This window comes from Thalassospiraceae bacterium LMO-SO8 (assembly GCA_031655335.1).
Classification (GTDB): Bacteria; Pseudomonadota; Alphaproteobacteria; order Rhodospirillales; family Casp-alpha2; genus UBA1479.
In genome coordinates, this window is the sequence record CP134226.1 from 1,997,184 (window position 1) to 2,111,316 (window position 114,133).

The following is a 114,133-nucleotide window of genomic DNA, read 5'->3' on the forward strand; positions in this document are numbered from 1 at the left end:
TGCCCTCCCCGACACCGCCGACCGAGACAATGCCTGACGCCGCTCTTTCCCTCGACGACGTTGTTCAGCCGTTCCATGTGGACGCACTGGGCGTCAACGGGCGCGTCGTGCGCCTGGGGCCGATCCTCGACCGGCTGGTCGCGCCGCACGACTATCCGCCGGCCGTCGCCGACCTATTGGCGCAGGTCGTGGTGCTGGCGGCGACGCTGTCCAGCGTGCTCAAGTTCGACGGCGTGTTCACCTTGCAGGTTCAGGGCGATGGCCCGGTCGGCCTGGTCATGGCCGACGTGACCTCGGCCGGCGGGGTGCGCAGCTATGCCCGTTATGACGCGGACCGCCTGGCGGCGCTCGATTCCTCGGGCGCCCAGGGGGCGCCGGTTCCGGCGCTGCTCGGGTCTGGGTATCTCGCCTTCACGGTCGACCAGGGGCCGGACACGGACCGCTATCAGGGTATCACCGAACTGGTGGGGGCGAGCCTGGCCGACTGCGCCCATGATTATTTCCGCCAATCCGAACAGCTGGAAACCGCGATTCTCCTGGCGTCCGGCACCGATCCGCTGGCCGCCGGGGCGATCATGGTGCAGCGCCTGCCGGACAGACGCGGCGCCGACAAGGACGAGGCCGAGGAAGCCTGGCGCCGGGCGGTGATTCTGATGAGCAGCCTGTCGTCGGGCGAACTGCTTGACCCGGCGGTGACCACGGACCGGCTGCTCTATCGCCTTTACCATCAGGACGGGGTACGGGTGACCGAAGGCCGGCCCGTGAAACAGTCCTGCCGCTGTTCCCGGGACAAGGTCGAAATGACCCTGCGTTCCTTCCCGCAGGCGGAAATCGAGGACATGGCCGAGGACGGCAAGGTCACGGTAACCTGTGAATTCTGCCGCACGGACTATGTCTTCGGCCCGGACCAGATCGAAGCCCTGTACCGGGATTGATGTCGCTGTCCGTCTTGGCGGCGAGGATAATTCGGCCCATGCCTTGATCCTGACACAGGGCATGCTCAGTATGGCGGGCACCGGGGAACCCATTGGAGCGAGGAAACGACGACCGATGACCTTCACCAGATCACTGACCACCGCCCTTGTCGCCGGCCTTGTCGCGCTGGGCGGTTGCACCACGCCGGACCCCAGCGTCAACCTGCCGGAAATCACCTTTCAGCATGCGCCGGCCTTGAACCTTGCCGTCGACCGGGTCGAAATCGTCGATGTTCACAAGGCGCCCCTTGCGCCGCCCAACGTGGAACACAAGATGCAGACGCCTCCGGCCAAGGCGATGGCGATCTGGGGCCGCGACCGGCTCAAGGCCGTGGGCGGTGCCGCCGGGACGGTCGCGCGCCTGACGATCGAACGGGCCCAGGTGACCGAAACCAAGCTGCCGCGCACCCAGGGCATTAAGGGGGCCTTCACGACCGATCAGGATGCCCGATACGACCTGGAGATGTCGGCCATGATCGAGGTGTTCGATCCCCAGGGCCGGCGCGTCGGTCATGCGGCGGCGCGGGCCACCCGCAACCAGACCGTGCCCGAGGACGTGACTCTGAACGACCTGAACAAGACCTGGTTCGCGATGATGGAGGCCGCCCTCAAGGATTTCGACCACGAAATGGAAACCAACATGCGCCGCTTCCTCGGCAACTGGATGCGCTGACTCGCCGTCCCGCGCGTCTGGGGACTTGACCCGGCGGGCGCGGCTCCGCACCATGTGCCCGGGCTGCCAATGTCCGGCGCGCATCCATAATCCCGCGATATCCCGTTCCCTCCCTGCCGGAAGGCTTTCATGCTGACCTTCACCGCCGCCTGCTTCTTCCTGTTCATCACGCCGGGGCCGGGGGTGCTGTCGTTGGCCGGTGTCGGGTCGGGCTTCGGTTTCGCCCAGGGACGGCGCTACATGATCGGCCTGTTCCTGGGCACCAACTTCGTGGCGCTGGCCGTGGTCACGGGCCTGGCCGCCGCCGTGTTGGCGGTGCCGCATGTGCGCACGGTGCTGCTTTATGCGTCCGCCGCTTATCTTCTGTATCTGGCGCTGCGCATCGCCTTCGCCGGATCGAAGATCGCCTTCATCGAACGCCAGTCCGCGCCGGGGGTGATGGGGGGGCTCATGTTGCAGGCGATCAACCCAAAGGCCTATGCCGTGAACACGGCCTTTTTCTCGGGCTTCGCCTTCATGCCGGACAATCTGGCCATGGAGCTTGCGATCAAGTTCGCGGTCATGAACGCGCTTTGGGTCTGCATCCATTTCCTCTGGCTGTGGGCCGGGGTGACCCTACACCGCCTGGACCTGCCGAAACGCACCCAGTTCGCCATTAATGTCGCCATGGCCTTGTCCATGCTGGCGGTCGTCGCGCTCGCCGTCATCGCGCAGCGGTAAACAGGACAACGCCGTACGCAAACGCTTAGGGGCCTTCGGGTAAGCGTGAAACCAATCGCAACCGCGGATCGGCGGGCACAGAATTGCCCGACAGCGCAGGACATGCCCTGCGCACCCTTAACCCGATAATCCGAGGAATTTTCATCATGATCCGCAAACTAACCCTGTCCGCCGCCCTGGCGGTCCTCACGACAGGCGCTGTCTTGGCCGCCGATTTGACACCGGGCACGATTCTGGGAACCGACCACAAATCCATCGCCGCCGCCTTGGCCGCGCAGGGATATGACCTGGTCAAATTCGAACAGGAACACGGCCGTATCGAGGTCAAGGCCATGAAGAACGGTCAGCGCTGGGAACTGAAGCTCGACGCCAAAACCGGCAAGATCACGGAAGTAAAGGCCGACGACTGATGTCCGGCAAGTCCGAAGAGGCGGGGAGGCAAAGCGCCCCCGCCTGGGACCCTGTGGTCCGCCTGACCCACTGGTGTATCGCGCTCGCTGTGGTGCTCAACGGCCTGATCGTCGAGGACGAATCGCTGATCCACATCTGGATCGGCTATGCCGCCATCGCCTTCCTGGTGCTGCGTCTCCTCTGGGGCGTCATCGGCACGGAAGAGGCGCGGTTCACGTCGTTCCCGCCGAGCCTCGCCGGCGCCAAGGAACATCTGTCCGACCTGCTCACCGGGCGGCGGCGGCCGCATCGTTCGCACAATCCTCTGGGCGCGCTCATGGTCTATGCGCTTTGGGGCACGCTGATCGTCGTCGCGGTCACGGGCGTGATGATGGAAAGCGATCCGTTCCCGGCCACGGGCGGCGGGCTCGGCGACGGATTCATGGCCATTTTCCGTGAATACGAGCGCGCTTCCGGCGGCAGCGAATTCCTTGAGGAGATTCACGAGGCCGCGGCCAACATGTTACTGTTCCTCGCCGTGGTCCATGTCGGTGGCGTGCTGATGGAATCTTGGCTTACTGGAGTCAATCTGGTTCGGGCCATGGTGAAGGGCGGCAAGAGAATGCAAGACGGCGGATGAGCGACGACACGATTTCCCAACCGGCGCGGCAGGCAGTTAGCCGCCGCGTCGCCCTGCTTTCCGCCCTGCTTGCGGTGCAGGTGCTCTGCGCCGTGTTCTTCGTCGCCGACGTGGTCGACGATTTCCGGATGGGCGGCATCACGCCGCACACCCTGTTCGAAGGGGCCGTCGCCGCGGCCCTTTTCGTCGGCGTCGTCCTGGGCGGGCGCGAGATGCGCCGCACCCTTGAGCGCAACCGCCAGGCCGAGGACGCGGCGACCGCGGCGTCCGGCGCCTTCGCCCAACTGATCGAACGGCGGTTCGCCGACTGGTCCCTGACGGGGGCGGAGGCCGAGGTCGCCCTTTTGGCGCTCAAGGGCTTCGACGTCGCCGAGATTTCCGGAATCCGCGGCACCGCCGAGGGCACGGTGCGCGCCCAGCTGGCGCGCATCTACGCCAAGGCCGGTGTCGCCAGCCGCTCTCAATTCGTTTGCCTGTTCATTGACGACCTGCTGGCGGCGCCGATCACCGCCTGATCGCCGGACGCCCGGCCGGGGGTGGCGGCTTGCATTCCCCCGCGGCCGGGGTAACCATGTGGCCGGACACACCGGGCAGGACGCCATGGAACAGATCACCGCGCTTGTTACCCAGTACGGCCCGCTCGCGGTTTTGGCCGGGACGTTCTTCGAAGGCGAGACCATCGTCCTGGTCGCCGGCTTTCTCGCCCATCAGGCGGTGCTCAACCCCGTCACCGTCGGCCTGTGCGCATTCGCCGGCGCCGTGCTGGGCGACCAATTGTGGTTCTACCTGGGCCGCCGCCACGCCGGCCACGCCCTGGTCCGCCGCCTGACCCGCCAAGCCGTGTTCGAAAAGGCGCTCGGCGCCATCGAACGCCACCCCCGCAAGTTCATTCTCAGCTACCGGTTTATTTACGGCCTGCGCACGGTCAGTCCCGTGGCACTCGGCCTCAGCAACGTGCCGGCGGGTCTGTTCCTGATCCTGAACGTGGCGGCCGCGGCGGTCTGGGCGGCGGCGTTCACGGCGCTGGGCTATTTCTGCGGCCAGGCGGTCGAGACCCTATGGGGCGACATCCAGGCCGCCGAGCACCGCCTGTTCGTGGCCTTGCTGGTGGCCGGCGCGGGTTTCGTGGTGTTTCAGGCGATCCGCCGCCGGCGCCGGAATTCGGGCGTCTAGTTGCGCCAGAACGCGCGGGTGAACAGCACGATCACCGTGAACAGTTCAAGCCGTCCCAACAGCATGCCGATGGCCATCAGCCATTTCGCGCCGTCGTGCAGGTCGGCGAAGGTCGTCGCCGGGCCGGTTTCGCCCAGCGCCGGACCGACGTTGGCGATCGCCGTGGCGGCGGACGAGAAGGCGGTCACGAAATCGAGCCCGAGGAAACCCAGCCCCAGCGCCAGCACCGTGAAGCAGAGGAACCACACGAAGAAGAACGACAGCACGGAGATGATGACCTCGTCGGAAATCGGCTGCTTGTTGTAGTAGGGGATGAACACCCCGTGCGGATGCAGCAGGTGGCGCAGCTGGGTGCGGCAGGCGGCATAGAGAATTTGGAAGCGGAACACCTTGATGCCGCAGGTCGTCGATCCGGCGCAGCCGCCGATGAACATGATGAAGAAGAAGATCGGCAGGGCGAAATGCCCCCAGATGGAATAGTCGTCCGTGGCGAATCCCGTGCCGGTGATGACCGAGATGATGTTGAAGGTCGCAAGGCGCAGCGCGTCGGCCGGGTGTTTGTCCTGTTCCAGCCACAGCCACACGGCGGTCACCGCGACGACGGCGCAGACCGTGGTCAGAAACCATTGCACCTGGGGGTCGCGGGGTAGGGCCATGAACTGACCTTGCAGGAAGCGCACGTAAAGAATGAAGGGCAACGCGCCGATGATCATGCCGGCCGAGGCGATGTAGTCGATGGCCGCGTGGTTGAAATGGCCCATGGAATCGTCATGGGTCGAGAACCCGCCGGTGGCGATGGTGGTCATGGCATGGGCCACGGCGTCGAACCCGCTCATCCCCGCCAGCCAGAACGCGCCGGCCCAGACCATGGTCAGGAACAGGTAGATGACGCCGATGGTGCTGGCGATCTGGGCCGCGCGGGGCAGGGCCTTTTCCGTCGACTGGTCCGAGGATTCCATGCGGAACAACTGCATGCCGCCGACTTTCAGCATGGGCAGAATGGCGATCGCCATGACGATGATCCCGATGCCGCCGAGCCATTGCAGCAGGGAGCGCCACAGCAAAATGCCGGGCGGCAGGCTGTCCAGGTCGGTCAGGATGGTCGAACCCGTGGTGGTCAGGCCCGACATGGCCTCGAAAAAGGCATCGGTGAAGCTGAGGTCCCGTTCCGAGAACATGAAGGGAAAGGACGCGAACACCGTCAGGGCGACCCAGGTCAAGGTCGTCATGACGAAGGCCTGGCGGACGCTCAGGTTCCGCACGCCGCCGGTCGTCGCCGTCAGCGCCATGGCGACGCCAAGAAACAGGGTCACGCCGGCGGAGGCGGCGAACACCTCCCAGTCCGGGTTGCCGAGCGAGGCATCGACCACGGCCGGCACGCACATGACCAGCGCCAGCGTCGCCAGCAACGTGCCCACGATCATCAGAATGGGACGGAAATCCATGCCCTTGCCTCGTCTTATCCCCGTTGCGACGAGGTTTAGAGCATTTTGGACAAAGAAGGAACCAATCGGCGGCGCGGGGCCGGCCCGGCCCCTTGAAAAGGCTAGTGGCCGATCATGGCCAGGAATTCGCGGCGCGTCGTCGGATCGTCGCGGAACGCCCCCAGCATGCGCGACGTCACCATGGTCACGCCCGGCTTCGAGACGCCGCGCGTGGTCATGCATTGGTGCGCGGCCTCGATCACGACGGCGACGCCCTTGGGCTCCAGCACGTCGTTGATGGCATTAGCCACCTGGGCGGTCATCTTTTCCTGAATCTGCAGGCGCTTGGCATAGGCGTCGATGACCCGCGCCAGCTTGGAGATGCCGACGACCCGGCGGTGCGGCAGGTAGGCGACATGGGCGACGCCGATGATCGGCACCATGTGATGCTCGCAATGGCTTTCCAGGCGGATGTCCTTAAGGACCACGATCTCGTCGTAACCGTCCGTTTCCTCGAAGGTGCGCTTCAGGATTTCCACCGGGTCGGCGTCGTAGCCGGCGAAGAATTCCTCATAGGCGCTGGCGACCCGCTTGGGCGTGTCGATCAGGCCCTCGCGGGCGGGATCGTCGCCGGCCCAGCGGATCAGCGTGCGCACGGCCTGTTCGGCCTCGGCGCGGGACGGCTTGCCGCCCGCTGTCTTCGCCGCCTCGGCGGTGACGTTGGCGACACTCAGATGTTTCTTGGCGGTCACGGTCGGGGTTCCCGGTTCTGTTGGGGTTTAAGGCTCAGTTCAGATGGATGCGTTCGTGCGGACTGTCGAGCGAGAAGGCCGGCACGGTGGCGTCGAAGAAATCGCCGGCCTGGGTCTCCATTTCGTAGGACCCCATCATCATGCCCGACGGCGTCGCCAAAGGCGTGCCGCTGGTGTATTCGAAAACCTCGCCCGGGTTCAGGACCGGCTGTTCGCCGACCACACCCTCGCCGCGCACTTCGTGGGAAGTGCCCTGCGCGTCCGTGATCCGCCAATAACGGTTGCGCAGCTGCACCGTTTCCGTGCCCTGGTTCTCGATCCGTACCGTATAGGCCCAGACATAGCGGCCGTCCTCGGGCGCGGACTGATCGGGAAGGTACTGGGGAGTCACGCTGACGCGGATGTCGCGCGTCGTTTCCGAATAGCTATGTGTCTTGATGTTCATGGTGTGTCGTTGCTTCTGCCACGGCGGGGCGCCGAGAAAGGCCAGTTTAGCCTCGGATATGGGGGGGTTGTCCACTAACGCCAAGGGTTTGTTGTCCTTGCCGCCGGTCTGCCCGGCCTGGAGCCCGCACAATGGCAAATATCGGTCTGATTCCCGGAATTTTCTTGAATCCCCCTCTGGGAAGGATAGGCTTTAACCATAAACGGACTTCGAAGGCCGACTGAACGGCCCCTTCCTGCGACAAAAAACGCACTTGGGAGGTAACGATGACCACATCCGACAACCGGCCCCGCGTGGCTGCCCTGGTCGGCCCCTACTTAAGCGGCAAGACATCTTTACTCGAGGAAATCCTGCGTCAATGCGAGGTCATTGACCGCAAGGGCTCCGTCAAGGACGGCAACATGGTCGGCGACGGCTCGCCCGAGGCCCGGGCCCGCCAGATGTCCACGGAAATGAACATCGTGAGCGCCCCCTACCTGGGCGATCCCTGGACCTTCATCGACTGTCCCGGCTCCATCGACATGCTGCAGGATGCCCATAACGCCCTGATGATCGCCGATGCCGCCGTGGTGGTGTGCGAGCCGGGGCAGGCCCGCGCCCTGACGGCGGCGCCGATCCTCAAATTTCTCGACCAGCACCAGATTCCGCACCTTATCTTCATCAACAAGATGGACACGGCCGAGGCCAGCGTCGCCGAAACCCTGGACGCCTTGCAAGGCCTGTCCGACAGCCCCCTGGTGCTGCGGGAAATTCCGCTGCGCGACGGCGGCGACGACGTGACCGGGCATGTCGACCTGGTGTCGGAACGCGCCTTTCGCTGGCAGGAAGGCAAGCCGTCGGAGTTGATGGAACTGCCCGAAAGCATCCGTGACCGCGAGACGGCGGCGCGCACGGGGCTTTTGGAAAGCCTCGCCGATTTCGACGACGCGCTGCTGGAAAAGCTGCTGGAAGACGTGGTGCCGGGGACGGACGAGGTTTTCGAACATCTGACCAAGGTGTTGCGGGACGGCAAGGTCGTGCCCGTGTTCTTCGGCTCGGCCGAACACGGCAACGGCGTGCGCCGCCTGCTCAAGGCCCTGCGCCACGAGGCCCCGGGGCCGCAGGCCACGGCCGCGCGCCTGGGCGAGCCGACATCGGGCGAAACGGCGGCGCGGGTGTTCAAGACCGTCCACGCCGGCCACGCGGGCAAGCTCAGTTTCGCCCGCGTGTGGTCGGGCGAGATCGCCGACGGCATGGCGTCGTCCCAGGGCCGGGTGTCCGGGCTGTCCAGGGCCTTCGGACAAAAGACGGAAAAGGTCGCCAAGGCGGGGGTGGGCGAGGTCGTCGCCCTCGGCCGCATGGACGCGGTCAAGACAGGCGATCTGGTCTCGGCCTCGGGCAAGGTCACGGGCATGGCCTGGCCGGGCCCCCTGACGCCGCTGTTTTCCATGGCCGTGCATGCGGCCAATCGGGGCGACGAGGTCAAGATGTCGGGCGCGCTCGCCAAGATCATCGAGGAAGACCCCTCGATTTCCCACGAACACAACCCGGATACGGGCGAAATGCTGCTGTGGGGACAAGGCGAAATGCACCTGTTGATCACCCTCGACAAGATGAAGGGCAAGTTCCACATCGACGTCGACAGCGAACGGCCCCAGGTCCCCTACAAGGAAACCATCCGCAAGCCGACCAGCCAGCACGCGCGCCACAAGAAACAGTCGGGCGGACACGGCGAATTCGGCGACGTGCACCTGGACATCAAGCCGCTTGCCCGGGGCGACGGCTTCACCTTCGGCGACACCATCACCGGCGGGGTGGTGCCGAAGCAGTACATTCCGGCGGTCGAGGCCGGGGTGCGGGAATATCTTGCGCGCGGGCCTTTGGGCTTTCCCGTGGTCGACCTGTCCGTGACCCTGACCGACGGCCAGTACCACAACGTCGATTCCTCGGACATGGCGTTCCGCAAGGCGGCCCAGCAGGCCATGCGCGAAGGCATGCCCAACTGTCAGCCGGTGTTGCTGGAGCCGATCTGCAAGGTCGTCATATCCATGCCGTCGGAATTCACGTCGCGCATGCAGCGCCTGGTGTCCGGGCGGCGCGGCCAGATCATGGGCTTCGACGCCAAGCCCGGCTGGGCGGGCTGGGACGAAGTGCAGGTGCAATTGCCGCAATCGGAAATGCACGATCTGGTGATCGAACTGCGCTCCATGACCATGGGGGTCGGCACCTTCGAATGGGAATTCGACCATCTACAGGAACTGATGGGCAAGGAAGCGGATCAGGTGGTGGCGTTGAGGGCCCAGGCGGCGCAATAGCGGTGCAAAACATTGAACCCGGCGCAATGGCGCGGGCAAACACCGGGGCCCATAAAAAAAACCGCCGGTCTCCTTGCGGAGACCGGCGAGTTTGACAGGGAGGCTTCACGTCTGGGAGACGTTGGGGCCGCTGGCCTGGGGGGCCAGGGAGCGGTCCCGGTGCCGGATGACCTCCGGCAAGGTGGGTCTGGGAGGAGACCCAAAACTGCTTCCGTCGCCACGCCGCTTAGGAGCGTCCGGCGGCAACTGGATGCGGGTTATATAAACCGCCACGTCTGGTATACCAGTCACAAAGCTGCATTCCAGATATGCAATTCACGCATATCTTGTTCGCCGCCCTGCAAATATTGCATTTGGGTAACAAAAATCCGCGGCGGGCTGTGAAGACTGTGAAGCGGAAGCCGGCGAAGCCTAGAAGTTTTCCGGGTTCAGGCGGTTGACCAGGAAGTCGCGGAACACGGTGATGCGCTTCGAATTGCGCAGTTCCTCCGGATAGACGAAATAGGCCTCGATGGAGGGCCCCCGCAGTTCCGGCAGGACCTCCTTCATGTTGGTGGCCTCGCGGCTCATGTAGTCGGGCAGGGCGCCAATACCGAGCCCCGATTGCACCGCGCGGAAGATGCCGTAGATGGAATTGACCCGCAGCACCGGTTCCCGCGTTTTTCCGGGCGGGGCGCCCGCGGTCAGCAGCCAGTTGAGGTTTTCCACCGGCGGGCGGGCGTCGTCGCCGTAAACCACCAGATCGTGGTCGTCCAGGTCCTGGGGCCGGGCCGGCGTGCCGTGCTCCGCCAGGTACTCGGCCGAGGCATAGACATGGTAGTTCATGGTCATGATGTAGCGCTGGATCAGGTCCGGCTGCTTGGGCGGGGCCAGGCGGATGGCGACGTCGGCCTGGCGCATGGACAGGTCCAGTTCCGTGTCGGCCAAAACCAGCGACACCGCGATATCCGGGTACAGGGTCTTGAACTCGCGCATGCGCGGCGTCAGCCAGATCGACCCGAACGCGACGGTGGTCGTCACCTTCAGCGGCCCCTGGGCCTCGTCCTTGTTGTCGGCGATGCGCGCCTCGACCATGGCCAGCTTGGAAAACACGTCGTGCGCCGTGCGGAACAGCAGTTCGCCCTGTTCCGTCAGGATCAGGCCGCGCGCGTGGCGGTGGAACAGCGGCACGCGAAGGCTTTCCTCAAGCGCGCTGACCTGGCGGCTGACCGCCGACTGGCTGAGGTGCAGATCCTCGCCGGCGCGGGTAAAGCTGCCCGCTTCGGCGACGGCGTGAAACACCCGCAGTTTGTCCCAATCCATGGGAAATGCCCCCTGATCGGCCCTTTGCGGATGCGCTCCCTAATTGCATCCGGGCCGGTTGTCACCGCCTATTCGGCTGCTGCCTGCTGCGCCTCCTGGGCGGCCAGAAAATGTTCGGCCTCCAGCGCCGCCATGCATCCGGTGCCGGCCGCGGTGATGGCCTGGCGGAACACCTTGTCCTGGACGTCGCCGGCGGCGAACACGCCCGGAATGTTGGTTTTGGTGCTGTCCGGTTTGGTGATGATATAGCCTTCGTCGTCCATGTCGACCTGGCCCTGGAACAGTTTGGTGTTGGGATCATGGCCGATGGCGATGAACACGCCGTCGGCGGCCCGTTCCGTGATTTCGCCGGTCTTCATGTTACGCAGTTTCATGGCCGACACGCCCGGGGGCGTGCCCTCGCCCAACACTTCCTCCAGCACCGTGTCCCAGATCACTTCGATCTTGTCGTTCTTGAACAGGCGGTCCTGCATGATCTTTTCCGCGCGCAGCTCGTCCCGGCGGTGGATCAGGGTGACGCGGGACGCGAAGTTGGTCAGGAACAGGGCTTCCTCGACCGCCGTGTTGCCGCCGCCGATCACCGCGACTTCCTTGCCGCGGTAGAAGAACCCGTCGCAGGTGGCGCAGGCGGACACGCCGAAGCCCATGAATTTCTCCTCGGACGGCAGGCCGAGCCAGCGCGCACTCGCCCCCGTGGCGATGACCAGGGTGTCGCCGGTGTAAATCGTGCCCGAATCGCCCACGGCGCGGAACGGCCGCGCTTTCAGGTCGATCTCCATGATCGTGTCCTCGACCATTTCCGTGCCCACGTTCTTGGCCTGCTCGAACATCTGTTCCATCAGCCAGGGGCCTTGGATCGGCTCGGCGAAGCCGGGATAGTTCTCGACCTCGGTGGTGATGGTCAATTGGCCGCCCGGCTGCAGGCCGCGCACCAGAAGGGGGCTCAGGTTGGCGCGCGCGGCATAGACGGCGGCCGTATAGCCGGCGGCGCCGGAGCCGATGATCAGAACCTTGGTATGGCGGGGGGCTGTGTCGGAAGCGGCGGGCATGGAGCGGTCTACCTTTTGAACGAGGATGCGGGGGCCGTGTCTGCCCAGGGTCCACGGCGGATTGGGGACCTAAGATAAGTGGGCCCCGGCCGCCGTGCAAGGACAAGCGGCCCGTCCACGGGGACATCGGCGGCGGCCGGATGAAGGCCCCCGGTGACGGGACTTTCCCCCGGCGGCGTTATAATATAATTTCGCAACAATATTTCGCCGCACCCGGGGGTTAGGAAACGATCATGCAGCGCGTGAAACTGGACAAGATTGACCGGCGTATCCTGCGCGATCTGCAAAGCGACGGCCGCATGACCAATGTGGAGCTGTCGAAACGCGCCGGGATTTCAGCCCCGCCCTGCCTGCGCCGGGTGCGGGCGTTGGAGGAAGCGGGCTTCATCCGCGGCTACCATGCCGATCTGGAACCCAAGATGCTGGGCTTCAACGTCACCGTGTTCGCCCAGGTCGGGCTCAACTCCCAGGCCGAACACGACCTTGAGGCCTTCGAGAATGCCGTGCGTGCCTGGCCCCAGGTGCGTGAGTGCCACATGCTGGCCGGGGAAACGGATTTCCTTTTGAAGGTGGTCGCCGCCGACTGGGACGCCTATCAGGACTTTCTGACCACCAAGCTGACCGCGGCACCCAATGTCAGCCACGTGAAATCGGCGCTATCGATTCGCGCGTCAAAGGCCAAGCCGGGCGTGCCCGTGGATGTCGACGCCCCCGACGACACGGATTGAACCGGCTTTCGCTTCACTTATCCAGATTATCGAGCAGCGTGTCCGCGATCCCGGATCCGGCGGCTTTCGCGCGGGTGATCGCGACCATCGCCTGATAACGGTTCGGCGCCGTGCCGCGCCCCGAAAGATAGGCGCGTCCGACCATGGCAAGGGCGTCCGCATGGCCCTGGTCGGCGGCCTTCTTGAACCAGGCGAAGGCCGCTTCGGCGTCTTCCGCAACACCGTCGCCCGTATCCAGGCGGCGGGCGTATTCGTACTGACCGGCGCTATGGCCGCGCTCGGCGGCGCGTTGCAGGGCGGTGGCGGCGACCTCGGGCAGGCGCGGCACGCCATGGCCGAGGGCGAAGCTCCGGCCGATCCGGAAGTACGCGGCGGCGCGGTCGATGGACTGGCTTCGGGCTTCCGTTTCCGCCAGGTCGTCCAGCCCGGCGAGCGCCTTTTCGGCCACCGCCTGTTTCATTTCCACGGCGCGCGGCTGGCCCCGGGCCGCCGCCCGCGACAACAGGCGGTATCCCTTGACCGCGTCCTGTTCGACCCCGATGCCACGCATGTAGAACCAGCCCAGCATGGTGGTCGCGTAGAGATGTTCCTGATCGGCGGCCATGGCGTACCAGCGCGCGGCTTCGGCGGGATCGACCGGGACACCCTGGCCACGGGCGTACATGCCGGCGATCAGGGCCTGGGCCTCGGCGTCGCCGGAGTCTGCGACGGGCTTCAGTTCCTTGAAGGCGGCGGCGAAGTCGCCGGCGTTATAGGCGGCCTGGGCCTGGGCCAATCCCGCGTGGGCGGGGCTGGCCTGACCTGCCTCGGCCAGAATGCCGCCTATGAGGCCGGTGATAAGGATCCAGCGATGGCGCGTCATGGCCGAAACTGGGCGAGGTCCCGGGCCATGGCATCGACCACCGGCGTCCAGGTCCGTTTGCCGTCCTGCCGGTAGAGCCGGGCGCGCCGATACCAAGGGCTGTCTGATCGCGCCATCAGCCAACGCCAGTCTCCGCCGTGGGGCAGCATGACCCAGACCGGCCGGCCGAGGGCACCCGCCAGATGCGCGACGGCGGTATCGACGGTGATTACCAAATCAAGCTGGGCAATCAACGAGGCCGTGTCGGCGAAATCGTTCAAGAACGGGGACATGTCCCGCATGTTCGTGGGGAGCGGCAGATCGCTTTGCGGTGTTTCCTTCTGCAGGCTGGCCCAGGCAATGTCCGGAACCTTGAACAGCGGCGCCAGCGCCTCCAGTGGTGCGGAACGATGGGTGCTGCCACGGCTTTCGGCAAAGGCCCGCCAGGTCAATCCAACCTTGAGCCCCCGGGCGTCCGCTAGACGGTCGCGCCAGACTCCGATGTCGTCGGGTGGCTGGAGATAGGCCTCCGGCGAGGGCAGGTTTTCCAAGGTTATGCCCAGGACCCGGGGCAGACTCATCATCGGAATTCGACGGTCATGGTCCGGCAACGGCATGTCTTGGCGCGTGACGTTGTATCCGCCGCCTTGGGACGCGAACAATCGATGCAGGGGGGGCGGTACATCCAGGATTACCGTGCCACACCGTTTCGCGGCGACCGGCAGGAACCGGGCGAATTGCAGGCTGTCGCCGTAGCCCTGTTCCGCATAGACGAGCAGACGGCCCGCGAACGGTGCGCCGTCCCACAAGGGTGTGGTCAAGCCTTCGCGCAGCGTCAGGCGGTCGGGCAGAGCCCAACGCGCTTCGTAGGCCTCCCAGCCCTCTTTATATCGGCCCGACAACAGCAGCGCCTGCGCGCGGTGAACATGCGACGGGGCATGGTCCGGCATGAGCCGGATGGCCTGATCGAACGCGGCGATGGCGTCCTCGGGACGGTGCTGGTCGAGGGCGGCATTCCCCCGATTATGCCAAGGGGCGGATATATCCGGATTAATTTCCGTCGCCCGGGCGAAGGCATCTTCCGCTTCGCCCGGCCTGTTCAATTCCATCAGCGCCAAACCCAGTTCATTGAACGCGGGCAGGCTGGGCTGTTCGTCCACGACTTGTTGCAGCAAAGGCACGGCTTCGGCATCCCGGTTTTGGGCGCACAGGCAGCGCGCCAAAAGCTGCTTCACGGCTACATTGTCCGGCTGTGCGGCAAGGGCGCGGCGGGTATGGTGTTCGGCCGAAGGCGCGTCGCCGGCGCTCAAGAGGGCGGTTGCATAGTTTTGATTGAAGGCGGGGTCGTCGGCATGGGCCTCGGCGGCTTTCCGGAAATGGCCAAGCGCCCGCGCCACATCGCCGTGTAACAGGCTGATCGTGCCCTTTATTGCATTGGCCTGGGGATGGTCGGGCGCCTGCGCCAGCACGGCGTCCAACAGCGGCATGGCGGCATCAATACGTGATTGCTGCAACGCACCAACAGCCTGGGCAAGCATTTCGTTCAGGTCAGTCATGCCTGAATCAAACGGGAACACGCGCGGAAAAGCAATTACAGCGTTAGAGCCCAGGTCGATGGGCGGTCAACTCAGGTTGGCGCAGGCCCGTTGGATGCGCTGGCAGGCGTCTTCCAGCACATCCGTGGCCGTGGCGTAGGAAATGCGGAAATGGGGTTCCAGCCCGAACGCGGCGCCATGCACGGCGGCGACGCCTTCGGATTCCAGGACGTAGGTCACGAAGTCCTCGTCGTTCTGGATGATCTGGCCCGACGGGGTCTTCTTGCCGATGGTGCCGGCGCAGGACGGATAGACGTAGAAGGCGCCCTCCGGCGTGGCGCAGGACAGACCGTTGGCCTGGTTCAACATGCTGACGACCAGATCGCGGCGTTCCTTGAAGATCGCGTTGTGTTTTTCGATGAAGTCCTGCGGGCCGTTCAATGCCGCCACGGCGGCGGCCTGCGACACGGCGGCCGTATGGGTGATGCCCTGGGACTGGATCATGGTCATGGCCTTGACCAGTTCCTTGGGCGCGCCGCAATAGCCGACGCGCCAGCCGGTCATGCAATAGGCCTTGGACATGCCGTTCATGGTCACGATGCGGTCGTACAGCCGGGGTTCGACCTGGGCCATGGTGGTGAACTGGAAGCCGTCGTAGACCAGCTTTTCATAGATGTCGTCGCAGAAGATCCAGACATGCGGATGCTGCAACAGAACGTCGGTCAGGGCCTTGATTTCGTCGCGGGTATAGGCGCCGCCGGTCGGGTTCGACGGGGAATTGAAGACCAGCCACTTGGTCTTCGGCGTGATCGCCGCGTCGAGTTGTTCCGGCTTCAGCTTGAAATTGTTTTCGGCGCCGCACTGGACGACGGTCACCTTGGCGCCGAACATCAACGGGATGTCCGCGTAGGACACCCAATAAGGGGCCGGCACGATGACCTCGTCACCCGGGTTGATGGTCGCCATGAAGGCGTTGAAGATCACCGGCTTGCCACCGCAGCTGACGTGAATCTGGTCGCGGGCGTAGTCCAGGCCGCTGTCGCGCTTGAACTTGGCGATGATGGCATCCTGCAGTTCCGGGATGCCGTTGACCGAGGTATAGCGCGTCATGCCGGCGTCGAGCGCCTTTTTCGCCGCCTCGATGATATGGGCGGGTGTATCGAAATCGGGTTCACCGGCGCCGAGGCCGATGACGTCCTTGCCCTGGGCCTTCAGGTCGTTGGCCTTCTGGGTGACGGCGATGGTCGGTGACGGTTTGATGGCGGCAAGGCGGTCGGCGAGGAAGGCCATGATCGGGTCCTTGTATTCTGGTCCGTGGGAAACGGCGGCGGCCCTGTTTTCGGGCCGCCCGGAGACTACGCCGCCCTTTTGTTTCAGGCAAGACACGCAATGAAAAACGCCGGGACGCATGCCGCCCCGGCGTTCTTCGGCAAACGGTGACGACGGGCGGTTACAGCGCCGCGAGCGCTTGGTCCAGGTCGGCGATGATGTCGTCGATGTGCTCGATGCCGACCGACAGCCGCACATAGCCTTCGGTGACGCCGGCGGCGATTTTTTCTTCGTCGCTCAGCTGTTGGTGCGTCGTCGACCAGGGATGAATGGCCAGTGACCGCACGTCGCCGATATTGGCCACGTGATAGAACATCTTCAGGGCGTCGATGAACTTGGCGCCGCTGGCGCCGCCGCCGGTCAGCTCAAAGCCGACCAGACCGCCCCATCCGCCGGGCATGGTCTTTTCCCCTTGGTCGCGGATGTCGCCATCCTTTTCCAGGCCGGGGAAGATGACGCGGGTCACCGCCGGATGCGCCGCCAGGTGGCGCGCCACCGTTTCGGCGTTGCGGCAATGCTCGCGCATGCGCAGCGGCAGGGTTTCCAGGCCCTGGATGAACATCCAGGCGTTGAACGGACTCATCGCCTGCCCCATGTCGCGCAGCATGGTGGTCCGCGCCTTCAGAATATAGGCGATGGGGGCGCCCAGACCCTTGGCGGCCTCGGTCCAGACGGCGCCGTGATAGCTGGAATCCGGCTGGGTCAGCATGGGGAAGCGCTTGGCATGCTTTTCCCAATCGAAATTGCCGCCGTCGATGATCATCCCCCCGATCGAGGTGCCGTGCCCGCCGATGTACTTGGTCATGGAGTAAACGATGACCGCGGCGCCGTGTTCGAAGGGGTGGCACAGGGTCGGCGCCGCCGTGTTGTCCATGATCAACGGCACGCCCAGTTCACGGCCGATGGCCGCGACCGCGGCGATGGGGAACACCCGTAACTTCGGGTTGGCCAAGGTTTCGCCGTAATAGGCGCGGGTCTTGTCGTCGGTGGCGCGGCGGAAATTTTCCGGATCCGACGGGTCGACGAAGCGGGTTTCGATGCCCATCGTCTTGAGGGTGTTGCCGAATAGGTTCCAGGTCCCGCCGTAGATGTCCGTCGATACGACGATGTTGTCGCCGACCTGGGCGATGTTCTGCACCGACATGGCCGATGCCGCCTGGCCCGATGCGACGGCAAGCGCCGCGACGCCGCCTTCGAAGGCGGTCATGCGCTGTTCCAGCACGTCGCAGGTCGGGTTCATGATGCGGGTGTAGATGTTGCCGAGCTCTTCCAGCCCGAACAGGCGCGCCGCATGGGCGGTGTCGTCGAACTGATAGGACGTGGTCTGGTAGATCGGCACGGCGACGGAATTGGTTGCCGGGTCGGCGCGGTAGCCGTGGTGCAGGCAGATCGTGTTCTTATGCATGGGGATGTCTCCTTCAACCCGCTTCCCTCTGGGTGGCGCGTAAACTAGATCGTTTTTGGGCCGTGTTGAAGCCCCGGGAACGGAACAATTCCCGCCGCGCGGGAACTATGGCGAAATCGCGGCTTCCCTGCCTTTAAAAGACCTCGGGCGAACCCTAGGGCGGCCCCACTCTCCCCCCATCAATGGCGTCAGCCGCCGCCCCGTGGACCGAGACCATCCCGGGCGGTTTCCGGATCGTTTAAGGCGGAACCCCGCCGGGAGGGACGCGCACCATGCCCATCGTCACCGTCATCGGCCGCCGCTGGTGGGCCTTTCCCCTGGCTTTGGCCTTAACCCTGGTTCTGATGACGGCCATGGCGACGTCATCGGCGCGGGCCGATGGCCCGGCCGCGCGGCCGACGGTCGTTCCGGCGGCGGCGATGGACCTGGGCGGGCTGTTCCTGCCGGCCGGAGATGACGGGGGACACGATGACGACGGCGCCGCCCGGGTGCGGGCCGCGCCGCTGCTGGGCACGGATATCAGGGTCCGGGTTTCGGGCCTGATCGCCCGCTATGCCGTGACGCACCGCTTCCGCAACCCCACGATGCGCTGGACCGAGGCCATCTACACCTATCCCCTGCCGCCGGACGGCGCCGTCGATCGCCTGAAGATGACCGTCGGCGGACGCGTGACCGAGGGCGTCATCAAGGAACGGGCCGAGGCGCGGCGCCTGTACACGGCGGCCAAGAACACGGGACGCCGGGCTTCCCTGGTTGAACAGCAGCGGCCCAACATCTTCACCACCGCCGTCGCTAATCTGGGCCCCGGCGAGGAAATCACCGTCGCCATCGAGTTTCAGGAACGCCTGGCCTTCCACGACGGACAGTTCACCCTGCGCCTGCCGCTGGTCGTGGGGCCGCGCTATATCGCGGGCCGCGCTCATCCCGTGAATTTCGCGGGCGGCACGGGCTGGGCCCAGGACACGAACCTGGTGCCCGATGCCTCCAAGATCACGCCGCCGCTGCGCGAACCGGCCGCCGGCAAGGGCAATCCGGTGACGCTCCAGGTTGCCATCGCCGCTGGCTTTGACATCGGCAGGATCGCCAGCCCCGGCCATGACATCACCGTTGAACGGCCCGACGCCGGTCAGGCGGTGGTGCGGCTTAACGGCGACGCGGTGCCCGCCGACCGTGATTTCGTCCTGCGTTGGGCCCCGGCAGAGGCGGGGGCGGGCCCCCAGGCCGGGTTTTTCTGGGAAAAGGTAGGCGACGACACCTACGGCTTGTTGATGCTGATGCCGCCCGTGTCCGGCGGCGCGGGGCTCGCCCTGCCGCGGCCGGCCCGCGACGTGACCTTCGTTCTCGATACGTCCGGGTCCATGAAGGGCGCGTCTTTGGCCCAAGCCAAGGAGGCGGTGGTCATGGCGCTGGATCGCCTGACCCTGGCCGACCGCTTCCGCCTCATCCGCTTCGCCTCGGGCTATTCGGATCTGACGCCGCTGCCGGTCGCCGCCGATGCCGCGGCCATCGCCCGCGCCCAGGCCTACGTGCGGGGGCTTGAGGCCGAAGGCGGCACGGAAATCGTCAACGCCGTCACGGCGGCGCTGGCCGGTGTGCACGGCCCGGCCGAGGACATGGGGCAGGAAACCCGGTCGCGTCTCAAGCAGATCGTGCTGATCACCGACGGCGCCGTCGGTGACGAGGACCGTCTGCTGTCCCTCATCAACGGGCGCATCGGCGACGCGCGCCTGTTCACGGTCGGCATCGGATCGGCGCCCAACGGATTTTTGATGACCCGCGCGGCCCGCGCCGGACGCGGCACCTATACGTTCATCCAGTCGGCGAACGAGATCAAGGAACGCATGGCCGAACTGTTCCTCAAGCTGGAACGTCCGGCCTTGACCGATGTCGCCTTGACCTGGCCCGCCAGTGAACATTCGGGGGACGGCGCGCAGATAGTCGAGGTCTGGCCCCGGTCCTTGCCGGACCTGTATGCGGGCGAGCCCTTGGTCGCGTTAATGAAACTGAACGGCGCCGGGCCGGAGATGAAGGTCTCGGGCCGCCTGGGTGGACGGTTCTGGGAACAATCGGTGACCATCACCGGCGGGGCCACAGCACCCGGCGTGGCGGGCCTGTGGGGCCGCGAGAAGATCCGCCAATTGATGGCCAACATGCGGACGGTCGGCCTGCATCTCGAACCCCATGATGCCGACGCCGCCCGCGTCGAAATCCGCCGGGAAATCGTCGATACGGCGCTCTCCCTGGGGTTGGTCAGCAAGTTCACCAGTCTGGTCGCCGTCGATCTGGAGAGCGAGCCGGTGCGTTCCGCCGGCACGCCCCTGGCGACCGCCCAGGTGCCGACAAACCTGCCGGCGGGCTGGGACCGCGACGGCCTGGAAGGGGCGCCCGCGACACCCGTGCGATCCCCTGTGCCGGGCCCGCAAAAGACCATGGCCCCGGCAACCCCGATGCCCGCCGGGCAGGCCGCGACCCTGGCCTTCGACCGGACGGACCCGGCCATGCGCGCCCATCTCACGGCCGCCGTTCCCGGCACGCCGTTGGCGGCGGCGCCGCAGACGGCGACCCCGGCTCATGCCTACATGGGGCTCGGCGTGCTGTTCGTGCTCGCCGCGCTCGCCATCCTTGCCCTCGGCTGGCGCGGCCCGCGGCCGCGCCGCCGCAGCGATTCGGAAGGGGCCGATTGATGACCCTGGCCGCCCGTTTTTCGCGTTTGCTCCCTGCCTCCATGGCACCTTACAGGCTGGCGGCGGTCCTTCTTGCCGTCGCCGGCCTGGTTTTTTTTGCCTGGGGCGCCTATATCCCGGCCAAGGCCTGGGCGGCGCAGATGCTGCTGGAACATGCCTGGGATCAGGCGCGCGCTAACCAAGCCCCCTCGGGCATGCTGGCGCGGCCCTGGCCCTGGGCCGACATGACGCCGGTGGCGCGGCTCGGCATTGACCGTCTGGGGGGCTCGAACATCGTGCTCGCCGGAGCGTCGGGCAGCACGCTGGCCTTCGGCCCCGGCCATGTCGACGGCACGGCCCTGCCGGGCCAGCCGGGGCACAGCGTCGTCTCGGCCCACCGCGACACCCATTTCGCCTATCTGAAGGACGCCCGGATCGGCGACCTGATTCGCGTCGAACAGCCGTCGGGCGCCGAAAGCGGCTTCCGCATTGTCGAACGCCGGGTCATCGATACGCGAAGCGAGCAGGTCATGCTGCATCCGGAGACAAATCTGCTGACCCTGATCACCTGCTATCCGTTCGAGGACTGGACGCCGGGCGGGCCGCTGCGCCTGATCGTCACGGCGGAAAAGCGATTCTGATTAACCTGGCCCGCAGTTCCCCCTAACATGGCGGCCTCTTCAATAAGAAACCACGCCTCCAGGAGGAACATTTCATGGCCGTTTCCGGCATCGACAGCGTCCTTTACCGCGATCAGTTCTCGACCCCCGCCATGCGCGCGGCATTCGACGACACCGCGACCCTGCAAAAATTTCTCGATATGGAAGCGGCCCTCGCCCGCGCCGAAGCGGCCCTCGGCATCATTCCCGAAAGTGCGGCCGCGCAGATCACCAAGGCCGCCGACATGTCGTTGTACGATTTCGACGCGATCCGCGACGAAATGGCCCGTACCAGCCACCCCATCGTGCCGCTGGTCCGCGCCATGGCCGCGCAATGCGAGGCCCAGGGCGACAAGAAGGCCGGCGAATACGTCCATTGGGGGGCGACCACCCAGGACGTCATGGACACCGGCCTTGTCCTGCAAATGAAGGACGCGGTGGCGCTGATCCGGGACGGCCTGGGCGAATTGGAAGCCAATTGCGTCAAGCTCGCCAAGGAACACCGCGACACCCCCATGGCCGGGCGCACCCATGGTCAGCAGGCCCTGCCGATCACCTTCGGCTACAAGGTCGCCGTCTGGATCGACGAAATCCGCCGCCAGCGGGAACGCCTGGATCAGATGGCCGCGCGGGTATTGGTCGGCCAGTTCTCCGGCGCCGTCGGCACTCATGCGGCGGTCGGCGAGAAAGGGCCCGAGGTCGCGGCCCGGATGATGGCCGACCTGGGGCTCGGCGCGCCGGCGATTTCCTGGCACGTCGCCAAGGACCGATTCACCGAATACGCGGCCGTGCTGGCCAGCATCGCCGGCACCATGGGCCGCATCGTTCGCGAGGTCGCGACCCTGCAACGCACGGAAGCGGCCGAGCTGGAGGAACCGCACAAGCCCGGCAAGGTCGGTTCCTCGACCATGCCGCAGAAACGCAACCCGGCGATCTGCGAGGTGACCCAAGGCATCGTCCGCCTGGCCTGGGCCTGCGTGCCGCCGGCCTTCGAAAGCATGATCGCCGACCACGAACGGGACAAGGTCGCCAACCAGGTCGAACGGGATTTCGTGCCGCGGGTCAGCTGCCTGACGGAATCGGCGCTGCGCAAGGCGGTGATGGTCACCGGCGGGCTGACCGTGCGGGCCGACAACATGCGCCGCAACCTCGACCTGACCGGCGGCCTGCTGCTGTCCGAGGCGGTGATGATGAAACTGGGCGAGACCATCGGCCGCAACACGGCCCATGACGTGGTCTACGAAGCGGCCATGACGGCCTTTGAACAAGGCAAGGTGTTCCGTGACCTGTTGCTGGAGGACGCCCGGGTGGCGGAGATCATGACCGCCGAGGAACTGGATATCCTGCTTGATCCGGCGCGCTACACGGGCCTGTCGGCGCAGCTTGTGGACGCCATTCTGAATCCTAAGTCCTAGGGCCGTGCCAGGCCTGCCGGCATCCCGGGGATTTTGCCAAGCCAAGGGATGACCGGCGGGCGCGCAGCGCCTATATAATCAGCCATGGTCATGGAACTGAAAAACGATCCGGCGCTTTATCATCCGTCGCGGCGGCCGGCGGTCGCGGGCGGCCCCGTGTTCGACCTGCAAAGCGAATATTCCCCGGCCGGCGACCAGCCCGAGGCCATCGCCGAGCTGACGGCGGGGTTGGAGGCGGGGGAGCGGGATCAGGTTTTGCTCGGCGTTACCGGCTCGGGCAAGACGTTTACCATGGCCCATGTCATCCGCAATCTGAACCGGCCGACCCTGGTGCTGGCGCCCAACAAGACTTTGGCGGCGCAATTGTACGGCGAGATGAAGGAATTCTTCCCGGACAATTCGGTCGAATATTTCGTCAGCTATTACGACTACTACCAGCCGGAAGCCTACGTGCCGCGCACGGATACCTATATCGAAAAAGACGCCTCCATCAACGAACAGATCGACCGTATGCGCCATTCGGCGACCCGCGCCCTGCTGGAACGCAACGACGTGGTGATCGTCGCCTCGGTGTCCTGCATCTACGGTATCGGCGCCGTCGAGACCTATGCGGAAATGATCGTGCGTCTGAAGGCCGGGTCCGTCGTCGACCGGCAAAAACTGCTAAAGCAGTTGGTCGAACTGCAATACAAGCGCAACGACGCATCCTTCGTGCGGGGGACATTCCGGGTGCGGGGCGATGTCGTGGAAATCTTCCCCTCGCACTTGGAGGATCGGGCCTGGCGGCTGTCCCTGTTCGGCGATGAGGTCGAGGCGATGTGGGAGATCGACCCTCTGACCGGCGACAAGATCGCGACCCTGGACGAGATCATTGTGTATCCGAACAGCCACTACGTGACGCCGCGCCCGACCCTCATGCAGGCGATCCCCCAGATCAAGGCCGAGCTGAAGGAAACGCTTGCCCGCCTGACCGCCGAGGGCAAGCTTCTGGAGGCGCAACGGCTGCAGGAACGCACGACCTTCGATATCGAGATGCTGGAGACCACGGGACATTGTTCCGGAATCGAAAACTACAGCCGTTACCTTACGGGCCGCGCCCCCGGCGAGCCGCCGCCGACGCTGTTCGAATACCTACCGGAAAATGCCCTTCTGGTGGTCGATGAGAGCCATGTCACGGTGCCGCAGATCGGCGGCATGTTCAAAGGCGATTACGCGCGCAAAACGACCTTGTCGGAATTCGGCTTCCGCCTGCCCAGCTGTGTCGACAACCGGCCGCTCAAGTTCGAGGAATGGGACGGCATGCGCCCGCAGACGGTGTTCGTCTCGGCCACGCCGGGCCCGTGGGAGCTTAATCGTACCGGAGGCGTAATAACCGAGCAGGTGGTGCGGCCGACAGGGCTCATCGATCCGCTCTGTATCGTCCGGCCGGTGGAAAATCAGGTCGACGACCTGCTGATGGAGGTCAAGGAAACGGCCGCCAAGGGCCAGCGCACCCTGGTGACCACGCTGACCAAGCGCATGGCCGAGGACTTGACCGAATACCTCCACGAACAGGGCGTGCGCGTGCGCTACATGCATTCCGACATCGATACCCTGGAACGCATCGAAATCATCCGCGATCTGCGTCTGGGCGCTTTCGACGTACTGGTCGGTATTAACCTTTTGCGGGAGGGTCTGGACATCCCCGAATGCGCCCTGGTCTGTATTCTCGATGCCGACAAGCCGGGCTATCTGCGTTCCAAGACATCGCTGGTGCAGACCATCGGCCGCGCCGCGCGCAACCTGGACGGCCGGGTCATCCTCTATGCCGACAATATGACAGAGGCCCTGGACTACGCCCTGTCGGAAACCGAACGGCGGCGGGAAAAGCAGCAGGAATACAACCTCGCCCACGGCATCACCCCGGAAAGCGTGAAGAAGGGCTTCTCCAAGGCGCTGGAAAGCGTTTACGAGGGCGATTACATGACCGTCGACACGGGCGTCGCCGGCGAAACGCATCTGGCCGGCCATAACCTTGCCGCCGTTATCGCCGACATGAACGACAAGATGCGCAAGGCCGCCGGCAACCTGGAATTCGAGGAAGCCGCCCGCCTGCGCGACGAAATCCGAAGGCTGGAAGCGGTCGATCTGGGATTGGCCGCCCCCGGTACGGCGCCCTCCAAACTGGTCAGCCGCAAGCCGGGGGCTGAAAAGCGCAGCCCCGGCGGCCCGGCCTGGAAACCCAAGGGCAAGGGGGCGCGCAAGGCGGCCTCCCGGGCACCGAAACGGCGGTCGTGAGCGACGCCGTCTGGACGGTTACAGAAACAGCGGCAGGATCAGCACGCCGATCACGATGACCGCGGCGCCGATCAGTTCGAGAAGCATGTTCTCGAACACTTCGACCACCGTGCGCTCGTTCTTGGGATGGGCGACGATGAACACGCGGATCAGCAGATAGACCACCACGATCAGCAATATGATGGCGCCGGGGCCGCTGGCGACATTTGCCATCATGCGCTCAACAAGACCGGGCTCATGTGCCACAGGATGGTCCAATGGCCGCCGTTCTCCGTGATGATGGGGTCGCGTTCCAGGCAGACCACGGCACCCGGATCGAAGGCGATCACCCCGGCGTTGGCATCGCCCGCGGTGAAGAAAGACGTGATGCGGCTCATGAACGGATCGTGACCGACGACCAGGGTGTCCTCGGTCCACCCGGACGCGGCCTGGACCAGACTGTCCAGGCGCGACGACGGCTTCAGGTCCCTCATTTCCTCGACGATGCGCCCGGGTCCGATCACGGCGGACAGGTGCATGGCGGTCTGTTGGGCGCGCAGAATTTCCGAATGGATGACGCGGGTGACCCGCACGCCGGCCCGGCCGAGAAACGACGCCATGCGTTTCACGTCTTTCTGGCCCTGATCGCTGAGCGGTCGATCCGGGTTTTCGTCCTTGGCCAGTGCAAGGCCGTGACGCACGAGGTAAAGACGCATGGACGACATTCCCTTCTTTGGTCTGTTTTTTATTTTTTGACAGCACTGTTATAACAGGCCGAAGGGCACCGCCAAATGGTCAGCTGGCGGGGTCGCTAAAACTTATTGCGAAAATCGATGACGTTGTCGTCCCGCGGCGAATCGCCCGGTCCAGGAGGCGGTTCGGGAGTATCCTCGGGCGCCGCGTCATCAGCGGTGAACAGGCGTGCCGCGGGGAATGTCATCCGCACGTTGGTGCCCAGGCCCGGTTGGCTGAATATCTCCAGACGCCCGCCGTGGACGCGTACATAGGCATCGACCAGGGACAGGCCCAGGCCGACACTGTCGGTGGCGGCGCGGGTCGATACCCCGCCGGCGCGGTAGAAAGGTTTCGTGACGAATTCGATCTGGTCGGGGTCGATGCCGATGCCCGTATCGACGACCTCGATCACCAAGTCACCCTCGTTGCTCATGCGTGCCTTCAGGGTCACGGCGTCGCTTTCGCCGGAATACTTGATGGCGTTGGACAGGGTGTTGATGACGCATTGCGTGACCAGACGCGCGCTTCCCATCATCTGCGGCAGGTCTTCGGCCAGTTCCAGGCTGATGAACCTGTTGCGGGTGTCGCGCCAGCCCTCGGCGATGCGCATGCACCGGGTCAACGTCTGACCGACGTCGAACAGGGCTTCGTTCAGGGTGAACTGGCCGCCGTCGATGCGCGCCACGTCGAGCATTTCATCGATCAGGTTGAGAAGGTGCTTGCCGCTTTCATAGACGCCGTCTGCATAGCTGCGGTAATTGGCGGTCAGGGGGCCGAGAATCTCGTTCTTCATGATCTCGGAAAAGCCGAGAATCGCGTTGAGCGGTGTGCGTAGTTCGTGCGACATGCTGGCCAGAACTTCGGATTTCGCCCGGCTCTGCTCGAGCGCGTGTTCCTTCTCCAGCCGGCCGGCGATCTCGTGATTCACGCGCTCCGTCACGTCGCGGAAGGTATAGGTGTGGAAGATACGGTCGGTTTGCCGCCGCTCTGCCTGGACGCGGTGCGAAACCTGGCGGCGGAACCGGCCGGGCATGAATTCCAGATAGTATTCCGGGTCGTAATGCGGGTTGAATCGGATGACGATGGGCGTGCGCGACGCGGTCTCCGTATCGACGTTGTCCTTCACCATGCCGGGAAACAGAAATTCCTTGTTTGCCGGCAGGAATTCGTTGAGGGCGCGTCCCGTCAATTCGCCGTCGCCGGTCCGCAGCAGAACACGCGCGGCGTCGTTATGGGCAACGATGAGTCCGTCCGAATCCGTGACCACAAGCCCGTCAAAGCTGTTCTCCAGCACTTCATGAATGAAGGCGCGCTGGTGGATTAGGTTCATGCGCTGGCGAAAGATCAGGATGGCGTTGGCCCACAGGTCGCGGTAGGCGGAAAACAACACGAAAGACCCGACCAACAGAAGTATGGCGGTTGCGGGCAGCACGACAGGCAGGATGGTTTGGAGCATGAGCACGAAGACGACATAGCCCGTCGCGAGCACACCGCCGATCACCGCGCTGGTCTGCCAGCGGAGAATTTCCAGGCGCGCGCCCAGCATCAGCGTGATCAGAAGCAGGCCGATGATCACCGCTTCCGGCCGCGCCGTCTGCAGTGCGCGGCCCTGGACGAGACTTTCGAAGGCCAAGGCTTGAAGTTCGATCCCGTGCAGCCGGCCATAAACCGGGACGGCATGTTGATCGCCCAATTCCGTCGCGGCGGCTCCGACCAGAATCTTTTTGCCCTTCAACGCATTGTCGGGCACACGGCGTTCCAGAACATCAATCAGGGAATAGCGGGGGATGGTGGTGACATCGATCGCAAAGTCGATGTTAAAGGTCTCGATGTTGAAAGCGGCGGGACCGGCGAGCAGCGCCGACATGGCCGGCACGGCGCCGCCCCGCCAGGGGACCGTGACGGACATCTGCCGAATCAGGCCGTCCGTCGTGGGCCGGAAAACGACATTGCCCAGCTGGACGTGTTTCAGGAACGCCGGCAGCGGTAGCGTGTCGTGGGTATTCAGGCCGCTGTGCCGCGCGTTCGGCCGTTGCCGGAAGGCCGGCAGGATGACCTTGTCCCGCGCCCGTTTCAGGGCGTCGGCCAAGGCCTTGTCTTCGGCGGGGGTGGAGCGTGAGGAGAAATCGACGTCGTAGCCGATTTCGCTGACGCCGGCATCGATCAGGCGGTCGAGCAGGCGGGCGTGAACCGAACGCGGCCAGGGCCACACCCCGATCTTCTCCAGCGCATGCGGATCCATTTCCACGAGGACAAGATGATTCGTCGCGGGCCGCTTGGACAAGGCAAACCCGGCGTCATTGAACAGCCGGTCGATGGGCCATAGCGCGCCGGTGGCGTGCAACGCCGCAACAACCAGAAAAATCACGGCATAAGGCAGGTGCCGAAGCACGGCTACCTTGACCCCCCCTCGCGTCAGGCCCTTGGCGATGATCTTGCCCCCTTTATCGCCGGTTGAACTGCGGTTTTATCGATCTTGGGCTTGGGCCGGTTATTTCTTGCCGTTGCCACCGTTGGCGTTCGGATTGCCACCATGGGCGTTCGGGTTGCCGCCGTTGGCGTTCGGGTTGTCGATCAATCCAGGCGGCGTGAAGCCGGGCTGCTGGCCCAAGGCCAGACCGTTGCCGCCGGTTCCACTGACGTTGGTCAGGCCGGGCGGTGTAAAGCCGGGCAACTGACCCAGGGCCAGCCCGTTTCCGTTCGTGCCGGCCTCAAACCCGGCGGCGTCCAGACCGGCCGGTTCGCCGGTACCCTTGCCATGCCCCTTGCCGGGGTTGCCGTCCTTGCGCAGAAGACCGCCGCTGACCGCGCCCAGGGAGCGGTTTTGGCCGGAAATATTATGTGCGATCTTCACGCCGCCCTTGTTCGCCTTGCCGGTCTCGGTGGCGTTGGCGTCGATGTCGCCGTCGGCCTTGGGAGCATTTGGCTTCGGACCGCTCGACGGGCCGCCTTGTATATCGACGCGCCCACCGCCGGTCGGGCTGACGGCGGTTTGACCAGGGCGCACGAACACACTCTGGCCCGACCGGATGTCGGCGACCTGGACCAGACCGCTGATAACGTGCACGACGGCGCCCTGGGGCCCCACGCTGGTGGTAAAGGTCGTCCCCTTGACAACCACCGCGACGTCGGGCGTCAGGACTTCGAAATGCTGTTCCTTGCGTTTTTCCACGTCGAACAGAAGCGTGCCCAGGACATGGCGAATCCGCGTCATCAGGCCGCCGGCGGCGTCGCTCGGCACCTCAAGGATGCTGTTCGGCGAGACGACGATGGTATTCTTGCCACGGCGCAGGACGGCGCGTCCATCCGTGTCGGTGACGATGCGCTGGCCGGGCCCGATCAGGTCGCCCGTGGTCAGCGCCACGGGGCGAACGCCGCTTGTGGTGATGTGGACATTGCCGCTGCTTTCGGCCAGAAGCCATGCGGCCCCATCGTTGGCTGCGGCGGGCCGAATCGCGGCGAAGACCGCCATCAGAAAGACCGTGATAACGCGCAATAGCGGCGCGGGACGGGACAAGAAATTGATCATGTTTAACGCTTCTCTGGGCCGTGCCCCTGACCGTAAGGGGCGGTGCGGTCAAAAAAGGTTCAAAATTGAACCAATAATCCTATTGTTTCACCAAAGAGCATTGATATTGTTCATTTTTTTATCTTTGTTAAATTCATGTTAACCATCATACTCATGGGATGCAATATGGCCTTTGGTATGTGAGGACGAATTGCCCGATATGTTTAAACGCCCCGCGCGACCGGGTTTCGCCATTCGCCGGCGGGGCTCATGACCGGCGTTTCGCGGCGTGCGGGGTTGGCGTTTTGCGTGGTCGCCGCGGCGACCTTTGGTCGGCCCGGTTACGGTGTCGCCCAGTCCGCGACGACGGCGTCCGACCCGACGCAGATTGAACAGCGCATCGATGATCAGCAGCCGCGCCGGCCCCAGACATTGCAGCCGCATCTCGAGGTTTTACCGCCCTCCCAGATCACGCCGATCAAGGATACGTTCTCGTTCGTGCTCAGCGCCGTCGTCATCGATGGCGCGACGGCCTTTACGCGGGCATCCCTGGCGCCGCTATACGGCAAGTACCTCGCCCGCAAGGTGACGGAGGTCGAGGTTCAGGAAATTGCCCGGTCGATCACCCAGGCGTACCACGACGCCGGCTACGTTTTTTCACAGGCCGACGTTCCGGCGCAGGATGTTTTGGCCGGCGTACTGAAGATCCGCGTCACCGAAGGGCATGTCGCGCGCATCGATTACGGTGGCACAGGCCGAGAAGGCGGAATCATCGCGTCCTATATGGCGCCGGTTCTGGCGGAAAAGCCCGTGCGTCTGGAAACCATCGAACGCGCCATGCTGCTCGTCAACGACCTTCCCGGCGTCACCGTCGCCGATGCCAGCGTCGGCGATGGCGATGAGCCGGCCGCCAAGGTTCTGAACCTCGTGTTGGAGGAAACCGGGGTCAACGCGGATCTCTATGTCGATAACCGGGGCACGCCGTCGTCGGGACGTCTGCAAACTTGGGCCTCGGCCTCGGCCAACGGGCTGCTCGCCATGGGTGACAGGCTACAGTTCGGTTTGTTCACCATCCCCGACGCCCCCCGCGAACTGCTTTATGGCCAGGTGAAATGGTCACGGCCCTTGGGCGGCTGGGGCACCGTCGGCGAAGTAACGCTGTCGGGCAGCAAGGTCGATGCCGGCGACAGCCTGGCCGCCAGCGAAACGGAATCGGACAGCCGGCGCATGCAACTGTCCCTGCGCCATCCGATCCTGCGAACCCGCCAGGACAGTCTGTGGGCGAGCGGCGAGTTCGATATCTACAACGTGAACGAAGATACGCTCGGCGCGACCAGTTACGAGGACCGGAACCGTACGGCCCGGCTCGGTCTGGAGTATTATCGCGCGAAGCTTCTCAACGGGGATTTCTACGCCAAGGCCGTCTACGCCCGCGGTCTGGACATCCTGGGCGCATCCAACCCCGGTAGCGGTCAGTTGTCGCGATCCGACGGTAAGGCGACCTTCGACAAGGTGACAATCGAGATTCGCCGCATGCAAAAGCTGTGGGGCGGCTTCGGCCTTTATGCGCAGGCCAAGGGCCAATGGGCCAATCAACCGCTTCTGACGGCGGCGGAATTCTCTCTTGGCGGCAGTCAATATGGCCGTGCCTACGATTATGGCGAGCTTGTCGGCGACCGGGGCGCCGCGGGGGCGCTGGAACTGCGTTACACCGGCAAAAATCCTGCCGACTGGATCGACAGTTTCGACGTCTACGCGTTCTATGACGGCGGTTTCGTGTGGAACGAGGGCGTCGGCCGTCAGGCGCTGACGTCGGCCGGGATCGGGGTGCGGGGAAGCTTCGCCAAGGGCTTCTATGCCGATATGCAGGTGGCCAAGCCGCTTAACCACGAAGTCTCGACCGAGGCCGACAAGGATTTGCGGGTTTTGTTCTCGCTGGGGGCGGGGCTCTAGTAGAGGGGCCTCTTACTCGAACCCGGGCGCCGGCGGCCGGCGTGCCTCGCGCGAAGGAATATGGCGCATGAAAAAAGCGCCGCAAACCGCGGCGCTTTTTTTAACTCGGTGAAGACCAGATCAGCCGGCTGCGGCGATCATCGCCTCGGCGACTTTCACTTCGCCTTCGGCGACGGATTTCGCCTTGGCGTCACCGGCGTCGGCGAGGGCCTTCTGTGCGTCTTGCAGGCGCTGGCTGGCGGCCGCCTTGTCGATGTCGGCGACGGCCGTCGCTTCTTCGACCAGGACCGTGCAGGTGTCCGGATTGACTTCGACGAACCCGCCGGCGACGAAGATGCGATTGGTCACCTTGCCGCCTTCGTGGATGTCGATGACGCCGGGGCGCACGGTGCCGATCAGCAGCGAGTGGCCGGGCAGGACACCCAGGTCGCCCTCGCCGCCGGGGACGACGACCATCTCCACGGCCTGCGACGCCACCAGTTTTGTCGGCGAAACCAGATCGAATTGGATCGTATCGGCCATTTATCGGATGTCCTTTGTCAGCACCTGGTCCTTAGGCCGCTTCCGCCGCCATGCGTTTGGCCTTCTCGATGGCTTCGTCGATGGTGCCGACCATGTAGAACGCCGCTTCCGGCAGGTGGTCGTACTCGCCGCTGACGATGCCCTTGAAGCCCTTGATGGTGTCTTCGAGCGGCACCAGAACGCCCGGCGTGCCGGTGAACACTTCGGCGACGTGGAAGGGCTGGCTGAGGAAGCGCTGGATCTTGCGGGCGCGGGCGACCGTCAGCTTGTCTTCTTCCGACAGTTCGTCCATGCCCAGGATCGCGATGATGTCCTGCAAGGACTTGTAGGTCTGCAGGGTCTGCTGAACGCTGGTGGCGACGCCGTAGTGCTCTTCACCGATGATGCGCGGATCGAGGATGCGCGAGGTCGAATCGAGCGGATCGACGGCCGGATAGATGCCCAGTTCCGCGATCTGGCGCGACAGCACCGTGGTCGCATCCAGGTGCGCGAAGGACGTCGCGGGCGCGGGGTCGGTCAAATCGTCGGCCGGCACGTAAATGGCCTGCACGGACGTGATCGAGCCCTTCTTGGTCGAGGTGATGCGTTCCTGCAACGCGCCCATGTCAGTGGCCAGCGTCGGCTGATAACCCACGGCCGAGGGAATGCGGCCCAACAGCGCCGACACTTCCGAGCCGGCCTGGGTGAAGCGGAAGATGTTATCGATGAACAGCAGCACGTCCTGGCCTTCCTCGTCGCGGAAGTATTCCGCCTGGGTCAGGCCGGTGAGCGCGACGCGGGAGCGGGCCCCCGGGGGTTCGTTCATCTGACCGTAGACGAGAGCGGCCTTGGAATTGCCGCCTTCCAGGTCGATAACGCCCGATTCGATCATTTCGTGGTACAGGTCGTTGCCTTCGCGGGTACGTTCACCGACGCCGGCAAACACGGAATAACCGCCGTGGCCCTTGGCGACGTTGTTGATCAGTTCCATGATCAGCACCGTCTTGCCCACGCCGGCGCCGCCGAACAGGCCGATCTTACCACCCTTGGAGTAGGGCGCGATCAGGTCGACGACCTTGATGCCCGTGGTCAGAATTTCCGTTTCCGTCGACTGCTCGTGGAATTCCGGGGCCGAACGGTGGATCGGCATCTTCATCTTGGTGACGACGGGGCCACGTTCGTCCACGGGGTCGCCGATCACGTTCATGATGCGGCCGAGCGTTTCCGGCCCGACGGGAACGGTGATGCTGTCGCCGGTGTCGGTCACTTCGGTGCCGCGCTGCAGGCCGTCCGTGGTGTCCATGGCGACGGTGCGCACCGTGTTTTCACCCAGGTGCTGCGCCACTTCGAGGACCAGAACACGGTCGCCGAGCTTCACATGCAGGGCGTTCAGAATCGCGGGCAGGTCGCCCGAAAACTGTACGTCCACCACGGCGCCCAGAACCTGGGTCACCTTACCAACACTGTTCGTAGCCATAGTCTTCTAGCTCCCGTTAAACGGACATTCTAAAGCGCTTCCGCGCCAGAGATGATTTCGATGAGTTCTTTGGTGATGAATGCCTGGCGTGTCCGGTTGTAGGTCAGCGTCAGGTTGTTGATCATGTCGCCGGCGTTGCGCGTGGCGCTGTCCATGGCGGTCATGCGCGCGCCGTGTTCCGAGGCCGAGCTTTCGAGGAACGCCTGGAACAGTTGCACCGCGAGGTTGCGGGGCAGCAAGTCGGCGAGGATTTCCTGTTCTTCCGGTTCGTACAGATAGACCGGGGACGGGCCGTTGGTCTTTTCCTCGTCGCCGCCTTCCGGCAGTTGGAAGGGAATGACCTGCTGTTTGGTGATGATCTGGGTCATCGCCGACTGGAAGCGGTTGAAGATCACGGTGCAGACGTCGAATTCGCCCGCCTCGAACATGTCGGTGACTTTCTTGGCCACGGCTTCGGCCTCGTCGTATTTGACGCCGCGCCGGCCGATGCCTTCGAAGGTGTCGACGATGTCGGCCGCCATGTCACGCTTCAGAAGATCGCGCGCCTTCTTGCCGACACAGATGATTTTCACCGTCTTGCCGTCGGCTTTCAGACGGCGGGCCGTGTTGCGGGTTTCACGCACGATGGTGCCGTTGAAACCGCCGCACAGACCGCGGTCGGCGGTGCAGGCGACGAGAAGATGGACATCCGACGCCCCGGTGCCGGACAGCATCCGGGGAGCCCCCGTGGGGTCGCCGATCGAGACGCCGATGGCGGCCACCATGCCCTCCATGCGCTGGGCATAGGGGCGGGCGGCCTCGGCACCTTCCTGGGCACGGCGCAGCTTCGCCGCCGCCACCATCTTCATGGCCGATGTGATCTTCTGCGTCGACTTGACGCTGTTGATCCGGATTTTCAGATCCTTAAGCGAAGGCATGAAAGCGCTTTCCCCGTTTGTCCGTCAGGTTGGGCTGATGACCGATCCCGACGCTTAGGCTGCGAAGGACTTGGTGAAGTCGTCCAGGAACTTCGACAGCTTCTCGGTGGTGTCGTCGCTGAGCGCCTTTTCCTTGGTGATGGTCGCCAGGAGGTCGGCACCCTTGTCGCGGGCCGCGTCGAGCAGACGGCGTTCGTAGGTCGTGATGTCGCCGACGGCGATCTTATCCGCATAGCCCTTCACGCCGGCGAAGATCACGACGACCTGTTCGGCGACGGTCAGCGGCGAATACTGCGGCTGCTTCAGAAGCTCGGTCAGGCGCGCGCCGCGGGCCAGCAGCTTCTGCGTGGACGGGTCCAGGTCCGACGCGAACTGGGCGAAGGCCGCCATTTCGCGGTACTGGGCCAGTTCCAGCTTGATCGAGCCGGCGACCTGTTTCATGGCCTTGGTCTGGGCGGCGGAACCGACGCGCGACACCGACAGGCCGACGTTCACGGCCGGGCGGATGCCCTTATAGAACAGTTCCGTTTCCAGGAAGATCTGGCCGTCGGTGATCGAAATCACGTTGGTCGGGATGTAGGCCGACACGTCGCCGGCCTGGGTTTCGATGACCGGCAGGGCGGTCAGCGAACCGGCGCCCAGTTCGTCGTTCATCTTGGCCGCGCGCTCAAGCAGGCGGGAGTGCAGATAGAAGACGTCGCCCGGATAGGCTTCGCGGCCCGGCGGGCGGCGCAGCAGCAGGGACATCTGGCGGTAGGCGACGGCCTGCTTGGACAGATCGTCATAGAAGATGACGGCATGCATGCCGTTGTCGCGGAAGTACTCGCCCATGGCGCAGCCCGTGTAGGGGGCCAGGAACTGCATCGGCGCCGGCTCAGAAGCCGTGGCGGCGACGACGATGGAATACTTCATGGCGTCGTAGTCTTCGAGGGTCTTGACCAGCTGGGCCACGGTGGACCGCTTCTGGCCGATGGCGACATAGACGCAGTACAGTTTTTCCGACTCGTCCTTGGCGTTCTCGTTGACCGACTTCTGGTTCAGGATGGTGTCGATGATGACGGCGGTCTTGCCGGTCTGACGGTCGCCGATGATCAGTTCGCGCTGGCCGCGGCCGACGGGGATCAGGCTGTCGATGGCCTTGAGGCCGGTCTGCACGGGCTCGTGCACCGATTTCCGGGGAATGATGCCGGGCGCCTTGACTTCGACCAGGGAGCGTTCGGTGGTCGCGATCTCGCCCTTGCCGTCGATCGGGTTGCCGAGGCCGTCAACGACGCGGCCCAGCAGGGCCTTGCCGACCGGCACGTCGACGATGTCGCCGGTGCGCTTGACGGTGTCGCCTTCTTTAATGTCCCGGTCGTCGCCGAAAATGACGATACCGACGTTGTCGGTTTCCAGGTTCAGCGCCATCCCTTTGATGCCGCCGGGGAATTCGACCATTTCGCCGGCCTGGACCTGGTCCAGACCGTAGACGCGGGCAATACCGTCACCGACGGACAGCACCTGGCCGACTTCCGCGACCTCGGCTTCCGAGCCGAAGTCGGCAATCTGTTTCTTGAGAATGGCGGAGATTTCCGCGGCGCGGATTTCCATTGTCGGGATCCCCTCTTATCGCATGCTTAAGCGAAGTTGCTGAAGTTTGGTTTTGATCGAGGAATCGATCATGCGTGAGCCGATTTTGACCACGAGGCCGCCCAGAAGGTCTTCGTCAACCCGGGCGTCCACGGCCACTTTCGTGCCCATGGCCTTTTTCAATCCATCCTCGATCGCTTGACGCTGCTTGTCGCTCAGCGCCTGGGCGGACGTGACCTCGGCGGTCATTTCACCCCGGTGCTGGGCCAAGATGCCTTGAAACTGCTTGATCATGGCGGTCAGCGCGAACAACCGGCGGTTCTGCGCGACGACGCCGACGAAATGCTTGGTCAGCTCGGAAATCCCGGCCTTGGTCAGGATCGCGTCCATGGCGGCGATCTGACTGTCGCGGGCGATGACGGGGGAGCGGATCAGGCGCGCCAGATCGGCGCTTTCATCGACCATGTCGCGGATCGCGGCCATATCCTGGGCGACCGTGTCCAGCTGCTTGTCGGCCGCGGCCAATTCGTAAAGGGCGGTCGCGTAGCGACCTGCAAGGCCGGAAGCGCCTGCGATATCCGATGACACCTGGGGAACCCCTTGATTAAGTTTTTTTTACGGACCCTGAGATGCCGGTTTCGGACAGGGATTGCGCCTAAAAAACAGCCGTAATCCCGCCAATTCCGGCGGGCCCCGCCTGGAAAGCGCGGCCAGTCCTACCACAGAGGTTTCGCGCATGCAACCAGAGTCGCCCGGGTTTTTTCACAGACTGTGAAAGACCCCGGATTGGGCCCGTTTCGGGGGGAATTTAAGGGGGCTTAAAGGCCTATCGCGGGAGATGGGAAGTCATCGTGGGCCAGTGCTTCCTGAAGGCGGCTAATATCTCTTTCGGGCCGTCGCCGGGCTCCAGGTGCAGGTACAGAAAGCGGAGGAGTTTGTTGTCGCGATGTGACAATTGTTTGTTCCAGGGCGGGGCGCCGTCATCAGGTTCAAAAAACAGGCTGTCCGTGAAATGGGGGACATCGTTCTGGGGGCCGAGAACCTGGACGAGTTCCTCTAGAACAATCGACCGGGTTCGTTGTTCCGGTAGGCCCGATGCGACGCCCACAACCGCTTTGACCGTGGCGCCAGTTTTCTCATTGTAGATGGCACAAAAAAAACCGAAGTCCGCTCCCTCGGCTTCGCAGCCATACTTGTCCTTGGTCTTCCACAACCTCATGGTCTTCCATAAAGAGCCGAGCGGCCGGCCTTCGATAACGATATCCGCCTCGCCGGTGACGAGGCTCAAGCTCATTCCGGTTCCCGCGAGGGTGCTGTTAATCTGGTTGATGGCGTATGTAACATCCAGCCGGAAAGCATCGTCCCCATATGTTACCGCGACCGTTGCGGGACGGGTCCAGCGGGTTACCGGATATGACCAGTCGCTCGTTTCTTGTCCGGTTAAGACATCAAGGACAAAATTGAATTCACGTAGTCTGCCGTGGCCGGAGAATCGGTCCCTGTCATCGCGATATTGGGTCACGCCGAATACGTACGTACCGAATAGCGCGAAGGCCATCAAAAGGCAGTAAAGGCTTTTGACAAAGTTGTTGCTCATTGCCGACGGGCTCCATCCACGGCCAAACTGTCGAAGCAGGAAACAGGTCGATAGGGCTAATTTAGCGGACGCCACCTTGGAAAGCCTCTTGGATTATTTTTCGGTTCCAAGAAAAACCCACCACCACGGCCGCGGTTGATTTGCTGCTTGATGCGTTCGAGTGCACTTTCCGCCGCCTTGTCCGCCGCCTCATCGGTCGTTGCGGGGCGGCTGGGTGTCGATGGGGGATGCTTTTCGTCTTCCGGCGGTGGGGTGACCGGCGCGGTGTCGTCAATGTGGTCGGGGCCCGGGTCCTTGGCAATTTGCTGGGAAAATAATTGAACCGTCGGCCCCCGCGGATCGGTAACGCCATCCTGAACAAGAGCATTCGCTGCCTGGAATGCTTTCAGGCCATCCATAAGTTCCGAATGGTAAATGCCAGATGGGCCCTGTGACGGGTTCAATCGGAAGTAGCCCAGGCGATTGAGAATCGTTTCAATTTTCGCGACATCTTCGGGCCGGTTGACTTCGTCAGGTCCGACAGGCGCGGACAGGCGGGGCAAATCGGAATCGGAAAACTGGAAAGGGCTAAAGGGTGTGGTGGGCATGGGGCTTCGCACGAGCAAAAATTAAAAGAGGAATAATATCCTATTTCGCTTTTTGCGTCAAGAACAAAACAAGAAAATATGAATGATGTGTCACGGACGAGGACGCGCTGACTATGCGTCAGCTCCGTGTTCCTGTGTTTCCAGTTGGGAGCGCCCTACATGAACGAGTAAGGGTCCACATCGATCTGGACGCGGACCTTCTTGGGAATCTGCGCGCGGGCGATCCAGGCCCGCACCAGGGGTTGTACCGCCGTGCCGCGCCCGGCCTTGAGAAGCAGGCGGCGGCGATGGCGGCCCCGGATCATGGCGAGCGGCGCCGGGGCCGGGCCGAGAACCTGGATATCCGCCCCCTTGGGCGCCGCGCGGCCGAGGGCGCGGGCCCCGGCGTCGACGGCGGCCTCGTCCGTGCCCGACACGATCACGCCGACCAGGCGTCCGTAGGGCGGCATATGGGCTTCCTCGCGGCCCTTGGCCTCGGCGGCCAGAAAAGCCGCGCGGTCGCCCTTCAGAATGGCGTCCATCACCGGATGCTCGGGCATGAAGGTCTGGATCAGCACGCGGCCGGGGTGTTCCGCCCGCCCGGCCCGCCCGGCGACCTGATAGAGCAGCTGATAGGTGCGCTCCGCCGCCCGCAGGTCGCCGCCGGACAAGCCCAAGTCCGCGTCGATCACGCCGACCAGGGTCAGCAGCGGGAAATGATAGCCCTTGGCGACGATCTGGGTGCCGATGATGAGGTCGACCTCATGGGCCTCGATGCGGTGGACGAAGTCGCGGGCCGTGCGCTGATTGTACAGGTTGTCCGACGTCGCCATGGCGATGCGGGCGTCGGGGTAGAGGGCGCGGACCTCTTCCTCCAGGCGCTCGACCCCCGGCCCGCAGGGCACCAGCGAATCCTCCGTCCCGCATTCGGGGCAGGCGGGGGGCGGGGCCATCTGATAGCCGCAGTGGTGGCATTGCAGGCGCTGCAGCAGCCGGTGTTCGACCAGCCAAGCCGTGCACTGCGGGCATTGCAGGCGGTGGCCGCAGGTCCGGCAGAGCGTCAGCGGCGCATAGCCCCGGCGGTTGAGGAACAGGAGGGCCTGCTCGCCGCGCGCCAAGGTCGCCGTGATGGCTTCCCTCAGCGGCGGGGACAGCCACTGGCCGCGCTGCGGCGGCGTCTTGGTCATGTTGATCAGCTCGATATCCGGCAGGTCCGCGCCGCCGTGGCGGGCCGGCAGGTGGAGATGGGCATAGCGGCCCCGGTCCACGTTGGCCTGGGTTTCCAGCGACGGCGTGGCCGACACCAGCACCACGGGAATGCGGCCCATCTGGGCCCGCACCACGGCCATGTCGCGGGCGTTGTAGACGACGCCTTCCTCCTGCTTGAAGGAGCCGTCGTGTTCCTCGTCGATGATGATCAATCCCAAGTCCCGGAACGGCAGGAACAGGGCCGAGCGCGCACCGACCACCACGTCCGCCTGGCCGAGCGCCACATGGCGCCAGGTCTCCCGCCGCTGGGCCTGGGTCACTTCCGAATGCCACAGGGCGGGCTCGCTGCCGAACCGTGCCTCGAAGCGTTCCAGCCATTGCGCCGACAGCGCGATTTCCGGCAGCAGCACCAGGACCTGGCGGCCGCGCGCGACGGCTTCGGCCACGGCCTGCAGATAGACCTCGGTCTTGCCCGATCCCGGCACGCCCTCCAGAACCTGGACGGAGAACCCGTCGTGCACGGCGGCGCTCAGCGCGTCGGCCGCCGCCGCCTGCTCGGCCGACAGATCCGGGCCGGGGCGGTCCAGGTCCGGCGGCGGGGGCGGGGGAAAGGCCGGCAGGTCGCAGGCGGTCAAGCCGCCGACCTTGGCCAGGCCCGCCACCACGCCCGGCGTGACGCCGGCGGCGCGGGCCAGTTCCGCCGCCTGGCGCGGCGGCCCGTCGCCGGCGGCGGCGAGGACGCGGTCGCGGGCAGGGGTCATCTTGAGGTTCGGCAGGGGATCGGCGGGGCGGTAGGCCGTCAGGGCCTTGGGCGGCTCCAGCGCCTCGGGCACGCTCAGCGCCATGCGCAGGACCGCCCCCGGCGGGTTCAGGGTGTAGTCGGCGACCCAGTCGACGAAGGCCCTGGCCTCCGCCGTCATGGGGGGTGCGTCGAGCAATCCCGCGACCTCCTTCATCTTGGCGTCGGGCACGTCGCCCGTGCCGGGGCCCCAGACCACGCCGGCCATGCGGCGCGGGCCCAGGGGGACGCGCACGAAATCCCCCGCCGCCAGGGTCAGGTCCGCCGGCACCCGGTAGTCATAGGCGTCCGTCAGCGGCAGCGGCAGGCGCACGGCGACCCGCGTCCCCGGCGGGAAGGGCGTCGGGTCGCTGCGGGGGGCGTCGTCGCGGGGGGCGTCAGTCATGTCGGCGTTCGGACTTCCTGGGGCGGCCTATGGGTGAGGGGTTCAAGGCATTATAATAGGGATCATAGGGGCGCGCTTTCACCGCGCGTGAGCACGAAAGGACCCAAGGGATGCCCCAAGGCAAGGACGACGTCGCCGCCGAGACCCTGGAAACGGCGGATATCCGCCTGTCGGAAGACGACGTGGCGGAATTCCTGGTGGCCAATCCGGACTTCTTCCGCGAACGCCTGGAAGTGCTGTCCTTCATGAACATGCCGGGCCGATTCGCCCAGGAAGGCCCCCAGGAAGGGGCCCAGGTGGTGGATTTCCAGCAGGCCCTGCTGAACCAGCAGAAAGAGGCGGTCGAGGAACTGCGCGAATGCGTGCGCGACGTGATCGAGACCTCGCGCTCCAACATGTCGGTGCAGCAGCGCACCCACGCGGCGGTGCTCGCCCTTCTGGGCGCCCGCGATTTCGAAGCCCTGATCCGCGTCGTCAACGACGATCTGGCCCGGCTTCTGGACGTGGACATCGTCTGTGTCGGCTACGAGCCGTCGGACAATCCCCTGTCCTGGCTGGTCTCGCCGGAAATCACCGACCTGAAGCCGGGGCTGGTCGATGCCCTGCTGGGATCGGGCGGTCAGGCCAAGCTGTACCGCGACATCGCCGACGACGGCTCCGTGTTCGGCGCCGCCGCCGGTCTGGTGCAGTCGGCCGCCGTGGCGCGTCTGCGCCCGGGTCCGCGCACGCCCGTGGGCCTGATGGCGCTGGGCTCGCGCTCCGATTCGTTCTTCCAGCCGGGCCAGGGCACGGAACTGGTGGTGTTCCTCGCCCGTGTGCTGGAAAACTGCATCGAGCGCATGCAGGAACCCTCGATGTGACCCTGGCGCCGGAGCTGACCTGCGATCCCGCTCTGGCGGCCGCGGCGTCGCGGTGGCGGGACTGGCTGGCTCACGAAAAGCGTTATTCCAAGCACACCCTTGCGGGATATCAGCACGACCTTGCCGCATTTCTGCGCTTCATGGCGGACCACCTGGGCGGGCCGCCGGGGCTTGCGGAGATCGAGGGCCTGAAGCCGCTCGACTTCCGGGCCTGGCTGGCGGACCTCAACCGCCGGGGCCTGTCGCGCACCTCCATCGCCCGGGCGCTGTCCTGCCTGCGTGGCTTCTTCCGCTTTCTGGAAAAACAGGGGGTGGTGCGCAATTCGGCGATCGGCGCCCTGCGCACACCCAAGGTGCCCAAGTCCGTGCCCAAGGCGCTCAGCATCGAGGAAGCTTTCGACCTGATTTTGTCGGCCCCGGATATGGCCGACGACGCCTGGATCGGCCTGCGCGACCGCGCCTTGCTGACGCTGCTTTACGGTTGTGGGCTGCGCATCGGCGAGGCGCTCGACCTCAACCGCGACCAGGCGCCGGGCCGGTACGGCAATCCGGCCGACACCCTGATGGTGCGCGGCAAGGGCAACAAGGACCGCCTGGTTCCCGTCCTGCCTGCGGTGCGGCAGGCGATCGACGCCTATCTGGATATCTGCCCCGTTGCCGGCGGCGGCGACACGCCGCTGTTCCTGGGCGCGCGGGGCGGGCGGCTCGCCGCTGGGGTCGCCCAGGCCCGGGTGCGGAATCTGCGCGCCCTTCTGGGCCTGCCTGACACGGCGACGCCCCATGCGCTGCGTCATTCCTACGCCACGCACCTATTGGCCGGCGGCGGCGACCTGCGCACCATTCAGGAACTGCTGGGCCATGCGTCCCTGTCGACCACCCAGCGCTACACGGACGTCGACATGGCGCGGCTCAACGCCGTCTACGAGGACGCCCACCCCAGGGCCCGCAAAAAGGTCTAAGCCGCACGCGGCGTGCCCGCGAGGATTCTGACCGCCGCGGCACCCAGGAACGTCACGCCCCCCATGACCATGAATGCCATGCCCCAGCCGGTGGTGCTTTCCGTGCCCGCCGCCCCCAGCACCGCGCCGACCAGCACGGGTCCGGCAAAGCCGCAGGTCCAGCCGACCAGGTTGTAGACGGCCAGGGTCGCCCCCCGGCGGCCGTCCTCGGCCGCCCCCACCACTCCGGCGGTGAGCGAGGCGGAATCCGCCTGCACCAGCAGGGCATAGAGGATGACCAGTACCACCACGGCTTCGTAGGGCAGGGCGCCCAGGAAGCCGATCACGCAGGCCAGGCTTGCCGTCAGGCATTGCACGGCGGCGATGAAGCGGGGCCGGTCGAGGCGCTGGGCCAGCTCGTTCCCGGCGATGGAAGAAATCATGGCGGCCAGGGCCGTGAACATGGCGATGCGCGACGGTTCGGCCAGCCAACCGACCATGGGCTCGGCCTGCCGGGTCAGGGAAAACGCCAGGAAGGCGACCAGCCAGGCGCGGAAGGCCAACAATTCATAAGTATGGGCGGCGTAGCCGAGGACATAGCCCATGGCCGGGCGGTTGCGCAGCACGGGCCGGAAATCAAGCAGGCGCGTCGGCTCCGGCGCCTGCGTGGGGGCCAGGGGCGTCAGACAGACCAGGACCAGGACGAAGGCGGCCAGCGCCCCCGCGCCGCCGGCCAGGAACGCGGCCTGCCAGCCGAGCGCCTCGCCCAGCACGCCCGCCAGCAGATAGCTGACTGCCGTGCCCAATGACCAGCTCGAGGTATAGAAGGCGATGGCGCGGCCTTCGTTGCCGCCGGGATAGCGGTCGACCAGCACCCGTAGTCCCGGCATGTAGGTTGCGGCGAAGCCGAAGCCGGACAGCGCGCGGAGCAGCAGGGCGGACCAGAACCCTTCGGCCAGGAAGGCGAAACCCGCCGCCGCCAGGGCGATGAACAGGCATCCCGCCATGTAGAGCCGGCGCGCATCGACCCGGTCGGTCAGGGCCATGATGACCGGCACGGCCAGCACGTAGCCCGCATGATAGATGCCGAGCACCCAGCCCTGTTCGACCTTGGTCAAAAGCCATTCCGTCTCGAACGTGCGGATCAGGGTCGCGAACACGAAGACGTCGACCAGGGTCGCGACCTGGGCCAGGCACATGAGAACGGTGATCAGGACGGGACCGGGCGTGCGGAACATGCCGAAAGACTACCTTGATCTGAGCGCGCCGTCGCGCCCTCAGGATGGTCCTAGATCTGCAGGCTGATGACCCCGCCCGCGATGATGACCGCGGCTGTAAGGCGCAGAACCAGGCGGCCTTCCTTCAGGACGAAGCCCGCCAGCAGGGCGCCGAACAGGACGCTGGTTTCGCGCACGGCGGAAACGGGCGCCATGGGCGTGACGCTCATGGCCCAGATGACGATCCAATAGGCGCTCATGGACATGGCGGCGCCGGTCAGGCCCGGCCGCCAGTATTCCTTGGCGGTGGCCAGAAACTGCCGCCCGCGCCGCAGCAACACGAGCGGGGTGAACAGGCAGGCGTCGGTCACGAACATCCACAAGGCGTAGGCATGGGCGCTGCCGGCAAGCCGCCCGCCGATCCCATCGACGACCGTGTAGGACGCGATGAACACCGCCGTGCCCACGGCGAAGGCCAGGCCCAATAACGGAAGGTCGCGCCAGCCGTTGGCGAAGGTCAGGCCGGAAATGGCGATGGCGATGGCGATGATGGCGGCCAATTGCGCCGGACTCAGGCTTTCCCCGGCGAACATATAGGCGCCGAGCGCCACCAGGGCCGGCGCCATGCCGCGGGCGATGGGATAAACCACGCCCATGTCGCCGTGGACATAGGCGCGCACCAGGAACAGCTTGTAGCCGGCATGAAGGACGGCGGAGGCGATGATGTAAGGCCAGGCCTCCCAGTTGGGAAACGGAAAAAGCAGGAGCAGCGGCAGGGCGAGCAGGCCGTGCCCGGCGTCGATCACGCCCATCATCACCAGCTTGTCGCCGCGCATCTTGACCAGCAGGTTCCAGCCGGCGTGCAGCGCGGCGGCCAGAAGCACCAGCGCCAGAATCCAATTTTCCATGTTTCGATTGCCTTTGGGCGACGCCGGATCGAGGGCGACCGGCGCGTAAAGAAAATTATGTTCAGGCTCGGAAACATAACTTATTGTTTTCCAATGATTTAATGATAAGAATTAACCAAACATGTTAGTTTTATTTGTATTATGAACAAACTGCCTCCCCTGACCGCCCTGCGGGTGTTCGAGACCGTCGTGCGCAGCGGCAGCCTGACCGCGGCGGCGGCGGAGCTGTCCGTCACCCATAGCGCGGTGAGCCACCAGATTCGCCGGCTCGAAGACGACCTCGGCGTCGCCCTGCTGACCCGGCGCGGACGGGGCGTGACGCCGACGGCGGCGGGCGAACGCCTGGCGCGCGGCCTGGGTGAGGGGTTCCGCGAGATTGCCCGTGCGGTCGACACGGTGCGCCCGAGTGGCGCGAGCCATGAAATCACCGTGTCCTGCCTGGGCACCTTCCTGCTGCATTGGCTGATCCCCCGCATCTATCTGTTCAAGGCCGCCTGGCCGGGGGTGCAGTTGAAACTGGTCGAGGACGTGGGGCCGCTCGATGCCCCGGCGGTGCCCTATGACGTCGCGGTCCGGGTCGGCCGCGCCCCCTGGCCCAAGAACATCGACGTCACCGTGCTGGAACGGGAAACCGTGGGTCCCGTGCTGTCCCGTGGGCTTGCCGACAGTCTTGCCATCGGTGCGTCCCTGGACCTGCGCGACGCCCCCCTGGTGCACACCCGGACCCGGCCGGAAGCCTGGCAGGACTGGGCGGACGCTGCCGGCGCCGTGCTGCCCGACGGCGGCTCGGTCACCTGGTTCGATCACTACTACTTTCTGTTGGAAGGGGTGCGCGGCGGATTGGGCCTGGGCGTGGTGCCGGAACAGCTGATCCGCGGCGAACTGGCGCAGGGCCATATCGTGGCCCCCTTCGGGTTCCTGCCGTCCGGCAACGACTATGTCATGGCCACGGCGGCGGACGCGGCGGATCCCGCCGTGCTCGCCTTCAAGTCCTGGCTGTTGACGGAATTCCGGGTCGGCGGGGTGGCGCCCTGATCTAGATGTGGATCGCGCGCCCGGCGACGCCGAGTGCCGCTTCCTTGACCGATTCCGGCAGGCCCGGATGGCCGTGGCAGATGCGCGCGATGTCCTCGGCCGAACCGCCGAATTCCATCACGTTGACGACCTCTTGGATCAGGTCGCCGGCCTGGGGGCCGATGATGTGGCAGCCGAGAATCCTGTCCGTCGCCGCATCGGCCAGAATCTTCACGAAGCCGTCCGTGTCGTCGTTGCAGCGCGCGCGGGAGTTGGCGGTGAAGGGGAATTTCCCCTTGTTGTAGGCGATGCCCGCTTCCTTCAACTGTTCCTCGGTCTTGCCGACGGCGGCGATTTCCGGATGGGTGTAGACGATGCCCGGGATGGCGCCATAATCGATATGTCCGGTCTGCCCGGCCATGATCTCGGCGCAGACGACGCCTTCGTCCTCGGCCTTATGGGCCAGCATGGCGCCGCCGATCACGTCGCCGATGGCATAGATGCCTTCCACGTTGGTCTGATAGTCGGCATCGACGGGAATGAACCCGCGGTCCCCGACCTCGACCCCGGCTTCCTTCAGGCCCAGGCCTTCGGTGAACGGCCGGCGGCCGATGGCGACCAGCACCACGTCGACTTTAAGCGTTTCCGCCTTGCCGCCATCGCGCGGCTCCATGGTCAGGGTCACGCCGCCCGACGCGGCCTTGGCGCCCGTCACCTTGGTCTTCATCTTGAAGGTCAGGCCCTGCTTGCTCAGGATGCGCTGCGCATGCTTGGACACCTCGCCGTCCATGCCGGGCAGGGCGACGTCGAGGAATTCGACCACCGTGACGTCGGCACCCAGCCGCCGCCACACGCTGCCGAGCTCAAGCCCGATGACCCCGGCGCCGATCACGGCCATGGTCTTCGGCACCTTGGGCAGCGCCAGCGCGCCCGTGCTTGAGACGATCTGTTTCTCGTCGATGGTGACGCCGGGCAGGGGCGTGACCTCGGAGCCGGTCGCGATCAGGATGTTGGCGGTCTCAAGCACCTGCGCCTTGGCCTTGCCCTCAAGCGGCTTTACCGACACCTTGCCGACGGCGTCGATCTTGCCCCAGCCCTTGATGTAGTCGACCTTGTTCTTCTTCATCAGCATCTCGATGCCGCCGGTCAGGCCCTCGACCACCTTGTCCTTGCGCGCCAGCATGGTCTTCAGATTGACCTTCAGGCCCGAAACGTCGATTCCGTGGTGGGCGAATTCCTTGTCCGCCATCTCAAAGTGGTGGGACGACTGCAACATCGCCTTCGACGGGATACAGCCCACGTTCAGGCAGGTCCCGCCCAGGGCGCCGCGTCCTTCGACGACGGCCGTCTTCATGCCCAGCTGGGCCGCGCGGATGGCGGCGACATAGCCGGCGGGCCCGCCGCCGATGACCACCAGGTCGTAAGCGTCACTCATGATCTGATCGCTCCTGATCGTGTTTCGGGAGTCTCGTTGGTTAATGTAGCCCGCTGCGTCACACGTTCAACAGGATGCGCTGCGGGTCCTCGATGCATTGCTTGATGCGGACCAGGAAGCTGACCGCCTCGCGGCCGTCGACGATGCGGTGATCGTAGCTGAGGGCCAGGTGCATCATGGGCCGGATTTCGATCTCGTCGTTCACCACCATGGGGCGCTTCTGGATCGAATGCATGCCCAGGATCGCCGACTGCGGCACGTTGAGGATCGGCATGGAGTTGAGCGAGCCGAACACCCCGCCGTTGGAGATGGTGAAGGTGCCGCCGGTCATCTCGTCCATGCCCAGCTTGCCGTCGCGGGCCCGGCGGCCGAAGTCGGCGATGCCGCCCTCGATGTCGGCGAAGCCCATCTTGTCGGCTTCCTTGAGCACGGGCACGACCAGGCCCTGCGGCGTGCCGACGGCGACGCCGACGTTGTAGTAGTTCTTGTAGATGATCTCGTCGCCGTAGATTTCCGCGTTCACGGCGGGCCATTCCTTGAGTGCGATGCAGGCGGCGCGCACGAAGAACGACATGAAGCCCATGCGGGCCCCGTGCTTTTTCTCGAACACTTCCTTGTATTCGGCGCGCAGCGCCATGACGTTGCCCATGTCGACCTCGTTCCAGGTCGTCAGCATGGCCGCCGTGTTCTGCGCCTCCTTCAGGCGCCGGGCGATGACCTGACGCAATTTGGACATCTTGACCCGTTCCTCGCGGTCGTTGGGGGCGCGGGGCGGGCGGGGGGCGAACATGTTTTCCGTGGTCAGCGCGGGGGCCGGTCCGACGGCACGGGGCGCTGCGGCGGGGGCTGGTGCCGCCTGACGCTTGGCGGAGCCGTTGGCGATGGCCTGCTGCACGTCGCCCTTGGTGATGCGGCCGTCGGGGCCGGTGCCGGCGATGCGGGCGGGGTCCAGGTCGTTGTCATCCACCATCTTGCGCACGGCGGGGGACAGCGGCGGACGGCTGCCGGACGCGGCGGGCGCCGGCGCAGGTGCGGCGGCGGGTGCCGGGGCGGCGGCCGGTTTGGCGGCCGGTGCGGGGGCTGCGGCGGGGGCCGGGGTGGCGGCGGGAGAGGTGGCGGCGCCTGCGGCGCCCGCTTCGATGGTGCCGATCTTCACGCCGGGGCCGACTTCAGCGCCGGCCTGGGCGTCGATGGAGGCCAGACGCCCGGCGGCGGGGGCGTTGACCTCGATGGTCACCTTGTCGGTTTCGACCTCGACCAGGACCTCGTCGGCGGCGACCGTGTCGCCGACCTGTTTGGCCCAGGTGCCGAGGGTGCCCGTGGACACGCTTTCGCCCATGGTCGGGGTGACGATGTCGACCGTCTTGCCGCCGCCCGATTTCGCGGCGGCGGGTGCCGCAGCCGGGGCGGCGGCCGGTTTGGCTTCCGCCTTGGCGGGGGCGGCCCCTTCCTGGATGGTCGCGAGCAGGGCGCCGACGGCCACCGTCTCGCCCTCCTGGGCAGCGATGGCGCCCAGCGTTCCGGCGGCGGGGGCGTTGACCTCGATGGTCACCTTGTCGGTTTCCAGTTCGACCAGGGCCTCGTCCATGGCGACGGCGTCGCCCGGGCTTTTGGTCCATTTGCCGACGGTCGCCTCCGTAACGGATTCACCCAACGTCGGGACGTTAACTTCAACGGTCATCAATTCTTCCCTTGCGATTATCGACTGCTCGAAACCCTGCGACCGGTTCCGGCGTTATTTCTTGGCCTTGGCCGGCGCCTTGGCCGGGGCCTTGGTTTTGGCGCGCGGCGGCGCCTGGACGGTGAGCGCGTCGTTCATGAAGGCGTCCAGTTCGACCTTGTGCTTGTTGGCGCTGCCGGTGGCCGGCGCCGCGGCGGCGGCACGGCCGGCATAGGACGGCTTGGCCTGTTTCCGCTTCAGTTCCTCCATGACCGCCATCATCGGCTCGAGGATGAAGCTCCAGGCCCCCATGTTTCTGGGTTCTTCCTGGCACCACATGATCTCGGCGTTCTTGAAACGCTTCAATTCCTCGACCAGGGCGGAATGCGGGAACGGGTAAAGCTGTTCGACCCGCAGCAGATAGACGTCCTTGATGCCGCGTTGGGCGCGTTCCTCGAACAGATCGAAATAGACCTTGCCCGAACACAGCACGACCCGCTTGATCTTGTCGTCGGCGACAAGGCCGCCCTTGACCAGTTGCGCGTCGTCCCACAGGACCCGGTGGAAGGTGGTGTTGGGGCCCATTTCCTCCAGCCTGGAAACGCAGAGCTTGTGACGCAACAGCGATTTCGGCGTCATCAGGATCAGCGGCTTGCGGAAGTCGCGGCGCATCTGGCGGCGCAGCACATGGAAATAGTTGGCCGGCGTGGAACAGTTGCAGACCTGCCAGTTGTCGTCGGCGGAATTCTGCAGATAGCGTTCCAGGCGCGCCGATGAATGCTCCGGCCCCTGGCCTTCGTAGCCGTGCGGCAGCAGCATCACCAGGCCGCACATGCGCAGCCACTTTTGTTCGCCCGAGGAAATGAACTGGTCGATGATGACCTGCGCCCCGTTGGCGAAATCGCCGAACTGGGCTTCCCACAACGTCAGGGTCTGCGGTTCGGCCAGCGAATAGCCGTATTCAAAGCCGAGCACGCCGAATTCGGACAACGGCGAGTTCAGGACCTCGAACGGCGCCTGGCCGAAACGGATGTTGGCGAGCGGGGTGTGACGGTCCTCGTTTTCCTGATCGATCAGCACGGAATGGCGCTGTGAAAACGTACCGCGTTCGCAATCCTCGCCCGACAGGCGCACCGGATGGCCTTCGACGACCAGGGTGCCGAAGGCAAGGGCCTCGGCCGTCGACCAGTCGATGCCCTCGCCGGTCTCGATCATCTTGGCCTTGGCGGCCAACTGGCGTTCGATTTTGGGGTGCGGGGTGAAGTTGCCCGGAAGCCGGGTCAGGCCGGCGCCGACTTCCTTCAGGAAATCGATGGAGCAGCCGGTTTCGCCGCGCCGGGCGTCGCCGGAGGCGACCGCCATGCCGGCCCACACGCCGTCCATCCAATCGGCCTTGTTGGGCTTGTAGCCCTTGGACGCCTCGAAAGCTTCATCCATGGTGGTGATGAAGGTCTGCATCTGCTTTTCGATTTCGTCCTCGGTCAGGACTTTTTCGTGGATCAGCTTGCGGGCGTAGATGTTCAGCGTGGTCGGATGCGTCTGGATGGTCTTGTACATCTTCGGCTGGGTGAACATCGGCTCGTCGCCTTCGTTATGACCGTGGCGGCGATAACAGATCATGTCGACGACCACGTCCTTCTTGAAGCGCTGGCGGTATTCCGTGGCGATGCGCGCCGTATGGACGACGGCTTCGACGTCGTCGGCGTTGACGTGGAAGATGGGCGCGGAAACGATCTTGGCCGCGTCGGAACAATAGGGTGACGAGCGGTGCTGCTTCGGATTGGTGGTGAAGCCGATCTGGTTGTTGATGATGATGTGGATGGTGCCGCCGGTCTGGTAGCCGCTCAGGTTGGACAGGTCCAGGGTCTCCTGGATGATGCCCTGTCCCATGAAGGCCGCATCGCCGTGCAGCAGGATGCACATCACCTTTTCCATTTCCGGGTCGTTGCGCTGGCGCTGCTTGGCCAGGGTCTTGCCCAGACAGACCGTGTTGACGCATTCCAGGTGCGACGGGTTGGCGGTCAGCGACAGGTGGATGGCGCGGCCGTCGAACACGCGGTCGGCCGACGCCCCCAGGTGATATTTCACGTCGCCCGATCCGCCGACGTCTTCCGGTTTGGAAGCCCCGCCCTGGAATTCGTTCAGGATCGCCTGGAACGGCTTGGACATGACGTTGGCCAGCACGTTGAGGCGCCCGCGGTGGGCCATGCCGAGAACGATTTCCTCCATGCCCAGCTGGCTGCCGCGCTTGAAGATCTGTTCCATGGCCGGAACCAGGCTTTCCCCGCCGTCCAGGCCGAACCGCTTGGTGCCCGTGAACTTTTTATCCAGGTAGCGCTCGAAGCCTTCCGTCTCGATCAGGCGGTTGAGGATCGCGCGCTTGCCCTCGTTGGTGAACGACGTCTGATTCCGGATGCGCTCGATCCGTTCCTGCAGCCAGGATTTTTCATCGGGGTCCTGGATGTGCATGAACTCGATCCCGATGGACCCGCAATAGGTCTCCTTCAGGATCTGCATGATCGTGCGCAGTGTCGCCGTTTCCAGGCCCAGGACGTAGTTGATGAAGATTTCCCTGTCCCAGTCCTTGTCCGTGAAGCCGTAGGTCGCCGGGTCCAGTTCCGAATGGGGCGCCGGTTCGGTCAGGCCGAGAGGGTCCAGGTTGGCGTGCAGGTGGCCGCGCACGCGGTAGGCGCGGATCAGCATCAATGCACGCAGGGAATCGAGGGTCGCCTCGCGAACCTTGGCGGAACTCATGCGGTCTTGCGCCGGGTCCTGGTCGCGTCCGCGGTCGTCGCGGCGGCGGCCCTGCTGGGCCGCGGTCAGGTGGTCGGTCAGGGGAACGACGTCGCCGTGGCCCAGGATTTTCTCGGACCGCGGCGCCCAGCTGGCGCCGTCCTGTTCCTTGGCGAATCCGCGGGCGTCATCTTCCAGTCCCTTGAAGAAGTCCTGCCAGCGTAGATCCACGGATCCGGGATCGTCCATGTAACGTTCATAGAGTTCCGCCACGTAGACCGTATTACCGGAATAGAGAAATTGCGTCGGATCGAGATCGATTTCCGTCATGCGATAAGGCGCGAACCCGGCGCGCCCTCCCTGATATGGGGGCCGCGCCGGGTCGATCCCAGGCGCGGGTTACCCCTTGAACACCTTCATCATCGTTTCGCCGAGGGCGGCCGGGGAATCCGATACGTGGATTCCGGCTGCCTTCATGGCGTCGATCTTATCTTCCGCACCACCTTTACCGCCAGAGATAATCGCACCGGCGTGGCCCATTCTGCGGCCCGGAGGGGCCGTGCGGCCGGCGATGAAGCCGACGACGGGCTTCTTGGTGCCCGACGCCTTGAGGAACGCGGCGCCCTCTTCCTCGGCGGAACCGCCGATCTCGCCGATCATCACGATGGCCTTGGTGGCGTCGTCTTCGACGAACATCTTAAGGCAGTCGACGAAGTTGGTGCCGTTGATGGGATCGCCGCCGATGCCGATGCAGGTGGTCTGACCCAGGCCGGGCTTGGTCGTTTGCGCCACGGCTTCGTAGGTCAGGGTGCCCGAACGGGACACGATGCCGACCACGCCCGGTTTGTGGATGTGGCCCGGCATGATGCCGATCTTGCATTCGCCCGGCGTGATGACGCCCGGGCAGTTCGGCCCGATCAGGCGCGTGCTGGAACCCTGAAGGGCGCGCTTCACCGCCAGCATGTCCTTCACGGGAATGCCTTCGGTGATGCAGATGACCAGCGGGATTTCCGCCGCGATGGCTTCCAGGATGGCGTCGGCCGCGAAGGGCGGCGGAACGTAGATCACGGAGGCGTCGGCGCCGGTGGCTTCGCGGGCGTCCTTGACCGTGTCGAACACGGGCAGGTCAAGGTGCTTGGTGCCGCCCTTGCCGGGGGTCACGCCGCCGACCATGTTGGTGCCGTAGGCGATCGCCTGTTCGGAATGGAAGGTGCCTTGCGCACCCGTGAAGCCCTGGCAGATGACCCGGGTGTTCTTGTTGACCAGAACCGACATGATTACGCGGCCTCCTTCACGGCTTGGACGATCTTGCGGGCGGCATCGCCCAGGTCGTCGGCGGATTTGATGGGAAGGCCAGAGTCGGCGAGGATCTGCTTGCCCTTTTCAACGTTGGTGCCTTCCAGGCGAACCACCAGGGGCACGCTCAGGCTGACTTCCTTGGCGGCCGCGACCACGCCCTCGGCGATGACGTCGCAGCGCATGATGCCGCCGAAGATGTTGACCAGGATGCCTTCGACGTTGGGGTCGGACAGGATGATCTTGAAGGCCTCGGTGACGCGTTCCTTGGTGGCGCCGCCGCCGACATCCAGGAAGTTGGCGGGCGAGCCGCCTTCCAGCTGGATGATGTCCATGGTCGCCATGGCCAGGCCGGCGCCGTTGACCATGCAGCCGATCGAGCCGTCGAGTTTGATGTAGTTGAGCTCGTGCTTGGCGGCTTCCAGTTCCGTCGGGTCTTCTTCGTCCTCATCGCGCAATTCGGCCACGTCCTTGTGGCGGAACAGCGCGTTGTCGTCGAAGTTCATCTTGGCGTCGAGCGCGATGACGTCGCCCGAGCCGGTAACGACCAGCGGGTTGATCTCGACCAGCGAGCAATCCAGGTCCATGAACGCCTTGTACAGCGCCATCACGAACTTGACGCCCGACTTCACCTGGTTGCCTTCAAGGCCCAGGCCGAAGGCGACCTGCCGGGCGTGAAACGCCTGGATGCCGGTGGCCGGGTCGATGAACACCTTGATGATCTTTTCCGGGGTGTTGTGGGCAACGTCCTCGATATCCATGCCGCCCTCGGTGGACGCCATGATGACGATGCGGGACGAGTCGCGGTCGAGCAGCACCGACAGGTACAGCTCGCGGGCGATGTCGCAGCCTTCCTCGATGTACAGGCGCTTCACTTCCTTGCCCTCGGGGCCGGTCTGCTTGGTGACCAGGACCTGGCCCAGCATTTCCGAGGCGCTCGCCTTGACGTCGTCGACGGACTTGACGACACGGACGCCGCCCTTGCCGCCTTCGTTGCCCTTGAACTTGCCGGCACCGCGGCCGCCCGCATGGATCTGGGACTTGACCACGAACACGGGTCCGCCCAGTTCCTGGGCGGCCGAGACGGCCTCGTCGACGGTATAGGCGACCTTGCCTTTCGGCACGGCGACCCCGTATTTGGCGAGCAGCTGCTTGCCCTGGTACTCATGGATATTCATTGCGTCCCCTCAAACTCCCAACTCTGCTGGTTAAGTTTCCCTGAAAAACCGGCCCGCGCCCGGGGGACGGGCGCGGGCGGTTGCTCATTACGACTTCGTCGGCGGCGTGGAAGCGGCCGCCGGTGCGGCGGCCTTCTTCTTCGCCGGTGCCTTGCGGGCCGCCGGCTTTTTCGCCGAAGCCTTCTTGGCGGGCGCCTTTTTCTTCGCAGGCGCCTTTTTGGCGGCGGCGGCGGCCTTCTTCATCAGGCGCTGGGTCACGGTGAGCAGACCCTTCACGGCCGCGACGGAGGCCTTGAACATGGCCTTCTCGTCGGCATCCAGCTGAATCTCGACGATGCGCTCGACCCCCCGGGCGCCGATCACGGTCGGCACGCCGACGTACATGCCCTTGACCCCGTATTCGCCCGACAGATAGGCGGCGCAGGGCAGGACGCGCTTTTTGTCCTTCAGGTAGCTTTCCGCCATCTGGATGGCGGACGACGCCGGTGCGTAGAACGCGGAGCCGGTCTTCAAGAGCGCGACGATCTCGCCGCCGCCCATGCGGGTGCGCTGAACGATGGCGTCGATCTTGGCCTGGGTCGTCCACTTCATCTTGATCAGGTCGGGCACGGGAATGCCGGCGACCGTGGAATAGCGCACCGACGGCACCATGGTGTCGCCGTGGCCGCCCAGCACGAAGGCGGTGACGTCCTCGACCGAGACCTTGAATTCCTCGGCCAGGAAGGTGCGGAACCGCGCGCTGTCGAGAACGCCGGCCATGCCGACCACCTTGCGGTGGGGCAGGCCCGAGGCGTCGCGCAGGACCTGAACCATGGCGTCCAGCGGGTTGGTGATGCAGATGACGAAGGCGTTCGGCGCGTACTTCTTGATGCCGGCCCCCACGGACTGCATGACCGAGGTGTTGATGCCGATCAGGTCGTCGCGGCTCATGCCCGGCTTGCGGGCGACGCCGGCGGTGACGATGCAGACATCGGCGCCGCGGATGGCGGCGTAGCTGTTCGCGCCCTTCATGTTGGAATCAAAGCCTTCGACGGGGCCCGATTCAGCGATGTCCAGGGCCTTGCCCTGGGGAATGCCGTCGACGATGTCGAAAAGCACCACGTCGCCCAGTTCCTTGAGGCCGACCAGATGGGCCAGCGTGCCCCCGATGTTACCGGCGCCGATGAGCGCGATTTTGTTGCGTGCCATTTTTAAATCCCTTGCCGCGAGTCGTTTGTGGTGAAGCGATTTCCCGGATTCCGGATCGGGACAACGGGATTGGCCCCGGAAGTCCCCAAGAACCCCAAGAATCTCAAACTGTTCGTAGCGCGAAACGTTCCCCAGGGCAACCGGGACTGGCTGCCCACCCCTTGGTGTCACAATCTGGTATACAATATCCCACAGTAAGTTTCTCTCGGCAAGCCTCTTCCCGCCGGGGGATGAAAAAATTCTGCGCCCGCCAAGTGTTCCGGCGATGCGCCGGGTCCGCGTCCGGCGCTATAGTCGCGCCATGAACGATGCCACGCAAACGGACAACACGGCCCGCTTCACCGGCCTGGCCGAAGTCTACGAGAAATTCCGCCCGACCTATCCGGCGGAAGCGCTCGCCGCCGTGCGGGCCTATTGGGCGGAAACGCCCGGCGTGCCGCGTCTGCTGGCCGACATCGGCGGCGGCACGGGAATCTCGACCCGGGCCATGATGGCGGCGCTCGGCGATGGCGGCGGCGACGCCTGGACCGCCCGAGTGGTCGAACCCAACGGCGACATGCGGGCCCAGGCGTCGGCGGCGCTGGCCGATCGGCCGGACGTTTCGGTGGTGAAAGGAGAGGCCGAGGCCCTGCCGTTCGACGACGGCACGGTCGGATTGCTGCTGGCGGCGCAGGCGGCCCATTGGTTCGACCGGCCCCGGTTCTACGCCGACGCGGCGCGGGTGCTGGCGCCGGGCGGGGTCATGGTCATCCTTTACAACAACCGCGATCTGTACGGCGATCCCCTGATGGCGGCGTTCGAGACCGAGGTCGAAACCTCGGTCGAGGGGTACTGGCGCAACTACCGCAGCTGGAACCTGATGGCGGAACTGCATGCCCTCGACTGGGCACGGGACGTGACCGAGACCGTCCATCCCTGGACCTGGCGCCTCACGCCGGAAGGCTTCGCCGGGCTCATGCTGTCGCGCTCCAAGATGGCGCCCTATAAAGAAGTGCACGGCGAGGATGCGGCCCGCGCCGCGATCCTCGACATCGCCCATCGCCATGCCGACGCCGAGGGCATGGTCGGCGTGCGCTACAACACGCAGGCGGCCTGCGTTCGGCGTTGATTTCAGAAGAAGCGGAGGTTACTCGGCGAGATCGAGGCCGATATCGACGGCGGGGGCACTTTGCGTGATGCCGCCGACGGAGATGTAGTTCACCCCCGTTTCGGCGATGGCGCGGATGGTGTCGAGCTTGACCCCGCCGGATGCCTCCAGCGGCACGCGCCCGGCGACCCAGGCCACGGCCTCGCGCAGCACGGGCGGCGGCATGTTGTCGAGCAGGAGGGAGTCGGCCCCGGCCTCGACCGCCTCGCGGACCTGATCGAGCGTGTCGCATTCGCAGCGCACCTCGAGCCCCGTGTTCGCGGCCTTGGCGCGTTTGACGGCCTCGCCGACCGAGCCGCCGCAGACCGCGACGTGGTTGTCCTTGATCAGGATGCCGTCATCCAGGCGCATGCGGTGGTTGGTGCCGCCGCCGGCGCGCACGGCGTATTTCGACAGGCCGCGCAGACCCGGAATGGTCTTGCGCGTGTCCAGCAGCACCGCCCCGGTGCCGTCGATGGCGTCGACGTACTGGCGGGTCACGGTCGCGATTCCGGACAGCTTCTGCAACAGGTTCAAGGCCGTGCGCTCCGCCGACAGGAGACCCTGGGCCGTGCCGGTGAGACGCGCCAGATGGGTGCCCTTGGCGACGCGGTCGCCGTCGGCCACGAAGACCTCGACCTGGGCCTCGGGGGCGAGGCGGCGGAACACCTCCAGCGCCACCGGCATGCCGCAGACGACGATGTCCTGGCGGGTGTTGAGGTCGAGGGTCAGCTGCGTGCCGGCGGGCACGGTAGCGCGGGTCGTCACGTCGCCCTGGCCGATGTCCTCGGTCAGCGCGGCATCGACGGCGGCCTTGATGTCGGCCGGATCGGGAGGGGTGAAGGTCATCTGCGTTAAGCTGGAAAGGCGGCGGGCGGCGGCGATCAGGCCGCGGCCTTGCCCTTGCCGTTCTGGCTCTTGGCGTCCTGGCCTGCCTTGGCCGGGGGCGACATTTCCAACATCTTCTCAAGCGGCTTCAGGGCCTTGAGGCGCAGGTCCTCGTCGATTTCCACCCGGGGCGCCTCGTTGACCATGGAAAGGTACAGCTTTTCCAGGGTGTTCAGCTCCATATAGGGGCAGTTGGCGCAGTTGCAGGTGCCGTCGGCGCCGGGGGCGGCTAGAAAGGTCTTGCCGGGGGCCGACTTCTGCATCTGGTGGAAGATGTGCTGTTCCGTGGCGACGATCACCGTGTCGGCGGGATGCGCGACCACGTAGTCGAGGATCGAGCGGGTCGAGCCGACATGGTCCGCGTGCTTCAGGATGCCCTCGTGGCATTCCGGGTGGGCGGCGACGGGGGCGTCCGGATGGCGCGCCTTCAGCTTGACCAGTTCGCGTTCCGAGAACATGTCGTGGACGACGCAGGCGCCGTTCCAGAAGATCATGTCGCGGCCCGTCTGGCGCTGGATATAGGCGCCCAGGTGTTTGTCCGGCGCGAACAAAATCGGCCGGTCGGCCGGCAGGTTGCGCACGATGTGTTCGGCGTTGGACGACGTCACGATGACGTCCGACAGCGCCTTCACCCGGGCCGATGAATTGATGTAGGTGACCACGATGTGGTCCGGATGCTGGGCCACGAACTTGGCGAAGTCGTCGGGCGGGCAGCTTTCCTCGAGCGAGCAACCGGCTTCCAGGTCGGGCAGCACCACGGTCTTGGTCGGGCTCAGGATCTTGGCGACCTCGGCCATGAAGCGTACGCCGCAGAACACGATCATGTCGGCTTCCGTGGCCGCCGCCTTGCGCGACAGGTCGAGGCTATCGCCCACGAAATCGGCGAGGTCCTGGATTTCCGGATCCTGATAATAGTGGGCCAGGATGACGGCGTTCTTTTCCTTGCGCAGGCGGTCGATCTCCGCCCACAGGTCGATATTCGGGTCGACGTCCGTCCACGAGGTTGCCTCGGGGCCCGCCGGGATCACCGTATCGGGCACGATCAATGGGGTCATATCGGCGGCCATTGCCTGAAAGCTCCTTGAAACGTCTTCCCTCGACCGACGGCATCGCGGCCAGCCTCAGAGGGTGTCTCTGAACCCTAATATAGGTTCAGACCTTAAGAAAACCAGAACAAGCTTCCGGGTCAATCTGTATTTTTCAGTCGCATGACACCTGTGCCTGGACGGCACGGGTGGCAATTCGCCCTAGACGCCGCCGCCGTGGGGCTGGGCGATGTACTCGGGCGACTGCATTTCGATCAGGCGGGAGACCGTGCGTTCGAACTCGAACGCGCCGTCGCCCTGCGTGTAAAGTTCCGTCGGCGGCGCGTCGGCGGCGCAGACGAAATTGACTCTGGCGTCGTACAGCGCGTCGATCAGGGTCACGAAGCGCTTGGCCTGATCGCGTTTTTCCGGGCCCAGCCTGGGCACCCCGTTCATCACCACGGAATGGAATTTTTCGGCGATCGCCAGATAATCGCCGGCCCCCAGCGGCCGCGCGCAGAGGTCCGAAAACGTGGTGAAGGCGACGCCCTCGGCGGCCAGCGGAATGTCGATCGACCGGCCGTTGACGGCCAGCGTCACCGCCCGCGGTTCCATGCCCACGGTCAGCTCGCGGAAGGCCTTTTCAAGCTTTCTGTCCGCCTCGGCCGAATTGGGGGTGATGTAGATGTCCAGTTCCTGTAGCCGTTGCAGGCGGTAATCGGTGCCGGAATCCAGTTCGATGACCTCCATCTTCTCGATAAAGGTTTCGATGAACGGCACGAACCGTTCGCGTTGAAGGCCGTCCTTGTACAGGTCCCGGGGATGACGGTTGGAGGTCGCGACCACGACCACGCCCTGTTCGAACAGGGTTTCGAACAGGCGGCCCAGGATCATGGCGTCGGCGATGTCGGTGACGTGAAATTCGTCGAAGGCGAGCAGCCAGGCCTGATCGACGATGACCCGCGCCAGAGCCGGCAGGGGGTCCTTTTCCTCGCCGACCTTGCCCGCCTTCTGGGCCTCGCGGAAGGCGTGGATGCGGCGGTGGACTTCCTGCATGAAGGCGTGGAAATGGACGTGCTTCTTGGCCTCGACCGGGGTGTGTTCGAAGAACAGGTCCATCAACATGGTCTTGCCGCGCCCGACGCCGCCCCACATGTAGATGCCCTTGGGCGGGGGCTGCTTGCGCCCGCCCAATCCTAAGCGCGCGGCCCAGCCGGAACGGCCCATCTGGGTGCCGTATCCCCGCAGCCGTTCGGACAGATCCTGCAGGCGCCCAATGGCATGGGCCTGGGCAGGGTCGGGACGCACGTCGCCGTTCCTGATCAGCGCGTCATAGGCTTCCTGCGGGGTGCGGGTGATCGACAGTTGCGGTCACCTTTCATGTCTTCGGGAATTGGGCGGGGACGCCGGGGCGGAAGATCAGTTCCCCGCCGCGGCGATCTGGTTGTTCTTGGGTTTCGTGGGGTCGGATGCGGACCCGTCCGAAGCGCCGCCGGGGGTCGACGGCGGTGCTCCCGCCGGGGTCTTCGGCACGGGGCCGAACAGGGCCTCCATCTCGCGGCGGAACTGATAGGTGGCGTCCGTCCGGTCCTGGTCCACGTCGTCCCAGGTCACGATGGCGCCCTGCTTGATGGGGCGTTTCAGCTTGATCTTCTGCGCCAGCCCGATGGGCAGGGCCTTGGTGCGCAGGCTGTCGGCGGCGGGCATCAGTTTGCCCCAGACGGTAAATCCGCCTTCGCCGTCCAGCTCCTCTCCGGCGCGCAGGTCGCGCTTGGCGCAGGCGGCGACATCGCCGACGAACCGGGTCGAGGCCCCCGTCGGCTGTTTCAGCAGCGCCGCATAGGCGACGGACACGCCCAGCTCCAACCCGATCAGGTGATAGGGGCGCCACAGGGCGGAATAGCCGCCGCCGGCGTCGGTGATCATGCCGTAATCGGAAAAGCATCGCTTGACGTAGTCGGTGGGGGCTTCGAACACCACATAGACGCCCCAACGCAGGTCGTTCTCCAGGTCCTCGCCCGAGCGTTCGCGGCTTGAAATCACTTCGACCTGGCCCTTGTGGTGCAACTGGCCGCCGGCCTCTTTCGGAATCAGGGTCGAGGCCAGCTCATCCACCGGCACGGCCGGAAAGTCGAGCCCATGGGGGGCCGGCGTCAGGCCGGTCGCATTGGCGACGGCGGCCATTTCGATGCCCGACTTGGTGCCGTCGAGGAAGGAATTGAACATCTTGGCGTTCATGCCGCTTTCCTTGGCGCGCTCGGCGGTCAGCCCGTAATGGGCCCAGACCGTGTCCGGCGTCGAGGCATGGAATTCGGGCATGTACAGGGTGCCCTTGCCGGCGGCGACGACCTCGAGCCCGATGGTGCGGGCCCAGTCGACCTGCTGGCAGATCAGCGACGGCTGGTCGCCGTAGGCCATGGAGTAGACGACCTCCATCTCGGCCGCCTTTTTGGCCAGAAGCGGGCCGGCCAGCACGTCGGCCTCGACATTGACCATGATCACGTGGCGGCCGCGATTGAACGCGGCGAGGGCATGCTTGATGCCGACCTCGGGGATGCCCGTGGCCTCGACGACGACTTCCAGGCCGCCGTGTTCGATCAACGACAAGGCGTCGTCGGTGACGAAGGTCATGCCCTTGTTAAGCGCCTTGGCGGCGGAATGGCGGGTGATCCGTTCCTTCGGCCAGCCCGTGTTCAACAAGGCCTTTTCCGCCGTCGCGGGGTTCAGATCGGCGACGCCGACGACGTGGAAGCCCGGATGATGCAGGGCTTGGCTGAGGAACATGGAGCCGAACTTGCCGGCACCGATCACGCCGACGCGCACGGGGTTTCCCGCATCGGCGCGCGCGTGCAGAAGCGAATTAAGGTTCATCCGTTCCCTTTCCCCGAATCCGTTAACCGGACCCGTTCCCAGGCACCACTTCCCAGGTTGGCGGCCGGCCCTGGTGCGGCTGGGCGCGGCGCGTCCCCCCAGGCATCACATTTCCGTGGCCCTGCTGGCCGCCCGGGGGAAAAGGCACCATACTACAATCGCATCCCAATTCGGAACGGGAAACAGGCCCGGCGCCGGATTCCCCCGGCCATTCATCACATGATCCAAGACCAAGACATGACCGCGCTCAACGACTTCATTACGGCCCATGAACCCCTGCTGCGGTTGGGCTGTTTCGCCGGCATGCTGATCGCCATGGCGGCGGCGGAAGCCCTGTGGCCGCGCCGCCCCGACACGAGCCGGGGACAGCGCTGGCCGCGCAATGCGGCCCTGGTCGTGGTCGATACCCTGGCGGTGCGCGCCGTGGCCTGGGCGCTGCCCGCGTTCCTGCCCGTGGCGGCGGCGGTGCTGGCGGCGGACAAGGGCTGGGGGCTGTTGCCCCTGCTCGGGCTGGACGGCTGGGCGGCTTTCTGGATTTCCCTGCTGTTGATGGATCTCGCCATCTATGTCCAGCATGTCGCCGTGCACTACATTCCGGTGCTGTGGCGGCTGCACCGGGTTCACCATTCGGACCTCGCCATCGATACGACCACGGGCGTGCGCTTCCACCCGCTGGAGATATTGCTCTCCATCGCCATCAAGGTCGCCCTGGTCCTGACCCTGGGCGCCCCGGCGGCGGCCGTGGTGGTGTTCGAGGTCGCGTTGAACGCGACGTCTCTGTTCAATCACGCGAACCTGCGCCTGCCCCTTTGGCTCGACGCCGCCCTGCGCCGTGTTCTCGTGACGCCGGACATGCACCGGGTCCACCATTCCGTCCACCGGGACGAGACGGACAGCAATTTCGGATTCAACCTGTCGGTCTGGGACCGTCTGTTCGGCACCTACCGGGCCCAGCCCCGCGACGGTCATGACGCCATGGCGATCGGAGTCGGCGATTTTCGAGACCCGGCGCGGTTGGGCATGGCCGACCTGCTGGTTCAACCGTTCCGCAAATCCTAAAGCCGGTCCTTGTTGGCCTTGGCGACGATACCGGCGACTTCCGCATCCGCCGGGCGGCCGGTCGCCTTGAGGCCGCCGATGGCGCCCTTGACGTCCTCGGGCTTGCGGTTCTGGCTCATCTTGCGCTTGCCTTCCAGGCGCTCGATCCGCATTTCGAAGGCGACGATGCCCTTCAACTGCGCCGCGACAAAATCGGCGGGCAGGTTGCGCGGCGACCAGGCGCCGGGGCCCTCGCCCTCGTACTGGCCGGTCAGCGACGCCAGCCGCGCGGCGACGTCCGCCGGGTCGTCCATCACCTTGGGCCGGCCGTAGGCGTGCACGGCTTCGTAGTTCCAGGTCGGAACGGATTTCTCGGTCGCGTACCAGGTGGGCGAGATATAGCTGTGCGGTCCGCCGAAAATGGCCAGGGCCTCGGCCGTGCCGTCGAACGCCTGCCACTGGTCGTTGGCCTTGGCCAGATGCCCCCACAGCAGGCCGAATTCCCCGTCGTCGATCAGGTGCAGCGGCACATGGCTCGCGGTCATGCCCTGGGCGCCCGCCGTCACCAGGACGGCGAAGCCGTTGGCGCGGATGATCCCGTGCATGTCGTTGGCGTCGTCGATGTCGAACATCTTGGGGCGGTACATGGTGGTGGTCCTTACATTCATCCGGGGCGGGGCCCGTGCCGCGCCAAGTTTCCGTTTAGGCCCGGGATGGGTCCCCATGAAAGGACCATTTCCACCAAATGAAAAGGGCCGCTTTGGCGTTGCCCGGGCGGAAGCCACGGCCTAGGTTGCCAGGACGCGGAGGGGGACAGCCCGTTCAATGGCGGACGGCGCGACCCGGACAACGGAGGGACCGATGGACGAAGAACATTTCAACATGCAGATCAGGAAATTCCTGAAACAGGTCGGCGTGACCAGCCAGCGCGAGATCGAGGGCGCCGTGCGCGCCGCCCTGGCGTCCGGCAAGCTGGCCGAAGATGGCGGCGTGACCGCCAAGGTGACCCTCAGCATTCCCGAACTGGGCCTGAGCCACGACATCACCAGCGACATCACGCTCGAGCCCGAGGACCCGCACGGCACGCCGTCGTACGACTGATCCGGGGCGTGCATTGCACAGCAAAAAGCCCGCCGTGAGGCGGGCTTTTCTGTGTCGAACGAACTGAAACCTACTGCCTTGCCGCGATCGATTTCTTGATCTCGGCGATCGCCAGGCCCGGGTTCAGGTGCTTCGGGCAGGTGTTGGTGCAGTTCATGATGGTGTGGCAGCGGTACAGGCGGTACGGGTCGTTCAGGTTGTCGAGCCGTTTGCCCGTGGCTTCGTCGCGGCTGTCGGCGATCCAGCGGTAGCTTTGCAGCAGGATGGCCGGGCCCAGGTAGCGGTCGCCGTTCCACCAATAGCTCGGGCAGCTGGTCTGGCAGCAGAAGCACAGGATGCATTCCCACAGGCCGTCGAGCTTCTCGCGCTCTTCCGGGCTTTGCAGGCGTTCGCGTGTCGGCGCTGGGGTGTCGGCCTGCAGCCAGGGTTCGATGGATTTCAGCTGCGCGTAGGGCACGTTGAGGTCGGGCACCAGATCCTTGATCACCGGCATGTGCGGCAGCGGATAGATCTTCACGTCGCCCTTGATGTCTTCGATGGCCTTGGTGCAGGCCAGGGTGTTGGTGCCGTCGATATTGAAGGCGCAGGATCCGCAGACCCCTTCGCGGCACGACCGGCGGAAGGTCAGGGTCGAATCCATCTCGTTCTTGATCTTGATCAGGGCGTCGAGAACCATCGGTCCGCAACGGTCGAGGTCGACCTCGTAGGTGTCGACCCTGGGCAGATCGTCCGTGTCCGGATCCCAGCGATAGACCTTGAACTTGCGGATGTTGGTCGCGTCGGGGGCGGCCTTGACGGTCTTGCCCTCGGTGATGCGCGAGTTGGCGGGAAGGTTGAATTCGACCATGTGCTGCGTTCCTTCCTTCTCTTAATACACGCGAGCCTTGGGCTCGATGTACTGGACTTCGTCCGTCAGCGTCCAGGTATGGACCGGCCGGTAGTCGAGCCGCACGGACCCGTCCTCATTGACCCAGGCGAGCGTGTGCTTCATCCAGTTGGCGTCGTCGCGGTCGGGGTAATCCTCGTGCGCCTGCGCGCCCCGGCTTTCGTGGCGGGCTTCCGCCGAATGGATCGTCGCCTTGGCGCAGATCAGAAGGTTTTCCAGCTCCAGCGCCTCGACCAGGTCCGAGTTCCAGATCATGGAGCGGTCCTCGATGCGCATGTCTTCCTTCGACTTCCACACCTGATCCATCTTCTCGCAGCCTTCCTTCAACGTCTTCGACGTGCGGTAGACGGCGGCGTCGTTCTGCATGGTGCGCTGCATGGCGTCGCGGATTTCGGCGACCTTGGTGCCGCCCGAGGAATGGCGGATGCGGTCGAGGCGATCCAGCGCCTTGTCCGTGCAGCCCGAACGATAGGGGCGCAGGGGCGAGCCCGGCTTGATGGTCTCGGCGGCGCGCAGGCCGGCGGCGCGGCCGAACACGATGAGGTCGAGCAGCGAATTGGTGCCGAGCCGGTTGGCCCCGTGCACCGACGCGCAGGCGCATTCGCCGACGGCCATGATGCCGGGCGAGACCGCATCGGGATCGTCGTCCGTGGGGTTCAGGGCCTCGGTCATGTAGTTGGTCGGGATGCCGCCCATGTTGTAGTGCACGGTCGGCAGCACGGGGATCGGCTCCTTCGTGGCATCGACGCCGGAGAAGATCTTGGCCGTTTCCGTGATCCCGGGCAGGCGCTTCATCAGCGTGTCGGCCCCCAGGTGTTCCAGGTGCAGCATGATGTGGTCGCTGTTGTCGCCGATGCCGCGGCCTTCGCGGATTTCCATGGTCATGGCGCGCGACACGACGTCGCGGGACGCCAGGTCCTTGGCCGTCGGTGCGTAGCGTTCCATGAAACGCTCGCCCTCGGAATTGGTCAGGTAGCCGCCTTCGCCGCGGGCCCCCTCGGTGATCAGGCAGCCGGCGCCGTAGATGCCGGTGGGGTGGAACTGCACGAATTCGTGGTCTTCCAGCGGCAGGCCGGCGCGCGCGAACATGGCGTTGCCGTCGCCCGTGCAGGTATGGGCCGAGGTGCAGGAGAAATAGGCCCGGCCGTAGCCGCCCGTCGCCATCACGGTCTGATGGGCGCGGAAGGTGTGAATGGTGCCGTCGTCCAGGTTCCAGGCGATGACGCCTTCGCACACGCCGTCGTCGCTCATGATCAGGTCGAGGGCGAAATATTCGACGAAGAATTCCGCGTTATGGGCCAGCGACTGCTGATACAGGGTATGCAGCATGGCGTGGCCGGTGCGGTCGGCGGCGGCGCAGGCGCGGCGCACCGGGGCCTCGCCGAAGTTGCGCATGTGGCCGCCGAACGGGCGCTGATAGATGCGCCCGTCATCCGTGCGGGAAAACGGCATGCCGAAATGTTCCATTTCGATCACCGCCGGCACGGCCTCGCGGCACATGTATTCGATGGCGTCCTGGTCACCCAGCCAGTCGGCACCCTTGACGGTGTCGTACATGTGCCATTCCCAATGGTCTTCATCCAGGTTGCCGAGGGCGGCCGACACGCCCCCCTGGGCCGCCACGGTATGGGACCGGGTCGGGAACACCTTGGTGATGCAGGCGGTCTTCAGCCCCGCCGCCGCCATGCCCAGCGTCGCCCGCAGGCCGGCGCCGCCGGCGCCCAGCACGACGACGTCGTATTTGTGATCGGTGAGTTCGTAGGCCTTGGACATTTGCGAATCAGCTCCCGAAGGTCAGCTTGAGAACGGCGAAGATGTTGAGCACACCCAGTAATACGGCGCCGAGCTTAATAAGGATCAGTGAAACGGTTTTTGCGCTTTCGGAATGGACGTAATCCTCGATCACGACCTGCAGGCCGAGTTGCGCGTGATGCATGCCGGCGATGATCAGCAGGATCAGCAGAACCGCGTTCTGTCCCGTGCCCATCCAGGCCTTCACGGCCGCAAGATCGGCGCCGAGAAGCCCGGACACGGCCCAGACGAACCACAGGGTCAGCGGCACCAGGGCGACGCCGGTCAGGCGCTGGGCCCACCAATGGGCGACGCCTTCGTGGGCGGCACCCAGCCCGCGCACGCGGCTGAGGGGGGATCGCATTTCCATGGGCTTAGCCTCCGATCACGAAGTAGGCGCAACCGAGCGTCGCCGCCGTCATGACGACGGCGAACAGCACGACCAGAACGCCCGTGCGCCGGACCGACGGCAGGTCGAAGCCCGACCCGGCGTCCCACATCAGATGGCGGATGCCGTTGCCCAGATGATAATAGAGAGAGAACAGAAGGCCCCATAGAACCACCTGACCGACCCAGGACCCGATCACCGCCTGGGCGGTGGCGAAGGCGTCGGCGCCGTAGGTCGCGGCCGTCAGCCAATAGGTCAGGATCAGGATGCCCCCTGCGAGGGCGATGCCGGTCATGCGATGCGTGATCGACAGTACGGAAGTGATTTGCGGCCGGTAGACCTGCAGATGGGGCGACAGGGGCCGTTCACGACGCGCCATGGGGGGAACCTCGCCTGTTGATGAATCCGCGGCAAACCTAACGCCTATTTCGCAATTGCGCAAACGTCTGATGGCGATTGGATATGTCACGATTTCAGATACTTATGGTATATGGTCTTTTGTATCCCAGAATAAATGCCAAGGACTTTCATCGGCCCGGCCGCAGATCATGCCGACGCGGTTTTTGGGGCGGCGATATGGTGGTTTCATAACCTTTCAACGGGTTAGGCGGAATGTCCCTGACCGCCTGGGGAAAGCCTGTGGATAAAATGTGGGAAGGTGCGGGAGTTATGCACAACTTTCGCCGCTAATCCCCAGGTTTCCGCGTTGCCGCCACACATATGCCAAGACCATGATGTTGCGCGCTTTGAAAGGCGTCGCCATGGTCCCGGCCGTCCGGTCGGGCCACCCGAAAGAAAGACGAGGCTTCGCTTCGCCGATCCGGAGGGAGGGAGAGCCGGTATCAGCCGCAGTCCGGCATCCCGCCGTAGGGCCCAGGCCCGGGGCACGTTTTCGAACGCGCGCCGGTCGCAAGTCCAAAGACCCATCGTCCCGGGGTTCGATCTCTGCCCAGGGTGCGGCCGCGGGAGGAAGGGTTTCAAAGGCGGATAGGCGTTTTTCATAAGCGTGGAGCCTGGCCGGCTCCAAGAGAGGTGTCAGGTGTGCCGCTTGTCGGCACGAGATGCAGGTGTCCCAGGACCTGCATCCCTGACGCCTCTTCTTATGGAATAAGCCCTTCATGGAATAAGCCCTTCTCCTTGCATCGCCGCCGCCCTTGTTTTGCGTCCATGCGGAAATGGGTCTAAACAAATACGGCGGGCGTCCGTCCGCGTTTCCGCCGCTGCCCACCCAAGGAGCATCCCCGTGGCGTCAGGTAGTACGTTCCGCCGCGTTGTCTGGCCGCTCGCCGTGGCCGAAACCCTGTTGTGGGCCGGATTTTATTATCTGTTTCCGGCCTTGCTGGGCATTTGGGAACAGGCGTTCCCTTGGACCAAGCTGGAAATCGCGGGCGCCCTGACCGCGGCGCTTCTGGTCTCGGCCTTCCTGGCGCCCGTCGCCGGGCGGCTGATCGATCACGGATTCGGCCGCACCCTGTTCATCGGCTCGGCTTTCCTGGGCGCGGTGATCCTGGTGGCCCTGTCGCGGGTGACCGAACTGTGGCAGTTCTACGCCGTCTGGGCGACGCTTGGCGTCGTCATGGCCGGCTGTCTGTACGAACCCTGTTTCGCGATCCTGACCCGGATCATGGGCGACCGTTCGCGCCAGGCGATCACCGTCGTCACCCTGGTCGCGGGTTTCGCCGGCACCGTGGCCTTTCCGACGGTTCATACCCTGGACGCTATCATCGGTTGGCGCAACGTGGTGTTGGTGTTCGCCGCACTGGCGGCCTTCGTCTGCGTGCCTTTGCTGTTCTACGGCCTGGCCCACCACGGCAGGGAGACCCCGGCGCCGGCCGAGAAGGCGGCCCAGCATACGGGCGAGCCGCTCAACCTGGCGCGAAACGGCGTGTTTTGGCTGCTTGCCGTTGCCTATGCCATGATGGCGTTCAACCATTTCGCCATCATTTCCCACATGCTGCCTCTGCTGGCGGAACGCGGAGTCGGGCCGGAGGCGGCGGTCCTGGCGGCGGCGATGATCGGCCCCATGCAGGTCGCGGGGCGGCTCTGCGTGCTTGCCGTGCAGCGCCACGTCACCTCGACACCGCCGATCGCGGCGGTCAGCCTGCTGGCCATGGCGACGGCCTCGGCGGCCTTGCTGGGGGCCCATGCGGTGCCCGGCCTGCTGGTCGTGTTCGTGCTGTTCCAGGGGGCCGGCAACGGGGTCATGAGCATCACCCGTCCGGTCATCGTCGCCGAGCTGCTGGGCCGCCGGCGCTACGGTGTGATCGCCGGGATCCTGGCCATGCCCTATATCGGGTTTTCCGCCCTGGCACCGGGCCTCGCCGGGCTGGTCTGGCTGGCCACGGGATATGACGGGGTGTTGGCGATGACCCTGTTCGCGGGGATCATGGGCGCCGCCGCGCTGATGGCCGCCGCCCGCTGCCGCAAGGCGCAGGACCGTGGTCCGGAAAAGGAAACGGGCCCCGATTGACGGGGCCCGTTGGGTATCCTTGAACGGAAGTCTCGGCGTTAGAAGGCCACGTAGGCCCCGGTCATGATCGAATGGATGGCATCGAAGTCGGTGCCGCTGCGGTCAAGCGTGTGATAGCGGTAGGCGACGTAGACGCTGGAGCCCGTGCCCTCGATCTCCTGCACCGCCTGGGCGCCGAAGGTGTCGAGGGTATCGCCGTTCTGCGCCGAATCCTCGAAGCGGCCGAAGTCGACGGCGAAGGCGGAGGGGCCGAAGCTGTTGAGGTTCGCCTGATAGCCGACCTTGGCGTAATAGAACTTCGGATCGTCGCGGCCCTGCGTGGCCGACGACTTGGTGCCCGCCGCCAGCGTCAGGTTGAAGCCGCTCGCCAGCATCGCCGAAACCGAGCCGGAAAAGCCGTTTTCGAAGGTGTCTTCGCTGTTGGGGTTGGACGAGGTGTTGTACCAGCCCGCGGCCGCTTCGACGGCGACGCCGGAAATATTGCCGGCGTAGTACAGCGCCGCGTCGACGGCGCCGCCGCTCAGCAGGCTCGTCGACAGATGAAAGCCGTTGATCTCGGGCGAATCGTAGCGGATACGGTCGGCCACATTGAGGCCGTCGAGGTTATCCGCCGAGCCGCCGATCGTCGCCGTCGAACGGGCCCCCGTGGCCGAAGTGACGAAGGCGAAGCCGCCGGCCACGTCGCCGACCGACGAATAGCCCGCGACGCCGGTCCCGGACAGGTCGGTTTCGGAAATGCCGTTGGTGGCCGTGTCGCCCTGGCCCAGCCACAAGGTGCCGAGCCGTTTATGGGTGAAATAAACCTCGGCGGCTTCTTCCTCGAAGCTGCCGGCGCCCGCGGATTCCGCGGTGGCGCTCATCTCGTTCGACGGGTTGGAGCGCATCAACATGATGAACTGCGTGCCCACGGACCAATCTTCGTTGATCTTGCCATCGGCGTTGAGGAACATCCGCGTCGAATCGTTTTCGTTGTCGACATGGCGATACATGCCTTCCTCGCCGTCATTGACGTAAAGGAACGCGCGGTTCAACTGTCCGCCGATCGTCAGTTCCACAGGGCTGTTGTTCTTGATGGAAGAACCCGCGGAAGCCGTTCCGGCGGCAAGGCCCAGGCCGGCGATCAGCGCCGTCGAGGCAAGTAGAACGGTTGTGAAACGTTTTTTCGTATTAGTCATGGTAACCCCTTTTGGTATTCGGTCCGTAGTGATGCAATGCCCCAATTGCGAATGGTTCTTAACATGGAACATGCCCGCGTGACTAATCATAATTGCCATAGCGCCACGGAATAATGATGTTATGTTATAACATAATTGTTTGCAATCCAGGTTTCATGAGGCCAAATCGGAAGCCCGCGCCCGATGCCGGACGCGCAGGATCACCCGGCCCGGACTTCCGCCAGGAAAGCGGTGACCGAGGTCTTCAACTGGGCGGACTGCGAGGACAGATCGTTGGCCGCTTCCTGAATTTGCCGGGATACCGTTGCCGTTTCCGAAACAGCTGTTGTGACGCCCTGGATGTTTGAAGATACGTCTCGCGTTCCCGCCGAGGCCTGGTCGACGTTGCGGGCGATTTCCGTGGTTGCGGCGCCCTGCTGTTCGACGGCGGCGGCCACGGACGACGTGATCTCGTTCATTCGCCCGATGGTCGCACTGATGCCGGATATCGCCGTTGCCGAATTCTGCGTCGCGGATTGAATGCCGGCGATTTGCTGGCTGATTTCATCGGTTGCCTTCGCCGTTTGGTTGGCCAGATTCTTGACCTCGCTTGCGACCACGGCGAAGCCCTTGCCGGCGTCACCGGCCCGCGCCGCCTCGATGGTGGCGTTGAGCGCCAGAAGGTTGGTCTGCTCGGCGATATCGGTAATCAGGTTGATCACTTCACCGATTCGGGCCGCGGCTTGTGTCAGGCCCTGAACCATTTCCGTCGTCGTTTCGACTTCGTTGACGGCATCGCTTGCGATGCGGGTCGAATCGGCGACCTGGCGCGAAATCTCCTGGATCGACGAAGACAACTCATCGGCCGCCGAGGCGACGGTCTGGACGTTGGCGGCGGCTTCTTCGGACGCGGCGGCGACCGTCGCCGATTGGCTGCTTGCCTGATCGGCCGCGGCCGACATCGTCGTCGATGACGTATTCAGGTTCTCGGCGGCGTTGCTCACATGCTCGACGATGCCGCCAACCCTGGCTTCGAAATCGTTGGCCAGCTTTTGCATGGCGGCCCGGCGCTCCTCTGCGGCCCGGAGTTCTTGTTCCTTATTTGCCTCATTGAGGCGTTTAACCTCAATGGCGTTTTCCTTGAATGTCTGAACGGCGTCGGCCATTTCGCCGATTTCGTCTTTGCCGCCAACACCGGGGATATCGACGGCCTCGTTGCCGCCGGCGAGTTCGAGCATTGCCCGGGTCATTCCGCCAACGGCGCTGATGATGCCTTTGCCGACGAAAAACAAAATCGCTGACAGAACGGCCAGGGCGATGAGATAGGCGGCGGTCCCGCCTTTCGTCGATGTTTCAAGAGCAGCCTGAACGTCGTGGATCGACTTATCGAACTCGGCCTTCACGGTCCCGCTGTAGGTGCCCAAGGCCGCCGACATGCTTTCGCCGTAGGTGTCGATGACGTCGTCAATCTTGGCGAATTCCTCGATCGAGGCCTTGGATTCGATCAGTTTGCTGAGGTCGACCTGGATGCCTTGTGCCAGTGGAGCGATCTTGGCGACGATCTGCGACATCGCCTCTTTCCCCGAAGGGGTCTCTTCCAGTTCGATAAGCTTGGCGCCGTCTTCCTTCAGGCTCTTAATGCTGGCGGCGATCACTTCCTTGCGCTCGGGTTGGATTTGCCCCTCTTCCTTGTCGATGATCGAATCCATGGCGGCCAGAATCAGTTCCAGATTGGCGCGCTTCATGTTTTCCGCCAGGGTCAGTTTCTCGTTGGTTTGGGCACTGGTCGCAACGGAGGCGTCGATGCGTGCGCCGACCAGGAAGGCGATGCCCTGCACGCTGGTCAGTGCCAAGGCCGAGACAATCCCGATCAGGATGATTTTATTCCGAATAGTCCAATTCATGTTCGTATCCCCCAAAGACGGCAGGCGTCTTCATCTCCAGTCAAAGTCGTTATGATGAAAAACGAATTTGGCCGATTGCTGAATCCCCAAGCGCAATAAGCTTATATTCATCATCACACAGGTGTGTGCGGATGGAAATTATGCCGAAGGTCATAGGGGCGGGGTGATTTTGCAGGGGGCTGCCGGGAATCGCCTCTGGCGCGCGGGAAGACACGCCATGTTTTCCGCGGGCGCCGAAAATGAAAACACTCCCGCGGATAGACGCCGCGGGAGTGTTTAATACGCTGCGCCGGAACGGATGCTTACCCGCCCCGGACTTCCGCCAGGAAAGCGGTGACCGAGGTCTTCAACTGGGCGGACTGCGTGGACAGGTCGGCGGCGGCGTTCTGAATCTGCCGGGAGACGTTCGCGGTTTCGGAAACGGCGACCGTCACGCCCTGAATATTCGACGAAACGTCACGGGTGCCGGCCGAAGCCTGCTCGACGTTGCGGGCGATCTCGGCTGTTGCGGCGCCTTGCTGTTCGACGGCGGCGGCGACCGAGGCCGTGATTTCGTTCATCCGGCCGATGGTCGTGCTGATGCCGGAGATGGCGGTGGCGGATTCGCGGGTGGCGTTCTGAATGCCGGCGATCTGCTGGCCGATTTCCTCTGTCGCCTTGGCCGTCTGGTTGGCCAAATTCTTGACCTCGGAGGCGACCACGGCGAAGCCCTTGCCGGCATCACCGGCGCGCGCCGCCTCGATGGTGGCGTTGAGGGCCAAAAGGTTGGTCTGCTCCGCGATATCCGTGATCAGATTGACGACCTCGCCAATCCGGTTGGCGGCGTCGGTCAGGCTTTGCACCCGAACCGTGGTCTGCTCGATCTCGCTCACGGCGTCCGATGCGATGCGCGTCGAATCGGAGACCTGGCGGGAAATTTCCTGGATCGACGACGATAGTTCCTCGGCCGCCGAGGCGACCGTCTGGACGTTGGCGGCGGCCTGCTCCGAGGCGGCGGCGACGGTCGATGCCTGACTGCCCGCCTGATCGGCGGCGGCGGCCATGGTTTCGGACGATGCGCTGAGATTGTCGGCGGCGTCACCGACGTGCGAGACCACGCCGCCGACACTGGATTCAAACTGGGCGGCCAGCCGGTTCATGGTTTCCTTGCGCTCGCGCAGGTTGGCGGCTTCCATCTCCTTCTGCCGCGCTTCCAGTTTGGCGGCCTCGTCCAGGCCGGCCCGCAGTTCACCCAGCGCGCGCCCGACCGGGCCGAACTCGTCCTTGCGCGAGGGGGACAGGGACAGGTTGTCCTCGCTGCCGCGGTCGGCGACGATGTCGAGATCGTTCAGAAGCTTGTCGATCGGCTCGCGGATGACCCTGAACAGGTAGAACGCCAGAATGATCGCAACCGCGAGGGCCAGGCCGGCCGCGACGAAGAAGGCGTTGACGATGCCCTTTGTGTCTTCGGTGATCTGGGTCATCTTCCGATTGACGTTGACGGACGTGTCTTTGGCTAATTTCTCAATCTGCGTGTTGATTTGATCGACAGCCCCGGTCATGGCGCCGGCGGCCTTGTCGAAATCGCCCATCAGCTTGTTGCCGCTCTCCGCAGCTCCGGCGATATAGGCCTTGGCCATGGTTTCACCCTGCGTGAAATAGGCGGGCATGGCGGCTTCCGCCGCTTCGATGGCCTTGTGGATGTCGGTCAGTTCAAGGTCCCGCGCGATAACCTTGGCTGCTGCTGCGGCCTTTTCGAACGCGGCACGGTGTTCCTTGGCCAAGTCGAAGCCGTCGTTCAGTCCGTCAAGGCCCCGGGTCGCGGAAATGTCGGTCAACCATTGCTGTACCTGGACGGCATGGAATCGGATGTCCTTCACCAGCAGGTTCAGCGGCACCACCTTGTCCAGGTTGCGCGCCACGTCGTGTTTGGCCTGCTCAAGGATTATCAGCTCCTTGGAAAGTTCGCGGACCTCATATCCGCCGGCGGCGATAAACACGGCGAGGATGCCGAACAGACAGGCGGCCAGCTTTTGACGAATGGTGAGAGACATGAAGGGTTCCTTGGGGTTTTCGCAAATTGAGAAAAGGGGCGGAGGTTGGCGGGGATGACGCAAGAAATGTACCAGAAGCCCGATGGAGGCCACGGCTATGTGACGTTTTGTGTGGGTTATACGGGGCTTGGTGCCGGGTGGATCACCCGCGGCGTGGCATCAAGGCCCAGATGTCGAAATCGAGCACCACGGCGGGATGATCCTTGCCGTCCGCAACCTTCAGCGGAAAATCGGCACAAGGATGGTCCTTGGCCGCGACCACGCGCAGGCGCAGCGCGCCCAGGTCGTCGCGGCCCGGCAGGGCGGCCTTGTCCAGGACTTCCGACCAGGCATAAACCGTGTCGCCCGCGAACGAGGGAGCGACATGCCGTCCGCCGTTGATGGCGGCGATGTGGAAGGCGTTGGCCAGGCCGTTGAAGGACAGGCCCCGGGCCAGGGAAATGATATGCCCGCCGTAGATCAGACGCTTGCCGAACCGGCCGTCTTTTTGCGCGTGCAGGTCGAAATGCACCTTCGCCGTGTTCTGGTAAAGGCGCGTCGCCAGCATGTGTTCCGCTTCTTCCAGGGTCATGCCGTCGACATGGTCGATCTTCTCGCCCACGGCATAGTCGTCCCAGAAATGGGCGCTGCCGGCGGCAATCTCGTCATAGGCGGCAAGGCTGAGGCTGTCCGGCACGGCCAAATCCTCGGCGGCGACGGCGCCGGGCAGGTCTGGCGCTTGGGTAACTGGTGCCGGCGCGGCTTCGTCGCCCTTACGGACCATCACCCAGCGCACATAGGACAGTACTTCCTCGCGGCGTTGATTGGTGCCCGTGGTGCGGACCCAGACGACGCCGGTCTTGCCGTTGGAATTTTCCTTCACGCCGATGACTTCGGACTGGGCGCTCAGCGTGTCGCCCGGATAGACCGGCACTCCGAACCGCCCGTCCGCATAGCCCAGGTTGGCCACGGCGTTGAGCGAGATGTCCGGCACGGTCTTGCCGAACACGATATGGAACACCAGCATGTCGTCCACGGGCATGCCGTCATAGCCCAGCGCCATGGCGAACATGTCCGACGATTGCAGCGCGAAGCGGTTGCCGTAAAGGGCCGTGTAAAGCGCGATTTCGCCCTCGGTCACCGTGCGCGGCGTGGCGTGGCGGAGGACCTGACCGGGGACGAAATCCTCGAAGAAATTGCCCCGGTTTGTCTTGTCGCTCATGGCCTGTGGTGTTCCGGTCGAATGGGTTGGAGGAAGGTTATTCGGCGGCCTGGGCGGCCTGTTCCATCTTAGCGATGGCGTCGGCCATGGCGACCATCTGCTTGGCGCCCTCGACGTGCAGGTTTTCGATCAGCTTGCCGTCGACCAGCACCACGCCCTTGCCTTCCTTTTCGGCCTCGGCATGGGCCTCGATGATCCGCTTGGACCAGGCGATTTCGTCTTCCGAGGGCGAGAACGCCTCGTTGGCCATGGCGATGGTCTTGGGGTGGATCAGGGTCTTGCCGTCCATGCCCAGTTCGCGGCCCTGGCGGCAGGACGCCATGAAGCCCGCGTCGTCGGCCAGGTCCAGATGCACGCCGTCCAGAATCGCGATCTTGGCCGCGCGGGCGGCCAGCAGGCACAGGCCCAGAGAGGTGATGAAGGGAATGCGGTCCGGCGTGTGCTGGGCGCGCAGATCCTTGGCCAGGTCCGACGTGCCCATCACCAGGCATTGCAGGCGCGGACTGGAAAAGGCGATCTCCTCGGCGTGCAGCATGCCGAGCGGCGTTTCCATCATGGCCCAGATCGGCAGGTCGGCGGGCGCGCCGGCGGCGTCCAGGATGGCGATCGCCTGATCGACCATGGCCTTGCTTTCGACCTTGGGCAGCAGCACCGCATGGGCGCCCATCTTGGCGGCGGCCTTCAGGTCGTCCTCGCCCCACGGGCCGTCGAGCCCGTTGGTCCGCACGATCAGCTCGCGCGCCCCGTAGCCGCCTTCCTTGATGGCCGCCGTGATCTGGTCGCGGGCGGTCTGCTTGGCGTCGGGGGCGACGGCGTCCTCCATGTCCAGGATCAGGCCGTCGGCGGCCAGCGTGCGGCCCTTTTCCAGGGCGCGGGCGTTGGAGCCGGGCATGTACAGAACGGAACGACGGGGCCGAATGGTGAGGGCCATCTGAAAGCTCTCCTTGGGGCAATGAATTGGGTTGGAAATTCGGTGATTATATTGCGCCGCACACTAGCAACTGGACGGCGCTGGTGGCAAGCTTCGGCGCATGTCCGTCTTGTCCTTCCATTCGCGGGTTTCCCGCGGCTACGTGGGCAACAGCGCCGTCGTCCCGGCGCTGCAGGCCCTTGGCCGCGACGTCGTCCCGGTGGACACGGTGGTGCTGTCCAACCACCCGGGCCACCGTACGGTGACCGGCCGACGGGTGCCCGCCGAAGAGGTTCGGGCATTGGCCGACGCGGTCCTGGGGCTGTCCGGTGCCCCCGCCTTTCGTGCGGTGATGACGGGCTACATGGCCGGGATCGATACGGCCCGGGCGGCGCTCGGCGTCGTCGACCGGGTCAAGGCGGCGCGGGCCGGCGCGATCTATGTCTGCGATCCGATCCTCGGCGACCGGGACGAAGGCATTTACGTGGACGACGCCCTGCTGCCGTTCTTCCGGGGCGAGGCCCTGCCGCGCGCCGACCTGGCCCTGCCCAACGCGTTCGAGCTGGAACAGCTGACCGGCGACCGGGTGGTCGATGTCGGCACGGCGGTGGCCGCCGCCCATGCGCTGCGGGCGCGCGGTACGGGGGCGGTCGTCGTGACGTCCGTGCCCGACCATCCGGACCCGGACCTGGGCGGCCTGCTGATCGGCACCTTGGCCGTCGACGACGAAGGCGAATGGCTGATCGAGGCGCCGAAACTGACCCGTCGGGCGAAAGGGGCGGGTGACGTGTTCGCGGGTCTGATCATCGGGCATCTGCTCGCCGGCATGGCGTTGCGCGACGCGGCGGCGCGGGCCACGGCCTCGGTCCACGGCTTGCTCGAAGCCGCCGACGAGGACGACCTGGACCTGCCGGTGATCCGCCGCCGCGATCTGTTGACGCAACCGGAACGAACCTTCAAACCGCAAGCCGTGCGCTGACCCGAAATGGTCACAGAGGTGCTCTTGACAGGCCAGCGTCGGTTTAGTATTTAACCAATGCGTTAAATAAAGAAAGACCGATACGACATGACCGCGGACGCCCTCAGCGAGACCTTCCAGGCCCTGGCCGACCCGACCCGCCGGGCGATCCTGGCGCGGCTGGCGCGGGGCGAGGCCTCGGTGTCGGAACTCAGCGCGCCGTTCGACATGTCCCTGCCCGCGGTGTCCCGTCATCTGAAGGTGCTGGAGCGCGCCGGCCTGATCGAGCGCGGCCGCCAGGCGCAATGGCGGCCCTGCCGCCTGAACGGCGAGGGATTGAAGCCGGTCTTTGATTGGGTCGAGGAATACCGCCGCTTCTGGGAGCAGAGTTTCGATCGCCTGGAGGCCTATCTGGAAGAAATTCAAAGCAAGGATACAAGCAATGAACAGCACTAGCGCCGGGGCGAACCCGGTCTTCAAGACCAGCCACCGCGCCAGGGCGCCGCGCGACCTTGTGTGGCGTGTGTGGACCGAGGGCGAACACCTGGTGCGCTGGTGGGGCCCCACCGGCTGCACGGTGGGACAGTGCGATCTCGATTTCCGGGTCGACGGCACCTTCCACTATCAGCTGATGTTTCCCAACGGCATGGAGGTATGGGGCAAGTTCGTGTTCCGTGAGATCGCCGCGCCGGAACGCCTGGAGTTTCTCAACGGGTTTTCCAATCCGCAGGGCGAGTTCGCGGCGTCCCCGTTTCCCGGTGATTGGCCCCGCCAAATGCGGACCGTCATCACGTTCGAGGATCTGGGCGATGAGACGGAAATTTCCCTGACGTCCGAACCCTACAACGCGACGGAGGCCCAGCAGGCCACCTTCGCCGCCACCATGCCGTCCATGGTCGGCGGCTGGGCCGGCACCTTCGCCCGCCTGGACGATCACCTGAACAGCCAAGCCAACTGACCGATATCGACCCAAGGGAGGAATACCCCATGGATACCGCCGCCCAACCCGACCTGGACCAGCCGCAGACGACCCTGTTTCTGACCCGCACCTTCGCGGCACCCCGCGCCTTGTTGTTCAAGCTGTGGACCCAGCCGGAACACATCGTCAGATGGTGGGGCTGCGCCGAAACGGGCAGCGTCGATTTCACCAGCGACCTTCGGGTCGGCGGTGAATTCACCGCCGTCATGCAACTCGCCAACGGCCACACGCACCGCATCACCGGCGTCTATTGCAAGATCGAGGAACCGGCGCGCCTGGTCTTCACCTGGGCGTGGGAGAACACGGACGGGTTTCAGGGCGGCGAGACCCTGGTCACCGTCACGTTCGAGGAAAAGGACGGGCAGACCGAATTGACCCTGCGCCACGAATCCTTCGCCACCGAGGACGCCTGCGCCGCGCACGGCCAGGGTTGGGGTGCGAGCCTCGATCGCCTGGGCGAGATCATCGCGACCCTCTGAGCCATGGCGACCGTCCATTTCACCAGCCAGCTTGAACGCTTCCTGCCGGCGCCGACGGTGGAAGCCCCCGGCGCCACGTTGGGCGAGGTGCTGGCCGCGGTGTTCGAGCGGAACCCGCAACTGCGCGGCTACATCCTGGATGACCAGGGCGCGGTGCGCCGCCACGTCGCCGTGTTCGTCGGCGGGCGGCCGCTCCATGACCGCACCGATCTGGCCGTCCCGGTCGGTGAGAACGAGAAAATCCACGTGCTGCAGGCTCTGTCCGGCGGCTGACAGTCATAGGAAGAAGGCAAGCATGAGCGACAAGCTGTACATCTCGACCCGCAAGGGCCTGTTCGAACTCGACCGCCTGCGGCGCGGCTGGAAAATCGCGGGCGTCCATTTTCTCGGTGATCCCATTTCCGCCGTCCTGCATATCGACGGCCATACCCTGGCCGCCCCCGACCTCGGCCATTTCGGGCCCAAGCTGTGGCGCCAGGACAAGAAGGGCAAATGGGCGGAAATGACCATGCCCACCTTCCCGGAAAAGCCAAAGGGACGGAAGGACGATCCGCATCCCTGGACGCTGGGCCGCATCTGGAACTTCACGCCGGGTGGCAGGAAGGGACGGCTCTATGCCGGCACCATGCCGGGGGCGCTGTTCCGTTCCGACGACCTGGGCCAGACCTGGTCCCTGAACGAGGGCCTGTGGCTGCATCCCGACCGGGTGAAGTGGTTCGGCGTCGCGGGTGGTGAGATGCCGGGTATTTCCACCGCCATCGTCGACCCGAAGGACGCGAAGCACATCGTCGTCGGCGTGTCGACGGGCGGCGTCTGGGCGACCCATGACGAGGGCAAGACCTGGGCCGTCATCAACAAGGGCATGATCAACGAATACATGCCGCCGGACCAGCAGGGCGATTCCATCACCCAGGACATCCATCAACTGGCCCATTGCCCCGCAAGTTCCGTCATCTGGTGCCAGCACCACAGCGGCATCTTCCGGTCGGAAGATTTCGGTGAGAACTGGGTGCTGCTCGACAAGGCCAAGCCGTCGGGCTTCGGCTTCGCCGTCGCGGCCCATCCGACCGACCCCAAGACCGCCTGGTTCGTGCCGGCGGAAAAGGACGAGCGCCGTATCCCCGTGGGCGCGAAGGTCGTCGTCAGCCGCACCCGCGACGGCGGCAAGTCGTTCCAGGTTCTGTCAAAGGGCCTGCCCGGCAAGAACGCCTATGATCTGGTCTACCGCCACGGCCTCGCCGTCGACGAAACGGGCGAACGCCTGGCCTTCGGCTCGACCTCGGGCGGGCTGTGGATATCGGAGGACGCGGGCAATAGCTGGCAGGCGCTGGATGCGCGCCTACCGCCGATCGCGGCTGTGAAATTCGCCTGATCCCCGGGCCGCGTGGTTACCCGCTGTTGCGCAGGCCCGCCGAAATGCCGTTGATGGAGAGAAGCAGGCCGCGCAGTACTTTGGGGTCGTCGGTGCCGCCCCGATGGGCGCGCAGCAGGTCGACCTGCAGGTGGTTCAACGGGTCGATGTAGGGAAAGCGGTTTTCGATGGACCGGGCGAGAAGCGCATTGCCAGCGAGCAGGCGGTCGTTACCGGTGATCTCGAACAGCGCCGTGATGGTCGCGATGCGTTCCTCGCGGATGCGGTTAAAAATGGTATCGCGCAGGGTCTTGTCCGACAGCAGGTCCGCATAGCGCGAGGCAACCGCCATGTTCGACTTGGCTAGCACCATGTCCATGTTCGACAGCAATGTGGAAAAAAACGGCCAGTCGCGGTGCATTTGGCGCAAAAGGGCAAGGGCGTCGTCGCCCGCTTCGTCCCGCCAGGCCTGAACGGCCGATCCGAACCCGTACCATCCCGGCAGCATGATCCGGCATTGCGACCAACTGAACACCCAGGGGATGGCGCGCAGGTCGGTGATTTTCCCGGACGCCTTGCGCGCCGCCGGTCGCGATCCGATGTTCAGGGTCGAAATCTCGTCGATGACGGTCGCGGCGCGGAAGTATTCGTTGAACCCGGGCGTCTCGAACACCAGGTCGCGGTAGGCGCGGAAAGCCAGATCCGACAACTGGTCCATGGCGTCGGTGAACGCCTCGGACACCGGACCGTCGGACGGATGCAGCAGCGATGCCTCAAGGGTCGCCGCGACGTGAATTTCCAGATTGCGGCGGCCGACCTCCGGGTTGGTGTATTTGGACGAGATGATCTCGCCCTGTTCGGTCAGGCGGATCTGGCCGTCGACGGCGCCGGCCGGTTGCGCCAGGATAGCGTCGAAGCTGGGACCGCCGCCGCGCCCGACGGACCCGCCCCGGCCATGGAACAGGCGCAGCTTGACGCCGTGGCGCCGGCACAGATCAACCAGGCCCGTCTCGGCCTTGTACAACTCCCACCCCGAAGTGACGTAGCCGCCGTCCTTGTTGCTGTCGGAATAGCCCAGCATGATTTCCTGCAGCCCGTCGCGGCTATCGACCAGGCGGCGATAGGTGGGCGTTGACAGCAGGGCGTCCATGATTTCGACCGAACGGCGCAGATCGTCGATGGTTTCGAACAAAGGCACCAGGTTGAGGCTGCTCTGTCCCGTTTCGTCGATCAGCCCGGCTTCCTTCAACAGGACCGCCAGGCACAGAATGTCGGAGGCTTCCCGGGTGTTGGACACGATGGCGGTGCGGATGGCGTCTGCGCCGTACCTGTCCAATCCGTCGCGGGCCGTCCGCAGGACGGCCAGTTCCTTCGCCGTCGTTTCGGAATAGGCGTGGCGCGGGACGATCAGGGGGCGCCGGTTCAGCAGTTCGGCGCCCAGCAGGTCGCGCCGCGCCTGCTCGTCCATGTCCAGGTAGCCGGTGCCTGGTTCGGCCGCGTCCAGCAGTTCCGCCAGGGTTGCGTTGTGGACGTCCGACCCCTGCCGCAGGTCAAGGCGGGCAAGGTGGAATCCGAAACAGTCGACCGCCCGGCGCAGATGGCGCAGCCGGCCTTTCGTCAAGGCGAGGGAACCGTTCTGCGCCAGGGAGTCGTGAAGAATCCGAAGGTCGTCGCCCAACTCGCGGGCGTTGCCGTAGGGTGCGGCCTCGCCCAGCGGTGCGCGCGCCGGGGCGGTTCCGTTCAGGTTCTGTTGCGTTGCGGCCAGGCGGGCGTAAATGCGGCTAAGGGCGCGCCGGTAGGGCTCCGCATTGCGGTGCGGCGAGGTGTCCGGCGACCCGGCGGCAAAGTCCGCAAGGGCCGGCGACACGTCCACGATCAACGAGGACAAGGGAAGTTCTTGCCCGAGCTTGTGAACCTCCTGCAGGTAGAAGGTCAGCGCCTTCTCGCTGTGCCGGCGCAGGGTGCCCCGCAGCACCTCGGCATCGACGAAGGGATTGCCGTCCCGATCGCCGCCGATCCAACTACCGATCATCAGGAACGACGGCAGGGCCGTCGTATCCGTATCGGCGCCGGCCGCGGCCAGACGGTCCTCGACCTCCGCGAACAGGCGCGGCAGTTCGGTGAAGAAAGTGTGGTCGAAGTAGGTCAGGCCGTTGGTGACTTCGTCCATGACGTCCAGGCGCGTCTGGCGAAGCAGGTTGGTTTGCCACAGAACCAGAACGGCTCGGGCCAGACGGTCCTCGATCTCCTGGTGTTCATCGGGCATCAGGTCGGTGCGCTCGCGCCGTGCGATCAGGTCGGCGATGGCGATCTCGCGGTGCATCATGCTTTGCCGACGTACTTCGGTCGGGTGTGCCGTCAACACGGGGCTGATCTGGGCGCTGTTGAAGAAGGCTTGCACCGCCGCCGGGGAAAGGCCGGCGCCGAAGGCCCGGTCCAAAGCGTCGGCGATGGTTCCTCGCCGGGGCTTCGATCCGGCGATGGCGTGGTGGCGGGTGCGCCGCACGTGGTGGTGGTCCTCGGCGATGTTCGCCAGGTGGGAAAAATAACTGAAGGCGCGGATGACCTGGACCGCCAGTGCGGGGTCAAGGGCGCGGAGGATGTCCTCGAGCGCCTGCCGCGCCGACAGGTCGTCCTCGCGGTGGAACTGCACGGACATGCGGCGGATGGTTTCGATCAGTTCGAACACCCCGTCGCCTTGCTGCGCCTTCACGGTTTCTCCAAGCAGCCGGCCGAGCAGCCGGATGTCTTCGATCAGCGGCTGATCTTTCGCGATGTCCTCGGCTTCCGCCGTCAAGTCGATGCCTGCCGTCATGACCATCTCCGTGTCGCCGTTGGTGGATTGAGACCGATCAGAGGACGCCGCCCGGTCAAGGCGCGATCATAGCGGTTTTGAGTGAACCGGAAAGCGGCGACAAGATGCCCGTCGCCATTGCCGCTTAAGTGACCCGGAAGTGGCCCATCATCCCGGACTTCTGATGTTCCAGGATGTGGCAGTGGAGCATCCAGTCCCCCGGGTTGTCGGCGACGAAGGCGATCTCGACCTCGCCGTCCACGGTCAGCAGCACCGTGTCCTGCCAGGGCCGGTCCGGGTCCGGTTTGCCGTTGCGCGTCAGCACGCGGAAGGTATGGCCGTGCAGGTGGATGGGGTGGGCGAAGGCGGTGTCGTTGCGGATCGCCAGGATCACGCTTTCGCCCTTCTTGAAGGTGAACATGGGATGACTCGGCTCGCCGTACTTCATGGGCGGGTGGACGACCCCGTTGAAGGACCAGAACATGCCGTGGCCGCGCGCCAGTTCCCGGCCCGTCAATGTCTCGCCCTTGTAGATCGCGGTTTGCAGTCCGCCCATCGCGCCCCCTTCCATGACCAGTTCCAGGCGCGTCGCCGTGTCCAGGTCCGGTTCGGAAATCGGATTGTCGGCCCAGGCCTCGGGCGTTCCGCGCGCCGGGGCCGGGGTTGCCGGGACGGGGCCATAGGCCAGGTCGGCCAGGCGGTAGCGGATACCCTCGGGTGAATTGTCGATCACGGTGAAACGCTCGCCGGCCTTGCCCGTCATGTCGATGATCAGGTCGGCGCGGCCGCCCGGCGCGATGATCAACTGGCCTTCGTCGAATTGCCGGGGCGGCACGGGATGGCCGTCGATGGCGGCCAGCCAGGGCCGGTGGCCGGTGAAGATCAGGCGGAAGATGCGCGCATTGGCGACATTGACGATGCGCAGGCGGATGCGCTCGCCCGGCGTCACGGCCACGTCCTCGGCGATCTGGCCGTTGACGGTCACCGTATTGCCGAACCGTCCGCCGTGGATCATGTCGTGGAACGGCCGGTCGAACGACGCGATGGCGGCGTCCTTGGTCAGGCGCCAGTCGTCGATCACCCATAGCACGTCGCGGTCGACTTCGGGCGGCGCGGGCTCGTCGACGATCAGCGCCCCGGCCAGGCCCATGGCGACCTGTTCCGACGAATTGAAATGCGGGTGATACCAATAGGTCCCGGCGTCGAAGGCGTCGAATTCGTAGGTAAAGGACTTGCCGGGCGCGATCGGGTCCTGGGTCAGATAGGGGACGCCGTCCATGGCGTTGGCCAGGCGGATGCCGTGCCAATGGACCGTGGTCGGCTGTTCCAGCGCGTTTTCGACATGCACGCGCAGGCGCTCGCCCTGCATCGCGCGGATCACGGGGCCCGGGGTTCGCCCGTCATAGGCCCAGACCGCCGTCTCCGGGCCGTTCGGGCCGACCAGCCGCGCCGCCGCCGGCGCCGCCCGCAGGCGGAATTCGCGGATGTTGCCCTTGGCGCGGGCGAGCGGCGGCAGGGTGACGGAAACCAGGGCCGCGCCGGCGGCGGCGCCGATGCCGGCCAGCGCCCGGCGGCGCGTCACCGGCCGGCCGGTCATTTGGCTGCGGGGGCGGCGGGCCGCTCGCGCAGACCCGTTTCCTTTTGGGATTCGATCTGGCGGGCGGTCCAGGTGGTCTTGAAATAGGCGATCAGGGCCCAGATTTCCTGGTCCGTGAGGCGCCCGCCCTGGGCCTTGGCATAGGGGGTGTCGTGAATCTGCGTGGTCTTGCCCGCCTTGACCCGCTGGCCGGTGGCGATGGCGTCGAACAGATGGCGGTCGGACAGGTGCCAGGTGGTGCCGTCGGCGGACAGTGGGATGCCGGCCTGCTTGGGCGAGGCAACCTCCCACGACGGCTTGCCCTTCAGCTTGACCCCGTGGCAGGCCATGCAGTTCTGCTGATAGGTCAGCTGTCCCAGGTCCACCTGCTTGCGGTTCTGCGCGTCGGCCAGGCTGATTTCGGCCGGGCGCTGAGTGGCGATATAACCGATGATGGCGACGCAAAGGACGATCACGCCCAGGCCAACCCATTGGCCGATGCGGCTGTGTCGGGGGGCGGTCCCCTGCGTCGCCTGTGTCGTCATCGGGTCAGGCCGCCTTGCGCATGTAGGAGCGGATCAGCTCCTCGGCGATCTGCACCGTGTTCAACGCCGCTCCCTTGCGCAGGTTGTCGGAGACAACCCACATGGACAGGCCGTGTTCGACGGTCGGATCCTTGCGCAGGCGCGACACGTAGACGGCATCCTCGCCGGCGCATTCGATCGGCGTGACGTAGCCTTCATCCGCCTGGTGGTCGACGACCGACACGCCGGGCGCCTTGCGCAGGGCACGGCGCGCTTCTTCCACGCTGACCGGATATTCGAACTCGACGTTGACCGCTTCCGAATGGCCGATGAACACGGGCACGCGCACGCAGGTCGCGTGGACCTGGATGTCGGGATCGAGGATCTTCTTGGTTTCGACCACCATCTTCCATTCCTCCTTGGTCGATCCGTCGTCCATGAACACATCGATATGGGGGATGCAGTTGAAGGCAATCTGCTTGGTGAACTTTTCCTGGTACTTGTGGAACGGTTCGTTGGAATAGATGCCGCGCGTCTGGTTGAACAGTTCGTCCATGCCCGCCTTGCCGGCGCCAGACACGGACTGATAGGTCGACACCACCACCCGCTTGATCGGCTGCAGGTCGTGCAGCGGCTTCAGCGCCACGACCATCTGGATGGTCGAGCAGTTGGGATTGGCGATGATGTTGCGCTTGGCATAGCCGGCGAGGGCGCCCGGATTGACTTCCGGCACCACCAGCGGCACGTCCGGGTCCATGCGGAAGTGGCTGGTGTTGTCGACGACCACGGCGCCGGCGGCGGCGGCGATCGGTGAATACTTGGCCGAAACCTTGGCGCCCGGGCTGGACAGCACGATGTCGGTGCCCTTGAAATCGTAGGTTTCGAGATTCTGCACCTTGAGGACCTCGTCCTCGCCATAGGAAATCTCGCGGCCGACCGACCGTGCGGAGGCCAGCGCCACGACCTCGTCGGCGGGGAATTCCCGTTCGGCCATGATTTGCAGAACTTCACGGCCCACGTTGCCCGTGGCGCCGACGACGGCAACTTTGTAACCCATGATCTTAAATCTCCTTACGTCCCTGGGGCCCTTGGATCAGACATCCCGGGCGGGACGATGCGCGTATCATAACGCAAACGGCCCGCGGGGTGTATCCGCGGGCCGTTTGCAAATATCGCACAAGCAATCGGTCCCGCGTCACCTCGTGGTGGCGGTTTTAATCTTCCCTTTAATGGTGGGAAGCGGGGCCAGGGTTGCGTCATGCATGTTCATGGCGGCTGACATACTCCCAAGGGGTCCGCGACGCAAGAAAAAACCGGGAATATCCCGCTAATCCGTGTGTCCGCCCTGGGGCGTGAAGGCGGTCGGCAGGTCCATGCGCACGGTGGTGCCTTCGCCCGGGACGCTCATGATCGACACGTCGCCGCGCAGCATTTCAACCAGGCGCTTGACGATCGACAGGCCCAGGCCCGTGCCCTTTTCCTTGCGCACATAGCTGTTGCCCGTGCCGTCATAGGGGTTGAACACGGTCTCGATCATCTCCGGCGGCATGCCGATGCCCGTATCGGCGACCGTCAGGGTGAACCGCTCGTGCCCGGACATCTCGGCGGTGACGGTGATGCGCCCGCCGTCGGGCGTCGCCTTGACCGCGTTGGACAGCAGGTTCAGCAGCACCTGGCGCAGGAAGGTCTCGTCCAACTGGACATTGGGAAAATCGTCTGGCACCAGGTTTTCGATGGTCAGGCGCTGGGCCCCGTCCGTGCGCTGAATCAGGTCGATGCAGGTCGCGGCGCAGGCGTGCAGGTTCATGGTGACCAGGCGGAATTCGGTCTTGCCCGCCTCGATCCGCGACAGGTCGAGAAGATCGTTGATGATGTTCAGCAGCAGCTCGGCACTGCTTTGGATGTCTCCGGCATATTCCCGGTAGCGCGCGGTGTCGTCGAACTTGGTGTGAACCATCATTTCGGCGAAGCCCATGATCGCGTTCAGCGGCGTGCGCAGTTCGTGGCTCATGTTGGCGAGGAAGTCCGATTTTACCGCGTTGGCGTTCTCGGCCTGGGCCTTGGCCTCGCGCAGCTCCTCGGCGGCGCGGGCGCGCTCCGTCACGTCGTTGAAGATGGAGACCACGCCGCCGTCGGGCAGCAACCCCCGGTGGACGTCGAATGTCCGCCCGCCCGCCCGGTGGATGACTTCGTTCGGGGCGGGGGGGCCGTTCTCCCAGATTTCCCGGTAGCGGGCGCGGGCCAGTTCTTCCGGGTCGCCCTCGCCAAGATTGCCGAGGCGGGCGGAGCTGATCAGGGTTTCAAGGGTGTGCATGCCCTCGTGGGCGTCTTTCGCGTCAAGGCCGGCCAATTCCAGGAACTTGTCGTTCCAGGCGATGATTCGATGGTCCCCGTCCATCACGCAAGCCGGCTGATCCAGGGTTTCGAACAGGGTTTTCAGGATCGCGGATTTGTTGGCCAGTTCCTGTTCGATGACCGTTTGCTGGTCGATGTTGCGCGACGTGGCGATCTGAATGCCGTCGTCCCGCCAGAACCGCTTGCGGGTTCGGAACATGCGGGGCAGGACGGCGATTTCCTCGGGCGCGCCGCGGTCGCGGTTGTTGCGGATCGTACGCAGCCGCTTGGCCGCAAGGTCCTTCGGGTCGCCGTCGCCGTAGTAGCCGCGCCGCGCCAATTGCTCCAGCACTTCGGACTGGGGCATGCCGATGCGCAAGGTCAAGGGAGGATCGCCGGCAATCTCGGTAAAGGCCTTGTTCCAGGCGACGAGCCTGTCGTCCGCGTCATAGACGCGGATCGACGTGTCGATGCTGTCGACAATGGCTTGCCAGTCCAGTCCGGCGTCGCTAAGCGCGCCACGGCCATCCGGCGGAGCTTCCATGCCTTCTGAATCCCGCATGCTCAACCCTTCGGCTGCGGCGCGCCCAGGGGTGGGGCGCGCCGGTGCCGAATTCTCATAAGGGTGTAACCTAGGCGGCGACGTATTGTGAAGCTGTGACGTAGGACACTATTCCGGCGGCAGCCGTCAGGCGGCCAGCTTGTCCAGTTCCTTGGTCACGCTGTCGCCCATCTGGGTGGTCGAGATCCTGGTCATCCCGGCTTCCAGGATGTCGGCGGTACGCAGGCCTGCGTCGAGCACGTTCTTGCAGGCCTGTTCGATCAGGTCCGCATCCTCGCCCATGTCGAAGGAATACTTCAGGCACATGGCGAAGGACTGAATCATGGCCAACGGATTGGCGATGCCCTGGCCGGCGATGTCGGGGGCGGAGCCGTGCACGGGTTCGTACAGGGCCTTGCGCCGTCCGTCACTGTCGGCCGCACCCAACGAGGCCGACGGCAGCATGCCGAGCGATCCCGTCAACATGGCGGCGCAATCGGACAGGATGTCGCCGAACAGGTTGTCGGTGACGATCACGTCGAACTGCTTGGGCTGGCGGACCAGCTGCATGGCGCAGTTGTCGGCGTACATGTGGTGCAGTTCGATGTCCGGGAAGTCGGCGCCGACTTCGGTGGCGATGGCGCGCCACAGCACGCCGGTTTCCATCACGTTGGCCTTTTCCACGGAATGCAGCTTGCCCGACCGCTTGCCCGCCAGCTCGAAGGCAAGGCGGCAGACGCGTTCGATCTCGGCTTCGGAATAGACCTGGGTATCGACCGCCTTGCGGCTGCCGTCGGCCAGGGTTTCGATGCCGCGCGGCTTGCCGAAGTAGACGCCGCCGGTCAGTTCGCGGACGATCAGCATGTCCAGGCCCGATACCAGATCTTCCTTCAGGCTGGACGCCTTGGCCATGGCCGGAAGGACCGTGGCCGGGCGCAGGTTGGCGTAAAGGTCCATTTCCTTGCGCAGGGTCAGCAGGCCCATTTCCGGGCGCAGGTCGCGCGCCACGTTGTCCCACTTGGGGCCGCCGACCGCACCCAGCAGCACGGCGTCCACGCCCATGGCGTCGGCCAGGGTGTTGTCGCCCAGCGGTTGACCGTATTTGTCGATGGCGGCGCCGCCGACCACGTCCTCCGTCACGTCGAACGAGACGTGGCGGCGCTTGTCCATCCAATCGATGATGGTCTGGACCTGTTTCATCACTTCGGGGCCGATGCCGTCGCCGGGCAGCATCAGCAGTTTTTTGTTGGCAGCCATGGGCTGGTTTCCTCGTCTTTGATTTTGTCGTGTGGCTTAGCTGACGGTCGCGGCACCCGCGATCCAGGGCTGTGCGGCCTCGCGGGTTTCCTCGAAGCTGTCGATCTTCTTCACCTTCTGTTCGGTCAGGCCGATGTCGTCCAGGCCGTTGATCAGGCAATGCTTCCTGAAGGGGTCGATGTCGAACGAGATCTGGCCGCCGTCGGGCCCGGAGATGGTCTGGTTCTCAAGGTCGATGGTCAGGGTCGCGTTGGCCCCCCGGTCGGCGTCGTCCATCAGCTTATCCAGGTTCTCCTTGGATACCTTGATCAGCAGCATGCCGTTCTTGAAGCTGTTGTTGTAGAAGATGTCGGCGAAGGATGTGGAGATCACGCATTTGATGCCGAAATCCTTGAGCGCCCAGGGGGCATGCTCGCGCGACGAGCCGCAGCCGAAGTTGTCGCCGGCGACGATGATTTCCGCGTTCCGGTAGGCCGGCTTGTTGAGCACGAAATCCGGGTTCTCGTTGCCGTCGGCGTCATAGCGCATTTCGTGGAACAGGTGCTTGCCCAGGCCCTCGCGCTTGATGGTCTTCAGGAACTGCTTGGGAATGACCATGTCGGTGTCGATGTTGATCATGTCCATGGGTGCCGCGACACCCGTCAGCTTGGTGAACTTTTCCATTTGAACGATTCCTTCTGCGAACGGGGGTCAGAGCTTGCGCACGTCGGCCAGATGGCCGGTGACGGCGGCGGCTGCGGCCATCGCGGGGCTGACCAGATGGGTGCGCGCGCCGGCGCCCTGGCGGCCCTTGAAGTTGCGGTTCGACGTGGAGGCGCAACGCATGCCCGCGGGCACCCTGTCCTCGTTCATGGCCAGACACATGGAACAGCCCGGTTCACGCCATTCGAAGCCGGCTTCCAGAAGGATCTTGTCCAGGCCTTCCTGTTCCGCCTGTTCCTTGACCAGGCCCGATCCGGGAACGATCAGGGCCGTCACATGGTCGGCGACCTTGCGGCCCTTGGCGACCTCGGCGACGGCGCGGATGTCCTCGATCCGCCCGTTGGTGCAGGACCCCACGAACATGTAGTCGATCTTGATGTCTTCCATGCGCGTGCCCGGTTCCAGGCCCATGTAGTTGAGCGCCATCTTGACCGATTCCTGCTTGTCCGGATTGGCGAAGTCGCCGGGGCCGGGAACGACGGCGGAAATCGGCACGACGTCTTCCGGGCTGGTCCCCCAGGTGACCTGCGGTTCGATATGGGACGCATCCATCGTCACTTCTTTCTGATAGGTCGCGCCCTCATCCGACGGCAGCGTCTTCCAATAGGCGACGGCGGCTTCCCAATTGGCGCCCTTGGGCGACATGGGACGGCCCTTCAGATATTCGAAGGTGGTTTCATCCGGCGCGATCAGGCCGGCGCGCGCACCGCCCTCGATGGTCATGTTGGACACGGTCATGCGGCCTTCCATGGACAGGTCGCGGATCGCCTTGCCGGCGTATTCGATGACGTGGCCGGTGCCGCCGGCGGTGCCGATCTTGCCGATGATCGCCAGGATCAGATCCTTGGCGGTGCAGCCGAAGGGCAGGTCGCCGTCGACCGTGATGCGCATGTTCTTCAACGGCGATTGCAGCAGGGTCTGGGTCGCCATCACGTGTTCGACCTCGGACGTGCCGATGCCGAAGGCGAGCGCGCCGAAGGCGCCGTGGGTCGCCGTGTGGCTGTCGCCGCAGACGATCGTGGTGCCGGGCAGGGTGAAGCCCTGTTCCGGGCCGATCACGTGCACGATGCCTTGGCGGACATCACCCATGTCGAACAAAGGCACGCCGAATTCCGCGCAGTTCTTGGTCAGCATTTCCAGCTGTAGCGCCGATTCCGGATTGTCGATGGTTTCGCCCCGCTTGGTCGGGACGTTGTGATCGGCGACGGCGAGCGTCAGATCCGGGCGGCGGACCTTGCGGCCGGCGTTACGCAGACCTTCGAAAGCCTGGGGGCTGGTGACCTCGTGGGTCAGGTGCCGGTCGATGTACAGCAGGCAGGTGCCGTCTTCCTGTATTTCGACCAGATGGCTGTCCCAGATCTTCTCGAACAGCGTTTTCGGTTGTGCCATGGGTGTTTATCCTCCGACGTGTGCACGAACGCCGGCCCCCGACGGCGCTGCGGTTCCTTAGGTCATCTATATATGGCGCGCCGGCCCGGCCGCAACAAACCGGGTCCCGCGTGCCAACCTTGGAAAAATCCCTTGGGGGTATCCCCCGGGGACCTATTCCTCGGCCTGGGCTTCCTGATCGGCGGACTTTTTCTTGCCGCCTTTTTTAGTCGACGCTTCGTCGCGGTTGGCCTTGGCTTCGCGCGCGGCCTTCTTTTCTTCCTGCGACACCTTGCCCGAGAACCCGTCGGTCTTTTCCGCGATACGCGCGGCCTTGCCGGTCAGGCCCCTGAGATAGTACAGCTTGGCCCGGCGGACGTCACCACGGCGCACGACCTCGACCGAGTCGACGTTCGGGGAATACACCGGGAACACGCGTTCCACGCCTTCGCCGTAGCTCAGCTTGCGCACGGTGAACGCCGAGTTGACGCCGGCGTTCTTGCGCGCGATGCACACGCCTTCGAAGGCCTGCAAACGGGTCCGTTCGCCTTCGACGACGCGGACGTTGACGCGGATCGTGTCGCCCGGGGCGAACTTCGGCATTTCCTTGTCGCCGGTCAGGCGGGCAATCTGTTCCTGATCCAGTTGTTCAATCATGTTCATGGTTCAAACCTTTCCTTACAAACGCTCTGCCGTCGCCGGCAATTCCTAGGTCCGCTCGTGCGCCGCCCAAAGATCGGGCCGCCGGTCGCGGGTGATTTCCTCCGCCTGGCGCTGGCGCCAGGCTGCTATTTTTTCGTGGTGCCCGGAGACCAGAACCTCCGGCACCTTGCGGCCCTGCCATTCCTGGGGCCGCGTGTAGTGGGGATACTCCAGCAATCCCCGCTCGAAACTCTCTTCCTCCAGCGATGCGTCCTTGCCCATCACGCCCGGCAACAGACGAAGGCAGGCATCCAACACCACCAGGGCCGCCGGCTCGCCCCCCGACAGGACGAAATCGCCGAGCGATATCTCTTCCGCGTCCTGGGCTTCCAGCACCCGCTGGTCGACGCCCTCGAACCGACCGCACAGCAGGATCACCCCAGGTCCCGCCGCCAATTCCGCCACCCGTTTCTGGCCCAACGGCCGGCCCCGGGGGGTCAGATAGACGAACGGCAGATCCGCGGCACCTTCCCGGGCGCTCCGGACGGCGCCGTCGACCACGTCGGGCCGCATCACCATGCCGGGGCCGCCGCCAAAGGGGGCATCGTCCACGGAGCGGTGTTTATCGCTTGCAAAGTCGCGAATGTCCACCGTTTCCAGGGCCCAGATGCCCTTTTCAAGCGCCGTTCCGGCAAGCGAGCAGCCAAGCGGTCCCGGGAACATTTCCGGGAAGATCGTCAGTACCTTGGCCGTCCAACCGCTCATTACGCGTCCTGCCCGCTTTCGTCCGGTCCGTTGTCGTCCAGCAGCCCGTCCGGCGGATCGACCACCAGCCGGCCGCCGTCAAGATCCACCACCGGCACGACGGCCCGGGTGAAGGGCACCATGACCGTCCCGAAATCCCCGCCCGCGATCTCCAGCACGTCGCCGGCGCCGAAATCGAACACCTGGCGGACCGTGCCCAGATTGCCCTGGGGAGCCTCGACCGCCAGCCCGATCAGGTCCGAATAATAGTATTCGTCCTCGTCGGGGGGCGGCAGCCGGTCGCGGTCCACGAAAAGACGCAGGCCCTTCAGCTTGTCCGCCGCCGTGCGGTCGCCGACACCTTCGGCACGGGCGATCAGAACGTCCTTGGTCTGGCCGGTCACGCGAAGGTCGATCCGGCGGCTGCCGGTTTCGTCCTCCAGCGGGCCATAGGCGGTGAGGTCTTCCGGAACCTGGGCGAAACTCTTGACCTTGAGGTCGCCCTTCAGGCCCCTGGCCCCGACGATGACGCCGAGACAGACCCGTTCCGGGGATTTCCCTTCGCCGCCCGTCATGGCCTGACCACCCTGACGCTCGTGACGCGCTTCGCCGGCTACTCCTTCGTCTCCTCTGCCTGTTCCGCCGGGGCTTCTTCAGCCGGCGCTTCGGCCGCTGCTTCTTCCGCCGGGGCTTCCACCGCTGCTTCTTCCGCCGGGGCTTCCGCTTCGGCCGGGGCCGCCGCGGCTGCCGCCGCCGCTTCTTCGGCCGCCTTCAACTTGTCTTCGCGTTCCTTCATGCGCTCGACCGTCTTGGCCTTGGGCGCCGCGCGCTTGGTCTGGTTTTCCGGGGCCGGACGGGCGTCGGTCAGGCCGGCGGCACCGAGGAAGCGGTGCACGCGGTCGGTCGGCTGGGCGCCGACGCCGAGCCAATGCTTGATGCGCTCTTCGTTCAGCTTCACCCGGTCGGGGCTGTCCTTGGGCAGCATGGGGTTGTAGGACCCCACGCGCTCGATGAACTTGCCGTCGCGGGCGCGGCGGCTGTCGGCGATGACGATCTGGTAGTAGGGGCGCTTCTTGGCGCCGCCCCGGGCGAGCCTGATTTTCACTGACATGTTCTATTCAATCCTTGTCTGGTCTGATGTCTCAAAATGGGTGAATGTTCGGGTTGTCTTGATTGCGAATTAACGGGGCATGCCGGGGGGCATCATGCCGGGCGGCATGCCGCCCATGAGGCCCTTGAGGCCACCCTTCTTGCCGACTTTCTTCATCATGTCGGCCATCTGGCGATGCTGTTTCAGAAGCCGGTTGACCTCGGGCACCGAAGTGCCGGAGCCGGCGGCGATGCGTTTGCGGCGCGAACCGTTGATTTCCTTGGGATTGCGCCGTTCCTTCGGCGTCATGGACAGGATGATGGCTTCCTGGCGGGCGATCATCTTGTCGTCCACGTTATGCTGGTCGAAGGCGTTCTTGACCTTGGCGGCACCCGGCAGCATGCCCAGGATGCCGTCGAGAGAGCCCATCTTGCGCAGCTGTTTGAACTGCTCGCCCATGTCTTCCAGGGTGAACTGACCCTTCAGCATCTTCTTGGCGAGCTTTTCCGCGTCTTCCTGCTCGACCACCTGGGCGGCCTTTTCGACCAGGCCGACCACGTCGCCCATGCCGAGGATCGAGCCCGCGACCCGGTTGGCGTCGAAGCCGTCGATGGCGTCGACGCCTTCGCCGGTGCCCATCAGCTTGATCGGCTTGCCGGTGACCTGGCGCATGGACAGGGCGGCGCCGCCGCGGCCGTCGCCGTCGACGCGGGTCAGCACGATGCCGGTGATGCCGACCCGGTCGTTGAATTCCTTGGCCAGATTGACCGCGTCCTGGCCGGTCATGGCGTCGGCGACCAGCAGAACCTCGGACGGCCCGGCGGCCATGCGCACGTTGATGACCTCGGTCATCATTTCCTGGTCGAGCGCCAGACGCCCGGCGGTGTCCAGGATGACCACGTCATAACCTTCGCGGCGGCCTGTTTCCATGGCCCGGTTGGCGATGGCGACCGGCAGTTCGCCCAGCACCGGGGTCATCACGGGCACGCCCGTCTGTTCGCCCAGGACCTGCAACTGCTGCTGGGCGGCCGGGCGGTAGACGTCGAGCGACGCCATCAGCACGCGTTTCTTTTCCCGCTCGGCCAGACGTTTGGCGATCTTGGCGCTGGTCGTCGTCTTGCCCGACCCTTGCAGGCCGACCATCAGGATCGCCTGCGGCGGGTTGCCGTGGATGGCCAGGCCGGCATCTTCTGGGTTGGCGGGGCTCAGCATACCGACCAGGGCATCGTGGACGATCTTGACCACCATCTGGCCCGGCGTGACGGAGCGCAGGACGTTCTGGCCGACGGCCTGTTCCTTGACGCCGTCGATGAAGTCCTTGACCACGGGCAGGGCGACGTCGGCCTCAAGCAAGGCGACGCGGATTTCGCGCAGCGCCGCCTCGACGTCGGCCTCCTTCAAGGCGCCGCGCCGCTTCAGGCCGTCGAAAATGCCGGACAGGCGTTCGCTTAGAGACTCGAACATATGCGCCTGATTACCCTCTTCGGTCCAAACTCAAAAACCCACATCAAATGCCCAACGGCAAACGCGCCAGTGCGCGAAACTCGCGGACTGGCGTCGCCCCTCGGGACGGAATGATCCGTGCACCCAGTGGAATGTCGGCGCGCAATCTATGGACCGCGGCCCCGGAAGTCAACCGCCGGCTGGCCCTGCCGCATATTTGAAAGGCTTGCGAATGCGGCGGCCCATGCTATAGGAATAAAAATACTACGGTCTATACAACCTAAAGTTTCAACCTGATTGGATACAGCGCGAATTTCTGGGCGGCAGATGGCGACGGACGGTACGGACGACGGGAAACTGGCTTCACATATCGGCGCGCGGCTACAGGCGCTTCGCGAACGGGGCGGCATTTCCCGCGCCGTCACGGCCAGGGCGCTCGGTCTTTCCGTGCAGGCCTATACCAACCGGGAAATCGGTTTGACCGAGGTCAAGGCGAGCGAAATCCTGATTTTGTCGGGGTTGTTCGGCTGCGATCCCGCCGATCTGTTCGACGGCGCGGATCGGATATGGCCCGGGCCGGACATCGGCGGCGGCGGCGCGGCGGCGGTCTTCGCGGGCGAGGCCGAGGACTTCCTACGCCAGCTTGCGCGCATCCGCGACCCAGGGTTGCGCCGCAGCGTCACCGAGGCGATCCGCGCCCTGGCGCGGGCGGCGGAGGAAGCTACCTGACGTCTTGACCCTTGAACCTGTCGGGAGGACAAACGCAATCATGGACCTGACCACGGTACAACGCCGCATCGCGGCCACGGGCCTTGCCTTGCGGGGCGGGTTCCACCCGGCGGCGGAAGACGCCGTGCCGGGCGCGCCCGGGACCCTGATCCTGGTCGGGGACCAGGGCGGGCGCCTGTGGCCCCATTTCACGGCCAATCGCCGGGACGAGACCGATCCCCTGGACGCCTGGACGGAACGGGTCCTGGCCCCGGCGGCGGCGGACCTGGACGCTCGCGTGGTCTATCCCTTCGGCGGCCCGCCCCATCATCCGTTCCAGCAATGGGCCATGCGCGCGGAGGGATTGCGGCCGTCGCCCATCGGTCCGCTCGCTCATCCCGAATTCGGCCTGTGGCACAGCTACCGGGGGGCGCTGCTGTTCGCCGGGGTGATCGACCTGGGCCCGCCGCCGGCGACCGCCCATCCCTGCGACGGCTGTGTCGACCGGCCGTGCCTGTCGGCCTGCCCCGTGAACGCCTTCGGGGAAAATGGCTTCGACCTTCCGGCCTGCCTGGGCCATCTGCGCGCGGCCCCGGGCGCGGACTGCATGACCGGCGGCTGCCTGGCGCGGCGCGCCTGTCCGGTCGGCGCCGTGCATGCCTACGGCCCCGAACATCAGGCGTTCCTTGCCCGTTCGTTCCTCGCGGCCTTCGGGTCCTGACGGCAAATCCCATGGACTTCCGCGCCCTGCGGGCCTATGTAGCCATCCATGGAACAGGTGCCCTTTATAAAGATGCACGGTCTGGGCAACGACTTCGTGGTGCTGGACGCCCGCGAAACGCCGCTGCCCCTGACCGCCCATCAGGCCGCGGCCATCGCCGACCGCCGGCGCGGGGTCGGCTGCGACCAGCTCATCGTGCTGGAACGGCCGCGCTCGGACATCGCCGACGTGTTCGTGCGCTTCCACAATTCCGATGGTGGGGAATCGCTGGCCTGCGGCAACGGTACCCGTTGTATCGCCGCCATGTTGATGGATGAAAAGTCGTCCGACCACCTGATCGTCGAAACGGGTGCGGGGCTGCTGGACGCGGAAAAGGGCAAGGACGGCCTGGTTACCGTGGACATGGGCACGGCGCGCCTGGACTGGCGGGAAATCCCCCTGTCCGAGGCCGTCGATACCCTGCATGTCGATGCCGGCGCCGGGCCGCTTCAGGACGCGGTCTGTGTTTCCATGGGCAATCCCCATGCGGTCTATTTCGTCGATGATGCGGATGCCGTGCCGATCGAGGTGTTCGGCCCCGTCATCGAACAGCACAAGATGTTTCCCCAATTCACCAACGTCGAGGCGGCTTCGGTGCGCGCCGACGGTTCCATCCGCATGCGGGTGTGGGAACGGGGGGCGGGCGTGACCCAGGCCTGCGGCACGGGGGCCTGCGCGACCCTGGTCGCCGCCGTGCGCCGGGGATTGATCACCGGGCGCAAGGCCGACGTGATCGTCGATGGCGGCACCCTGACCATCGAATGGCTGCCCGACGACCATGTGCTGCTGACGGGACCCGTGGCGACCAGCTTCACCGGGACCCTCGACCCCCGGCTGCTGAACGGCGCCGCGACCGGCGCGTGATGCCATGAGCGGCTCGGAAGTCATCACCCTGGGTTGCCGCCTGAACGCCTTCGAAAGCGAAGTCATGCGCGCCAACGCGGCCCGCGCGGGATTGGCCGACACCATCATCGTCAATACCTGCGCCGTCACGGCCGAGGCCGAACGCCAGGCCCGTCAGGCGATCCGCCGCGCGCGCCGCGACCGCCCGGGGGCCAAGGTCATCGTGACGGGCTGCGCGGCCCAGCTCGACCCCGCCAAGTACGCGGCGATGCCCGAGGTCGACCGCGTCATGGGCAACGAGGAAAAGCTCGACCCCGCCGCCTATGCAGCGCTCGGCAATCCAGACGGTCCGGACATCCAGGTCGCCGACATCATGACCGTGCGCGAGACGGCGGCCCATCTGATCGATGGCTTCGACGGCCGCGCCCGCGCCTTCGTCCAGGTGCAGCAGGGCTGCGACCATCGCTGCACCTTCTGCATCATTCCCTTCGCGCGGGGCAACAACCGCTCCCTCGCCATGGGTGCCATCGCCGATCAGGTGCGGGCCCTGGTCGCCCGCGGCTACCGCGAGGTCGTGTTGACCGGCGTCGACATCTGTTCCTACGGCACGGATCTGCCGGGCAATCCGACCCTGGGCCATCTGGTGCGGCGGTTGCTCAAGGCGGTGCCGGAGCTTGACCGCCTGCGCCTGTCGTCGCTCGACCCCGCCGCCATGGACGACGAATTGTTCCGCGCGCTGGCCGAGGAAGACCGCCTGATGCCGCATCTGCATCTGTCGCTCCAGGCCATGGACGACATGGTCCTGAAGCGCATGAAGCGCCGTCACAGCCGTGCCGACGCCTACAAGGTTGCCGAGCGTGCCCGGGCACTCCGCCCCGATCTGGTCCTGGGCGCCGACCTGATCGCCGGTTTCCCGACCGAAACCCAGGCCATGCACGACAATACGCTCGCCGCCGCGCGTGATCTCGACCTCGTGCATCTGCACGTCTTTCCCTATTCGGAACGGGACGGCACCCCGGCGGCCAGGATGCCGACCGTGGACGTGCCCGAACGCAAGGCCCGCGCGGCGGACCTGCGAGGCCAAGGCGAGGCCAATCTTGCCCGGTTCCTGGACGCCAGCGTCGGACAGACCGTCCCCGTGCTGATCGAACGCGAAGCCATGGGCTACAGCCCCCACTACGCGCCCGTGCATCTGGATGCGCCTGTGCCCGAAGGCACGGTCGTCGCCACGCGCATCACCGGCGTGCGGCCCGGCGGCCTGACGGGCACCCCTGCCTGATGGCGGAGGAACGCCAGGGCTGGCTCTCCCGTCTGCGGTCGGGCCTGTCGAAATCCGCCGACCGGGTCGGCGGCGCCATCACCGACGTCTTCACCAAACGCAAGCTGGACCAGGCCGCCCTCGACGAGCTCGAGGAGATTCTCATCCGGGGTGATCTGGGCGTGGCCACGGCGGCGCGCCTGACCACGGCGCTCGCCAAGGGGCGGTTCGACAAGGAAGTGACCGACGGCGAAGTGCGCGAAGCCCTGGCCGACGAGATCGCGGTCCTGCTGGCCCCCGTTGCCCAACCCCTTGCTATTGACGGCGGGCCCAAGCCCTTCGTGCTTCTGGTCTGCGGCGTCAACGGCTCGGGCAAGACGACGACCATCGGCAAGCTGGCGGCCCAGTTCAAGGCCCAGGGCAAATCGGTTCTCCTGGCCGCCGGCGACACTTTCCGCGCCGCCGCCATCGAACAGCTTCAGGTCTGGGGTGAGCGCACGGGCTGTCCCGTCGTCGCCCGCGCCCAGGGGGCGGACCCGGCAGGCTTGGCGTTCGATGCCGTCCGTGACGCCCGCGAACAGGGCCACGACATCGTCATCATCGATACCGCCGGGCGGTTGCAGAACAAGAAGGACCTGATGGCGGAATTGGAAAAGGTCGTCCGCGTCATCAAGAAACAGGACGAAACGGCCCCCCATGCCTGCCTGTTGGTGATGGACGCGACCATCGGCCAGAACGCCCATGCCCAGGTCGAGGCCTTCAAGGACGCGGTCGAGGTGACGGGCCTGGTGATGACCAAGCTCGACGGCTCGGCCAAGGGCGGCGTGGTCGTGGCGCTGGCGGAAAAATTCGGCCTGCCGGTTCATGCCGTGGGCGTGGGCGAGGGCATCGACGATCTGAAACCGTTCGAGGCGCGGGCCTTCGCCCGCTCGCTCATGGGGCTGGACGGCTGATGACGGCCGCCCGTTACGACGCGGTCCTCTGCGACCTGCTGACGGGCCTGCTGAATTCCTGGGACCTGTGGGATGATGCCGCCGGCGGGACGGAGCCGGGCCGCCGCTGGCGCATGGCCTATCTGCGGGTGACCTTCGCCCAGCCCGGACCCTATGTGTCCTACGAGGACTTGGTGCGCGAGGCCGCGCGCCAGGAGAATATTTCGCAAGATGCCGTACAGGCCTTGTTCGACGGCTATGGTGAGTTGCGGCCCTGGCCAGGGGTGGCCGAGGTTTTGACGGCGGCGCAGACCCGAGGAATTCCCGTCGGCGTCGTTACAAATTGTTCCGTGGCGTTGGGCCGGAAGGCCGTGGCGGGTGTCGGCGTCGATTTCGACGCGGTCACCATTGCCGAGACCTCGGGCTGGTACAAACCTAATCCCAATGCTTATGCGGCAGGCTTGGCTGCGCTCGGCGCCACGGCGGAACGGACCTTGTACGTCGCGGGATCGCCCTTCGACATCGGGGGCGCTCATAACGCCGGGATGGACGTGTTCTGGCACAACCAGGCGGGGATGGCTCCCGGTGACGGGGGTGCCCCCGTGGTCGCGGATTCCCGGACCATCGAACCGCTGTTGGGATTTCTCGATTAACCCAGATCAGGCGCGCGATCGTGCCAGTCCGTGGCCTGCTGATAGGCGTGGCCGAGACGGTAGAGCAGCCCTTCGTCGAAGGGCCGGCCCATCAATTGGAACGAACAGGGCAGACCGTCCGGGGTGAAGCCGCAAGGCACGTTGAGGCCGGGAAGACCTAAGAAATTCCCGGGCCGGGTGTTGTGGCCGATCTTCAAAAGATAATCGGCGAAACCCGGATTGGCGGACATGTTGCTTTCGGCCAGGGTCGGCACGGGCATGGTCATCAGGGGCGTGTGCAGGACATCGACCTTGCCGAACACCTGATCGCAGAATTCGCGGACCAATTGCTTGCGCAGGGTCAGCACGCGAAGATAGACGCTCGCCGGGGTGAACAGGCCGATGGCCAGGCGGGCCCGGGTCTGCGGGCCGTAATCGGCCGCCCGTTCGGCCATCCAGCGCGAATGCACGGCGGCGCCCTCGGTCGCCGTGATCAGGTTGGTCAGGCGGTTCATGACGGCGACGGCATCCGGAATCTTCACGGGCACGATTTCGCAACCCAGGTTCTCGAACTGCTTCAGGCTGGCCTCGACCAGGGTCCGCACCTCGGGGGCGACGTCTTCGTAGAAGAAGCTGTCCGGCAGGCCGACCTTGAGCCCCCGCACGTCCTTCTCCAGTTCACCCAGATAGTCGCCGACGGGCGTTTGCGCCGTCACCGGGTCGTTGGCGTCATGCCCGGCGATGGCCTGCATCATCAGGACGTTGTCGCGCACGGTGCGGGTCAGCGGTCCGACCGTATCCAGGGAATAAGCCAGCGGCATGGCGCCATGGCGGCTGACCCGGCCGTAGGTCGGCTTCATGCCGACCAGCCCGCAACAGGCGGCGGGCAGGCGGATCGAGCCGCCGGTGTCCGAGCCCAGCGCGCCGAAACACATGCGCGACGCCACGGCGACGCCGGACCCGGAGGACGATCCCCCCGTCATGTGGTCCGTGTTCCACGGATTGCGGGGCGTGCCGGCGACGTCGTTATGGCCCGTGACCCCAAACGCGAACTCGACCATGTTGAGGCGCGCGATGTCGAGCGCCCCCGCGGCGTCGAGCCGTTCCAGCGCCGTCGCCGTGTGATCCGGCACGAAATCGGCCCGAATTTTCGAGCCGCAGGCGGTGACCCGGCCCCGGCGGTAATACATGTCCTTGTGTGCCAGCGGCACGCCGTGCAGCGGGCCCAGGTTTTCACCCTTGGCAAGGACCCGGTCGGCGGCGTCGGCCTGAGCCAGGGCGTCCGCCTCGTCCAGCCCGGCGAGGGCGTTGACCTTGGGGTTCAGCGCGGTCATGCGCGCCAGGCAGGCCTCGGTCATCTCGCGGGACGAGAGATCGCCCGCCGCCAGGGCGGCGGCGGCCTCGGCCAGGGTCATGAAGGCGGGATCGGCGGCGGTCTTGGTCACGGGATCAGGCGTCTTTGCGGGCGAGGGTTTCGAGCAGACGGGTGAACCCCGCCGGGTCGGCGTCGAAGGGCAGGTCCCGCGCCGCGTCGCGCCCGGCCTTGGCGGCGTTGCGGGCCGCCCCAGCCGGATCGGCCAGGCTTACGTCTTCGGGCCGGAATCCCTGAAACTGATCAAGCCAATCGAGCAGAGCCGACATGTCGCCGGTGTTGGTATCTGATGGGGGCATGGACTACTTGCGGACCCACTGGCCGCCGGGCGTCATTACGTATTCGCCGGGCCCGGCGCGGGAAATGAGTTTCTGGCCGACCACCTGTTCGACCGCAGCCAACGAGGTGCCGTTGCGTTGCGCGAGCGCCTGGTACTGGGCGCGGCGCTGCGCGTTGATGTCGTTGACCAAAGCCTGCACGTCGGCGCGGCCGGCGGCGACGGCGCCCAGGTATCCGTCCGGCCGTTCGCCGACCAGCCCCTGGCTCTTGGCCGCGCCCAGATCCATGGCGAAGGCGTTGACAGCCAGGGCCGCAACCAGAACCGCCGCCAGGGCGATCGTTTTCATCATGCGTTTCATCAGAACAAACCGCTGTTTTTCTTGAGAAGGTCGTCCACGTCTTTTTCCAGTTTCACCCGGACCTCGTGTTCGATTTTCACGTTCAAATTAATGACGATGGGCTTTTCCGGTGCATTCACCTGCACGGTCGGCTGGCACGCGGCCACCACGCCCAGGGCCGCGCCGCAGACGGTCCCGCGCAGCAGGGCGCCAAGGCCCCAAGGCCGTCGGAAGCGGGCAGTCATGCGGGGAATCCCTCCGTTCCAAGCGCCGAGCCGGAAAAAACGCGCCGCTTGCGCGGCAGGACGTGTACGCTATCGCTAAAGTGGGGCACATAACAAGGGCCCGTTGGCCTGTTATGGGCGCTCGCAGGAAAGGGCAAAGGAGAACCGCATGTCACGGGCGGCGGTGATCGAGGACGTTCTGGATTTCTGGTTCGTGCGGGACGAGACGGGCGAGCCCCTGTTCCGCGAGGTGTGGTTCAAGGCCGACGCCGCGTTCGACGCCGATATCCGGGCCCGTTTCGAAGATCATTACCACTGGGCGGCCGAGGGTCATTACGACAATTTGGCGCGCAAACCCCTGGGCAGCCTGGCCCTGGTCATTTTGCTCGACCAGGTGCCGCGCAACCTGTTCCGCGACGGGCCGGAAGCCTATGCCACGGATTCACAGGCCCTGGCCCATGCGCGCAAGGCGCTGATGGCGCGCCACGACCGGGGGCTCGACTGGGCAGAGCGCATGTTCCTCTACATGCCCTTCATGCATGCCGAGGATCTGGAGGCCCAGGAACGCTCGGTCCTGCTGTTCGCGACCATTCCCGTCGACGCCTGCGTCGAATCGGCGCTTAAACACCATGCCATTATTCGCGAATTCGGCCGCTTCCCCCACCGGAACGCCGTTCTCGGCCGCCCATCGACCGAGGCGGAGAAGGCCTTCCTGGCGGAACAGGGGCGGGGGTTTTAAGAGATTGCGATAAGCGTTTATGGCACGCGGGTCGCGGACCATAAGCGTTTGATGGCAGACGGCCCTATTTCGGGGCTGACGCTTGATTTAGCGCATCTCCCGGCCCAGTTTATGGAGGCAAATTGAACGTATGTCCGGGAAGGGGCGGTTTCCGGATGCGCCCGTCATTCACTGGAGTGTACGCAGATGAAGTTCCCCCATTCGAAATCGCCGAAGGCCTTGATTTCCAAGACCGTCGCGGCGGCCGGCGCGGTTCTGTTGATGTCCGGCTGCACCATGAACGCAACCTGGAATGTCTCCCCCGCCGTCGCCCCGGTTCCGCCCGGCAGCGAGCTGCTGTCCTTCGACGCGCCGGGCCTGGCGCCGCAAAGTGCCCTTCGCGCCGAATACAAGGACAACCACCAGGAAGAGGAATACGCCCTGTTCCGCGGCCCCGGCGGCGCCCAGGCGGAGGTTATCTCCGTCGAGGCCTCGTCCTACGGCTATGGCGCGCAAGGCGGCGACAAGCATGTCCTGGAATTCGACAAGACCACGCGGGACACGTTGGAGCTTTGGAATCTGGCCAAGGGCGGCAAGTTCGCCTACGGCGCCGACAGCTTCGCCTACAAGGGCAAGCTGCCTTATTACCTGCTGCCGTTCGAGCGCAAGGACACGGGGCAAAGCTGCTTCGGCTTCCATGCCGAATTCAACAGCGATCCCCACGACTATCGCGGCCGTTACGACAATCACCTGTTCGGTTACTACTGCGCGCCGCAGGGCACCAAATTGTCGAAAGAGGACATGACCGCCACCGTCGATCATGTGGATATCGCGGGTTTGACCAAACGTGCCCCCGCGGTGCTTGCCGAACGCACGTTCCAGCAATTGACGAACAATCCGCAACTGGCCGAGGCGGTGAAGCGCGGCGCCCCCCAGGGAGCCGCGGGCACGGAAGCATTCCCGCTTGATATCGTGCGCATCTATTCCGACCGCCTGGGCGGCAACGAAACGCGGTGAAAGGAGCGGCGCTAGGGGCGCCCTCTCGTTGCCTTAGTTGCCGAAATCAATCGTGACGGTGCGGCCTTCCTCGGTCACGGGGAAGGCCGCGTCGTCGAAATCCGGGGCGCTCAGGAAGGCCCGGGCCCCCATGGAAAACCCGTAATCCTCCAACGGAATTCCGAACGGACCCTGATCGAAGGAATGGTCGCCGTTGGCGTCGTGGTACACGGCGACGGCGTAGCGCCCGGGTTTGATATCCTTGAACACCCAGCTTGCGCGGCGGCCCGACGGCGGGATCACGCCTTCCGCCAGCATGCCGTCGCTTTTGGGAAAGGTCTCCGCCCGATCATAAAGCGCCATATGCACGTCGCCGTCGTCGGACCGCAGTCCTGTCACGGTCACGGTCAGATCGGCGGCATGGCCGGCGCCGGCCGCCAATGCACAGAACATCGACAGGGAAATCAGGGCAATTCTGAACACCGGCCGGGGATCCTGTGTCGGGTTTCGGGGCGTTTCGGATGTCTGCGGTGAAGCTATGAACGGATCGTGCCGGGATCAAGCCCGCAGGGGGCTTGCGGGCGCGAGGTCGTCAAACCGTGATGTTCAGGTAGAACCCGCGCGGCACGTCGCGCCGCAGATCCTTGCCCGCGGCCATGACCTCGTTCAGGCGCCGCATGCCGCGCCGTTCGACCGCCGTTTCGCCTTGGCGGATATGGCTGGCCCGGGCCTGAACTTCGCGCACGGACTCCGACGCGTAGGTCACCGCTGACCGGCCGGCGGGCTTCGCGGGAAGGGCGGTTGATCCGCCGGTTGGGGTGTTGACGCTGTTCATGCGCCGAGGATAGTCGGACAAAAGTTAACGGAGTCTCAAAGCCCGGTAAATTTTGCCCAGTTGGAAAAAGCCGGTCAGCGAGGGCCGGCGGCGGGCCGGGGCGGGGCCTGGGCGATGTCCGGCGGCAGGCCGTCCTTGTGGCGTTCCAGGGCCCATCGGATGGAGGGAAAGGCCAGGTCGTCCCATGGAATGTCGTCCCAGGCGAGCAGGCGGGTATCGGTGCTTTCCGGGCCGGGGGCGTGGTCGCCCGTGGTCATGCGCCCGGCGTGAATGACGTAGATCTGCGAAATCCGGGGAATTTCGTAAACGCCGATCAGGCCGGTGATCTCGATATCGACGCGGGCCTCTTCCCAGGCCTCGCGCTTCGCGCCGTCGGCGGTGGTTTCGTTAAGCTCGAGAAACCCCGCCGGCACGGTCCAGAAACCGGCGCGGGGTTCGATGGACCGTCGGCACATCAGATAGCGTCCGTCCCAGGTCGCGACCACGCCGGCGATGACCTTGGGATTGTCGTAATGGATGAACCCGCAGTCCAGACAGGTCAGGCGCTCGCGCTCGTCGCCTTCGGGCACGGTCCACACGCTGGGGCCGGGTTTGCGCATATCGTCGCTCATGAAGGGGACTGTAGCCGACTATCGGCCCGGGCGGCAAAGGGGCTGGAAACGCCGCAGGCGGCGGGATCAGGCGATGACGTCGATGATCTGGCCGCGCCGCGCGGGGGCATTGGGGTCAAGCTCGGGAACGGCGCCGTTCTGGGCGTTGAATTCCTTCAGGTTGTTCTGCGCGTCCTGCAACAGGTCAGCCGCCAGCTGTTCCTGCTTCAGCGAGCGTTTCAAACCCAGAACATTGGCGGCGGCACCCAGAGGCCCGACGGATTCGACCATGACGGCAGTTTCCCTTTGCGAATCGGTCTCAAATCATGGCACATCAGGCGGGGAATTCAATATGTCTTATGGACTGGTTCCAAAGGGCCCGGACCGTTGTATTTTAAGGAAATATTCGGACCTAGTTGCGAAAATCCGCATGTACTGGACGGCGTCCGCGAAAGGGCGCACACCTCGGCATGTAAAAGAGCAGACTGAAGGCACCCGTGGCAGACCGCGACTACGATCATACCTACCTGGCGCTTCGCCGCCCGACCTACGCCAGCCGCACGTTCCTGGGCGGAACCCGGCTGTCGACGCGCACCGGGATGTTCGTGATCGTGGGGCTGTTGGCGGTCATGGTCTACGCCGGGCTTATCGTGCATGTGAACGACCGGGTATCCGCCGCCCACCTGGGGCTTGAGCGGGCGCAGAATCTGAGCACGCTGGTCACCGCCGTCGCCCGCGGACAGGCCGCCCTGCAAACCGACGAGAAACGCTATATCCTGACCCGCGATGCGGCGGCGGCGCAAGACATGCGCGGCCTTCTGGATGAACAATCGCGCACCCTTGACGCCCTCGGCGCCCATGCGGACGCGGGCGACCTTGCGCGGCCGATCGCGACCCTGAAGGACGGTCTGGTGCAATACGATCAGCACCTGTCGGAATTGGTCGGCGCCCTGTCCAGCAATCCCGCGGCGGCGGGCGGCGCCCTGCGCGACGCCGATCAGGCCCTGGCGCCCCGGCTTGCCGCCTCGGGCCGGCGCGGGTTGCCGGAACTTCTGTCGCGGGTCAACCAGTTGGGCAGCGAAATGGTCCTGACCGGCGATCCGGTGCATCTGGTCGACCTTCAGGACGCCTACAAGCAACTGGCGGCGCGGATCGAAGACGCGGGCTTGCCGCGGGGCGACCGTGCGGCGATCACCGATCTGCTGATCCGTCACCAGGACGCCATGATGGCCCTGATAACCGCGCGGGTGCGCGTCAACGAGGACGCCCAGCGGTTCGACGACATTCTGACCTACATGGCGCCCTCCCTGGCGGCGCTGACCAGCGTTGCCGGCGAACTGACCGGCGAACGCTGGGACGCCCTGACCGCCGCCCGCAAGTTCGCCGCCGCGTCCCTGGTCGGCGGCGGGGCCGCGATCATCCTTTGGGTGGTGACGCTCGGGCTCATCGTCATGCGCACCATTACCCGCCCGGTTCAGGCCTTGGCCGAGGCCGCCGACAGGCTGGCCCGGGGCGACCGCACGGTCATGATTCCGGGCCGCGGCAACCGCGACGCCGTCGGCCAGCTTGCCCGCGCCTTCGACGACTGGATGGCGGCCATGGCCGATGCGGAGCACCTGCGTCAGGACCTGGACCATGCCCAGGCCAAGACCCTGCAAGCGGTCGAGACCATGGAGGCCGAAGCGCGCCGCGCCCAGGCCGCGTCCGACGACGCTGAGGTCCTGCGCCGCACGCTCGCGGATTATCGCCGTGAAATGGACGAGATGGAAAACCTGCTGGCCGAATTCGAAGAGGACCAGGCCAATCAGGTCCCGGTGCCGGCGCTCGCCCGGGCCCAGGCCCTGGCGCAATCCCAGGTTCAGGCCGCGGCGGCGGGCGGGGAGGCGGCGCTGGGCAAGGTCTCCAACCATCTGTCGCAGGTCAGCCGTCAGGCATCGGCGGCGATTATCGATGTCGAACTGACCGATACCCTGATCCGCAACATCGCCGCCGCGCGCGAACAGTTGGATGGCTTGGGCGGCCATGTCGTCGCCGTGCGCGAGGAATTCAACCAGTTCCTGTTCGGCCGTCCGAACACGCCGGGCGGGGCCGATCCGGCCGCCGACGGCGACAAGACCGTGGCGATGGGCGGCGGCGCCGTGCGTCAGGCCAGTCTGAAGGATCCGGAATCGCGGGCTCGTCTGGCCGCCATCCGCGACGCCGTCGACCGCGCCGAGCGGGCGCTGAGCGCCTGCACGCGTGAGGTTGAACACGTTACCGACACGGCGCAGCGTCTGGCCGCCTCGGCGTCCGACGAGGCGCGCCTGGCGACCGACCAGTTGGCGGCGCAATCGGATTATCTACGGGCGTTGCTGGACACCCTCGCTCATCGCACGCAGCCGCAGGCGATCGCCGGGCCGGTGGCCCAGGCCTCAGGTTCGAAGGACCGCGACGCCGGGTAGGTCCTTGCCTTCCAGCCATTCCAGGAACGCGCCGCCGGCGGCGGAGACATAGGAAAATTCGGCGCCCACGCCGGCGTTGATCAGCGCCGCCACCGTGTCGCCCCCGCCCGCGACGGATGTCAGCGTGCCGTCCCGGGTCAGCACCGCGGCCGCGCGGGCCAACTCGTTGGTGCCGGCGTCGAAGGGTTTGATCTCGAACGCCCCCAGGGGGCCGTTCCACACCAGGGTGCGGCAATCCTTCAAGCGCTTGATCAGGTGCTGGACGGTGACCGGGCCGACATCCAGCATCATGGCGTCATCGGGCACGGCGCGCACATCGACCACGTCCGACGGCGCGCCTTCCTTGAATTCGCGGGCGATCACCGCATCGACGGGCAGGGCGACCTCACAGCCGGCCTTTTCGGCGCGGGCAAGGATGTCCCTGGCCGCGTCGGCCATGTCGTGCTCGCACAGCGACTTGCCGACGTCGATGCCCTGGGCATGCAGGAAGGTATTGGCCATGCCGCCGCCGATGATCAAAAGGTCGACCTTTTCCACCAGGTTTCCCAGGACTTCCATCTTGGTCGAGACCTTGGCGCCGCCGACCACGGCGGCGACCGGATGTTCCGGGGCTTCCAACGCCTTGGTCAGGGCGTCCAGTTCGGCCTGCATCAGGCGTCCGGCGGCGGCGGGCAGCAGGCGGGCGATGGCCTCGGTCGAGGCATGGGCCCGGTGCGACACGGAAAAGGCGTCGTTGACGTAAAAATCTCCCAGCGCGGCCAACTCGGCGGCGAAGGCGGGATCGTTGGCTTCCTCTTCGGCGTGGAAGCGCAGGTTTTCCAGCACGCAGACCTCGCCGTCCTTCATGGCGCGGATCACGGCCTGGGCCTCGGGGCCGATGCAGTCGGGGGCGAAGGCGATCTCGCGCCCCAGGATACCGGACAGGGCGTCGGCCACGGGCTTCAGGCTCATCCCGGGGACGACCTTGCCCTTGGGCCGGTCGAAGTGGGACAGCACGCAGACCCGGGCCCCCGCCGTGATCAGATCGGTCAGGGTCACGGCGGACCGCTCAAGGCGCGTGGCGTCGGATACTTCGCCGTCCTTCATGGGCACGTTGAGGTCGCAGCGCACCAGGACGGTTTTGCCCCGGACGTCGAGATCGTCGATGGTCTTGAATTGGCGCATGGTGCGGAGATCCCCCTAGGTCGGTTTCTCATGATCGGATTGCTGGCGGTTATAGGGGATAGTCACCGCCCGCGCCAAGGGGCAGTTGACGGAATCTAGGGGGTGAGACGCTTGATCTCGGCCGCCGCCGCGTCGGCCTTGGCCGTGTCGCCCAGCACCCGGTAGGCACGCTCAAGCCGCGTCCAACCGGCCAGATCGTCCGGGTTTTCCTTTAGCCGGTCGGCCAGACGCGCGACCATGCCGCGGATCATGGCGTCGCGGTCCTCGGCGGTCATGTCCTGGGCCGCCTCCATCTGTTCGCGGGACGGTCCCGGCTGAGCGGCGGGGGCCTCGGCATGGGGGTCGGCACCCTCGGGCCGCATGATGGGGGTCGAGGGGCGCAGCACCGGGGGCTGTTGCGCCAACAGCTTGCGGGCGTCCTCGGACATGGTGATGGTCAGGGGATCGATCTTCAGGTCCTCGGCGGCGCGGGCGATCTGCTGGCGCACCACGGGCACCCAGGGGGCGTCTTCCGACGAAATGGCGACCAGATCCGCCCAGTCCTGCAACGCCCCATTGACGTCACCGGCCTGCGCCTTTTTCAGGCCCAGGTAATAGCGGGCCTTTGGGTTGAAGGGGGCCTTGTCGCGCACGGCCCGGAAGATCGCCGCCGCGTCGTCCGTGACCTTCATCTGGCTGGTCAGGATCAGGGCCTCGGCATAGGCGATCTCCACGTCGGTTCGGCCGCCGGCGACCCCGCGTGCGCGGGCGAAGGCGCTCAGGGCATCGGCGAAGCGTTCCATGGAAATGTAGCTGCGGCCGAGCAGCAGCCAGCCCTCGATATCGTCCGGATTGTCCTTCAGCCGGTCCGCCAGGCGGTCGACCATGGCGGTCATTTCGGGATTGGGTTCCGGGCGTGCCGCGGTCTGCGCCGCCACCTGTTCGGCGGGCAGGTCACGGGCGGCGAAGGGCTGGTCCGGTTGGCCGGGCGAGCCCAGGACGACGTAGAGGGCCGCCGCCGCCAGCGGCACGCCGCCGCCGATCAGCACGGCGGTCAGGCGGCGTGGGCCGCCGCTGCCGGTGAGGCTTGTCCCGGCCTGCAATTCCGTGTCGGCGGCCAGCATGCGGCGCTGGACTTCCAGGCGCGCGGCCTCGGCGGTCTCGGCATCCAGCAGGCCCTGGGCCGCGTCGCGTTCGATCTCCTTCAATTGATCGCGGAACACGGTCAGGTCGTATTCGGCGCGGGCCGCGGGGGCGGCGTTACGGCGCAGCAGCGGCCCGGCCAGGGCCAGCCCGACAACGGCCGCCAGCACCGCCATGGCGATGACCAGGGCGGTCATGGGGCATCTCCCTCAAGCAGTTTGTTCAGACGCGCCCGTTCTTCGGCCGACAGCGGCTGTGCCGCGACTGGCGATGCCGTGCGGCGGCGGCGGTAAAACAGGATCAGGGCCAGGATGCCAAACAAGGCGACCACCGCCGGCCCGGCCCAAAGCACGAGGGTCGAGGCCTTCACCGGCGGCTTCAGCAGCACGAAATCACCGTAGCGCGCGACCACGTAGTCGATCACCTGTTCGTTGCTGTCACCGGCCTTCAGGCGCTCGCGCACCAGCACGCGCAAATCCTTGGCCAGGCCGGCGTCGGAATCGTCGATCGATTGGTTCTGGCAGACCAGGCAGCGCAGATCCTTGGAGATTACCCGCGCGCGATGTTCCAGCGCCGGATCGGTCAGCATCTCGTCCGGGTTAACGGCGCGGGCGGGCGACAACGGTAGAACGGCCAACAGCAAGGCGACGAAAACCATGGCGCGGATCATTTGCCGGTTCCCTGGATCTGGCGGATCAACGGTAGGATTTCCTTTTCCAGCTTGTCGCCGACGATGGGCCCCACGTGTTTGAAGCGGATGCGCCCCGTGCCGTCGACGATGAAGGTTTCCGGCACGCCGTAGACACCCCAGTCGATGCCGACGCGCCCGCTTTCATCCGCGCCCGTGGCCGTATAGTTGTCGCCCAGCTGGTTGAGCCAGGCGCGCGCCGCCTGGGGCGTGTCCTTGTAGTTCAGGCCGTAGACGGGAACGATGCCCATCTTGGCCAGCTTGTTGATCTCGGGATGTTCGGCGCGGCAGGGCACGCACCAGCTGGCGAATACGTTGACGATACTGACCTGGCCCTTTTTCAGGTCGGCCGTGGCGAAGCCCGGGGTCTTGCCGCCGGCCACGGGCGGCAGGGTGAATTCGGGCGCCGGCTTGTCGATCAGGGCCGAGGGGATGATCTTGGGGTCCTTGGTCAGGCCGACCGCGAAGTAGAGGGCAAGCACCAGGAACAGGCCAAGCGGCAGCAGATAGGGCAGGCGCGATTTCATGGCCTGTCCTCAGTCCGCGCCCGCGGCCTGGACCACGGCGCCGCGCCGCGCCGGGGCGCCGACGCGGTGACGGCGGTCCGACAGGCTGAGGGCACCCCCCGCGATCATGATCATCAGCCCACCCCACATCCAGGCGACCAGCGGGTTGAAATACAGCCGCGTGACGAAGCCGGGCTTGCCTTCGGGCGTGGTGCCCTGGTCGCCGATCACGGCATAGATGTCGCCCAGCAGGGTGGGCTCGATCCCGGCCTCGGTCGTCGGCTGGCCCGAGACGTTGTAGACGCGCTTTTCCGGGTCGAGGACGACCAAAACCTTGCCGCCCTTGGACACCGTGAAGTGACCGGCGGTGAAGGCGTAGTTGGGGCCTTGGCCGCTTTTGGCGCCGTCGAAACGGAATTCGTAACCGGCCAGCGTCACCGTGTCGCCCGGCGCCATGACCTGGATGCTTTCCTTGACCCAGGCGCCGGCCCCGGTCATCCCGGCGATGGTCACGGCCAGGCCCAAATGGGCCAGGGTCATGCCCCAGGCGGCGCGCGGCTGCCGCGCCAGACGGGTGAAGGCGCGGCCCAGGCCGTCGCGGCCCAGGCGCAGGCGTTCCGCCAGTTCGACCAGTGTGCCGATGGCAAGCCAGGCCGCCAAGGCCATGCCGACGATGCCCAGGAACGGGCCGTCCGTGACCAGGGCCCAGGCGGCGACGGCGGCCAGCAGGGCCGCCACCATGGCGGGCCACAGGCGGGCCACGGCGGCGCGCCAGTCGCCCCGTTTCCAATTGAGCATGGGGCCGACCGCCATGACCAGGATCATGGGCAGCATGATGGGGATGAACACGGCGTTGAAGAACGGCGGGCCGACCGAGACCTTGCCGCCGCCGACGGCGTCGAGCAGCAGGGGATAGAGCGTGCCGAGCAGCACCACCGCCGTGGCCGTCGCCATGACCAGATTGTTGAACAGCAATCCGCCCTCGCGGCTGATCGGCTGGAACAGGCCGGTCGAGATCAGCTGCGGGCCGCGCCAGGCATAGAGGGCGAGCGAGCCGCCGATCACGATGATCAGCAGGATCAGGATGAACACGCCGCGCGTCGGATCCGTGGCGAAGGCATGAACCGAGGTCAGCACGCCGGACCGCACCAGGAAGGTGCCGAGCAGGCTCATGGAAAAGGTGATGATGGCGAGCAGGATGGTCCAGCCCTTCAAGGTGTCGCGCTTTTCCACCACCGTCGCCGAATGCAGCAGGGCCGTGCCCGCCAGCCAGGGCATGAACGACGCGTTTTCGACCGGGTCCCAGTACCACCAGCCGCCCCAGCCCAGTTCGTAATAGGCCCACCAGCTGCCCAATCCGATGCCGGCGGTGAGGAAGCACCAGGCGGCCAGGGTCCAGGGCCGCACCCAGCGCGCCCAGGCGGCGTCGACCCGGCCTTCGATCAGGGCCGCGATGGCGAAGGAAAACGCCATGGAGAAGCCGACATAGCCCAGATAGAGCATGGGCGGATGGAAGGCGAGACCTGGGTCCTGCAACAGCGGGTTGAGGTCGTTGCCGTTGACCGGCGCCGGGATCAGCCGTTCGAACGGGTTCGAGGTTAAAAGGATGAACAGATAGAAGCCGACGGCGATCAGGGCCTGGATCGACAGCACGCGGGCACGCAAGCTGGGCGGCAGGTTGGCGCCGAAGGCGGCGACGGCGGAGCCGAACAGCGCCAGGATCAGCACCCACAGCAGCATCGAGCCCTCGTGGTTCCCCCATACGCCGGAAATCTTGTAGAGCAGCGGCTTGTCCGTATGCGAGTTCTGGGCGACGTTGAGGACGGAAAAGTCCGACGTGATGTAGAGGTTCATCAGGCAGCCGAAGGCGACGGCGACCAGCAGGAACTGCGCCAGCGCCGCCGGGCGGGCCACGGCCATCCATCCGGCGTCGCCCCGTTGCGCGCCGATCAGCGGCAGGGTGGCCTGCACGGCGGCGACGAACAGCGCCAAGATCAGCGCGAAGTGGCCCAGTTCGGCGATCATTTGGCGGTTTCCCCCTTACCTGGGTGTTTCTGGCCCGATCCTTCCTGCCAGCGGCCGGATTTCTTCAGCGCGTCGGCGACCTCGGGCGGCATGTAATTTTCGTCGTGCTTGGCCAGCACTTCCTCGGCCACGAACAGGCCGCCCATCAGGCGGCCCTCGGTGACCACGCCCTGACCCTCGCGGAACAGGTCGGGCAGGATACCCCTGTAGGTCACGTCGATCACGTTGGCCCCGTCGGTAATGCGGAAGGCGGTGACGGCACCGGCCAGTTTCTTCACGCTGCCGTCCTCGACCAGGCCGCCCAGGCGCACGCGGCGGTCGATCTTGACCTTGCCCTCGGCGATGTCGGTCGGGGAATGGAAGAACACGATGCTTTCCTCGAAGGCGGTCAGCACCAGGGCGGCGGCGACGCCCAGCAGGCACAGCCCGATGGCGGCGAAGGTCAGGCGTTTATGCTTGCGCTTCACGGCCCGGCCGCTCCGTCCTTGGGGGCCGCACCCCGCCTGGGCCGGGGGGCGCCCCCTTCAAGGCGGGCCAGCTCGCTTTCCGCCGCCTTGAGGCCGCGCAGGCTGAGCCACAGCAGAACCGCCAGCACGGCGATCACGGCGCCGTAACTGGGCCACACGAAGCCCGCGTAGCCGCCCATGTCGAGGAATTCGCTGATCTTGGTCATGGTGCTGGAAAGGGGCCCTCTGATTGCGGCATTTATGTGGTGGCCGTGCGCCGGATTGGCAACGCCGGCATCATATCCCCGATACCGGCGCCGTCCTTGATGTCGGTCAGTTTAGCGGCCCATGGTTCCGGGGCAAGGTTGCAATTTATTGAATGTGTTTTTCACGCCCCGGCTTCCTCGGCCTGTATCTGGCGCCGCGCGCGCAGGCGGGTTTCCGTCAACTCGCGGCGCATGCGCAGCATCAGCACCCAAAGGTAATAGGCCGTGAACGCCCCGATCATCAGGAACAGGGGCCACAGCATGTCGGGATGGATGGTCGGCCCGCCCATGCGCACGATGGACGCCGGCTGGTGCAGGGTGTTCCACCAGTCGACGGAAAACTTGATGATCGGCACGTTGACCAGACCGACCATGGCCAGGATCGCCGACGCCTTGGACCCCCGCTGCGGATCGTCGAAGGCGCTGTTGAGCGCCATGTAGCCGAGATAGAGGAAGAACAGCACCAGGACCGAGGTCAGCCGCGCGTCCCACACCCACCAGGCCCCCCACATGGGCTTGCCCCAGAGCGAGCCGGTGAGAAGAGCCAGGAAGGTGAAGCAGGCGCCGATGGGCGCCGTCGCCCGGGCCGCCACATCGGCCACCGGATGCTTCCAGATCAGCCCGACGGCGGCGGAGACCGCAAGGCCCACATAGCAGAACAGGGACATCCAGGCCGCCGGCACATGCACGTACATGATGCGCACGGTTTCGCCCTGCTGATAATCGGCGGGCGAGGCGAACAGGCCCAGGTAAAGCCCGGCCGCCGCCAGCAGGGCGGTCGCCCCGGCCAGCCAGGGGCTGAGCACCGTGGCCAGCTTCATGAAGCGGCGCGGGTTGGCGAAGTAATTGAACATGGCCGGGAAGCTACCCTCTTCGAAAAATTTATTCCAGCACCCAGCTATTCCAAGGCCTGACGCAGCCCGGCCGCCGCCCCCCAGGGACAAAGCGCCAGGGCGCCCGCGAAGATCGCGCCCAGCAGCAGCAGGGGGGCGCGCGCCGGAAAGCCGCCGATGGCGGCCTCGACCGCGCCGACGCCGAAGATCAGAACGGGAATGAACAGTGGCAGGATCAACAGCGCCAACAGCACCCCGCCCCGGCGCGAACCCAGGATC

108 protein-coding genes and 2 pseudogenes (2 of these 110 only partly in view) are annotated in these 114,133 nt (G+C 65.4%); 37 read left to right on the forward strand and 73 right to left on the reverse strand.

Annotated features, from left to right (window positions below; all coding sequences use genetic code 11):
• From RJ527_09680 to RJ527_09715, 8 genes are all read left to right on the forward strand, one after another.
• Positions 1–37: the end of a GNAT family N-acetyltransferase gene (locus tag RJ527_09680; GenBank protein WND74317.1), read on the forward strand. 785 nt of this gene lie to the left of the window's left edge; 37 of the gene's 822 nt are visible here — the last part of the coding sequence; the start codon falls outside the window, past its left edge; its stop codon occupies positions 35–37.
• Positions 30–935, forward strand: coding sequence for an Hsp33 family molecular chaperone HslO (locus tag RJ527_09685; protein ID WND74318.1), 906 nt, complete (start codon positions 30–32; stop codon positions 933–935). The genes RJ527_09680 and RJ527_09685 overlap by 8 nt, the downstream gene beginning before the upstream one ends.
• Positions 936–1,050: 115 nt before the next feature.
• A complete protein-coding gene (locus tag RJ527_09690; protein WND74319.1) occupies positions 1,051–1,647 on the forward strand; it encodes a hypothetical protein in 597 nt (198 codons plus the stop codon).
• 129 nt (positions 1,648–1,776) lie between these two features.
• Positions 1,777–2,367, forward strand: a complete 591-nt coding sequence (locus RJ527_09695; GenBank protein ID WND74320.1) for a LysE family translocator — start codon at positions 1,777–1,779, stop codon at positions 2,365–2,367.
• A 146-nt stretch (positions 2,368–2,513) separates the two neighbouring features.
• The gene (locus RJ527_09700; GenBank protein ID WND74321.1) at positions 2,514–2,777 is read left to right on the forward strand and encodes a PepSY domain-containing protein; all 264 of its coding nucleotides are present in this window, start codon (positions 2,514–2,516) and stop codon (positions 2,775–2,777) included.
• The gene (locus RJ527_09705; GenBank protein WND74322.1) at positions 2,777–3,397 is read left to right on the forward strand and encodes a cytochrome b/b6 domain-containing protein; all 621 of its coding nucleotides are present in this window, start codon (positions 2,777–2,779) and stop codon (positions 3,395–3,397) included. Before RJ527_09700 ends, RJ527_09705 begins: the two co-directional genes overlap by 1 nt.
• A complete protein-coding gene (locus RJ527_09710) occupies positions 3,394–3,912 on the forward strand; it encodes a helix-turn-helix transcriptional regulator (GenBank protein ID WND74323.1) in 519 nt (172 codons plus the stop codon). Before RJ527_09705 ends, RJ527_09710 begins: the two co-directional genes overlap by 4 nt.
• A gap of 58 nt (positions 3,913–3,970) precedes the next feature.
• Positions 3,971–4,570, forward strand: a complete 600-nt coding sequence (locus tag RJ527_09715) for a DedA family protein (protein ID WND74324.1) — start codon at positions 3,971–3,973, stop codon at positions 4,568–4,570.
• On the opposite strand, the gene RJ527_09720 is transcribed toward RJ527_09715, so the two are convergent.
• The 3 genes from RJ527_09720 to apaG all read right to left on the reverse strand — a co-directional run bounded on the left by RJ527_09720 (position 4,567) and on the right by apaG (position 7,191).
• On the reverse strand, positions 4,567–6,015 hold the full coding sequence (locus tag RJ527_09720; GenBank protein WND74325.1) for a TrkH family potassium uptake protein: 1,449 nt from the start codon (positions 6,013–6,015) through the stop codon (positions 4,567–4,569). The two genes, RJ527_09715 and RJ527_09720, sit on opposite strands and share 4 nt — an antisense overlap.
• 101 nt (positions 6,016–6,116) lie before the next feature.
• A complete protein-coding gene (folE, locus tag RJ527_09725; GenBank protein WND78045.1) occupies positions 6,117–6,728 on the reverse strand; it encodes a GTP cyclohydrolase I FolE in 612 nt (203 codons plus the stop codon).
• A gap of 52 nt (positions 6,729–6,780) precedes the next feature.
• Positions 6,781–7,191 (reverse strand): Co2+/Mg2+ efflux protein ApaG, encoded by a 411-nt coding sequence (apaG, locus tag RJ527_09730; GenBank protein WND74326.1) that lies wholly within the window; start codon positions 7,189–7,191, stop codon positions 6,781–6,783.
• Positions 7,192–7,457: 266 nt separating this feature from the next.
• Between apaG and RJ527_09735 the strand changes: the two genes are divergently transcribed.
• Positions 7,458–9,485: an elongation factor G gene (locus tag RJ527_09735; protein ID WND74327.1), complete on the forward strand. Its 2,028-nt coding sequence runs from the start codon at positions 7,458–7,460 to the stop codon at positions 9,483–9,485.
• A 411-nt stretch (positions 9,486–9,896) separates the two neighbouring features.
• Here the strand turns inward: RJ527_09735 and RJ527_09740 are convergent, their stop codons facing one another.
• Positions 9,897–10,787: a LysR family transcriptional regulator gene (locus RJ527_09740; GenBank protein WND74328.1), complete on the reverse strand. Its 891-nt coding sequence runs from the start codon at positions 10,785–10,787 to the stop codon at positions 9,897–9,899.
• A gap of 68 nt (positions 10,788–10,855) precedes the next feature.
• The gene (gene trxB / locus RJ527_09745; GenBank protein ID WND74329.1) at positions 10,856–11,836 is read right to left on the reverse strand and encodes a thioredoxin-disulfide reductase; all 981 of its coding nucleotides are present in this window, start codon (positions 11,834–11,836) and stop codon (positions 10,856–10,858) included.
• 233 nt (positions 11,837–12,069) lie between these two features.
• Between trxB and RJ527_09750 the strand changes: the two genes are divergently transcribed.
• A complete protein-coding gene (locus RJ527_09750) occupies positions 12,070–12,564 on the forward strand; it encodes an Lrp/AsnC family transcriptional regulator (GenBank protein ID WND74330.1) in 495 nt (164 codons plus the stop codon).
• Between the two features lie 13 nt (positions 12,565–12,577).
• On the opposite strand, the gene RJ527_09755 is transcribed toward RJ527_09750, so the two are convergent.
• From RJ527_09755 to RJ527_09770, 4 genes are all read right to left on the reverse strand, one after another.
• Positions 12,578–13,426: a tetratricopeptide repeat protein gene (locus tag RJ527_09755; protein ID WND74331.1), complete on the reverse strand. Its 849-nt coding sequence runs from the start codon at positions 13,424–13,426 to the stop codon at positions 12,578–12,580.
• Positions 13,423–14,961 (reverse strand): tetratricopeptide repeat protein, encoded by a 1,539-nt coding sequence (locus tag RJ527_09760; GenBank protein ID WND74332.1) that lies wholly within the window; start codon positions 14,959–14,961, stop codon positions 13,423–13,425. Before RJ527_09760 ends, RJ527_09755 begins: the two co-directional genes overlap by 4 nt.
• A gap of 66 nt (positions 14,962–15,027) precedes the next feature.
• Positions 15,028–16,230: a pyridoxal phosphate-dependent aminotransferase gene (locus RJ527_09765; GenBank protein ID WND74333.1), complete on the reverse strand. Its 1,203-nt coding sequence runs from the start codon at positions 16,228–16,230 to the stop codon at positions 15,028–15,030.
• Positions 16,231–16,390: 160 nt separating this feature from the next.
• Positions 16,391–17,674, reverse strand: a complete 1,284-nt coding sequence (locus RJ527_09770) for a PLP-dependent transferase (protein ID WND74334.1) — start codon at positions 17,672–17,674, stop codon at positions 16,391–16,393.
• Between the two features lie 272 nt (positions 17,675–17,946).
• On the opposite strand from RJ527_09770, the gene RJ527_09775 reads away from it, so the two are divergent.
• The 4 genes from RJ527_09775 to uvrB all read left to right on the forward strand — a co-directional run bounded on the left by RJ527_09775 (position 17,947) and on the right by uvrB (position 24,688).
• Positions 17,947–20,358: a marine proteobacterial sortase target protein gene (locus tag RJ527_09775; protein ID WND74335.1), complete on the forward strand. Its 2,412-nt coding sequence runs from the start codon at positions 17,947–17,949 to the stop codon at positions 20,356–20,358.
• Positions 20,359–20,399: 41 nt separating this feature from the next.
• Positions 20,400–20,978, forward strand: coding sequence for a class GN sortase (locus RJ527_09780; GenBank protein WND74336.1), 579 nt, complete (start codon positions 20,400–20,402; stop codon positions 20,976–20,978).
• 74 nt (positions 20,979–21,052) lie between these two features.
• On the forward strand, positions 21,053–22,411 hold the full coding sequence (gene purB, locus RJ527_09785; GenBank protein WND74337.1) for an adenylosuccinate lyase: 1,359 nt from the start codon (positions 21,053–21,055) through the stop codon (positions 22,409–22,411).
• 90 nt (positions 22,412–22,501) lie between these two features.
• Positions 22,502–24,688, forward strand: a complete 2,187-nt coding sequence (gene uvrB, locus RJ527_09790; GenBank protein WND74338.1) for an excinuclease ABC subunit UvrB — start codon at positions 22,502–22,504, stop codon at positions 24,686–24,688.
• An 18-nt stretch (positions 24,689–24,706) separates the two neighbouring features.
• Here the strand turns inward: uvrB and RJ527_09795 are convergent, their stop codons facing one another.
• The 4 genes from RJ527_09795 to RJ527_09810 all read right to left on the reverse strand — a co-directional run bounded on the left by RJ527_09795 (position 24,707) and on the right by RJ527_09810 (position 28,931).
• Positions 24,707–24,904, reverse strand: a complete 198-nt coding sequence (locus RJ527_09795) for a hypothetical protein (protein WND74339.1) — start codon at positions 24,902–24,904, stop codon at positions 24,707–24,709.
• Positions 24,901–25,383: a phosphohistidine phosphatase SixA gene (gene sixA, locus RJ527_09800; protein WND74340.1), complete on the reverse strand. Its 483-nt coding sequence runs from the start codon at positions 25,381–25,383 to the stop codon at positions 24,901–24,903. Before sixA ends, RJ527_09795 begins: the two co-directional genes overlap by 4 nt.
• Before the next feature lie 95 nt (positions 25,384–25,478).
• Positions 25,479–27,794 carry a CHASE2 domain-containing protein gene (locus RJ527_09805; GenBank protein WND74341.1) on the reverse strand — a complete coding sequence of 772 codons (2,316 nt, stop codon included), beginning with the start codon at positions 27,792–27,794 and terminating at the stop codon, positions 25,479–25,481.
• A gap of 99 nt (positions 27,795–27,893) precedes the next feature.
• A complete protein-coding gene (locus RJ527_09810; GenBank protein ID WND74342.1) occupies positions 27,894–28,931 on the reverse strand; it encodes a FecR family protein in 1,038 nt (345 codons plus the stop codon).
• 249 nt (positions 28,932–29,180) lie between these two features.
• On the opposite strand from RJ527_09810, the gene RJ527_09815 reads away from it, so the two are divergent.
• Positions 29,181–30,863, forward strand: coding sequence for a ShlB/FhaC/HecB family hemolysin secretion/activation protein (locus RJ527_09815; GenBank protein ID WND74343.1), 1,683 nt, complete (start codon positions 29,181–29,183; stop codon positions 30,861–30,863).
• A gap of 120 nt (positions 30,864–30,983) precedes the next feature.
• Here the strand turns inward: RJ527_09815 and atpC are convergent, their stop codons facing one another.
• The 8 genes from atpC to RJ527_09855 all read right to left on the reverse strand — a co-directional run bounded on the left by atpC (position 30,984) and on the right by RJ527_09855 (position 39,883).
• The gene (gene atpC, locus RJ527_09820; protein ID WND74344.1) at positions 30,984–31,385 is read right to left on the reverse strand and encodes an ATP synthase F1 subunit epsilon; all 402 of its coding nucleotides are present in this window, start codon (positions 31,383–31,385) and stop codon (positions 30,984–30,986) included.
• A 31-nt stretch (positions 31,386–31,416) separates the two neighbouring features.
• Entirely contained in the window at positions 31,417–32,841 is a 1,425-nt protein-coding gene (gene atpD / locus RJ527_09825; protein WND74345.1) for a F0F1 ATP synthase subunit beta, read from the reverse strand.
• 29 nt (positions 32,842–32,870) lie between these two features.
• The gene (locus RJ527_09830; GenBank protein ID WND74346.1) at positions 32,871–33,758 is read right to left on the reverse strand and encodes a F0F1 ATP synthase subunit gamma; all 888 of its coding nucleotides are present in this window, start codon (positions 33,756–33,758) and stop codon (positions 32,871–32,873) included.
• Between the two features lie 54 nt (positions 33,759–33,812).
• Positions 33,813–35,348 carry a F0F1 ATP synthase subunit alpha gene (gene atpA / locus RJ527_09835; GenBank protein ID WND74347.1) on the reverse strand — a complete coding sequence of 512 codons (1,536 nt, stop codon included), beginning with the start codon at positions 35,346–35,348 and terminating at the stop codon, positions 33,813–33,815.
• A gap of 15 nt (positions 35,349–35,363) precedes the next feature.
• Complete coding sequence (locus tag RJ527_09840) at positions 35,364–35,915, reverse strand: F0F1 ATP synthase subunit delta (protein WND74348.1); 552 nt, start codon at positions 35,913–35,915, stop codon at positions 35,364–35,366.
• Between the two features lie 238 nt (positions 35,916–36,153).
• Positions 36,154–36,924 carry a DUF2927 domain-containing protein gene (locus RJ527_09845; GenBank protein ID WND74349.1) on the reverse strand — a complete coding sequence of 257 codons (771 nt, stop codon included), beginning with the start codon at positions 36,922–36,924 and terminating at the stop codon, positions 36,154–36,156.
• Between the two features lie 56 nt (positions 36,925–36,980).
• A complete protein-coding gene (locus RJ527_09850; GenBank protein ID WND74350.1) occupies positions 36,981–37,511 on the reverse strand; it encodes a peptidoglycan-binding protein in 531 nt (176 codons plus the stop codon).
• Positions 37,512–37,666: 155 nt separating this feature from the next.
• Entirely contained in the window at positions 37,667–39,883 is a 2,217-nt protein-coding gene (locus RJ527_09855; protein ID WND74351.1) for a primosomal protein N', read from the reverse strand.
• Positions 39,884–39,993: 110 nt separating this feature from the next.
• Here RJ527_09855 and RJ527_09860 point away from each other — a divergent pair, with 110 nt between their 5' ends.
• Together RJ527_09860 and RJ527_09865 are read left to right on the forward strand one after the other, a co-directional pair.
• Positions 39,994–40,743: a DUF484 family protein gene (locus RJ527_09860; protein WND74352.1), complete on the forward strand. Its 750-nt coding sequence runs from the start codon at positions 39,994–39,996 to the stop codon at positions 40,741–40,743.
• Positions 40,740–41,702: a tyrosine recombinase XerC gene (locus tag RJ527_09865; protein ID WND74353.1), complete on the forward strand. Its 963-nt coding sequence runs from the start codon at positions 40,740–40,742 to the stop codon at positions 41,700–41,702. The genes RJ527_09860 and RJ527_09865 overlap by 4 nt, the downstream gene beginning before the upstream one ends.
• Here RJ527_09865 and RJ527_09870 read toward each other — a convergent pair.
• Together RJ527_09870 and RJ527_09875 are read right to left on the reverse strand one after the other, a co-directional pair.
• Positions 41,699–42,919 carry an MFS transporter gene (locus RJ527_09870; protein ID WND74354.1) on the reverse strand — a complete coding sequence of 407 codons (1,221 nt, stop codon included), beginning with the start codon at positions 42,917–42,919 and terminating at the stop codon, positions 41,699–41,701. The genes RJ527_09865 and RJ527_09870 overlap by 4 nt on opposite strands.
• A 50-nt stretch (positions 42,920–42,969) precedes the next feature.
• Positions 42,970–43,806: an EamA family transporter gene (locus tag RJ527_09875; protein ID WND74355.1), complete on the reverse strand. Its 837-nt coding sequence runs from the start codon at positions 43,804–43,806 to the stop codon at positions 42,970–42,972.
• Positions 43,807–43,947: 141 nt separating this feature from the next.
• On the opposite strand from RJ527_09875, the gene RJ527_09880 reads away from it, so the two are divergent.
• Positions 43,948–44,841: a LysR substrate-binding domain-containing protein gene (locus RJ527_09880; protein ID WND74356.1), complete on the forward strand. Its 894-nt coding sequence runs from the start codon at positions 43,948–43,950 to the stop codon at positions 44,839–44,841.
• Position 44,842: 1 nt separating this feature from the next.
• Here the strand turns inward: RJ527_09880 and lpdA are convergent, their stop codons facing one another.
• From lpdA to mdh, 6 genes and pseudogenes are all read right to left on the reverse strand, one after another.
• On the reverse strand, positions 44,843–46,255 hold the full coding sequence (gene lpdA / locus RJ527_09885; protein WND74357.1) for a dihydrolipoyl dehydrogenase: 1,413 nt from the start codon (positions 46,253–46,255) through the stop codon (positions 44,843–44,845).
• 58 nt (positions 46,256–46,313) lie between these two features.
• Positions 46,314–47,936: a 2-oxoglutarate dehydrogenase complex dihydrolipoyllysine-residue succinyltransferase gene (odhB, locus tag RJ527_09890; protein WND74358.1), complete on the reverse strand. Its 1,623-nt coding sequence runs from the start codon at positions 47,934–47,936 to the stop codon at positions 46,314–46,316.
• 54 nt (positions 47,937–47,990) lie between these two features.
• Entirely contained in the window at positions 47,991–50,978 is a 2,988-nt protein-coding gene (locus tag RJ527_09895; GenBank protein ID WND74359.1) for a 2-oxoglutarate dehydrogenase E1 component, read from the reverse strand.
• A 69-nt stretch (positions 50,979–51,047) separates the two neighbouring features.
• Positions 51,048–51,923, reverse strand: coding sequence for a succinate--CoA ligase subunit alpha (sucD, locus tag RJ527_09900; GenBank protein ID WND74360.1), 876 nt, complete (start codon positions 51,921–51,923; stop codon positions 51,048–51,050).
• A gap of 2 nt (positions 51,924–51,925) precedes the next feature.
• Positions 51,926–53,122, reverse strand: a complete 1,197-nt coding sequence (gene sucC / locus RJ527_09905; GenBank protein WND74361.1) for an ADP-forming succinate--CoA ligase subunit beta — start codon at positions 53,120–53,122, stop codon at positions 51,926–51,928.
• A gap of 234 nt (positions 53,123–53,356) precedes the next feature.
• Positions 53,357–54,310: pseudogene (gene mdh / locus RJ527_09910) on the reverse strand (malate dehydrogenase).
• Positions 54,311–54,611: 301 nt separating this feature from the next.
• Here mdh and RJ527_09915 point away from each other — a divergent pair.
• Complete coding sequence (locus tag RJ527_09915; GenBank protein WND74362.1) at positions 54,612–55,418, forward strand: class I SAM-dependent methyltransferase; 807 nt, start codon at positions 54,612–54,614, stop codon at positions 55,416–55,418.
• 18 nt (positions 55,419–55,436) lie between these two features.
• Here RJ527_09915 and nadC read toward each other — a convergent pair whose 3' ends face one another.
• From nadC to RJ527_09935, 4 genes are all read right to left on the reverse strand, one after another.
• Positions 55,437–56,285, reverse strand: coding sequence for a carboxylating nicotinate-nucleotide diphosphorylase (gene nadC, locus RJ527_09920; GenBank protein ID WND74363.1), 849 nt, complete (start codon positions 56,283–56,285; stop codon positions 55,437–55,439).
• Between the two features lie 35 nt (positions 56,286–56,320).
• Positions 56,321–57,391 carry a quinolinate synthase NadA gene (nadA, locus tag RJ527_09925; GenBank protein ID WND74364.1) on the reverse strand — a complete coding sequence of 357 codons (1,071 nt, stop codon included), beginning with the start codon at positions 57,389–57,391 and terminating at the stop codon, positions 56,321–56,323.
• A gap of 180 nt (positions 57,392–57,571) precedes the next feature.
• Positions 57,572–58,657: a cell division protein ZapE gene (gene zapE / locus RJ527_09930; GenBank protein WND74365.1), complete on the reverse strand. Its 1,086-nt coding sequence runs from the start codon at positions 58,655–58,657 to the stop codon at positions 57,572–57,574.
• A 111-nt stretch (positions 58,658–58,768) separates the two neighbouring features.
• The gene (locus RJ527_09935; protein WND74366.1) at positions 58,769–60,220 is read right to left on the reverse strand and encodes an SAF domain-containing protein; all 1,452 of its coding nucleotides are present in this window, start codon (positions 60,218–60,220) and stop codon (positions 58,769–58,771) included.
• A gap of 219 nt (positions 60,221–60,439) precedes the next feature.
• On the opposite strand from RJ527_09935, the gene RJ527_09940 reads away from it, so the two are divergent.
• Positions 60,440–61,279, forward strand: a complete 840-nt coding sequence (locus tag RJ527_09940) for a sterol desaturase family protein (GenBank protein WND74367.1) — start codon at positions 60,440–60,442, stop codon at positions 61,277–61,279.
• Here the strand turns inward: RJ527_09940 and RJ527_09945 are convergent.
• The gene (locus tag RJ527_09945; GenBank protein ID WND74368.1) at positions 61,276–61,905 is read right to left on the reverse strand and encodes an FMN-binding negative transcriptional regulator; all 630 of its coding nucleotides are present in this window, start codon (positions 61,903–61,905) and stop codon (positions 61,276–61,278) included. The genes RJ527_09940 and RJ527_09945 overlap by 4 nt on opposite strands.
• Positions 61,906–62,119: 214 nt before the next feature.
• On the opposite strand from RJ527_09945, the gene RJ527_09950 reads away from it, so the two are divergent.
• On the forward strand, positions 62,120–62,359 hold the full coding sequence (locus tag RJ527_09950) for a DUF6494 family protein (protein WND74369.1): 240 nt from the start codon (positions 62,120–62,122) through the stop codon (positions 62,357–62,359).
• Between the two features lie 70 nt (positions 62,360–62,429).
• Here RJ527_09950 and RJ527_09955 read toward each other — a convergent pair whose 3' ends face one another.
• The 4 genes from RJ527_09955 to sdhC are packed head-to-tail and all read right to left on the reverse strand — an operon-like array spanning position 62,430 to position 65,803.
• Positions 62,430–63,206 carry a succinate dehydrogenase iron-sulfur subunit gene (locus RJ527_09955; GenBank protein WND74370.1) on the reverse strand — a complete coding sequence of 259 codons (777 nt, stop codon included), beginning with the start codon at positions 63,204–63,206 and terminating at the stop codon, positions 62,430–62,432.
• 21 nt (positions 63,207–63,227) lie between these two features.
• Complete coding sequence (gene sdhA, locus RJ527_09960) at positions 63,228–65,018, reverse strand: succinate dehydrogenase flavoprotein subunit (protein ID WND74371.1); 1,791 nt, start codon at positions 65,016–65,018, stop codon at positions 63,228–63,230.
• Positions 65,019–65,025: 7 nt separating this feature from the next.
• The gene (sdhD, locus tag RJ527_09965; protein WND74372.1) at positions 65,026–65,406 is read right to left on the reverse strand and encodes a succinate dehydrogenase, hydrophobic membrane anchor protein; all 381 of its coding nucleotides are present in this window, start codon (positions 65,404–65,406) and stop codon (positions 65,026–65,028) included.
• 4 nt (positions 65,407–65,410) lie between these two features.
• The gene (sdhC, locus tag RJ527_09970) at positions 65,411–65,803 is read right to left on the reverse strand and encodes a succinate dehydrogenase, cytochrome b556 subunit (protein WND74373.1); all 393 of its coding nucleotides are present in this window, start codon (positions 65,801–65,803) and stop codon (positions 65,411–65,413) included.
• An 864-nt stretch (positions 65,804–66,667) separates the two neighbouring features.
• Here sdhC and RJ527_09975 point away from each other — a divergent pair.
• Positions 66,668–67,894, forward strand: a complete 1,227-nt coding sequence (locus tag RJ527_09975) for an MFS transporter (protein WND74374.1) — start codon at positions 66,668–66,670, stop codon at positions 67,892–67,894.
• A gap of 38 nt (positions 67,895–67,932) precedes the next feature.
• Here the strand turns inward: RJ527_09975 and RJ527_09980 are convergent, their stop codons facing one another.
• The 5 genes from RJ527_09980 to RJ527_10000 form a co-directional block, all read right to left on the reverse strand.
• Positions 67,933–69,069 carry a hypothetical protein gene (locus tag RJ527_09980; protein WND74375.1) on the reverse strand — a complete coding sequence of 379 codons (1,137 nt, stop codon included), beginning with the start codon at positions 69,067–69,069 and terminating at the stop codon, positions 67,933–67,935.
• 200 nt (positions 69,070–69,269) lie between these two features.
• Positions 69,270–70,967 (reverse strand): HAMP domain-containing methyl-accepting chemotaxis protein, encoded by a 1,698-nt coding sequence (locus RJ527_09985; protein ID WND74376.1) that lies wholly within the window; start codon positions 70,965–70,967, stop codon positions 69,270–69,272.
• 287 nt (positions 70,968–71,254) lie between these two features.
• The gene (locus RJ527_09990; protein ID WND74377.1) at positions 71,255–72,985 is read right to left on the reverse strand and encodes a methyl-accepting chemotaxis protein; all 1,731 of its coding nucleotides are present in this window, start codon (positions 72,983–72,985) and stop codon (positions 71,255–71,257) included.
• Between the two features lie 142 nt (positions 72,986–73,127).
• Entirely contained in the window at positions 73,128–74,186 is a 1,059-nt protein-coding gene (locus RJ527_09995; GenBank protein ID WND74378.1) for a MaoC family dehydratase, read from the reverse strand.
• A 37-nt stretch (positions 74,187–74,223) separates the two neighbouring features.
• Positions 74,224–75,117 carry a CoA ester lyase gene (locus RJ527_10000; GenBank protein WND74379.1) on the reverse strand — a complete coding sequence of 298 codons (894 nt, stop codon included), beginning with the start codon at positions 75,115–75,117 and terminating at the stop codon, positions 74,224–74,226.
• 100 nt (positions 75,118–75,217) lie between these two features.
• Between RJ527_10000 and pdxY the strand changes: the two genes are divergently transcribed.
• From pdxY to RJ527_10030, 6 genes are all read left to right on the forward strand, one after another.
• Positions 75,218–76,075, forward strand: a complete 858-nt coding sequence (gene pdxY, locus RJ527_10005; protein WND74380.1) for a pyridoxal kinase — start codon at positions 75,218–75,220, stop codon at positions 76,073–76,075.
• A gap of 87 nt (positions 76,076–76,162) precedes the next feature.
• Positions 76,163–76,510: a metalloregulator ArsR/SmtB family transcription factor gene (locus RJ527_10010; protein WND74381.1), complete on the forward strand. Its 348-nt coding sequence runs from the start codon at positions 76,163–76,165 to the stop codon at positions 76,508–76,510.
• Positions 76,497–77,012, forward strand: a complete 516-nt coding sequence (locus RJ527_10015; GenBank protein ID WND74382.1) for an SRPBCC domain-containing protein — start codon at positions 76,497–76,499, stop codon at positions 77,010–77,012. The genes RJ527_10010 and RJ527_10015 overlap by 14 nt, the downstream gene beginning before the upstream one ends.
• A 29-nt stretch (positions 77,013–77,041) precedes the next feature.
• The gene (locus tag RJ527_10020) at positions 77,042–77,512 is read left to right on the forward strand and encodes an SRPBCC domain-containing protein (GenBank protein WND74383.1); all 471 of its coding nucleotides are present in this window, start codon (positions 77,042–77,044) and stop codon (positions 77,510–77,512) included.
• 3 nt (positions 77,513–77,515) lie between these two features.
• Positions 77,516–77,785, forward strand: coding sequence for a MoaD/ThiS family protein (locus tag RJ527_10025; protein WND74384.1), 270 nt, complete (start codon positions 77,516–77,518; stop codon positions 77,783–77,785).
• A 22-nt stretch (positions 77,786–77,807) separates the two neighbouring features.
• Positions 77,808–78,884 carry a hypothetical protein gene (locus tag RJ527_10030; GenBank protein ID WND74385.1) on the forward strand — a complete coding sequence of 359 codons (1,077 nt, stop codon included), beginning with the start codon at positions 77,808–77,810 and terminating at the stop codon, positions 78,882–78,884.
• A 16-nt stretch (positions 78,885–78,900) separates the two neighbouring features.
• Here RJ527_10030 and ppc read toward each other — a convergent pair whose 3' ends face one another.
• The 13 genes and pseudogenes from ppc to ffh all read right to left on the reverse strand — a co-directional run bounded on the left by ppc (position 78,901) and on the right by ffh (position 93,899).
• A complete protein-coding gene (ppc, locus tag RJ527_10035; GenBank protein ID WND74386.1) occupies positions 78,901–81,678 on the reverse strand; it encodes a phosphoenolpyruvate carboxylase in 2,778 nt (925 codons plus the stop codon).
• A gap of 124 nt (positions 81,679–81,802) precedes the next feature.
• Positions 81,803–83,254, reverse strand: a complete 1,452-nt coding sequence (locus RJ527_10040; GenBank protein ID WND74387.1) for a multicopper oxidase family protein — start codon at positions 83,252–83,254, stop codon at positions 81,803–81,805.
• Positions 83,251–83,778, reverse strand: coding sequence for a cytochrome c (locus RJ527_10045; protein ID WND74388.1), 528 nt, complete (start codon positions 83,776–83,778; stop codon positions 83,251–83,253). The genes RJ527_10040 and RJ527_10045 overlap by 4 nt, the downstream gene beginning before the upstream one ends.
• Before the next feature lie 4 nt (positions 83,779–83,782).
• Entirely contained in the window at positions 83,783–84,814 is a 1,032-nt protein-coding gene (locus tag RJ527_10050) for an aspartate-semialdehyde dehydrogenase (GenBank protein ID WND74389.1), read from the reverse strand.
• 270 nt (positions 84,815–85,084) lie between these two features.
• On the reverse strand, positions 85,085–86,653 hold the full coding sequence (locus RJ527_10055) for a PAS-domain containing protein (GenBank protein ID WND74390.1): 1,569 nt from the start codon (positions 86,651–86,653) through the stop codon (positions 85,085–85,087).
• Between the two features lie 126 nt (positions 86,654–86,779).
• Positions 86,780–87,889, reverse strand: a complete 1,110-nt coding sequence (gene leuB / locus RJ527_10060; protein WND74391.1) for a 3-isopropylmalate dehydrogenase — start codon at positions 87,887–87,889, stop codon at positions 86,780–86,782.
• A 36-nt stretch (positions 87,890–87,925) separates the two neighbouring features.
• Positions 87,926–88,552 (reverse strand): 3-isopropylmalate dehydratase small subunit, encoded by a 627-nt coding sequence (gene leuD / locus RJ527_10065; protein WND74392.1) that lies wholly within the window; start codon positions 88,550–88,552, stop codon positions 87,926–87,928.
• Positions 88,553–88,579: 27 nt separating this feature from the next.
• The gene (leuC, locus tag RJ527_10070; protein WND74393.1) at positions 88,580–89,980 is read right to left on the reverse strand and encodes a 3-isopropylmalate dehydratase large subunit; all 1,401 of its coding nucleotides are present in this window, start codon (positions 89,978–89,980) and stop codon (positions 88,580–88,582) included.
• 153 nt (positions 89,981–90,133) lie between these two features.
• Entirely contained in the window at positions 90,134–90,622 is a 489-nt protein-coding gene (gene rplS / locus RJ527_10075; protein ID WND74394.1) for a 50S ribosomal protein L19, read from the reverse strand.
• A 45-nt stretch (positions 90,623–90,667) separates the two neighbouring features.
• Positions 90,668–91,366 (reverse strand): tRNA (guanosine(37)-N1)-methyltransferase TrmD, encoded by a 699-nt coding sequence (gene trmD, locus RJ527_10080; GenBank protein WND74395.1) that lies wholly within the window; start codon positions 91,364–91,366, stop codon positions 90,668–90,670.
• Positions 91,366–91,920 (reverse strand): ribosome maturation factor RimM, encoded by a 555-nt coding sequence (gene rimM / locus RJ527_10085; protein WND74396.1) that lies wholly within the window; start codon positions 91,918–91,920, stop codon positions 91,366–91,368. Before rimM ends, trmD begins: the two co-directional genes overlap by 1 nt.
• A gap of 167 nt (positions 91,921–92,087) precedes the next feature.
• Positions 92,088–92,456 (reverse strand): annotated as a pseudogene (gene rpsP, locus RJ527_10090) (30S ribosomal protein S16).
• Between the two features lie 69 nt (positions 92,457–92,525).
• Entirely contained in the window at positions 92,526–93,899 is a 1,374-nt protein-coding gene (gene ffh / locus RJ527_10095) for a signal recognition particle protein (GenBank protein ID WND74397.1), read from the reverse strand.
• Positions 93,900–94,205: 306 nt separating this feature from the next.
• Between ffh and RJ527_10100 the strand changes: the two genes are divergently transcribed.
• From RJ527_10100 to RJ527_10125, 6 genes are read left to right on the forward strand one after another with little or no spacing between them, the layout of a single operon-like run.
• On the forward strand, positions 94,206–94,607 hold the full coding sequence (locus RJ527_10100) for a helix-turn-helix transcriptional regulator (protein WND74398.1): 402 nt from the start codon (positions 94,206–94,208) through the stop codon (positions 94,605–94,607).
• Positions 94,608–94,647: 40 nt separating this feature from the next.
• Positions 94,648–95,307 carry a ferredoxin gene (locus tag RJ527_10105; GenBank protein ID WND74399.1) on the forward strand — a complete coding sequence of 220 codons (660 nt, stop codon included), beginning with the start codon at positions 94,648–94,650 and terminating at the stop codon, positions 95,305–95,307.
• A gap of 48 nt (positions 95,308–95,355) precedes the next feature.
• Positions 95,356–96,210, forward strand: coding sequence for a diaminopimelate epimerase (gene dapF / locus RJ527_10110; GenBank protein WND74400.1), 855 nt, complete (start codon positions 95,356–95,358; stop codon positions 96,208–96,210).
• A 4-nt stretch (positions 96,211–96,214) separates the two neighbouring features.
• Entirely contained in the window at positions 96,215–97,468 is a 1,254-nt protein-coding gene (gene mtaB / locus RJ527_10115; protein WND74401.1) for a tRNA (N(6)-L-threonylcarbamoyladenosine(37)-C(2))-methylthiotransferase MtaB, read from the forward strand.
• The gene (gene ftsY, locus RJ527_10120; GenBank protein ID WND74402.1) at positions 97,468–98,400 is read left to right on the forward strand and encodes a signal recognition particle-docking protein FtsY; all 933 of its coding nucleotides are present in this window, start codon (positions 97,468–97,470) and stop codon (positions 98,398–98,400) included. The genes mtaB and ftsY overlap by 1 nt, the downstream gene beginning before the upstream one ends.
• Positions 98,400–99,032, forward strand: coding sequence for an HAD-IA family hydrolase (locus RJ527_10125; GenBank protein WND74403.1), 633 nt, complete (start codon positions 98,400–98,402; stop codon positions 99,030–99,032). The genes ftsY and RJ527_10125 overlap by 1 nt, the downstream gene beginning before the upstream one ends.
• Here the strand turns inward: RJ527_10125 and RJ527_10130 are convergent.
• From RJ527_10130 to RJ527_10145, 4 genes are read right to left on the reverse strand one after another with little or no spacing between them, the layout of a single operon-like run.
• The gene (locus RJ527_10130) at positions 99,029–100,456 is read right to left on the reverse strand and encodes an amidase (protein ID WND74404.1); all 1,428 of its coding nucleotides are present in this window, start codon (positions 100,454–100,456) and stop codon (positions 99,029–99,031) included. The two genes, RJ527_10125 and RJ527_10130, sit on opposite strands and share 4 nt — an antisense overlap.
• A gap of 4 nt (positions 100,457–100,460) precedes the next feature.
• Positions 100,461–100,682 (reverse strand): hypothetical protein, encoded by a 222-nt coding sequence (locus tag RJ527_10135; protein WND74405.1) that lies wholly within the window; start codon positions 100,680–100,682, stop codon positions 100,461–100,463.
• 3 nt (positions 100,683–100,685) lie between these two features.
• Entirely contained in the window at positions 100,686–101,012 is a 327-nt protein-coding gene (locus RJ527_10140) for a YdbL family protein (GenBank protein ID WND74406.1), read from the reverse strand.
• Between the two features lie 8 nt (positions 101,013–101,020).
• Positions 101,021–101,245, reverse strand: a complete 225-nt coding sequence (locus tag RJ527_10145) for a YnbE family lipoprotein (GenBank protein WND74407.1) — start codon at positions 101,243–101,245, stop codon at positions 101,021–101,023.
• A 148-nt stretch (positions 101,246–101,393) separates the two neighbouring features.
• On the opposite strand from RJ527_10145, the gene RJ527_10150 reads away from it, so the two are divergent.
• Positions 101,394–101,963, forward strand: coding sequence for a DUF924 family protein (locus RJ527_10150; GenBank protein WND74408.1), 570 nt, complete (start codon positions 101,394–101,396; stop codon positions 101,961–101,963).
• A gap of 186 nt (positions 101,964–102,149) precedes the next feature.
• Positions 102,150–102,959, forward strand: a complete 810-nt coding sequence (locus RJ527_10155) for a hypothetical protein (GenBank protein WND74409.1) — start codon at positions 102,150–102,152, stop codon at positions 102,957–102,959.
• 33 nt (positions 102,960–102,992) lie between these two features.
• Here the strand turns inward: RJ527_10155 and RJ527_10160 are convergent, their stop codons facing one another.
• From RJ527_10160 to RJ527_10175, 4 genes are all read right to left on the reverse strand, one after another.
• Positions 102,993–103,421, reverse strand: a complete 429-nt coding sequence (locus RJ527_10160) for a DUF2141 domain-containing protein (protein ID WND74410.1) — start codon at positions 103,419–103,421, stop codon at positions 102,993–102,995.
• A gap of 109 nt (positions 103,422–103,530) precedes the next feature.
• A complete protein-coding gene (locus RJ527_10165; GenBank protein WND74411.1) occupies positions 103,531–103,704 on the reverse strand; it encodes a hypothetical protein in 174 nt (57 codons plus the stop codon).
• A gap of 143 nt (positions 103,705–103,847) precedes the next feature.
• Entirely contained in the window at positions 103,848–104,384 is a 537-nt protein-coding gene (locus tag RJ527_10170) for an NUDIX hydrolase (GenBank protein ID WND74412.1), read from the reverse strand.
• Between the two features lie 66 nt (positions 104,385–104,450).
• A complete protein-coding gene (locus RJ527_10175) occupies positions 104,451–104,654 on the reverse strand; it encodes a hypothetical protein (protein ID WND74413.1) in 204 nt (67 codons plus the stop codon).
• A 206-nt stretch (positions 104,655–104,860) separates the two neighbouring features.
• On the opposite strand from RJ527_10175, the gene RJ527_10180 reads away from it, so the two are divergent.
• On the forward strand, positions 104,861–106,804 hold the full coding sequence (locus tag RJ527_10180) for a HAMP domain-containing protein (GenBank protein ID WND74414.1): 1,944 nt from the start codon (positions 104,861–104,863) through the stop codon (positions 106,802–106,804).
• Here RJ527_10180 and RJ527_10185 read toward each other — a convergent pair.
• From RJ527_10185 to ccmB, 9 genes are all read right to left on the reverse strand, one after another.
• Complete coding sequence (locus RJ527_10185; protein ID WND74415.1) at positions 106,775–107,968, reverse strand: phosphoglycerate kinase; 1,194 nt, start codon at positions 107,966–107,968, stop codon at positions 106,775–106,777. The genes RJ527_10180 and RJ527_10185 overlap by 30 nt on opposite strands.
• A gap of 95 nt (positions 107,969–108,063) precedes the next feature.
• Positions 108,064–109,287 (reverse strand): c-type cytochrome biogenesis protein CcmI, encoded by a 1,224-nt coding sequence (gene ccmI / locus RJ527_10190; protein ID WND74416.1) that lies wholly within the window; start codon positions 109,285–109,287, stop codon positions 108,064–108,066.
• Positions 109,284–109,760 carry a cytochrome c-type biogenesis protein gene (locus RJ527_10195; GenBank protein ID WND74417.1) on the reverse strand — a complete coding sequence of 159 codons (477 nt, stop codon included), beginning with the start codon at positions 109,758–109,760 and terminating at the stop codon, positions 109,284–109,286. The genes ccmI and RJ527_10195 overlap by 4 nt, the downstream gene beginning before the upstream one ends.
• Positions 109,757–110,305 (reverse strand): DsbE family thiol:disulfide interchange protein, encoded by a 549-nt coding sequence (locus RJ527_10200; protein WND74418.1) that lies wholly within the window; start codon positions 110,303–110,305, stop codon positions 109,757–109,759. The genes RJ527_10195 and RJ527_10200 overlap by 4 nt, the downstream gene beginning before the upstream one ends.
• A gap of 9 nt (positions 110,306–110,314) precedes the next feature.
• Complete coding sequence (locus RJ527_10205) at positions 110,315–112,309, reverse strand: heme lyase CcmF/NrfE family subunit (protein WND74419.1); 1,995 nt, start codon at positions 112,307–112,309, stop codon at positions 110,315–110,317.
• Positions 112,306–112,776, reverse strand: coding sequence for a cytochrome c maturation protein CcmE (gene ccmE, locus RJ527_10210; GenBank protein ID WND74420.1), 471 nt, complete (start codon positions 112,774–112,776; stop codon positions 112,306–112,308). The genes RJ527_10205 and ccmE overlap by 4 nt, the downstream gene beginning before the upstream one ends.
• A complete protein-coding gene (ccmD, locus tag RJ527_10215; protein ID WND74421.1) occupies positions 112,773–112,982 on the reverse strand; it encodes a heme exporter protein CcmD in 210 nt (69 codons plus the stop codon). The genes ccmE and ccmD overlap by 4 nt, the downstream gene beginning before the upstream one ends.
• A gap of 161 nt (positions 112,983–113,143) precedes the next feature.
• The gene (locus RJ527_10220; GenBank protein ID WND74422.1) at positions 113,144–113,875 is read right to left on the reverse strand and encodes a heme ABC transporter permease; all 732 of its coding nucleotides are present in this window, start codon (positions 113,873–113,875) and stop codon (positions 113,144–113,146) included.
• A gap of 44 nt (positions 113,876–113,919) precedes the next feature.
• Positions 113,920–114,133, reverse strand: the end of a protein-coding gene (gene ccmB, locus RJ527_10225) for a heme exporter protein CcmB (protein ID WND74423.1). It continues 452 nt past the right edge of the window; the window shows 214 of its 666 coding nt (coding positions 453–666); its start codon lies off the right edge, out of view — the gene reads right to left on this strand; it ends in the stop codon at positions 113,920–113,922.

Coding starts and splice junctions, on each gene's coding strand:
- RJ527_09685 (WND74318.1), top strand. CDS start 30: ATGCCTGACGCCGCTCTTTCCCTCGACGACGTTGTTCAGCCGTTCCAT.
- RJ527_09690 (WND74319.1), top strand. CDS start 1,051: ATGACCTTCACCAGATCACTGACCACCGCCCTTGTCGCCGGCCTTGTC.
- RJ527_09695 (WND74320.1), top strand. CDS start 1,777: ATGCTGACCTTCACCGCCGCCTGCTTCTTCCTGTTCATCACGCCGGGG.
- RJ527_09700 (WND74321.1), top strand. CDS start 2,514: ATGATCCGCAAACTAACCCTGTCCGCCGCCCTGGCGGTCCTCACGACA.
- RJ527_09705 (WND74322.1), top strand. CDS start 2,777: ATGTCCGGCAAGTCCGAAGAGGCGGGGAGGCAAAGCGCCCCCGCCTGG.
- RJ527_09710 (WND74323.1), top strand. CDS start 3,394: ATGAGCGACGACACGATTTCCCAACCGGCGCGGCAGGCAGTTAGCCGC.
- RJ527_09720 (WND74325.1), bottom strand. CDS start 6,015: ATGGATTTCCGTCCCATTCTGATGATCGTGGGCACGTTGCTGGCGACG.
- apaG (WND74326.1), bottom strand. CDS start 7,191: ATGAACATCAAGACACATAGCTATTCGGAAACGACGCGCGACATCCGC.
- RJ527_09735 (WND74327.1), top strand. CDS start 7,458: ATGACCACATCCGACAACCGGCCCCGCGTGGCTGCCCTGGTCGGCCCC.
- RJ527_09740 (WND74328.1), bottom strand. CDS start 10,787: ATGGATTGGGACAAACTGCGGGTGTTTCACGCCGTCGCCGAAGCGGGC.
- trxB (WND74329.1), bottom strand. CDS start 11,836: ATGCCCGCCGCTTCCGACACAGCCCCCCGCCATACCAAGGTTCTGATC.
- RJ527_09750 (WND74330.1), top strand. CDS start 12,070: ATGCAGCGCGTGAAACTGGACAAGATTGACCGGCGTATCCTGCGCGAT.
- RJ527_09755 (WND74331.1), bottom strand. CDS start 13,426: ATGACGCGCCATCGCTGGATCCTTATCACCGGCCTCATAGGCGGCATT.
- RJ527_09760 (WND74332.1), bottom strand. CDS start 14,961: ATGACTGACCTGAACGAAATGCTTGCCCAGGCTGTTGGTGCGTTGCAG.
- RJ527_09765 (WND74333.1), bottom strand. CDS start 16,230: ATGGCCTTCCTCGCCGACCGCCTTGCCGCCATCAAACCGTCACCGACC.
- RJ527_09770 (WND74334.1), bottom strand. CDS start 17,674: ATGCATAAGAACACGATCTGCCTGCACCACGGCTACCGCGCCGACCCG.
- RJ527_09775 (WND74335.1), top strand. CDS start 17,947: ATGCCCATCGTCACCGTCATCGGCCGCCGCTGGTGGGCCTTTCCCCTG.
- RJ527_09780 (WND74336.1), top strand. CDS start 20,400: ATGGCACCTTACAGGCTGGCGGCGGTCCTTCTTGCCGTCGCCGGCCTG.
- purB (WND74337.1), top strand. CDS start 21,053: ATGGCCGTTTCCGGCATCGACAGCGTCCTTTACCGCGATCAGTTCTCG.
- uvrB (WND74338.1), top strand. CDS start 22,502: ATGGAACTGAAAAACGATCCGGCGCTTTATCATCCGTCGCGGCGGCCG.
- RJ527_09795 (WND74339.1), bottom strand. CDS start 24,904: ATGATGGCAAATGTCGCCAGCGGCCCCGGCGCCATCATATTGCTGATC.
- sixA (WND74340.1), bottom strand. CDS start 25,383: ATGCGTCTTTACCTCGTGCGTCACGGCCTTGCACTGGCCAAGGACGAA.
- RJ527_09810 (WND74342.1), bottom strand. CDS start 28,931: ATGATCAATTTCTTGTCCCGTCCCGCGCCGCTATTGCGCGTTATCACG.
- RJ527_09815 (WND74343.1), top strand. CDS start 29,181: ATGACCGGCGTTTCGCGGCGTGCGGGGTTGGCGTTTTGCGTGGTCGCC.
- atpC (WND74344.1), bottom strand. CDS start 31,385: ATGGCCGATACGATCCAATTCGATCTGGTTTCGCCGACAAAACTGGTG.
- atpD (WND74345.1), bottom strand. CDS start 32,841: ATGGCTACGAACAGTGTTGGTAAGGTGACCCAGGTTCTGGGCGCCGTG.
- RJ527_09830 (WND74346.1), bottom strand. CDS start 33,758: ATGCCTTCGCTTAAGGATCTGAAAATCCGGATCAACAGCGTCAAGTCG.
- atpA (WND74347.1), bottom strand. CDS start 35,348: ATGGAAATCCGCGCCGCGGAAATCTCCGCCATTCTCAAGAAACAGATT.
- RJ527_09845 (WND74349.1), bottom strand. CDS start 36,924: ATGAGCAACAACTTTGTCAAAAGCCTTTACTGCCTTTTGATGGCCTTC.
- RJ527_09850 (WND74350.1), bottom strand. CDS start 37,511: ATGCCCACCACACCCTTTAGCCCTTTCCAGTTTTCCGATTCCGATTTG.
- RJ527_09855 (WND74351.1), bottom strand. CDS start 39,883: ATGACTGACGCCCCCCGCGACGACGCCCCCCGCAGCGACCCGACGCCC.
- RJ527_09860 (WND74352.1), top strand. CDS start 39,994: ATGCCCCAAGGCAAGGACGACGTCGCCGCCGAGACCCTGGAAACGGCG.
- RJ527_09870 (WND74354.1), bottom strand. CDS start 42,919: ATGTTCCGCACGCCCGGTCCCGTCCTGATCACCGTTCTCATGTGCCTG.
- RJ527_09875 (WND74355.1), bottom strand. CDS start 43,806: ATGGAAAATTGGATTCTGGCGCTGGTGCTTCTGGCCGCCGCGCTGCAC.
- RJ527_09880 (WND74356.1), top strand. CDS start 43,948: ATGAACAAACTGCCTCCCCTGACCGCCCTGCGGGTGTTCGAGACCGTC.
- lpdA (WND74357.1), bottom strand. CDS start 46,255: ATGAGTGACGCTTACGACCTGGTGGTCATCGGCGGCGGGCCCGCCGGC.
- odhB (WND74358.1), bottom strand. CDS start 47,936: ATGACCGTTGAAGTTAACGTCCCGACGTTGGGTGAATCCGTTACGGAG.
- RJ527_09895 (WND74359.1), bottom strand. CDS start 50,978: ATGACGGAAATCGATCTCGATCCGACGCAATTTCTCTATTCCGGTAAT.
- sucD (WND74360.1), bottom strand. CDS start 51,923: ATGTCGGTTCTGGTCAACAAGAACACCCGGGTCATCTGCCAGGGCTTC.
- sucC (WND74361.1), bottom strand. CDS start 53,122: ATGAATATCCATGAGTACCAGGGCAAGCAGCTGCTCGCCAAATACGGG.
- RJ527_09915 (WND74362.1), top strand. CDS start 54,612: ATGAACGATGCCACGCAAACGGACAACACGGCCCGCTTCACCGGCCTG.
- nadC (WND74363.1), bottom strand. CDS start 56,285: ATGACCTTCACCCCTCCCGATCCGGCCGACATCAAGGCCGCCGTCGAT.
- nadA (WND74364.1), bottom strand. CDS start 57,391: ATGGCCGCCGATATGACCCCATTGATCGTGCCCGATACGGTGATCCCG.
- RJ527_09935 (WND74366.1), bottom strand. CDS start 60,220: ATGAACCTTAATTCGCTTCTGCACGCGCGCGCCGATGCGGGAAACCCC.
- RJ527_09940 (WND74367.1), top strand. CDS start 60,440: ATGATCCAAGACCAAGACATGACCGCGCTCAACGACTTCATTACGGCC.
- RJ527_09945 (WND74368.1), bottom strand. CDS start 61,905: ATGTACCGCCCCAAGATGTTCGACATCGACGACGCCAACGACATGCAC.
- RJ527_09950 (WND74369.1), top strand. CDS start 62,120: ATGGACGAAGAACATTTCAACATGCAGATCAGGAAATTCCTGAAACAG.
- RJ527_09955 (WND74370.1), bottom strand. CDS start 63,206: ATGGTCGAATTCAACCTTCCCGCCAACTCGCGCATCACCGAGGGCAAG.
- sdhA (WND74371.1), bottom strand. CDS start 65,018: ATGTCCAAGGCCTACGAACTCACCGATCACAAATACGACGTCGTCGTG.
- sdhD (WND74372.1), bottom strand. CDS start 65,406: ATGGAAATGCGATCCCCCCTCAGCCGCGTGCGCGGGCTGGGTGCCGCC.
- sdhC (WND74373.1), bottom strand. CDS start 65,803: ATGGCGCGTCGTGAACGGCCCCTGTCGCCCCATCTGCAGGTCTACCGG.
- RJ527_09980 (WND74375.1), bottom strand. CDS start 69,069: ATGACTAATACGAAAAAACGTTTCACAACCGTTCTACTTGCCTCGACG.
- RJ527_09990 (WND74377.1), bottom strand. CDS start 72,985: ATGTCTCTCACCATTCGTCAAAAGCTGGCCGCCTGTCTGTTCGGCATC.
- RJ527_09995 (WND74378.1), bottom strand. CDS start 74,186: ATGAGCGACAAGACAAACCGGGGCAATTTCTTCGAGGATTTCGTCCCC.
- RJ527_10000 (WND74379.1), bottom strand. CDS start 75,117: ATGGCCCTCACCATTCGGCCCCGTCGTTCCGTTCTGTACATGCCCGGC.
- pdxY (WND74380.1), top strand. CDS start 75,218: ATGTCCGTCTTGTCCTTCCATTCGCGGGTTTCCCGCGGCTACGTGGGC.
- RJ527_10010 (WND74381.1), top strand. CDS start 76,163: ATGACCGCGGACGCCCTCAGCGAGACCTTCCAGGCCCTGGCCGACCCG.
- RJ527_10015 (WND74382.1), top strand. CDS start 76,497: ATGAACAGCACTAGCGCCGGGGCGAACCCGGTCTTCAAGACCAGCCAC.
- RJ527_10020 (WND74383.1), top strand. CDS start 77,042: ATGGATACCGCCGCCCAACCCGACCTGGACCAGCCGCAGACGACCCTG.
- RJ527_10025 (WND74384.1), top strand. CDS start 77,516: ATGGCGACCGTCCATTTCACCAGCCAGCTTGAACGCTTCCTGCCGGCG.
- RJ527_10030 (WND74385.1), top strand. CDS start 77,808: ATGAGCGACAAGCTGTACATCTCGACCCGCAAGGGCCTGTTCGAACTC.
- ppc (WND74386.1), bottom strand. CDS start 81,678: ATGACGGCAGGCATCGACTTGACGGCGGAAGCCGAGGACATCGCGAAA.
- RJ527_10040 (WND74387.1), bottom strand. CDS start 83,254: ATGACCGGCCGGCCGGTGACGCGCCGCCGGGCGCTGGCCGGCATCGGC.
- RJ527_10045 (WND74388.1), bottom strand. CDS start 83,778: ATGACGACACAGGCGACGCAGGGGACCGCCCCCCGACACAGCCGCATC.
- RJ527_10050 (WND74389.1), bottom strand. CDS start 84,814: ATGGGTTACAAAGTTGCCGTCGTCGGCGCCACGGGCAACGTGGGCCGT.
- RJ527_10055 (WND74390.1), bottom strand. CDS start 86,653: ATGCGGGATTCAGAAGGCATGGAAGCTCCGCCGGATGGCCGTGGCGCG.
- leuB (WND74391.1), bottom strand. CDS start 87,889: ATGGCTGCCAACAAAAAACTGCTGATGCTGCCCGGCGACGGCATCGGC.
- leuD (WND74392.1), bottom strand. CDS start 88,552: ATGGAAAAGTTCACCAAGCTGACGGGTGTCGCGGCACCCATGGACATG.
- leuC (WND74393.1), bottom strand. CDS start 89,980: ATGGCACAACCGAAAACGCTGTTCGAGAAGATCTGGGACAGCCATCTG.
- rplS (WND74394.1), bottom strand. CDS start 90,622: ATGAACATGATTGAACAACTGGATCAGGAACAGATTGCCCGCCTGACC.
- trmD (WND74395.1), bottom strand. CDS start 91,366: ATGAGCGGTTGGACGGCCAAGGTACTGACGATCTTCCCGGAAATGTTC.
- rimM (WND74396.1), bottom strand. CDS start 91,920: ATGACGGGCGGCGAAGGGAAATCCCCGGAACGGGTCTGTCTCGGCGTC.
- ffh (WND74397.1), bottom strand. CDS start 93,899: ATGTTCGAGTCTCTAAGCGAACGCCTGTCCGGCATTTTCGACGGCCTG.
- RJ527_10100 (WND74398.1), top strand. CDS start 94,206: ATGGCGACGGACGGTACGGACGACGGGAAACTGGCTTCACATATCGGC.
- RJ527_10105 (WND74399.1), top strand. CDS start 94,648: ATGGACCTGACCACGGTACAACGCCGCATCGCGGCCACGGGCCTTGCC.
- dapF (WND74400.1), top strand. CDS start 95,356: ATGGAACAGGTGCCCTTTATAAAGATGCACGGTCTGGGCAACGACTTC.
- mtaB (WND74401.1), top strand. CDS start 96,215: ATGAGCGGCTCGGAAGTCATCACCCTGGGTTGCCGCCTGAACGCCTTC.
- ftsY (WND74402.1), top strand. CDS start 97,468: ATGGCGGAGGAACGCCAGGGCTGGCTCTCCCGTCTGCGGTCGGGCCTG.
- RJ527_10125 (WND74403.1), top strand. CDS start 98,400: ATGACGGCCGCCCGTTACGACGCGGTCCTCTGCGACCTGCTGACGGGC.
- RJ527_10135 (WND74405.1), bottom strand. CDS start 100,682: ATGCCCCCATCAGATACCAACACCGGCGACATGTCGGCTCTGCTCGAT.
- RJ527_10140 (WND74406.1), bottom strand. CDS start 101,012: ATGATGAAAACGATCGCCCTGGCGGCGGTTCTGGTTGCGGCCCTGGCT.
- RJ527_10145 (WND74407.1), bottom strand. CDS start 101,245: ATGACTGCCCGCTTCCGACGGCCTTGGGGCCTTGGCGCCCTGCTGCGC.
- RJ527_10150 (WND74408.1), top strand. CDS start 101,394: ATGTCACGGGCGGCGGTGATCGAGGACGTTCTGGATTTCTGGTTCGTG.
- RJ527_10155 (WND74409.1), top strand. CDS start 102,150: ATGAAGTTCCCCCATTCGAAATCGCCGAAGGCCTTGATTTCCAAGACC.
- RJ527_10170 (WND74412.1), bottom strand. CDS start 104,384: ATGAGCGACGATATGCGCAAACCCGGCCCCAGCGTGTGGACCGTGCCC.
- RJ527_10175 (WND74413.1), bottom strand. CDS start 104,654: ATGGTCGAATCCGTCGGGCCTCTGGGTGCCGCCGCCAATGTTCTGGGT.
- RJ527_10185 (WND74415.1), bottom strand. CDS start 107,968: ATGCGCCAATTCAAGACCATCGACGATCTCGACGTCCGGGGCAAAACC.
- ccmI (WND74416.1), bottom strand. CDS start 109,287: ATGACCGCCCTGGTCATCGCCATGGCGGTGCTGGCGGCCGTTGTCGGG.
- RJ527_10195 (WND74417.1), bottom strand. CDS start 109,760: ATGATCCGCGCCATGGTTTTCGTCGCCTTGCTGTTGGCCGTTCTACCG.
- RJ527_10200 (WND74418.1), bottom strand. CDS start 110,305: ATGAAATCGCGCCTGCCCTATCTGCTGCCGCTTGGCCTGTTCCTGGTG.
- RJ527_10205 (WND74419.1), bottom strand. CDS start 112,309: ATGATCGCCGAACTGGGCCACTTCGCGCTGATCTTGGCGCTGTTCGTC.
- ccmD (WND74421.1), bottom strand. CDS start 112,982: ATGACCAAGATCAGCGAATTCCTCGACATGGGCGGCTACGCGGGCTTC.
- RJ527_10220 (WND74422.1), bottom strand. CDS start 113,875: ATGTTCAATTACTTCGCCAACCCGCGCCGCTTCATGAAGCTGGCCACG.